At 59.8% G+C, this 113,197-nt stretch carries 110 protein-coding genes (2 of these 110 cut by a window edge); 63 read left to right on the top strand and 47 right to left on the bottom strand.

The window, feature by feature from the left end:
• Positions 1-478: the 3' portion of a ribosome biogenesis GTP-binding protein YihA/YsxC gene (gene yihA, locus HBO24_RS18495; RefSeq protein WP_032862650.1), read on the top strand. The gene continues 164 nt to the left of window position 1, outside the view; the window shows 478 of its 642 coding nt (coding positions 165-642); its start codon lies off the left edge, out of view; the stop codon is at positions 476-478.
• A 267-nt stretch (positions 479-745) separates the two neighbouring features.
• On the opposite strand, the gene polA is transcribed toward yihA, so the two are convergent.
• A complete protein-coding gene (polA, locus tag HBO24_RS18490; RefSeq protein WP_057957905.1) occupies positions 746-3,541 on the bottom strand; it encodes a DNA polymerase I in 2,796 nt (931 codons plus the stop codon).
• 74 nt (positions 3,542-3,615) lie between these two features.
• On the opposite strand from polA, the gene HBO24_RS18485 reads away from it, so the two are divergent.
• A complete protein-coding gene (locus HBO24_RS18485) occupies positions 3,616-3,906 on the top strand; it encodes a DUF2782 domain-containing protein (protein WP_169960467.1) in 291 nt (96 codons plus the stop codon).
• A 56-nt stretch (positions 3,907-3,962) separates the two neighbouring features.
• The gene (locus HBO24_RS18480) at positions 3,963-4,916 is read left to right on the top strand and encodes a homoserine kinase (RefSeq protein ID WP_057439250.1); all 954 of its coding nucleotides are present in this window, start codon (positions 3,963-3,965) and stop codon (positions 4,914-4,916) included.
• A gap of 125 nt (positions 4,917-5,041) precedes the next feature.
• Here the strand turns inward: HBO24_RS18480 and HBO24_RS18475 are convergent, their stop codons facing one another.
• On the bottom strand, positions 5,042-5,968 hold the full coding sequence (locus HBO24_RS18475) for a zinc ABC transporter substrate-binding protein (RefSeq protein WP_170060082.1): 927 nt from the start codon (positions 5,966-5,968) through the stop codon (positions 5,042-5,044).
• A 46-nt stretch (positions 5,969-6,014) separates the two neighbouring features.
• Here HBO24_RS18475 and HBO24_RS18470 point away from each other — a divergent pair, with 46 nt between their 5' ends.
• The 4 genes from HBO24_RS18470 to HBO24_RS18455 are packed head-to-tail and all read left to right on the top strand — an operon-like array spanning position 6,015 to position 8,832.
• Positions 6,015-6,509 carry a Fur family transcriptional regulator gene (locus tag HBO24_RS18470; RefSeq protein ID WP_169851371.1) on the top strand — a complete coding sequence of 165 codons (495 nt, stop codon included), beginning with the start codon at positions 6,015-6,017 and terminating at the stop codon, positions 6,507-6,509.
• Positions 6,509-7,294: a zinc ABC transporter ATP-binding protein ZnuC gene (znuC, locus tag HBO24_RS18465; protein ID WP_057444838.1), complete on the top strand. Its 786-nt coding sequence runs from the start codon at positions 6,509-6,511 to the stop codon at positions 7,292-7,294. Before HBO24_RS18470 ends, znuC begins: the two co-directional genes overlap by 1 nt.
• Positions 7,287-8,075, top strand: coding sequence for a zinc ABC transporter permease subunit ZnuB (znuB, locus tag HBO24_RS18460; RefSeq protein WP_029290341.1), 789 nt, complete (start codon positions 7,287-7,289; stop codon positions 8,073-8,075). The genes znuC and znuB overlap by 8 nt, the downstream gene beginning before the upstream one ends.
• Positions 8,076-8,112: 37 nt before the next feature.
• Entirely contained in the window at positions 8,113-8,832 is a 720-nt protein-coding gene (locus HBO24_RS18455; RefSeq protein WP_057439252.1) for a PA5502 family lipoprotein, read from the top strand.
• A 66-nt stretch (positions 8,833-8,898) separates the two neighbouring features.
• Here the strand turns inward: HBO24_RS18455 and katE are convergent, their stop codons facing one another.
• Positions 8,899-11,070 (bottom strand): catalase HPII, encoded by a 2,172-nt coding sequence (gene katE, locus HBO24_RS18450; protein ID WP_262152981.1) that lies wholly within the window; start codon positions 11,068-11,070, stop codon positions 8,899-8,901.
• A 235-nt stretch (positions 11,071-11,305) separates the two neighbouring features.
• On the opposite strand from katE, the gene HBO24_RS18445 reads away from it, so the two are divergent.
• The 3 genes from HBO24_RS18445 to HBO24_RS18435 are packed head-to-tail and all read left to right on the top strand — an operon-like array spanning position 11,306 to position 13,811.
• Positions 11,306-12,313, top strand: a complete 1,008-nt coding sequence (locus tag HBO24_RS18445) for a methionine ABC transporter ATP-binding protein (protein ID WP_170060081.1) — start codon at positions 11,306-11,308, stop codon at positions 12,311-12,313.
• The gene (locus tag HBO24_RS18440; RefSeq protein ID WP_170060080.1) at positions 12,313-12,987 is read left to right on the top strand and encodes a methionine ABC transporter permease; all 675 of its coding nucleotides are present in this window, start codon (positions 12,313-12,315) and stop codon (positions 12,985-12,987) included. Before HBO24_RS18445 ends, HBO24_RS18440 begins: the two co-directional genes overlap by 1 nt.
• A gap of 50 nt (positions 12,988-13,037) precedes the next feature.
• Positions 13,038-13,811: a MetQ/NlpA family ABC transporter substrate-binding protein gene (locus HBO24_RS18435; RefSeq protein ID WP_057444837.1), complete on the top strand. Its 774-nt coding sequence runs from the start codon at positions 13,038-13,040 to the stop codon at positions 13,809-13,811.
• Positions 13,812-13,977: 166 nt separating this feature from the next.
• Here the strand turns inward: HBO24_RS18435 and HBO24_RS18430 are convergent, their stop codons facing one another.
• From HBO24_RS18430 to HBO24_RS18410, 5 genes are read right to left on the bottom strand one after another with little or no spacing between them, the layout of a single operon-like run.
• On the bottom strand, positions 13,978-14,613 hold the full coding sequence (locus HBO24_RS18430; RefSeq protein ID WP_057439255.1) for an SCO family protein: 636 nt from the start codon (positions 14,611-14,613) through the stop codon (positions 13,978-13,980).
• Positions 14,610-15,509 carry a heme o synthase gene (gene cyoE / locus HBO24_RS18425; RefSeq protein ID WP_057444836.1) on the bottom strand — a complete coding sequence of 300 codons (900 nt, stop codon included), beginning with the start codon at positions 15,507-15,509 and terminating at the stop codon, positions 14,610-14,612. The genes HBO24_RS18430 and cyoE overlap by 4 nt, the downstream gene beginning before the upstream one ends.
• Positions 15,497-16,576, bottom strand: coding sequence for a COX15/CtaA family protein (locus HBO24_RS18420; RefSeq protein WP_170060079.1), 1,080 nt, complete (start codon positions 16,574-16,576; stop codon positions 15,497-15,499). The genes cyoE and HBO24_RS18420 overlap by 13 nt, the downstream gene beginning before the upstream one ends.
• A gap of 10 nt (positions 16,577-16,586) precedes the next feature.
• Positions 16,587-17,180: a hypothetical protein gene (locus tag HBO24_RS18415; protein WP_128593084.1), complete on the bottom strand. Its 594-nt coding sequence runs from the start codon at positions 17,178-17,180 to the stop codon at positions 16,587-16,589.
• Positions 17,146-17,886: an SURF1 family protein gene (locus HBO24_RS18410; RefSeq protein WP_057439256.1), complete on the bottom strand. Its 741-nt coding sequence runs from the start codon at positions 17,884-17,886 to the stop codon at positions 17,146-17,148. The genes HBO24_RS18415 and HBO24_RS18410 overlap by 35 nt, the downstream gene beginning before the upstream one ends.
• An 85-nt stretch (positions 17,887-17,971) precedes the next feature.
• Between HBO24_RS18410 and HBO24_RS18405 the strand changes: the two genes are divergently transcribed.
• Positions 17,972-18,175, top strand: coding sequence for a twin transmembrane helix small protein (locus HBO24_RS18405; protein WP_017528731.1), 204 nt, complete (start codon positions 17,972-17,974; stop codon positions 18,173-18,175).
• Positions 18,176-18,179: 4 nt separating this feature from the next.
• On the opposite strand, the gene HBO24_RS18400 is transcribed toward HBO24_RS18405, so the two are convergent.
• The 4 genes from HBO24_RS18400 to coxB all read right to left on the bottom strand — a co-directional run bounded on the left by HBO24_RS18400 (position 18,180) and on the right by coxB (position 22,549).
• A complete protein-coding gene (locus HBO24_RS18400) occupies positions 18,180-19,067 on the bottom strand; it encodes a cytochrome c oxidase subunit 3 (protein ID WP_128593085.1) in 888 nt (295 codons plus the stop codon).
• Positions 19,068-19,101: 34 nt separating this feature from the next.
• Positions 19,102-19,653, bottom strand: a complete 552-nt coding sequence (locus HBO24_RS18395; RefSeq protein WP_057439257.1) for a cytochrome c oxidase assembly protein — start codon at positions 19,651-19,653, stop codon at positions 19,102-19,104.
• 120 nt (positions 19,654-19,773) lie between these two features.
• Positions 19,774-21,363 (bottom strand): cytochrome c oxidase subunit I, encoded by a 1,590-nt coding sequence (gene ctaD / locus HBO24_RS18390; protein ID WP_057439258.1) that lies wholly within the window; start codon positions 21,361-21,363, stop codon positions 19,774-19,776.
• A 58-nt stretch (positions 21,364-21,421) separates the two neighbouring features.
• On the bottom strand, positions 21,422-22,549 hold the full coding sequence (gene coxB / locus HBO24_RS18385; protein WP_170045470.1) for a cytochrome c oxidase subunit II: 1,128 nt from the start codon (positions 22,547-22,549) through the stop codon (positions 21,422-21,424).
• 367 nt (positions 22,550-22,916) lie between these two features.
• On the opposite strand from coxB, the gene HBO24_RS18380 reads away from it, so the two are divergent.
• On the top strand, positions 22,917-23,564 hold the full coding sequence (locus tag HBO24_RS18380) for a hypothetical protein (RefSeq protein ID WP_057957897.1): 648 nt from the start codon (positions 22,917-22,919) through the stop codon (positions 23,562-23,564).
• 86 nt (positions 23,565-23,650) lie between these two features.
• Here HBO24_RS18380 and HBO24_RS18375 read toward each other — a convergent pair whose 3' ends face one another.
• The 8 genes from HBO24_RS18375 to prlC form a co-directional block, all read right to left on the bottom strand.
• Complete coding sequence (locus HBO24_RS18375; protein ID WP_115127089.1) at positions 23,651-25,198, bottom strand: SulP family inorganic anion transporter; 1,548 nt, start codon at positions 25,196-25,198, stop codon at positions 23,651-23,653.
• Between the two features lie 85 nt (positions 25,199-25,283).
• Positions 25,284-26,015 carry a carbonic anhydrase gene (locus HBO24_RS18370; protein ID WP_057957895.1) on the bottom strand — a complete coding sequence of 244 codons (732 nt, stop codon included), beginning with the start codon at positions 26,013-26,015 and terminating at the stop codon, positions 25,284-25,286.
• Between the two features lie 231 nt (positions 26,016-26,246).
• Positions 26,247-27,305 carry a PA0069 family radical SAM protein gene (locus tag HBO24_RS18365; RefSeq protein ID WP_057957894.1) on the bottom strand — a complete coding sequence of 353 codons (1,059 nt, stop codon included), beginning with the start codon at positions 27,303-27,305 and terminating at the stop codon, positions 26,247-26,249.
• An 81-nt stretch (positions 27,306-27,386) separates the two neighbouring features.
• Entirely contained in the window at positions 27,387-28,682 is a 1,296-nt protein-coding gene (locus HBO24_RS18360; protein ID WP_169960463.1) for a cytochrome c, read from the bottom strand.
• Positions 28,683-28,694: 12 nt separating this feature from the next.
• A complete protein-coding gene (locus tag HBO24_RS18355; protein WP_115127087.1) occupies positions 28,695-30,479 on the bottom strand; it encodes a GMC family oxidoreductase in 1,785 nt (594 codons plus the stop codon).
• Positions 30,480-30,481: 2 nt separating this feature from the next.
• Positions 30,482-31,234: a gluconate 2-dehydrogenase subunit 3 family protein gene (locus HBO24_RS18350; RefSeq protein ID WP_057439262.1), complete on the bottom strand. Its 753-nt coding sequence runs from the start codon at positions 31,232-31,234 to the stop codon at positions 30,482-30,484.
• A gap of 291 nt (positions 31,235-31,525) precedes the next feature.
• Entirely contained in the window at positions 31,526-31,801 is a 276-nt protein-coding gene (locus HBO24_RS18345; RefSeq protein WP_057439263.1) for a YheV family putative zinc ribbon protein, read from the bottom strand.
• A complete protein-coding gene (gene prlC, locus HBO24_RS18340) occupies positions 31,798-33,849 on the bottom strand; it encodes an oligopeptidase A (protein ID WP_057439264.1) in 2,052 nt (683 codons plus the stop codon). The genes HBO24_RS18345 and prlC overlap by 4 nt, the downstream gene beginning before the upstream one ends.
• A gap of 101 nt (positions 33,850-33,950) precedes the next feature.
• Here prlC and HBO24_RS18335 point away from each other — a divergent pair, with 101 nt between their 5' ends.
• Positions 33,951-34,493, top strand: a complete 543-nt coding sequence (locus HBO24_RS18335; protein WP_057439265.1) for a gamma carbonic anhydrase family protein — start codon at positions 33,951-33,953, stop codon at positions 34,491-34,493.
• Positions 34,490-35,149, top strand: coding sequence for an HAD family hydrolase (locus tag HBO24_RS18330; RefSeq protein WP_057957890.1), 660 nt, complete (start codon positions 34,490-34,492; stop codon positions 35,147-35,149). Before HBO24_RS18335 ends, HBO24_RS18330 begins: the two co-directional genes overlap by 4 nt.
• Before the next feature lie 84 nt (positions 35,150-35,233).
• Here the strand turns inward: HBO24_RS18330 and HBO24_RS18325 are convergent, their stop codons facing one another.
• Positions 35,234-36,277, bottom strand: coding sequence for an aminopeptidase (locus tag HBO24_RS18325; RefSeq protein ID WP_170060078.1), 1,044 nt, complete (start codon positions 36,275-36,277; stop codon positions 35,234-35,236).
• An 87-nt stretch (positions 36,278-36,364) separates the two neighbouring features.
• Between HBO24_RS18325 and HBO24_RS18320 the strand changes: the two genes are divergently transcribed.
• Positions 36,365-36,793: a hypothetical protein gene (locus tag HBO24_RS18320; protein WP_169960460.1), complete on the top strand. Its 429-nt coding sequence runs from the start codon at positions 36,365-36,367 to the stop codon at positions 36,791-36,793.
• On the opposite strand, the gene HBO24_RS18315 is transcribed toward HBO24_RS18320, so the two are convergent.
• The gene (locus HBO24_RS18315) at positions 36,794-37,033 is read right to left on the bottom strand and encodes a DUF1161 domain-containing protein (RefSeq protein ID WP_057439267.1); all 240 of its coding nucleotides are present in this window, start codon (positions 37,031-37,033) and stop codon (positions 36,794-36,796) included.
• A 148-nt stretch (positions 37,034-37,181) separates the two neighbouring features.
• Positions 37,182-37,613 carry an OsmC family protein gene (locus HBO24_RS18310; RefSeq protein ID WP_010168580.1) on the bottom strand — a complete coding sequence of 144 codons (432 nt, stop codon included), beginning with the start codon at positions 37,611-37,613 and terminating at the stop codon, positions 37,182-37,184.
• 212 nt (positions 37,614-37,825) lie between these two features.
• Between HBO24_RS18310 and HBO24_RS18305 the strand changes: the two genes are divergently transcribed.
• Positions 37,826-38,827: an LLM class flavin-dependent oxidoreductase gene (locus HBO24_RS18305; protein ID WP_170060077.1), complete on the top strand. Its 1,002-nt coding sequence runs from the start codon at positions 37,826-37,828 to the stop codon at positions 38,825-38,827.
• Positions 38,828-38,894: 67 nt separating this feature from the next.
• On the opposite strand, the gene HBO24_RS18300 is transcribed toward HBO24_RS18305, so the two are convergent.
• Complete coding sequence (locus HBO24_RS18300) at positions 38,895-39,119, bottom strand: DUF1161 domain-containing protein (RefSeq protein ID WP_057439269.1); 225 nt, start codon at positions 39,117-39,119, stop codon at positions 38,895-38,897.
• A gap of 115 nt (positions 39,120-39,234) precedes the next feature.
• Positions 39,235-39,450, bottom strand: a complete 216-nt coding sequence (locus HBO24_RS18295; protein WP_057439270.1) for a dodecin — start codon at positions 39,448-39,450, stop codon at positions 39,235-39,237.
• Positions 39,451-39,605: 155 nt separating this feature from the next.
• Here HBO24_RS18295 and HBO24_RS18290 point away from each other — a divergent pair, with 155 nt between their 5' ends.
• Positions 39,606-39,932: a DUF883 family protein gene (locus tag HBO24_RS18290; RefSeq protein WP_003170746.1), complete on the top strand. Its 327-nt coding sequence runs from the start codon at positions 39,606-39,608 to the stop codon at positions 39,930-39,932.
• On the opposite strand, the gene HBO24_RS18285 is transcribed toward HBO24_RS18290, so the two are convergent.
• The gene (locus tag HBO24_RS18285) at positions 39,929-40,825 is read right to left on the bottom strand and encodes a LysR family transcriptional regulator (protein WP_170060076.1); all 897 of its coding nucleotides are present in this window, start codon (positions 40,823-40,825) and stop codon (positions 39,929-39,931) included. The genes HBO24_RS18290 and HBO24_RS18285 overlap by 4 nt on opposite strands.
• Before the next feature lie 109 nt (positions 40,826-40,934).
• On the opposite strand from HBO24_RS18285, the gene trpB reads away from it, so the two are divergent.
• Both trpB and trpA read left to right on the top strand, forming a co-directional pair.
• Positions 40,935-42,161, top strand: coding sequence for a tryptophan synthase subunit beta (gene trpB / locus HBO24_RS18280; protein ID WP_057439272.1), 1,227 nt, complete (start codon positions 40,935-40,937; stop codon positions 42,159-42,161).
• Positions 42,161-42,970: a tryptophan synthase subunit alpha gene (gene trpA, locus HBO24_RS18275; RefSeq protein WP_057439273.1), complete on the top strand. Its 810-nt coding sequence runs from the start codon at positions 42,161-42,163 to the stop codon at positions 42,968-42,970. The genes trpB and trpA overlap by 1 nt, the downstream gene beginning before the upstream one ends.
• A gap of 138 nt (positions 42,971-43,108) precedes the next feature.
• On the opposite strand, the gene HBO24_RS18270 is transcribed toward trpA, so the two are convergent.
• The 6 genes from HBO24_RS18270 to HBO24_RS18245 form a co-directional block, all read right to left on the bottom strand.
• Positions 43,109-44,425, bottom strand: a complete 1,317-nt coding sequence (locus tag HBO24_RS18270) for an MFS transporter (protein ID WP_057957887.1) — start codon at positions 44,423-44,425, stop codon at positions 43,109-43,111.
• 150 nt (positions 44,426-44,575) lie between these two features.
• On the bottom strand, positions 44,576-45,724 hold the full coding sequence (dgoD, locus tag HBO24_RS18265; RefSeq protein WP_032857121.1) for a galactonate dehydratase: 1,149 nt from the start codon (positions 45,722-45,724) through the stop codon (positions 44,576-44,578).
• Positions 45,725-45,770: 46 nt separating this feature from the next.
• Positions 45,771-46,391: a 2-dehydro-3-deoxy-6-phosphogalactonate aldolase gene (locus tag HBO24_RS18260; protein WP_057957886.1), complete on the bottom strand. Its 621-nt coding sequence runs from the start codon at positions 46,389-46,391 to the stop codon at positions 45,771-45,773.
• A gap of 1 nt (position 46,392) precedes the next feature.
• The gene (locus HBO24_RS18255; protein WP_128593091.1) at positions 46,393-47,358 is read right to left on the bottom strand and encodes a 2-dehydro-3-deoxygalactonokinase; all 966 of its coding nucleotides are present in this window, start codon (positions 47,356-47,358) and stop codon (positions 46,393-46,395) included.
• 163 nt (positions 47,359-47,521) lie between these two features.
• Positions 47,522-47,848, bottom strand: coding sequence for a DOPA 4,5-dioxygenase family protein (locus HBO24_RS18250; protein WP_057444830.1), 327 nt, complete (start codon positions 47,846-47,848; stop codon positions 47,522-47,524).
• A gap of 31 nt (positions 47,849-47,879) precedes the next feature.
• Positions 47,880-48,830, bottom strand: coding sequence for a LysR family transcriptional regulator (locus tag HBO24_RS18245; RefSeq protein ID WP_170060075.1), 951 nt, complete (start codon positions 48,828-48,830; stop codon positions 47,880-47,882).
• 103 nt (positions 48,831-48,933) lie between these two features.
• Here HBO24_RS18245 and betC point away from each other — a divergent pair, with 103 nt between their 5' ends.
• The 3 genes from betC to HBO24_RS18230 all read left to right on the top strand — a co-directional run bounded on the left by betC (position 48,934) and on the right by HBO24_RS18230 (position 53,029).
• A complete protein-coding gene (betC, locus tag HBO24_RS18240) occupies positions 48,934-50,448 on the top strand; it encodes a choline-sulfatase (RefSeq protein WP_170060074.1) in 1,515 nt (504 codons plus the stop codon).
• A gap of 19 nt (positions 50,449-50,467) precedes the next feature.
• Positions 50,468-51,385, top strand: a complete 918-nt coding sequence (gene choX / locus HBO24_RS18235; protein ID WP_170060073.1) for a choline ABC transporter substrate-binding protein — start codon at positions 50,468-50,470, stop codon at positions 51,383-51,385.
• An 81-nt stretch (positions 51,386-51,466) separates the two neighbouring features.
• The gene (locus HBO24_RS18230; RefSeq protein WP_170060072.1) at positions 51,467-53,029 is read left to right on the top strand and encodes a SulP family inorganic anion transporter; all 1,563 of its coding nucleotides are present in this window, start codon (positions 51,467-51,469) and stop codon (positions 53,027-53,029) included.
• A 47-nt stretch (positions 53,030-53,076) separates the two neighbouring features.
• On the opposite strand, the gene aroE is transcribed toward HBO24_RS18230, so the two are convergent.
• Both aroE and hemF read right to left on the bottom strand, forming a co-directional pair.
• Complete coding sequence (aroE, locus tag HBO24_RS18225; protein ID WP_170060071.1) at positions 53,077-53,901, bottom strand: shikimate dehydrogenase; 825 nt, start codon at positions 53,899-53,901, stop codon at positions 53,077-53,079.
• On the bottom strand, positions 53,901-54,833 hold the full coding sequence (hemF, locus tag HBO24_RS18220) for an oxygen-dependent coproporphyrinogen oxidase (RefSeq protein ID WP_170060070.1): 933 nt from the start codon (positions 54,831-54,833) through the stop codon (positions 53,901-53,903). Before hemF ends, aroE begins: the two co-directional genes overlap by 1 nt.
• A 159-nt stretch (positions 54,834-54,992) precedes the next feature.
• Between hemF and HBO24_RS18215 the strand changes: the two genes are divergently transcribed.
• Positions 54,993-55,970, top strand: a complete 978-nt coding sequence (locus tag HBO24_RS18215; protein ID WP_057439281.1) for an NADPH:quinone reductase — start codon at positions 54,993-54,995, stop codon at positions 55,968-55,970.
• 122 nt (positions 55,971-56,092) lie between these two features.
• Here the strand turns inward: HBO24_RS18215 and HBO24_RS18210 are convergent, their stop codons facing one another.
• Positions 56,093-56,650 carry an L-threonylcarbamoyladenylate synthase gene (locus tag HBO24_RS18210; protein ID WP_057957880.1) on the bottom strand — a complete coding sequence of 186 codons (558 nt, stop codon included), beginning with the start codon at positions 56,648-56,650 and terminating at the stop codon, positions 56,093-56,095.
• A 54-nt stretch (positions 56,651-56,704) separates the two neighbouring features.
• Positions 56,705-57,799: a DNA-processing protein DprA gene (gene dprA / locus HBO24_RS18205; protein WP_170045461.1), complete on the bottom strand. Its 1,095-nt coding sequence runs from the start codon at positions 57,797-57,799 to the stop codon at positions 56,705-56,707.
• Here dprA and HBO24_RS18200 point away from each other — a divergent pair, their 5' ends adjacent.
• The 6 genes from HBO24_RS18200 to HBO24_RS18175 are packed head-to-tail and all read left to right on the top strand — an operon-like array spanning position 57,800 to position 62,614.
• Positions 57,800-58,075, top strand: a complete 276-nt coding sequence (locus tag HBO24_RS18200) for a hypothetical protein (RefSeq protein WP_128593095.1) — start codon at positions 57,800-57,802, stop codon at positions 58,073-58,075.
• On the top strand, positions 58,063-58,569 hold the full coding sequence (def, locus tag HBO24_RS18195; RefSeq protein WP_005783383.1) for a peptide deformylase: 507 nt from the start codon (positions 58,063-58,065) through the stop codon (positions 58,567-58,569). The genes HBO24_RS18200 and def overlap by 13 nt, the downstream gene beginning before the upstream one ends.
• Before the next feature lie 57 nt (positions 58,570-58,626).
• Positions 58,627-59,577 carry a methionyl-tRNA formyltransferase gene (gene fmt, locus HBO24_RS18190; protein WP_115127075.1) on the top strand — a complete coding sequence of 317 codons (951 nt, stop codon included), beginning with the start codon at positions 58,627-58,629 and terminating at the stop codon, positions 59,575-59,577.
• Positions 59,577-60,887, top strand: coding sequence for a 16S rRNA (cytosine(967)-C(5))-methyltransferase RsmB (rsmB, locus tag HBO24_RS18185; RefSeq protein WP_170060069.1), 1,311 nt, complete (start codon positions 59,577-59,579; stop codon positions 60,885-60,887). The genes fmt and rsmB overlap by 1 nt, the downstream gene beginning before the upstream one ends.
• 23 nt (positions 60,888-60,910) lie before the next feature.
• Complete coding sequence (trkA, locus tag HBO24_RS18180; protein WP_057957876.1) at positions 60,911-62,284, top strand: Trk system potassium transporter TrkA; 1,374 nt, start codon at positions 60,911-60,913, stop codon at positions 62,282-62,284.
• Positions 62,285-62,302: 18 nt separating this feature from the next.
• Entirely contained in the window at positions 62,303-62,614 is a 312-nt protein-coding gene (locus HBO24_RS18175; RefSeq protein ID WP_057439283.1) for a hypothetical protein, read from the top strand.
• A 136-nt stretch (positions 62,615-62,750) separates the two neighbouring features.
• On the opposite strand, the gene HBO24_RS18170 is transcribed toward HBO24_RS18175, so the two are convergent.
• Both HBO24_RS18170 and tag read right to left on the bottom strand, forming a co-directional pair.
• Positions 62,751-63,638, bottom strand: a complete 888-nt coding sequence (locus HBO24_RS18170; protein ID WP_057439284.1) for a lysophospholipid acyltransferase — start codon at positions 63,636-63,638, stop codon at positions 62,751-62,753.
• A gap of 40 nt (positions 63,639-63,678) precedes the next feature.
• A complete protein-coding gene (tag, locus tag HBO24_RS18165; RefSeq protein ID WP_057439285.1) occupies positions 63,679-64,236 on the bottom strand; it encodes a DNA-3-methyladenine glycosylase I in 558 nt (185 codons plus the stop codon).
• An 81-nt stretch (positions 64,237-64,317) separates the two neighbouring features.
• Between tag and glyQ the strand changes: the two genes are divergently transcribed.
• From glyQ to HBO24_RS18145, 4 genes are all read left to right on the top strand, one after another.
• Positions 64,318-65,271 (top strand): glycine--tRNA ligase subunit alpha, encoded by a 954-nt coding sequence (gene glyQ / locus HBO24_RS18160; RefSeq protein WP_003213601.1) that lies wholly within the window; start codon positions 64,318-64,320, stop codon positions 65,269-65,271.
• Complete coding sequence (gene glyS / locus HBO24_RS18155; protein ID WP_057439286.1) at positions 65,268-67,322, top strand: glycine--tRNA ligase subunit beta; 2,055 nt, start codon at positions 65,268-65,270, stop codon at positions 67,320-67,322. Before glyQ ends, glyS begins: the two co-directional genes overlap by 4 nt.
• Positions 67,322-67,861, top strand: coding sequence for a D-glycero-beta-D-manno-heptose 1,7-bisphosphate 7-phosphatase (gmhB, locus tag HBO24_RS18150; RefSeq protein WP_170060088.1), 540 nt, complete (start codon positions 67,322-67,324; stop codon positions 67,859-67,861). The genes glyS and gmhB overlap by 1 nt, the downstream gene beginning before the upstream one ends.
• An 82-nt stretch (positions 67,862-67,943) precedes the next feature.
• A complete protein-coding gene (locus tag HBO24_RS18145; protein WP_057957875.1) occupies positions 67,944-68,714 on the top strand; it encodes a lysophospholipid acyltransferase family protein in 771 nt (256 codons plus the stop codon).
• Positions 68,715-68,869: 155 nt separating this feature from the next.
• On the opposite strand, the gene HBO24_RS18140 is transcribed toward HBO24_RS18145, so the two are convergent.
• Positions 68,870-71,188, bottom strand: coding sequence for a CHASE2 domain-containing protein (locus HBO24_RS18140; RefSeq protein ID WP_170060068.1), 2,319 nt, complete (start codon positions 71,186-71,188; stop codon positions 68,870-68,872).
• Between the two features lie 6 nt (positions 71,189-71,194).
• Complete coding sequence (locus HBO24_RS18135; RefSeq protein WP_170060067.1) at positions 71,195-72,184, bottom strand: FecR domain-containing protein; 990 nt, start codon at positions 72,182-72,184, stop codon at positions 71,195-71,197.
• 856 nt (positions 72,185-73,040) lie between these two features.
• On the opposite strand from HBO24_RS18135, the gene HBO24_RS18130 reads away from it, so the two are divergent.
• On the top strand, positions 73,041-73,760 hold the full coding sequence (locus tag HBO24_RS18130; RefSeq protein ID WP_057439289.1) for a response regulator transcription factor: 720 nt from the start codon (positions 73,041-73,043) through the stop codon (positions 73,758-73,760).
• A gap of 99 nt (positions 73,761-73,859) precedes the next feature.
• Here the strand turns inward: HBO24_RS18130 and gyrB are convergent, their stop codons facing one another.
• The 4 genes from gyrB to dnaA are packed head-to-tail and all read right to left on the bottom strand — an operon-like array spanning position 73,860 to position 80,069.
• Positions 73,860-76,277, bottom strand: a complete 2,418-nt coding sequence (gene gyrB / locus HBO24_RS18125) for a DNA topoisomerase (ATP-hydrolyzing) subunit B (RefSeq protein WP_057957871.1) — start codon at positions 76,275-76,277, stop codon at positions 73,860-73,862.
• A gap of 4 nt (positions 76,278-76,281) precedes the next feature.
• Positions 76,282-77,385 (bottom strand): DNA replication/repair protein RecF, encoded by a 1,104-nt coding sequence (gene recF, locus HBO24_RS18120; RefSeq protein ID WP_029290195.1) that lies wholly within the window; start codon positions 77,383-77,385, stop codon positions 76,282-76,284.
• Positions 77,386-77,405: 20 nt separating this feature from the next.
• Positions 77,406-78,509 (bottom strand): DNA polymerase III subunit beta, encoded by a 1,104-nt coding sequence (gene dnaN / locus HBO24_RS18115; protein WP_057439291.1) that lies wholly within the window; start codon positions 78,507-78,509, stop codon positions 77,406-77,408.
• A 39-nt stretch (positions 78,510-78,548) separates the two neighbouring features.
• A complete protein-coding gene (gene dnaA / locus HBO24_RS18110; RefSeq protein WP_170060066.1) occupies positions 78,549-80,069 on the bottom strand; it encodes a chromosomal replication initiator protein DnaA in 1,521 nt (506 codons plus the stop codon).
• Between the two features lie 585 nt (positions 80,070-80,654).
• Between dnaA and rpmH the strand changes: the two genes are divergently transcribed.
• The 21 genes from rpmH (at position 80,655) to glmS (ending at position 100,948) form a co-directional block, all read left to right on the top strand.
• Positions 80,655-80,789, top strand: coding sequence for a 50S ribosomal protein L34 (gene rpmH, locus HBO24_RS18105; protein WP_003213577.1), 135 nt, complete (start codon positions 80,655-80,657; stop codon positions 80,787-80,789).
• A gap of 16 nt (positions 80,790-80,805) precedes the next feature.
• Positions 80,806-81,210 carry a ribonuclease P protein component gene (gene rnpA, locus HBO24_RS18100; protein WP_029290189.1) on the top strand — a complete coding sequence of 135 codons (405 nt, stop codon included), beginning with the start codon at positions 80,806-80,808 and terminating at the stop codon, positions 81,208-81,210.
• Positions 81,203-81,448, top strand: a complete 246-nt coding sequence (gene yidD, locus HBO24_RS18095; protein WP_010465488.1) for a membrane protein insertion efficiency factor YidD — start codon at positions 81,203-81,205, stop codon at positions 81,446-81,448. The genes rnpA and yidD overlap by 8 nt, the downstream gene beginning before the upstream one ends.
• 2 nt (positions 81,449-81,450) lie before the next feature.
• Positions 81,451-83,133: a membrane protein insertase YidC gene (gene yidC, locus HBO24_RS18090; protein WP_057439292.1), complete on the top strand. Its 1,683-nt coding sequence runs from the start codon at positions 81,451-81,453 to the stop codon at positions 83,131-83,133.
• A gap of 79 nt (positions 83,134-83,212) precedes the next feature.
• A complete protein-coding gene (gene mnmE / locus HBO24_RS18085) occupies positions 83,213-84,583 on the top strand; it encodes a tRNA uridine-5-carboxymethylaminomethyl(34) synthesis GTPase MnmE (protein ID WP_057439293.1) in 1,371 nt (456 codons plus the stop codon).
• Positions 84,584-85,135: 552 nt separating this feature from the next.
• The gene (gene mnmG, locus HBO24_RS18080) at positions 85,136-87,028 is read left to right on the top strand and encodes a tRNA uridine-5-carboxymethylaminomethyl(34) synthesis enzyme MnmG (RefSeq protein ID WP_115129449.1); all 1,893 of its coding nucleotides are present in this window, start codon (positions 85,136-85,138) and stop codon (positions 87,026-87,028) included.
• Positions 87,025-87,669: a 16S rRNA (guanine(527)-N(7))-methyltransferase RsmG gene (rsmG, locus tag HBO24_RS18075; RefSeq protein WP_057439294.1), complete on the top strand. Its 645-nt coding sequence runs from the start codon at positions 87,025-87,027 to the stop codon at positions 87,667-87,669. The genes mnmG and rsmG overlap by 4 nt, the downstream gene beginning before the upstream one ends.
• 18 nt (positions 87,670-87,687) lie before the next feature.
• A complete protein-coding gene (locus tag HBO24_RS18070; protein WP_005792605.1) occupies positions 87,688-88,485 on the top strand; it encodes a ParA family protein in 798 nt (265 codons plus the stop codon).
• Positions 88,486-88,494: 9 nt separating this feature from the next.
• On the top strand, positions 88,495-89,367 hold the full coding sequence (locus HBO24_RS18065) for a ParB/RepB/Spo0J family partition protein (protein WP_057439295.1): 873 nt from the start codon (positions 88,495-88,497) through the stop codon (positions 89,365-89,367).
• Between the two features lie 148 nt (positions 89,368-89,515).
• A complete protein-coding gene (locus tag HBO24_RS18060; RefSeq protein WP_010565865.1) occupies positions 89,516-89,923 on the top strand; it encodes a F0F1 ATP synthase subunit I in 408 nt (135 codons plus the stop codon).
• A 16-nt stretch (positions 89,924-89,939) separates the two neighbouring features.
• Complete coding sequence (gene atpB / locus HBO24_RS18055; protein WP_049710820.1) at positions 89,940-90,809, top strand: F0F1 ATP synthase subunit A; 870 nt, start codon at positions 89,940-89,942, stop codon at positions 90,807-90,809.
• A 133-nt stretch (positions 90,810-90,942) separates the two neighbouring features.
• Positions 90,943-91,200, top strand: coding sequence for a F0F1 ATP synthase subunit C (atpE, locus tag HBO24_RS18050; protein ID WP_002555987.1), 258 nt, complete (start codon positions 90,943-90,945; stop codon positions 91,198-91,200).
• A gap of 56 nt (positions 91,201-91,256) precedes the next feature.
• A complete protein-coding gene (locus HBO24_RS18045) occupies positions 91,257-91,727 on the top strand; it encodes a F0F1 ATP synthase subunit B (RefSeq protein WP_008439543.1) in 471 nt (156 codons plus the stop codon).
• Between the two features lie 12 nt (positions 91,728-91,739).
• The gene (locus HBO24_RS18040; protein WP_057439298.1) at positions 91,740-92,276 is read left to right on the top strand and encodes a F0F1 ATP synthase subunit delta; all 537 of its coding nucleotides are present in this window, start codon (positions 91,740-91,742) and stop codon (positions 92,274-92,276) included.
• A gap of 21 nt (positions 92,277-92,297) precedes the next feature.
• Complete coding sequence (atpA, locus tag HBO24_RS18035) at positions 92,298-93,842, top strand: F0F1 ATP synthase subunit alpha (RefSeq protein WP_029290137.1); 1,545 nt, start codon at positions 92,298-92,300, stop codon at positions 93,840-93,842.
• 50 nt (positions 93,843-93,892) lie between these two features.
• Entirely contained in the window at positions 93,893-94,753 is an 861-nt protein-coding gene (gene atpG, locus HBO24_RS18030; RefSeq protein ID WP_057439299.1) for a F0F1 ATP synthase subunit gamma, read from the top strand.
• A 27-nt stretch (positions 94,754-94,780) separates the two neighbouring features.
• Positions 94,781-96,157: a F0F1 ATP synthase subunit beta gene (gene atpD / locus HBO24_RS18025; RefSeq protein WP_015886645.1), complete on the top strand. Its 1,377-nt coding sequence runs from the start codon at positions 94,781-94,783 to the stop codon at positions 96,155-96,157.
• 44 nt (positions 96,158-96,201) lie between these two features.
• The gene (locus tag HBO24_RS18020; RefSeq protein WP_057439300.1) at positions 96,202-96,618 is read left to right on the top strand and encodes a F0F1 ATP synthase subunit epsilon; all 417 of its coding nucleotides are present in this window, start codon (positions 96,202-96,204) and stop codon (positions 96,616-96,618) included.
• Between the two features lie 123 nt (positions 96,619-96,741).
• Positions 96,742-98,109: a bifunctional UDP-N-acetylglucosamine diphosphorylase/glucosamine-1-phosphate N-acetyltransferase GlmU gene (gene glmU / locus HBO24_RS18015; RefSeq protein WP_057439301.1), complete on the top strand. Its 1,368-nt coding sequence runs from the start codon at positions 96,742-96,744 to the stop codon at positions 98,107-98,109.
• A gap of 228 nt (positions 98,110-98,337) precedes the next feature.
• Entirely contained in the window at positions 98,338-99,105 is a 768-nt protein-coding gene (locus HBO24_RS18010) for a DeoR family transcriptional regulator (protein WP_029290123.1), read from the top strand.
• A 10-nt stretch (positions 99,106-99,115) separates the two neighbouring features.
• On the top strand, positions 99,116-100,948 hold the full coding sequence (gene glmS / locus HBO24_RS18005) for a glutamine--fructose-6-phosphate transaminase (isomerizing) (protein WP_057439302.1): 1,833 nt from the start codon (positions 99,116-99,118) through the stop codon (positions 100,946-100,948).
• Between the two features lie 449 nt (positions 100,949-101,397).
• Here glmS and HBO24_RS18000 read toward each other — a convergent pair whose 3' ends face one another.
• Together HBO24_RS18000 and HBO24_RS17995 are read right to left on the bottom strand one after the other, a co-directional pair.
• Positions 101,398-102,363 carry an EamA family transporter gene (locus HBO24_RS18000; RefSeq protein ID WP_233092033.1) on the bottom strand — a complete coding sequence of 322 codons (966 nt, stop codon included), beginning with the start codon at positions 102,361-102,363 and terminating at the stop codon, positions 101,398-101,400.
• Positions 102,360-103,568, bottom strand: coding sequence for a tetratricopeptide repeat protein (locus tag HBO24_RS17995; RefSeq protein ID WP_170060065.1), 1,209 nt, complete (start codon positions 103,566-103,568; stop codon positions 102,360-102,362). Before HBO24_RS17995 ends, HBO24_RS18000 begins: the two co-directional genes overlap by 4 nt.
• A 119-nt stretch (positions 103,569-103,687) precedes the next feature.
• Between HBO24_RS17995 and HBO24_RS17990 the strand changes: the two genes are divergently transcribed.
• Positions 103,688-104,590, top strand: coding sequence for a LysR family transcriptional regulator (locus HBO24_RS17990; RefSeq protein WP_115129332.1), 903 nt, complete (start codon positions 103,688-103,690; stop codon positions 104,588-104,590).
• A 268-nt stretch (positions 104,591-104,858) separates the two neighbouring features.
• On the opposite strand, the gene HBO24_RS17985 is transcribed toward HBO24_RS17990, so the two are convergent.
• A complete protein-coding gene (locus HBO24_RS17985) occupies positions 104,859-105,821 on the bottom strand; it encodes a bifunctional GNAT family N-acetyltransferase/nucleoside diphosphate kinase regulator (RefSeq protein ID WP_170060064.1) in 963 nt (320 codons plus the stop codon).
• Between the two features lie 757 nt (positions 105,822-106,578).
• Between HBO24_RS17985 and HBO24_RS17980 the strand changes: the two genes are divergently transcribed.
• The 7 genes in view from HBO24_RS17980 to HBO24_RS17950 are tightly spaced (at most 28 nt apart) and all read left to right on the top strand, a layout consistent with a single transcriptional unit that may run on beyond the window.
• The gene (locus tag HBO24_RS17980) at positions 106,579-107,604 is read left to right on the top strand and encodes a glycosyltransferase (protein WP_057440597.1); all 1,026 of its coding nucleotides are present in this window, start codon (positions 106,579-106,581) and stop codon (positions 107,602-107,604) included.
• Positions 107,604-108,749, top strand: a complete 1,146-nt coding sequence (locus tag HBO24_RS17975; RefSeq protein ID WP_057440596.1) for an FAD-dependent oxidoreductase — start codon at positions 107,604-107,606, stop codon at positions 108,747-108,749. Before HBO24_RS17980 ends, HBO24_RS17975 begins: the two co-directional genes overlap by 1 nt.
• 28 nt (positions 108,750-108,777) lie before the next feature.
• Positions 108,778-109,563 (top strand): NAD(P)-dependent oxidoreductase, encoded by a 786-nt coding sequence (locus tag HBO24_RS17970; protein WP_057440595.1) that lies wholly within the window; start codon positions 108,778-108,780, stop codon positions 109,561-109,563.
• Complete coding sequence (locus tag HBO24_RS17965) at positions 109,560-110,393, top strand: sugar phosphate isomerase/epimerase family protein (protein ID WP_057440594.1); 834 nt, start codon at positions 109,560-109,562, stop codon at positions 110,391-110,393. Before HBO24_RS17970 ends, HBO24_RS17965 begins: the two co-directional genes overlap by 4 nt.
• Positions 110,394-110,395: 2 nt before the next feature.
• Positions 110,396-110,752 carry an SMR family transporter gene (locus HBO24_RS17960; RefSeq protein WP_057440644.1) on the top strand — a complete coding sequence of 119 codons (357 nt, stop codon included), beginning with the start codon at positions 110,396-110,398 and terminating at the stop codon, positions 110,750-110,752.
• Between the two features lie 11 nt (positions 110,753-110,763).
• On the top strand, positions 110,764-111,570 hold the full coding sequence (locus tag HBO24_RS17955; protein WP_057440593.1) for a glycosyltransferase family 2 protein: 807 nt from the start codon (positions 110,764-110,766) through the stop codon (positions 111,568-111,570).
• A 15-nt stretch (positions 111,571-111,585) separates the two neighbouring features.
• Positions 111,586-113,197: the 5' portion of a hypothetical protein gene (locus tag HBO24_RS17950; RefSeq protein WP_170060063.1), read on the top strand. Its footprint extends 1,562 nt past the window's final position; the window shows 1,612 of its 3,174 coding nt (coding positions 1-1,612); the start codon lies at positions 111,586-111,588; its stop codon lies beyond the right edge, outside the window.

The following is a 113,197-nucleotide window of genomic DNA, read 5'->3' as shown; positions in this document are numbered from 1 at the left end:
CCTGGCTCGCACCTCGAAAACCCCGGGCCGCACACAGCTGCTCAACTTCTTCAAGCTAGACGATGATCGGCGTCTGGTCGACCTGCCGGGCTACGGTTACGCAAAAGTACCTATCCCATTGAAGCTGCACTGGCAGCGTCACCTGGAAGCCTATCTGGGTGGCCGCGAAAGTCTGAAAGGGCTGATCCTGATGATGGATATCCGTCATCCAATGACCGATTTCGACCTGTTGATGCTCGATTGGGCGGTCGCCAGTGGCATGCCAATGCATATTTTGCTGACCAAGGCCGACAAATTGACCTACGGCGCAGCCAAGAACACCTTGCTCAAAGTGCAGGCCGAAATCCGTAAGGGTTGGGGTGATGCGATCACTATCCAGCTGTTCTCGGCGCCCAAGCGCATGGGCCTGGAAGACGCCTATACCGTGCTGGCAGGCTGGATGGAGCTGGCGGACAAGGGCGCGGAAATCGCCGAGTAACTTTTCTGCAGGCAAAAAAAACCCCGGACTTCGTATGGGGAGGGGAAGTTCGGGGTCCAAGTTCCGGACCGCTAGGGCGGGGTCCAGATATCTGCCAACACTTAACACAACATAGGAGCATTGAAGGGCTTCACCACCCATTCAGTAACTCTGAGTGACTTTTCATGGGTTAAGTTCCGGCGCCCGGAAAAACTATTGGAAATAACTCTCGGAGCTTTCCGATCTATAGGCAGTGCTGCGACGTCATGCCGCAGCACTGCCAGATGATCAGTGCGCCTGGTCCCAGTTATCGCCCACCCCGACTTCCACCAGCAGTGGCACATCCAGGCTCGCCGCACCGCTCATGTGCTCGCGAATCTTCTCGCTGACCTCAGCCACCAGGTCTTCGCGGACCTCCAGTACCAATTCATCGTGTACCTGCAGGATGACCTTGGCGTCCAACCCCGACTCCGTCAGCCAGTTGTCGACCTTGACCATGGCTTTCTTGATGATATCGGCGGCAGTGCCCTGCATCGGCGCGTTGATCGCGGTACGCTCTGCGCCCGCGCGCTCCTGGGGCTTGTTGGAGTGGATATCCGGCAGATACAGGCGGCGCCCGAACAGGGTTTCCACATAGCCCTGGTCGGATGCCTGGGCACGGGTGCGCTCCATGTACTCGCGCACCCCTGGGTAGCGGGCAAAGTACACATCGATGTAGGCCTTGGCCGTCTTGGTATCGACGCCAATATCCTTGCCCAGCTTCTGCGCGCCCATGCCGTAGATCAGGCCGAAGTTGATCGCCTTGGCGCTACGGCGCTGGTCGGACGTGACCTCACCCAGCTCGACCTTGAACACCTCGGCCGCCGTGGCCGTGTGTACATCCAGGTTGTCGCGGAAGGCGTTGAGCAAGCCCTCGTCCTTGGACAGGTGCGCCATGATCCGCAGCTCGATCTGCGAGTAGTCCGCCGCCAGCAGCTTGTAGCCCTTGGGCGCAACGAACGCCTGGCGGATCCGCCGGCCTTCGGCAGTGCGCACCGGGATGTTCTGCAGGTTCGGATCACTGGACGACAAACGCCCGGTAGCGGCCACGGCCTGATGATAAGAGGTGTGGATCCGCCCCGTACGCGGGTTGATCTGCTCGGGCAAACGGTCGGTGTAGGTGCTTTTGAGTTTGCTCATGCTGCGGTACTGCATCAGCACCTTAGGCAATGGATAGTCATCTTCGGCCAGCTTGGCCAGCACTTCCTCGGCGGTAGAGGCCTGGCCCTTGCCAGTCTTCTTCAACACCGGCAGCCCGAGTTTTTCGTAGAGGATTGCCCCCAATTGCTTGGGCGAACCCAGGTTGAACTCCTCGCCGGCGATTTCATACGCCTGACGCTCCAGTTCCACCATCTTGTTGCCCAGCTCGATGCTCTGCACGCCGAGCAGCGCGGCATCTACCAGGGCACCCTGGCGCTCGATCCGCGCCAGTACCGGCACCAATGGCATCTCGATATCCGTCAGCACACTGGCCAGGCTCGGCAGGGCGCAGAGTTGTTCGTACAGGGCCAGGTGCAGGCGCAGGGTCACATCGGCATCTTCAGCAGCGTAGGGACCGGCCTGCTCCAGGGCAATCTGGTCGAAGGTCAGCTGTTTGGCGCCTTTGCCGGCGATGTCCTGGAAGCTGACGGTGTCATGCTCCAAGTACTTCTTCGCCAGGCTGTCCATGTCGTGCCGGGTCGCGGTGGAGTTCAACACGTAGGATTCGAGCATGGTGTCGAAGGCGATGCCGCGCACGGTGATGCCGTGCGCCGGGTCGCCGCCAATGGCGCAATTGGCCAGGATATTCATGTCGAACTTGGCGTGCTGACCGACCTTGAGCTTGTTCGGGTCTTCCAGCAGCGGCTTGAGAGCCAACAACACCGTATCGCGGTCCAGTTGCTCGGGCACGCCGATGTAGGAATGGGTGAGCGGGATGTAGGCCGCTTCATTGGCCTGCACCGCAAATGAAACCCCCACCAGTTGCGCCTGCTGGGCGTCGACACCGGTAGTTTCAGTATCAAAGGCAAACAACTTCGCGTCATTGAGTTTTTTCAACCAGACGTCAAAGCGGGCCTGGTCGAGGATGGTCTCGTACTGCGCTTCGACCGGGGCCACAGGTGCTTGGGCCGCAACTGCAACCTGAGCCGGTGCAACGTCAGCGGCAGCCTTGAGCTCGACCCGCTTGGCATCACGCTGAATCTCATCGATCCAGCTCTTGAACTCCAGCAGAGTGTACAGCTCAAGCAGCTTCTCGCGATCCGGCTCGATCAGGTGCAAGTCTTCCAGGCCAACATCCAGGGGCACATCGACCTTGATGGTCGCCAACTGGTAGGACAGGAACGCCATCTCTTTGTGCTCTTCCAGCTTGGCCGGCAGGGTCTTGGCCCCACGGATCGGCAAGCTCGGGACAATATCGAGCTGCTCGTAAAGCTCTTTCAAACCGCCGTTCACACCGACCAGCAGTCCCGAAGCGGTCTTAGGACCGATACCGGGAACACCCGGGATGTTGTCGGAGGAATCGCCCATCAACGCCAGATAGTCGATGATCTGCTCGGGAGCGACACCAAATTTCTCCTTTACGCCGTCCACATCCATGGCGCTACCGGTCATGGTGTTGACCAAGGTAATGTGCCCATCGACCAACTGCGCCATGTCCTTGTCACCCGTGGAGATCACCACCGGGCGGTCGGCAGCCGCACTGCTGCGGGCCAGGGTGCCGATCACGTCGTCGGCCTCGACCCCTTCGACACACAGCAGCGGGAAGCCCAGGGCGATCACGCTCTGGTGCAGCGGCTCGATCTGCACGCGCATGTCATCGGGCATGCTCGGGCGGTTGGCCTTGTATTCGGCGTACATGTCATCGCGAAATGTCCCGCCCTTGGCGTCGAACACTACCGCGAACGGACTGTCCGGGTACTGCTTGCGCAGGCTTTTGAGCATGTTCAACACGCCCTTGACCGCACCGGTCGGCAGGCCTTTGGACGTAGTCAGCGGCGGCAGCGCGTGGAAGGCGCGGTACAGATATGAAGAACCGTCCACCAGGACGAGGGGGGCTTGGCTCATGAGCAGGATCAACCTTTTCGGCGGGTCTGGCGCTAGAATAGCCGGACCATTGACAACAAAGGGACAAGGTTATCATGCGCACATTCAATCGCCTGCTGTTGACCGGCCTGATTGCACTCGCTCCGATGGCTGCCATAGCGGCAGACGATGCTCCTTCGGGCGATCCGGAAGTCACCATTCGCACGGAAGGCGACAAGACCATCCAGGAATTCCGCCAAAACGGCTTCCTGTACGCAATCAAGGTAACGCCCAAGGGCGGCAAACCGTATTTTCTGGTGCGCGCGGACGGAACCGATGCGAACTTCATCCGCTCGGACCAGCCGGATATGCTGATCCCGTCATGGAAGATCTTCGAATGGAAATGATTTCTTAATTTTAATCGGCGCTGCGGCCCGCGGCGCCCGTACTGGCAGTTTTAACCATGTCTGTGTTCACCCCCCTGGCTCGGCCCGAGCTGGAAACCTTTCTCGCCCCTTACGGGCTCGGCCGCCTGCTCGATTTCCAGGGGATTGCCGCTGGTAGCGAAAACACCAACTTCTTTATCAGCCTGGAACAGGGCGAATTTGTCCTGACCCTGGTTGAACGCGGCCCCGTGGACGAAATGCCGTTCTTCATCGAACTGCTCGACGTACTCCACGACGCCGACCTGCCCGTGCCTTACGCCCTGCGCACCACCGACGGCGTGGCCCTGCGCGAATTGGCAGGCAAGCCGGCGCTGCTGCAACCGCGCCTGGCGGGCAAGCACATCCAGGACGCCAACGCCCAGCATTGCGTGCAAGTAGGCGAGTTGCTCGGCCACTTGCACCTGGCCACCCAGGGCGACAAGGTGCTGGAGCGCAAGACCGATCGTGGGTTGGATTGGATGCTCGAGGAGGGCGCGCAGCTGATTTCGCACCTCGACGCCCACCAGCAGCAGCTGTTGCAAACGGCACTGGATGAAATCCAGCAACACAAGGAGCAGATCCTCACGCTGCCCCGCGCCAACCTCCATGCCGACCTGTTTCGCGACAACGCGATGTTCGAAGGCACCCACCTGACCGGGTTGATCGACTTCTACAACGCGTGCTCCGGGCCGATGCTGTACGACGTGGCGATTGCCCTGAATGACTGGTGCTCGGACGCCGCCGGGGTGATCGACGGCCATCGCGCCCGCGCACTGCTGGGCGCCTACGCGGCACTGCGGCCGTTCAGCGCCAAGGAAGCCGAGCTGTGGCCGACCATGTTGCGCGTGGCGTGTGTGCGGTTTTGGCTGTCACGGCTGATTGCTGCCGAGTCGTTTGCCGGGCAGGACGTGCTGATTCACGATCCAGTGGAGTTCCAGCAACGACTGGAGCAGCGCCAGCAGGCCACTCTCCAACTGCCGTTCGCCCTCTGACGCTGTGGGAGCGGGCTTGCCCGCGATGAGGGCGTGTCAGTCGCCTATCAGCGCCTGATACACCGCTATCGCGGGCAAGCCCGCTCCCACACAAGCCTGCTCCCACAGGGGTTCTATGTCGTCGGTTACAACGACTCCAGACACCCTGCCAAATCAGTACCCAATTTTTCCAGCAACTGCTCATACCCCTGGCCCGTGGCCGGGGTGTAGCCGCCCAAGGCATCCAATTCCGCCAGTTTCACCGGCAGGCCAGCCACCAGGGTCTCGGCCAGGCGGGGGCGCAAGGGTGGCTCGCTGAACACGCAGGTCTTGCCCACTTCCTGCAGGCGCGTGCGCATCGCCGCCACATGCTGGGCACCGGGTTGTACCTCGGCGGCCACGCTGAACACGCCGGTGTGCTTGAGGCCGTAGGCATCTTCAAAGTAATCGAAGGCTTCGTGGAAGACGAAGTAAGGCTTGCCGGCGATCCCCGTCAGGCGCGCTTTCAAACGCAGGTCCAAGGCATCCAGGCGCCCGTTGAACGCTTGCAGGTTGCTCTGGTAGCGCTCTGCGTTGGCGGGGTCAGCCGCGCTCAAGTCCGCCGCCATCCTGGCCGCAATCACCCGCGCATTCACCGGCGACAACCACAAGTGGGCATCCAGGCTGCCGGGGCGATGATCGTGATCATGATCGTCGGCTTCTTCGCCATGGTGATGATCTTCGGCGAAATGCCGCAGCTTCAGGCCCGGCAGTTCCTGCACGGCCACTGTGGGCAAGTTGCGACCCTTGAGGACCCGTGGCAGGAAGCCTTCCATGTCCGGACCGATCCAATACAGCAGATCCACCGACTGCACACGCCGTACGTCGGATGGGCGCAATGCGTAGTTATGCGGCGAGGCTCCCGGAGGCAGCAACACCTCTGGAACCGCCACGCCGTCCTGCACAGCGGCGGCAATCAGCTGTAAGGGTTTGATGCTGGTGAGCACCCGAACCTCGGCCTGGGCAGCCCCGGCAATCAATAAACTGGTGACAAATACGACAAAAACGGCAAAAAGTCGGGACACGATAAGCACTCAAGTCAGCAGGAACGGGTAACATAATAACGTCTCTCACAAATATCTGTCGCCGCTCATGCCTAAAACACCGCTTGCCAGCCGTCCCCACGACCACTCTCACTGCGTGCACAACGCACTGTCGGAGGCCGATGCCCTGTGCGCACGCCAAGGCCTGCGCCTGACCGCCCTGCGTCGGCGGGTGCTGGAACTGGTGTGGCAGAGCCACAAGCCACTGGGTGCCTACGACATTCTCGGCGTGCTCAGCGAGCAGGACGGCCGCCGCGCCGCGCCGCCCACGGTGTACCGTGCGCTGGACTTCCTGCTGGAAAATGGCCTGGTGCACCGCATCGCCTCGTTGAACGCGTTTGTCGGCTGCAACCACCCGGAACATGCGCATCAGGGCCAGTTCCTGATCTGCCGCGAATGCCACGCCGCCATCGAGCTTGAACAAAAAAGCATCAGCGACGCGATTATCAAGAGTGCCGGCGATGTCGGCTTCCGAGTCGAAGGGCAGACCGTCGAAGTGGTTGGCATCTGCTCGGGCTGCCAGGGGGCTTGATGAGCACTGCGCTGATCCGCCTGGAACAGGTCGGCGTCACGTTCGCCGACCAGAACGTGCTGGACAACATTGACCTGAGCGTCGAGCCGGGGCAGATCGTCACCCTGATCGGCCCTAACGGCGCCGGCAAGACCACCCTCGTACGCGCGGTACTGGGGCTGCTCAAGCCCGACAGCGGCAGTGTCTGGCGCAAGCCCAAGCTGCGCATCGGCTACATGCCGCAAAAACTGCACGTCGATCCGACCTTGCCGCTCTCGGTACTGCGTTTCCTGCGCCTGGTACCGGGCGTGGACCGCACTCGCGCCCAGGCTGCGCTCAAGGAAGTGGGTGCCGAGCAGGTCATCGACAGCCCGGTCCAAAGCATCTCCGGCGGCGAAATGCAGCGCGTGCTGCTGGCCCGCGCCCTGCTGCGCGAACCCGAATTGCTGGTGCTCGATGAACCGGTGCAGGGCGTCGACGTCGCCGGCCAGGCCGAGCTCTACAGCCTGATCACCCGCCTGCGCGACCGGCATGGCTGCGGCGTGCTGATGGTGTCCCATGACCTGCACCTGGTGATGAGCACCACCGACCAAGTGGTCTGCCTCAATCGCCACGTCTGCTGCTCCGGCCACCCGGAGCAGGTCAGCGGCGACCCGGCGTTCGTCGAGCTGTTCGGCAAAAACGCCCAGAGCCTGGCGATCTACCACCACCGTCACGACCATGCCCACGACCTGCATGGCGCCGTGGTCGCCGATCCGACTGCCCCTCATACCCACGTCCACGGAGATGGCTGCAAGCATGGCTGATTTTCTGCTCTACGCCCTGCTTGCAGGCTTGGCTCTGGCGCTGGTGGCGGGCCCGTTGGGTTCGTTCGTGGTCTGGCGACGCATGGCCTACTTTGGCGACACCTTGTCCCACGCCGCCTTGCTCGGCGTGGCCCTGGGCTTTTTGCTGGACGTCAGCCCGACCATTGCCGTGACCGTCGGCTGCCTGCTGCTGGCGGTGCTGCTGGTGACCCTGCAACAGCGCCAGCCACTGGCCTCGGACACGCTGCTGGGGATCCTCGCGCCGAGCACCTTGTCCCTGGGCCTGGTGGTGCTGAGCTTTATGCATGAAGTGCGGATCGACCTGATGGCCTATCTGTTCGGCGACCTGCTGGCCATCAGCCCCACGGACCTCGCCTGGATTCTCGGCGGCAGCGCTGCGGTACTGATTCTGCTGGTAGCCCTGTGGCGGCCGCTGCTGGCAATTACCGTCCACGAACAGCTGGCCACTGTCGAAGGCCTGCCCGTACCAGCGCTGCGCATGACCCTGATGTTGCTGATCGCGGTGGTGATTGCTGTCGCAATGAAGATAGTCGGCGTATTGTTGATCACGTCGCTATTGATCATCCCCGCCGCCGCCGCCCAGCGTCATGCACGCTCGCCGGAACAGATGGCGGTTGGCGCCAGTTTGCTGGGGATGCTTGCCGTGTGTGGTGGCCTGGCACTGTCCTGGTTCAAGGACACCCCGGCCGGGCCGTCGATTGTGGTCACGGCCGCCGCACTGTTTCTGCTGAGTTTTGTCCTGCCCCGTCGAGGGGTGTAGACTTGCTCGCTTTTTGCGCAATTAGAGAGTCGCAGGAATGAAGCCGTTCACCTCCCGTTATCTGCTCCTTGCCGCATTTTCCCTGCTGCTGGGCGCCTGCCAAAGCACCCCGCCCGTCGCCCCCGAGGTGCCGGATGCGCGCGCTGTGGCCATTGCACAGCTGGAACAAAACCTGGCCAGCAGTGAGCTGGCCACCGCCGAGGACCAACTCGCCGCGTTGCAGGCCCAATCGCCCGACGACCCGGCACTCGAGCCGTATCAGCGCCAACTGGCCGAGGCCTATTTGCAGCGCAGCCAGATCGTCCTGCAAAAAGGCGATGTCAACGCCGCCGCTACGGCCTTGAGCCGCGCCCGGGCGTTGATGCCCAAGGCTCCCGCGCTGACCGGTGGGGTCAACAACGCCATCGCCCACGCGCGCAAGGCCGAGCTGGATAAAGCCGAAGCCGCCCTGAAAGCTGCCGAAGCCAAGCCGCCAGCCAAGGTCATCGACCCCACCGCCGAAAGCACCACGGTGGCGCTGAACCTCACGGATATCCAGGAATTGCGCCATCAACTGGATGCCATCGCCACCGATGTGGTGAATTACCAGTGTGATGTGAGCATCCAGGTGCCGCGCACCGAGGATTACCCGTGGCTGAACACGCTGCTGACTAAACGGGTGAAGCGGATTGATTCAGGGTACGACCTGAAGATTCATCGGCAGATCCTCAGGCATATTCCGGCGCAGGTTGTGTTGATTCCGCGTAAAGCCGACTGAAGCCAATCGCGGGCAGTGCGACGATTCGACTTGCCCGCGATGGCGCCCTATCAAACAACCAATGACTTAAGCCGGAACCGCCTTGGCCCTAGGCTCCCGTTCCCAGACCCGATGCTGGGCAATCGCCGCAATAAACGCCTTCAACGCCTTGGCATCCCCGCCGACAATCAACCCCGCATCCGCCTCCAGCTTGAGCACCTGCAGCAACTGCTTCGCCTCACCCGCCAAGGCAATCGCCTTCAAATGCTTGTACGCCTCCAGCAGGTAATGCAACGCCACACCGTCGCCGCTCAACGCCTGGATCGACTTCGCCCCACCCGGCACAAACACCGCATCGAACGCGACTGACGGCAGGCCTTCCATCGAGGCATCCACCGCCAGGCTCTTGCCATCGGCGGTGGTCACCGGCGCCGAGGTCGGCCCAAGCAACTTGGCATGGGCGCCTTCTGCGGCCAGCGCCTTTTTCAGCGCGGCAATCGCGGCACCATCCACACCATTGGCCGCCAGGATCGCCACCTTGCGCGTCTTGATATCCCCCGACAGCAGGTTGGCCTGGCTCAAGGCCGGCGAACGCTCCGGCGCGGTCTTGCGCACCGGCACGGTGCCTTTTTTCGGCGCCGGCAGGCCCAGGTTCTCGGCCACGCGCTTGGCCAGGCCCAGGTCGATATTGGCCAGGATCTCATTGACCTGACGCGCGCGGATAAACTCACGCTCGACCTTGCCCAGCTCAAAGCTGTAGGCCGCGATGATGTGCTCCTGCTCGTGCGTGCTCATGCTGTTGAAGAACAGGCGTGCCTGGGAAAAATGGTCGCTGAACGATTCACTGCGCTCACGGATCTTGTGCGCGTCGATGCGCTCCGGGTACGACTCGAAACCGCCGTCCTGTGCTGCCGGCGGGGTTTCTTTCGGCCAGCCGCCATCAATAGAGTTCGGCTCATAGGACGCGCGGCCTTTATCGACGGTGCTGCGGTGCATGGCATCGCGTTGGTTGTTATGCAGGGGCGTCAGCGGCTGGTTGATCGGCAACTGGTGAAAGTTCGGGCCACCTAGACGGCTGATCTGTGTGTCGGTGTAGGAAAACAACCGACCTTGCAGCAGCGGGTCATTGGAGAAGTCGATACCCGGCACGATATGGCCTGGGCAGAACGCGACCTGTTCGACTTCAGCGAAGAAGTTGTCCGGGTTGCGATTGAGCACCATCTTGCCCAGCGGGGTGATGGGCACCAACTCTTCCGGAATCAACTTGGTCGGGTCGAGGATATCGAAGTCGAACGCGTGCTCCTTATCTTCCGGAATCACCTGTACGCCCAGTTCCCACTCCGGGTAATCGCCCATCTCGATCGCATCCCACAGATCGCGACGGTGGTAGTCGGTATCTTTACCGGCCAATTTTTGCGCTTCGTCCCACACCAGGGAGCAGGTACCCGCTGTCGGGCGCCAGTGGAATTTGACGAAGTTGGATTGACCCTCGGCATTCACCATGCGGAACGTGTGCACCCCAAAACCCTGCATGCTGCGCAGGCTTTTTGGAATGGCGCGGTCGGACATCGCCCAGATCACCATGTGCGCCGATTCCGGCTGCAGCGAGACAAAATCCCAGAACGTATCGTGAGCCGAGCCGCCGGTAGGAATTTCGTTGTGCGGCTCAGGCTTTACCGCATGCACGAAGTCAGGAAACTTGATCGCGTCCTGAATGAAAAATACCGGCATGTTGTTGCCCACCAGGTCGAAGTTGCCTTCGTCGGTGAAGAACTTCACGGCAAAGCCGCGCACGTCACGCACCGTATCGCCTGAACCACGCGGGCCCTGCACTGTGGAAAAACGCGTGAACACCGGGGTTTTACGGCCTGGGTCACGCAGGAAACCCGCCTTGGTCAGCGCCGAATGGTTTTCATAGGTCTGGAAGTAGCCATGGGCGCCAGTGCCGCGGGCGTGCACGATGCGCTCCGGGATACGTTCATGGTCAAAGTGCGTGATTTTTTCACGCATGATGAAATCTTCCAGCAGCGAAGGCCCCCGGGCGCCAGCTTTCAGGGTGTTCTGGTTATCGGAGATTTTCACCCCCTGATTGGTGCGCAGCGCCTGGCCTGTGGCGTCGGAACGGAATTTTTCCAGGCTTTGCAGCTTGGCATTGGTGTTGCCACGGTCCAGGGTATCGGTGCCTGCAAGCTCGCTCTTGGGCGGCGTAGCGGGTTTTTTGGTACTCATCAGACAAAACTCCTCGTTTGCGTAGGCCAGAGCGGTCCCTGGCTCGTGTGAGCAAAACCCCGGGCACGGCACCCGGGAAATCGAGTTGCTTAAGTAGTGACTGACGGGATTTTTTACCGTTCCTTTTTTATGACCTTTGATCGCGTTATTGCCAAATCGCTGGTTGAATACGAAATAAATGCTAAGAAACGCTATACGGACAGGCTAAAATGCGCGCCCGGCTAACCGCTGATCCCTTTTCAATGCGCCCCACAAGGTTCGCTACGTGATCGAGTTTCATAACGTCCATAAAACCTACCGGGTCGCCGGCAAGGATATTCCCGCACTGCACCCCACCAGCCTGCGCGTCGAGAACGGCCAGGTGTTTGGCCTCATCGGCCATTCCGGCGCGGGAAAAAGTACCCTGCTGCGCCTGATCAATCGTCTGGAAGAGCCTTCGGGCGGCCAGATCAAGGTCGATGAAGAAGAAGTCACCGCCCTGGATGCCAACGGCCTGCGCCGTTTCCGGCAGCAGGTCGGGATGATCTTCCAGCACTTCAACCTGCTGGCCTCCAAGACCGTCGCCGACAACGTCGCGCTGCCACTGACCCTGGCGGGCGAACTGTCGCGCCGCGAGATTGATGCGCGCGTGGCCGAGCTGCTGGACCGGGTCGGTCTCGCAGACCATGCCAAGAAGTACCCGGCGCAGTTGTCCGGCGGCCAGAAGCAGCGCGTCGGCATCGCCCGCGCCCTGGCCACCAAACCGAAAATCCTGCTGTGCGACGAAGCCACCAGTGCCCTCGACCCGCAGACCACCGCCTCGGTCCTGCAACTGCTGGCCGAGATCAACCGCGAGTTGAAGCTGACCATCGTGTTGATCACCCATGAAATGGACGTGATCCGCCGTGTCTGCGACCAGGTCGCCGTGATGGACGCCGGGGTGATTGTCGAGCAAGGCCCGGTGGCCGACGTGTTCCTGCACCCCAAGCACCCGACCACCAAGCGCTTTGTGCAGGAAGCCGAGCAGGTCGATGAAGGCGAGCAGCGTGATGTGTTCGCCCATGTGCCAGGCCGCATCGTGCGCCTGACGTTCCAGGGCGAAGCGACCTACGCGCCACTGCTGGGTACCGTCGCCCGCGAAACGGGTGTGGACTACAGCATCCTCGCCGGTCGTATCGACCACATCAAAGATACCCCTTACGGGCAACTGACCCTGGCCATCACCGGCGGTGACATGGAAGCGGCGTTCGCGCGCTTTACCGCAGCCGATGTGCATATGGAGGTCCTGCGTTAATGGACGTGCTACTGCATTACTTCGACAACGTCGACTGGGCTGATATCTGGGTTGCCACCAGCGACACCATGCTGATGCTCAGCACCTCGCTGTTTTTCACCGTCCTGGTCGGCCTGCCACTGGGCATCCTGCTGTTTCTTTTCAGCCCACGGCAGTTGCTGGAGCAGAAAGCCACTTATGCCGCCCTGGCATTCGTGGTCAACGCCATCCGCTCTCTGCCGTTTATCATTCTGTTGATCGTGATGATCCCGACGACGGTGTTCCTCACTGGCACTTCGCTGGGCGTCGCCGGTGCGATTCCACCGCTGGTGGTAGGCGCTTCGACGTTCTTCGCACGGCTGGTGGAAACCGCCCTGCGCGAGGTCGATCGCGGCATCATCGAGGCGACCCAGGCCATGGGCGCCACCACACGGCAGATCATCACCAAGGCGCTGCTGCCCGAGGCAAAGCCGGGCATCATTGCTGCAATCACCGTGACCGCCATTGCCCTGGTGGGCTACACCGCCATGGCGGGTGTGGTGGGGGCCGGCGGCCTGGGCGACCTGGCGATCCGTTATGGCTACCAGCGCTTCCAGGATGACGTCATGGTCGTGACCGTGGTGATGTTGATTGTGCTGGTGCAGATTCTGCAAACCATCGGCGATAAGCTGGTGACACACTACTCTCGAAAATAAAGGCGATTGCCGGCCCCCGCCGGCAGATGCCCGAACAAGGAGCTTGTTGGATGAAAAAACTACTGGTTGCTTTCGCCGCGGTTGCCGCGTTTTCCGCCCACGCCGCCGAAACCCTGACGGTCGCCGCCACACCCGTGCCGCACGCGGAAATCCTTGAATTCGTGAAGCCGGCCCTGGCCGCGCAAGGCGTGGACCTGAAGGTCAAGGTGTTCACCGACTACGTGCAGCCGAACGTACAAGTGGCCGAGAAGCGCCTGGACGCCAACTTCTTCCAGCACCAGCCGTACCTGGATGAGTTCAACAAGGCCAAGGGCACCCACTTGGTCAGCGTCGCCGGCGTGCACCTGGAGCCACTGGGCGCGTACTCCAGCAAGTACAAGACCCTGGCCGAGCTGCCGAACGGTGCCAATGTAGTGATCCCTAACGACGCCACCAACGGCGGCCGCGCGCTGTTGCTGCTGGCCAACCAGGGCCTGATCACCTTGAAGAACCCGACCGATATCCTGTCGACCATCAAGGACATCACCGGCAACGAAAAAGGTCTGAAATTCCGCGAACTGGAAGCCGCCACCCTGCCGCGCGTGCTGACCCAGGTCGACCTGGCGCTGATCAACACCAACTACGCCCTGGAAGCCAAGCTGGACCCTTCCAAGGATGCCCTGGCGATCGAAGGCAACGACTCGCCTTACGTCAACATCCTGGTGACCCGCGAGGACAACAAGGATTCGGACGCGGTGCAGAAGCTGGTCAAAGCCCTGAAGACCCCGGAAGTGAAGAAATTCATCAACGAGAAGTACAAAGGCGCGATCCTGCCGGCGTTCTGATCGGTCTCCAACACACCGCAGATCAGAATGTGGGAGCAGCTTTATGTGGGAGCGGGCTTGCTCGCGATGCAGGCGCCGCGGTGTATCAGTTACACCGCGGTGATGCTATCGCGAGCAAGCCCGCTCCCACATTTGTTTTGTATGGTCAGCAAAATAGCCGTTCGGCTCAGTTGCGCTGCAACAACCCTGGCAACTGCGCCACCAGCTTCTGGTTGTTCAACGGCGCACGAATAAACCCGCGCTGGGTGCCGTCCGGGCCGATCAACGCCAGGTTGCCGCTATGGTCGACGGTGTAGTTCGGCTTGCTGGTATCCGCCGGAATAAACGGAATGCTCACGGCATTCGAGACCTTCTGCACCTCTTCCACATTCGCCCCGGTCAGGCCTGCAAATTGCGGATCGAAGTAGCTCAGGTATTGCTTGAGCTGCGTCGGGGTATCGCGATGCGGGTCAACGCTGACCAGAATCACCTGCAGCTTATCCACCACGTCCTTGGGCAGCTCGCTCTTGATTTGCCGCAGCTGGGCGAGGGTGGTCGGGCAAATGTCCGGGCAGAAGGTGTAGCCAAAGAACAGCACGCTCCACTTGCCCTTCAACTCATTGACCAGTACCGGCTGGCCGTCCTGGTTGGTCATGGTCACAGGCGGCAGCTGGCGGCTTTGCGGCAGCAGGATAATGCCCGCGTCGATCAATGCCGTGGGGTCGCCCTGGCCCTTGCCAGACAGCACTTTGTTGACGGTCAGGCCCATGATCAACGCCACCAGGGCCACCAGGATAAAGACAGTTTTTTGAGTTCGAGTCATAGGTTCAACAATAAGTAGTGGTCTACGAGCAGGGCGATAAATAGCAAAAACAGGTACCAGATAGAGTACTTGAAGGTATTGATCGCCGCGTGCGGCCGACTGCCACGGTACAGCACCCAGGCCCATTGCAGAAAGCGCGCGCCCAGAACCAGCGCACACCCCAGGTACAACAGCCCGCTCATATGGATCACATAAGGCATCAGGCTCACCGCCAGCAGCGCGAAGGTGTAGAGCAGGATATGCACCTTGGTGTAGTGCTCGCCGTGGGTCACCGGCAGCATCGGGATATCGGCCTTGGCGTATTCCTCCTTGCGATGGATAGCCAGGGCCCAGAAGTGCGGCGGGGTCCAGGCGAAGATAATCAGCACCAGCAACAACGGCTCGGCACTCACATGCCCGGTGACCGCCACCCAACCGAGCAACGGCGGCGCCGCGCCGGCCAGGCCGCCGATCACGATGTTCTGCGGCGTCGCCCGCTTGAGAAAACCGGTGTAGATCACCGCATAGCCCAGCAGCGAGGCCAAGGTCAGCCAGGCCGCCAGTGGGTTGGTAAACGCCAGTAACAAGCCCAGCCCGGCCACCGCCAGCGCCAGGGCAAATGTCAGCGCGGCGGCCGGCGACACCCGGCCTTCCGCCAGCGGCCGCTTATGGGTGCGCGCCATCAGCGCGTCGATGCGCCGGTCCACCACATGATTGACCGCCGCCGCGCCACCGGCACACAGGGCAATCCCCAGGTTGCCGAAGATCAGCACCGTCCACGGCACCCCGGCGCGGGTGGCGAGAAACATACCCACCAGCGAGGTGATCAACATCAGCACCACCACCTTGGGCTTGGTCAGCTCCAGGTAGTCGCGCCAGATCGCCTGGCTGTGACGCTCGCCAATCAAGGTCGCCATGGCATCTCTCCTTTAAGGGTAATCAGACCCGACACGTGCTTGCGCGGGCTGAAGCGCCAACCGAACGGCACTTGATGGCGGACCCGCACCAGGCTGGTACGGGCGTGGTAATTGACCAGCACCAGGGTCAGCAGCAACGCTGCACCGCCGGCGTTATGGGCGACCGCCACCGGCAGCGGCAAATGAAAGTACACATTGCTCAGGCCCAGGCCGATCTGCACGGCCAGGGCGACCAGCAGCAGGCCCGCCAGGCGGGTCATACCCACCGCCTTGAGCTGCCAGGCCAGGCCCAGCAGCGCCACAGTCACCACCAGCGCGCCCAGGCGATGGGTCAGGTGAATCGCCGTACGCGCATCACTGTCCAGTTGCCCGCCCAGGTAGTTGGGGCCGATATGCTGGGTCAGGTGAAAGCCATTGGCAAAATCCGCCGCCGGCCACCACTCACCATGACAGGTCGGCAAGTCGATACAGGCCACCGCCGCATAGTTGGAACTGACCCAGCCACCGAGGGCGATCTGCCCGATCACCAGCACCAGGCCGGCGGTGGCCCAATACTGCAAACGCCGGGGCACGATCAGCGCCGGCAACACCCCGGACAGACGCAGGGTCAACAGAAACAACAGGCTTAACGTCGCGAAGCCACCCAGCAAATGCCCAGTGACCACCTGCGGCCAGAGCTTGAGCGTCACCGTCCACATGCCAAAGGCTGCCTGGGCAAACACCACAACCAGCAGAAACAACGGCAGCTTCAACGGCTGCCCCGGATGCCGGCGATGGGTCCAGGCGCGGGTGGCCAACAGCGCGATCAACAACCCCAGGGTGCCCGCCGCATAGCGATGGATCATCTCGTTCCAGCCCTTGTCGGCCTCCACCGGCGTGTCCGGGAAGTGCAACTCGGCATGGGCCAACTGGGCCTCGCTTTTCGGCACGCTGATAAAGCCATAGCAACCCGGCCAGTCCGGGCAACCGAGGCCGGCATGGGTCAGGCGCGTGTAGGCGCCCAGCAGCACCACAATCAGCGCCAGCAGGGTGGCAAACAGCGCGAGGCGAAATCCAGGTTTGGCCATGACGATGCCCTTATCCGATATTCGACAGTTTCAGCAGATGGCGCAGGTCGTTCAGCAGATCCTTGCCCTTGACCCGCGCGTCATAGCGCAGCACCAGGTTGCCGTGGGGGTCAACGATCCACAGTTGCGCATCGCCCGGCGCGGCGGCGTTTTGCTTGAAGGTCGGCAGGTCCAGGGGCAAGCGCCGCAATTGCGGGTATTCGGCTTTGAGCTTGGCCTCGTACGCGGCGCTGACCGGCTGCGCACTGGCCAGGGCATGGCTGGCACGGGACGCATCACGCCCCAGGCCGATCTGCAGTTGGCGCGCGAGGTAGACCAACTGCTGGCAATCGGCGGCGCAGGCCGCGGGTGCGGTCACCAGCAATTGCCAGCGCTCCTCGTCAGCCTGTACGCCGATATCGGCGCGGGTCTGGCCGTTGCCGATCATCTCGCCATGATCACTGCGGTTATCCGGCACCCAGAACTGCCACTTGTACATCAGGGTCGCCAGCACCATCGGGCCGATCACCATCAGCAGGATCAGGATCAGTTGCCAGCGCCCCTTGCTGCGATTGGGCGCCGCTGGCGTGTCAGACATGTTGAGTGGATTCATGGCCGCTCCCATGGTGCTTCTCCCTTGCGTTGTGCCAGCCGAGGTAGAGGTAAAGGCCCAGCAGCGCCAGCGCCATGGCGAACCACTGCACGGCATACCCCACGTGTTTTTCCGGCCCCATGGCCACCACCGGCCATTGGGTTTCATAGGTCGCCGGGCCCGCTTCGGCCCGTAGTTCAAAGGCAAACCCGCTGCGCTCCAGCTCGGCCCACAGCGCCTGCGGGTGCAGCGCCGTCAGCAGGCGCGGCCATTGCGCGGCTGCCGGGTCGGCGTGTAGCTGGAACGTCTCGCCGGGGGCGACATACACCCAGGCGTTGATATTCAAAGGTTGGTCGGGGGTGGTGAAAGCTGGCGGCGTGCGCCGATCCGGCCACGGCAGCCAGCCGCGATTGAGCAACAGCCACTGGCCGCTGGCCTGGTCATGAAAGGGTTGCAGCAACTCGACGCCGGCCTTGCCGTCGCGCATGCGGTTATCCAGCAGCACGCTGTGCCCGGCATCGAACTCCCCGCGCAACTGCACCCGGCGAAAGGCCGGATCAGCCACCGCCGCCAGTTGCGCAACGCTGAGAGGCTGCGCCGCCCGGCGCTCGGCGTAACTCTGGAGCAGCGCCTGTTTTTCCTGGCCACGGGACAACTGCCAAAAGCCCAGGAACACCATCAACGGCAGCAACACCAGCACCACCAGGGTCGGTGCAATCCCGGGGCGAAAGCGTTTCATGGCGTTACCGCGAAGGTCGATGCTGCGCTGGCTATACTGAATCTCATTGCCCGCCCCTCAAAATAAAGAGCCCTGGAGCCTGACCATGCTCAAAGCCGCTATTGCCCTGATGCTGATCGCTACCGTTGTGAGCCTGTTCAGTGGCTTGTTCTTTCTGGTCAAGGACGAAGGCCACTCCAATCGCCTCGTCACCGCCTTGACCGTGCGTGTGGTGCTGGCCGTGATCACCCTGGCGCTGATCACCTGGGGGTTCTTCAGCGGCCAGCTGGTTTCCCACGCCCCCTGGTAAGCCGCTACAGCACGTAGACGAAGAAAAACAACCCGATCCACACCACGTCGACAAAGTGCCAATACCAACTGGCCGCTTCGAAACCGAACTGGTGCTCGGCATTGAAATGCCCCTTGAGGATGCGCATCAGCATCACGAACAAAATGATCGTGCCGATGGTCACGTGGGCGCCGTGAAAGCCGGTGAGCATGAAGAACGTCGCGCCATACACCCCGGACCCCAGCGTCAGGCCCAGCTCTTTATAGGCGTGGATATATTCCTCGGCCTGGAAGCCGAGGAACGCCACCCCCAACAACACGGTAATCGCCAGCCAGATCTTCAGCGCGCCGCGATGGCCCTTGCGCAGGGCGTGGTGGGCGATGGTGATGGTCACGCTGGAGCTCACCAACAAGATGGTGTTGACCAACGGCAGGCCCCACGGGCTGATGGTGCCTTCCGGCGCCGGGAACAGCTTGGGATCCGGGTTGTTGAGCAGCGGCCAGGCGAACTCGAAGTTGGGCCACAGCATATGGGCAATGCCCTTGGAGCCCTCACCGGCGAGCCACGGCGCCGACAGATGCCGCACATAGAACAGCGCGCCAAAGAACGCGATGAAAAACATCACCTCGGAAAAGATGAACCAGGTCATGCCCCAGCGGAACGAGCGGTCCATCTGCGCGCTGTACAAGCCGGCGCGGCTTTCTTTGATCACCGCGCCAAACCAGCCAAACATCATGTAGGCCAGCAGCAGGCTGCCAACGAAAAAGATCAGCGGGCCGTGGGATTCCGGGCGTGCCGCCTTAAGGTCGTTGAACCACACACCCAGGCCATACACGGTGATCAACAGCCCAAACGTGGCAATTATTGGCCATTTGCTTTGCGCTGGTACGTAGTACGTATCATGAGTCGACATGTATCCGTTCTCCTAATCGAGCCCGCAGGCACGCCTAGCCGCCGGTATGGACAGCCACGGGCGGTTGGCGCGCAGTGATATCGAACAGCGTGTACGCCAGGGTCAAATGCTTCACATCCTTGGGCATGTCGCGGTCGACAATGAAGCGCACCGGCATCTCGATGCGCTCTCCCGGCTGCAGCACTTGCTGGGTGAAGCAAAAACACTCGGTCTTGTGGAAGTACATCGCCGCTTCGGCCGGGGAGATACTCGGGATCGCCTGGGCTGTCATCGGCTTGTCGGTGGGGTTGAAGGCCACGAACACCATCTCGTTGACCGCACCGGGATGGACCACGATTTCGTCGGCCCTGGAGTGGAATTCCCAGACCATATCGATGGCATTGGTTGACAGGAACTGCACCCGTATCTGGCGCGAGGGGTCGACCACCTGCGAGCCTTCGTACTGCCCGGCGGTCTTGCCGTTGATGCCAAACGCTTTGCACATCACGTCGTAGATCGGCACCAGGGCAAAGCCGAAGGCGAACATCGCCAGCACCAGGATGAGCAGGCGCGTGACCAGGCGGTTGAGAGGTACGGAGTCAGCCATGACGCCCACCTGGGCGAGCTGGCTTCGCGATGAGGCCCTCAAGCTCTGCAGGGGTCTTGAGGCCGCCATCGCGGGCAAGCCCGCTCCCACAGGGGATCGGGAGTGTTTTCATGACCGGGTTCATTTGACCTCCGGCGGCGTGGTGAAGGTGTGGTAGGGCGCCGGTGAAGGAATGCTCCACTCCAGCCCTTCGGCGCCATCCCACGGCTTGGCCGGTGCCGGCTGGCCGCCACGGATGCACTTGATCACGATAAACAGGAAGAAAATCTGCGTGGCACCGAACATAAAGGCGCCAATCGACGACACCATGTTGAAGTCGGCGAACTGCAGGTTGTAGTCCGGCACCCGCCGCGGCATGCCGGCCAGCCCCACGAAGTGCATGGGGAAGAACGCCATGTTCATCCCCACGAACGACAGCCAGAAGTGCAGCTTGCCCAGGGTTTCGTCGTACATGTGGCCGGTCCATTTCGGCAGCCAGTAGTAGGCCGAGGCGAAGATCCCGAAGATTGCGCCGGGCACCAGTACGTAATGGAAATGCGCCACCACAAAGTAGGTGTCGTGGTACTGGAAGTCCGCCGGGGCAATGGCCAGCATCAGCCCGGAAAAGCCACCGATGGTGAACAGGATCACAAAGGCCACGGCAAACAGCATCGGTGTCTCAAAGGTCAGCGAGCCTTGCCACATGGTGCTGACCCAGTTGAACACCTTGACCCCGGTGGGCACCGCGATCAGCAGGGTGGCGTACATGAAGAACAACTCGCCCACCAACGGAATGCCCACCACGAACATATGGTGCGCCCACACGATAAACGACAGGAACGCGATACTCGCCGTGGCGTAGACCATCGAGGTGTAGCCAAACAGCGGCTTGCGCGAGAAGGTCGGGATGATCGAGCTGACGGCACCGAAGGCCGGCAGGATCATGATGTACACCTCGGGATGGCCGAAGAACCAGAACACATGCTGGAACAGCACCGGGTCACCGCCGCCAGCGGCGCTGAAGAAGCTGGTGCCGAAGTGGATATCCATCAGCATCATGGTCACGCAACCGGCCAGTACCGGCATCACTGCGATCAGCAGGAAGGCGGTGATCAGCCAGGTCCAGACAAACAGCGGCATCTTCATCAGCGTCATGCCGGGTGCGCGCAGGTTGAGGATGGTCGCGACCACGTTGATCGCGCCCATGATCGAGCTGATGCCCATCAGGTGGATGGCAAAGATAAAGAACGTCACGCTTTCCGGGGCGTAAGTGGTAGAGAGCGGGGCGTAGAAGGTCCAGCCAAAGTTCGGCCCACCGCCCGGGCTGAACAACGTCGAGACCAGCAGCAGGAACGCCGCCGGCAGCAGCCAGAAGCTGAAGTTGTTCATGCGCGGTAGGGCCATGTCCGGCGCGCCGATCATCAGCGGGATCATCCAGTTGGCCAGGCCGACAAACGCCGGCATCACCGCGCCAAACACCATGATCAGGCCATGCATGGTGGTCATCTGGTTGAAGAACGCCGGCTCGACGATCTGCAGGCCCGGCTGGAACAGCTCGGCGCGGATCACCATGGCGAACGAACCACCCAGCAGGAACATGGCGAAGCTGAACCACAGGTACATGGTCCCGATATCTTTGTGGTTGGTGGTCAGCACCCAGCGCATCAAGCCCTTGGCGGGACCGTGGGCGTGGTCAGCGGCATGACCGTGGTCATCAATCACAGTGCTCATGACCGTTCTCCTGCAAGCGGATGGGCGGGGCGGTTCAGGGCATACGCAATGAAGAGGTTCATTTGCTTTCCGCCTGTTTGATGGCCAGCACGTCTTTAGGCGTGACCATGTCGCCTTTGTTGTTGCCCCAGGCGTTACGCTCGTAAGTCACGACCGCTGCAATATCGACTTCCGACAGTTGCTTGCCGAAGGCCGCCATCGCCGTACCGGGCTTGCCGTGGTAGACGATGCTCAGGTGGTCTGCCGCCGGTCCAGTGGCGATCTTCGAGCCTTTGAGCGCCGGGAACATCGGCGGCAGGCCCTGGCCTTCGGCCTGGTGACAGGCCACGCAAGTGGTGTGGTAGACCTTGTCGCCACGGGCCACCAGCTCTTCGAGTGTCCACTCTTTGGAGGTCAGCTCCTTGAGCTTGGCAGCTTCCTCCTTGCGCTCGCCGAGCCAGGTGGCGTAGTCGGCCTTGGACTTGACCTCGACCACGATGGGCATGAAACCGTGGTCTTTGCCGCACAGCTCCGCGCACTGGCCACGGTAGATGCCGGGCTTCTCGACCCGGGTCCAGGCCTCGTTGACGAAACCGGGGATGGCATCGCGCTTGACCGCAAACGCCGGCACCCACCAGGAGTGGATCACGTCGGCGGCAGTCACCAAGAAGCGCACCTTGGCGCCCACTGGCAGCACCAGCGGCTGGTCGACTTCCAGCAGGTAGTGTTCGCCCTTGGTGGCCTGGTTATGGATCTGCTCGGCGGGGGTGGCCAGGTTGCTGAAGAACTCGACGTCCTGGCCCAGGTATTTGTAGTGCCACTTCCACTGATAGCCGGTGACCTGGATATCGATATCCGACTCACTGCTGTCGTAGATGTTGATCAGGGTCTTGGTCGCCGGAATGGCCATGGCGACGAGGATCAGCAAGGGCACCACGGTCCAGAGAATTTCCACCGTCGTACTTTCGTGGAACTTGGCCGCCACTTGGCCCGTGGAACGTCGATGCATAATCATCGACCAGAACATGGCGCCAAACACGATGATGCCGATCACCACACAGATCCAGAAGATGGTCATGTGCAGGTCGAATACGGCGTGACTGACTTCCGTGGCCCCTGGTGCCATATTCACCGTCCAGGCGGCCTGCGCCTGGCTGAATACTGACCACAAGAGTAAGCCCATCCAAACATGTGGATGTCGCGTCATTGCGGGTTCCCCTTATCGTTCTTGTTATCCCGCCGGTTTGCACCTGCGGCCAAGGGGGCGGCTTCCAAACTGCTTACATCCGCCAAGCCTTGCCTGCCTAATGCAGTCGGGCGTCATCAGCTAATTGCGTACATCCCCGAGTATAGACAGCGACTGCGACCCCGCAATGTGAGGGGGCAAATCAGTGAAAAGAGACGAACGGCGCTGGCCAGCCCGCAGATTGAAGGCCTATCCGACGAACGATGGCGATTCGATATAACAGCGATGCATAACCATGAAATAATTATGACAAATGCATCTTAGGGGCTCGTATAAACGAGCTACCTTATGCAATCCCCTTTCCTACGCCCGTATTACTGGAGCTTTCATGAACACCGCCGCATTGCGCGAGCAGATTTCCCGTGCCCATCAACACGAAGCATCCACCGGCCTGTTGGCTAAACAACTGGACGCACAGTTACCGCACCTGCACTCGGCCATTTCCCTGGCCGAGGGTGATCGTAACGCGGTGATGACACGTTTCGTCAGCGCCTACATCGCCCAGGTCCCAGACCTGCTGGATGCCGCCAACGACGTGGCCCGGGAAGCCGGAATTGAAAGCCAGATCAAGCCGGTGCTGAAAATTGCCGAGCACTTCTTTCTGCAGCCACCCGCGATCCTGGCCGCCCATGAAGGCCTGAACGGCCTACTGGACGAGGCCTACCTGGCCCATCGGCTGGTGGAAGAAGTCAACGATCTGTATATCAAGCATTTCGGCCAGCCCTTGATTCCGGCGGACACCACCGTTGCCAATGTGATTGCCCACCAGTTGATCGGCGAAGATTTCGCCAATCAGCTGGACGAAGCCGTGCACCTGGCGGTGGATGAAATGCTCAATGAAGAGAGCTTCGCCCTGGAGTCCGTCGAGGCCTATCGCGAGCAGCTCAAGAGCCCGGCAACGGAAGCCGCGTGGAAACGCTGGCCGTGCCTGTCGCGCCAGTTGGGTGTGGAGTTGGAGCTGGATCAGCCGGCCTGAGTTTTCCTGCCAGGTATAGAACAAATGTGGGAGCGGGCAAGTCGAATCGTCGCACCGCCGCGCCCACATTTTTTTATCCGGTTTCGTCAGCCCACTGACGGGGCCGAACCAATCCGCGTCGTGGTACGTATCCGCCCTTCCAATCGACGCTTCAACCCCCGCGCCTCGATCACCAACTTCGAACCCTTCGCCGCATTGGCCCGCCCCCATTCCTCCAGCAACTCCAGACACGAATGGTCCACGTAGCTCAGGTTATTGAGCGGCACATGCACGGTGGTCCCCGCCGGCACGGTCGCCAGCACCTGGGTCAATGCAGGCACCTTGAGAAAGGTCGCCGCCCCCACCAGTCGCAACTCCATTTCACCGTCCTCGGGCAGGTCGACCAGGCTGACTTTCAAGCGTGATGCCTTCCACGCCAGTTTCACCAGGGTCAGGCCGAAGCCCACCAGCACGCCCGTCAGCAAGTCGGTAAAGATGATCGCCAGGGCCGTGGCCGCGTAGGTGAACATCGGCATCCGGCCATAGCGCCCCAGGCCACGGAACGCCTTGAGGTCCACCAGCTTGATCCCGGTGTACACCAGCACACCCGCCAGGCTCGCCACCGGAATGCTCTGCAGCACGCTCGACAGCAGCAACACAAAGGCCAGCAGCCAGAGACCGTGGAACATCGCCGACAAACGCGTGGTCGCCCCCGCCTGGACGTTGGCCGAGCTGCGCACAATCACACCAGTCATGGGCAATGCGCCCACCAGACCGCACAGCATGTTGCCTACACCCTGGGCGGATAACTCCTTATCGAAGTCCGAGCGTTGGCCGTTATGCATGCGGTCCACTGCTGCCGCCGAGAGCAGAGTTTCGGCACTGGCAATAAAGGCCACCGCGAAGGCCGCGATCAACAGGTTGGGGTCGGCCAGGTTCAACAGGTCGCTGGGGCGCAGCCAATCAATTGCGTCGGCAAGGTTTTCTGGCACCTCAACGCGCTTGACCTGCAAGGCCAGCGCCAGGCTGGTCGCGGTCGCCAGGCCCACGCCGAGCAATGCCCCCGGCACAAAACGCAGTTTTTGCGGGCGAAACCGGTCCCACAACCACATCACCAGCATGGTCGCCAGGCCCAGCAGACCGGCTTGCCAACCGAGCCCGCCACCCAGGCTGGGAATGGCCTGGGCCACTGCGGCGGGAAAGCCGGCGAGGTTATCCAGCCCGGAGGGTTTGGGCGCCCCATCGAGCATCACATGGACCTGCGACAGGACAATCAACACTCCGATCCCCGCCAGCATGCCGTAGACCACCGCCGGCGCCGTCACCCGGAACCAGCAGCCCAGGCGCAGGCGCCCGGCCACCAGTTGCAGGAAGCCGGCCAACAACAGGATCGGCCCGAGCATCAGCATGCCGTGCTGGCGCACCAGTTCGAACACCAACACCGCCAAGCCGGCCGCCGGCCCGCTGACTTGCAGGGGCGAACCGGCCAGCCAGCCCACCACCAGGCCACCAATGATCCCGGTAAGCAGGCCCTTGGCCGGGGGCATGCCCGAGGCAATGGCGATCCCCATACACAAGGGCAAGGCCACCAGAAACACCACCACCGAAGCCAACAGCTCCCGTGGCAGCACTGTTTTTAATTGAGCTGCACGCATGATGACTCTCCCGAGGCATTCGCCGGGCGTGGCAAGGCCTGGCTGCATCCATGGCAGCCATCGCATTACCCGGCAGGGGATTGTTTTAGAAGCGCGCTTTGGGCGTCGCCGAAGGGATCGGTCCGGAACCGCTCAACGGCCGGAATGTGGCCTGATCCGCGTCGTAGGCTTTGATTTCACTGGTCTCGATGTTGTAGATCCAGCCATGGATAAACAAATGACCGTTGGCCATGCGCGATGCCACGGAGGGGTGGGTGCGCAAGTGTTGCAACTGGGCGATGACGTTTTCTTCGGTCAGCACCTGCATGCTTTCGCCTTCGTTGGCGCAATCACAGTTGTCCTGGACCATGGTCTTGGCGACTTCGGCGTGGCGCAGCCAGGCTTTGACCGTGGGCATTTTTTCCAGGCTCTGGGGGTTGAGCACTGCCCGCATGGCGCCACAATCGGAGTGGCCGCAGACAATAATGTGCTGCACGCCCAGCGCCAGCACCGCGTACTCGATGGCCGTGGACACACCGCCGTTCATCTGCCCATAAGGCGGCACGACGTTACCTACGTTACGGGTCACGAACAGATCGCCCGGGGAGCTCTGGGTGATCAGTTCCGGAACAATGCGCGAGTCGGCACAGGTGATAAACATCGCCCGTGGGCTCTGGGCCGTGGCGAGCTTCTTGAAGAGCTCTTCCTGCTGGGGGAAGACCTCATTATGGAAATGCAAAAAACCATCAACAATGTGCTGCAGCGCTGCATCGGCGGACTCCGCCTCGTGAGGGGCTGAAGCCGACGCAGCCAACGGCTGTTTATCCTTGTCACTCATGATTCATCCTCGTGGTTGGGGCAGGAGAGTCTTGTAGTTGAGGTCGACGCGCGATCACCGGGAAACAACACATGGAAACCACCCAGCCAGTGCCGCCGACCCACCAGTCACTTGATGAACAAGGTACCTGCCGAAACTTAACTCAAACTGAATCAACCGCTCTATCTCGCGGGTTTCAGTGATGTCAAAACGCGACCACCCTGGCCGGGCAACACGCGCTTTTGTATCAGTCTACAACAAAGCCAGCTGCCTGCCGGGCGGACAGAATGCACTGCAATCAAGATTAAACCCTTCCCGACGATTGAGCCCCAAGCGCTTGATCGCCTTGGCAAATCGTTGCGCCAGCAAATCGGCAAACGGCCCCTCACCGCGCATGCGCACGCCGAAGCGGCTGTCATAGACTTCCCCGCCACGTACCTGGCGGACCAGGCTCATCACATGGGCCGCTCGCTGCGGATAATGGGCCGCCAGCCATTCCTCGAACAGCGGCGCTACTTCAAGGGGCAGGCGCAGCATCATATAGGCCGCGCTCTGCGCCCCGGCGGCATGGGCTTCGGCCAGCAGGCTTTCCAGTTCACTGTCGTTGATCATCGGAATCATTGGCGAACACAGCACACCCACCGGGATACCCGCCTCGCGCATTACCCGGATCGCCCGCAGCCGCGCCTTGGGCGCCGCCGCACGGGGCTCGAGGATGCGCTTGAGTTCATCGTCCAGGCTGGTGAGGCTGATCATCACCGCCACCAGCCGCTGGCGGGCCAGCTCCGTGAGCAGGTCAAGGTCACGCAGGATCAACGACCCCTTGGTCACGATAGTCACCGGGTGGCGATAGCGCAGCAGCACCTCCAGGGTTTGCCGGGTGATCTGGTATTCACGTTCGATCGGTTGATACGGGTCCGTATTGGAGCCCAAATTGATCGGCGCACACACATAGCCGGGCTTGGACAATTGTTGCTCCAGCACCTGGGCGGCGTTGCTCTTGGCGATCAGCTTCGTTTCAAAGTCCAGGCCCGGGGACATGTCCCAATAGGCATGGCTGGGCCGCGCATAACAATAGATACAACCGTGCTCACACCCCCTGTAAGGGTTGATGGAGCGGTCGAACGGCAGGTCCGGCGAGGTGTTGCGGGTGATGATGGTCTTCGCCGTCTCGATGCGCACTTCGGTGCCCTGGGTCGGCGGTACTTCCTGATACCAACCGTCGTCCTCGGCCACACTGACCGTGGGCGCAAAGCGATTGTGCAGGTTGGTGGCGGTGCCTCGCCCGCGCGGCGGCAGAGGAGTGGACATACAAGCGCCTCGATACTGTTTTTATATACAGTATCGAGGCGCAGCGTCTCTGACCAGTGCCGTTGGGCGGCAAAGGCTGAATCAGTGACTCGTCACTTGCCCCAGATCGTCGCCCGAGGTGGTGTGTTTATCGCTTTTGCGCAGGTCGGCCACGTCGCCAGCCTTCACCGGCGCGCCCTGGTTACCCCAGCTGCCACGGATAAAACTCACCACATCCGCCACTTCCTGATCCGACAGGCGCCAGGCAAAGGCCGGCATGGTGAAGGTGGAAGGCGCGGCGTGAGTGGCCGGCAGGGTTCCGCCATTCAACACAATGTTGATCAACGATGTGGCATCCGCCGTCTGCAACACCGGATTGCCCGCCAGCGCCGGGAACACCCGGGTATAGCCATGACCATCGGTACGATGGCAGGCCGCGCAGTTGTCGATGTACACCGCCGCGCCCGGCCGACTGTCATCGCCCTTCCACAGCGCCTCGGCCACCTGCTTGTCGTATTGGTGCGGCTGATCCTTGGGGTCGACTGCCGGCAGGCTCTTGAGGTAACGGGCGATAGCGGTCAGGTCGTCTTCAGACATGTACTGCATGCTGTGGACTACAACGTCGCTCATGCCGCCAAACACCGCACTGCGATCACTGCGGCCGGTCTTGAGAAACTGCACCAGTTGCTCTTCGCTCCAACTGCCCAGGCCATCCTTGTGGTCACCGCGCAGGCTTTTGGCGATCCAGCCTTCCAGCGGCGCACTGCCCGACAGGAACGCAGAACCTTCAGACGCGCTCAGGGCCTTTTCCTGCATGGTCAGAGCGCGCGGGGTGTGGCAGGCGCCACAGTGGCCGAGACCTTCCACCAGGTAGGCGCCACGGCTGATTATCGGGTCGGCATCGGCCGGGGCCTGGTAGTCCGCCACCTCGGGTGCGAACATCCAGCGCCATGCGGCCAGGGGCCAGCGCATGCTCAAGGGCCAGGGAATGTCGCTGTCCTGGTTCGGCTGGGCGACCGGCTCCACCCCTTTCATGAAGTACGCATACAGCGCCTGCATATCGGTTTCGCTGACGCGAGCGTAAGACGGGTAGGGCATCGCCGGGTAAAGGGTACTACCACTTATGGCGACGCCATGGCGCACGGCCTTGTCGAAGTCTTCAAAGCTGTAGTCCCCCAGGCCGGTTTTGTCCGGGGTGATGTTGGTGGAGTAGATCACGCCGATCGGGGTTTCCATCGGCAGGCCACCGGCAAACGGCTTGCCGCCCTTGGCGGTGTGGCAGGCCACGCAGTCACCGGCGCGGGCCAGGTATTCGCCTTGTTTGATCAGATCAGTTTCAGCCGCGCTCACCGAGCAACTGCTGAACAGGGCCAGGGTCGCGATAACAAATGCTTTCATGGTCGTCGCTCCTTATGCCTGAACCAGCGGGCCGGGGTTTTTCAGGTACTGCTCGCGAATCGCCCGGGCCGACCAATAGGTCAGCGCCGCCACCAGGCCCGTAGGGTTGTAGCCCAGGCCTTGTGGGAAAGCAGATGCACCTGGGACAAACACGTTGTGCACATCCCAGCACTGCAGGTAGCGGTTCAACGCGCTGGTCTTCGGGTCGGTCCCCATGATCGCGCCACCGTTGAGGTGGGTGGTCTGGTAGGACGCGGTGTTGAAGTGATCGCCGACCTTCTTGCCGAGCACGGCAATCGCCTTGGGGTTCATCGCTTCGGCGATCTTGCCCATTTTTTCGACCATGAAGCGGTTCATCTTGATGTCGTTTTCCTGCCAGTCGAAGGTCATGCGCAGCAGCGGCAGGCCGTAGGCATCACGGTAAACCGGATCCAGATCGAGGTAGTTGCCCCGGTAGGATTGATGGGCGCCGTGGGCGTCCATCGACACCTGGTGGGTGTAGTAATCGGCGGTGGCGCGCTTCCACGCACTGCCCCAGGCCGGCGTGCCCGGCGGGTTGGAGGTGCCGGCAATCGGCCGGCTGCCCGCCTGGTTGACCCACATCGGCGAGCCGCCGACGAAGCCATGGGGACCATGGTCGAAGTTATCGGCGTTGAAATCGTCCACCGCCACGCCATTGCCGCCAGCGCCGATGAAGTTGTTGGTATGCACGTCTTTGTCGAAGTAGGCCTTGATGGTGGCCATGTTCTGGTAGGCGAAGTTCTTGCCCACCACCCCTTCGCCCGTGATCGGGTCGTAGGGCTTGCCGATGCCCGAGAGCAGCATCAGGCGCACGTTATGGAACTGGAAGGCGCCAAGAATCACCAGGTCCGCCGGTTGCTCGATCTCCCGGCCCTGGGCGTCGATATAGGTCACGCCAGTGGCTTTACGCTTGGTGCTGTCGAGATTGACCTTGAGCACGTGGGAATTTGGCCGCAGCTCAAAGTTCGGCACCTGGCGCAGGGCCGGCAGGATGTTCACGTTGGGCGATGCCTTGGAGTACATGTAGCAGACATACCCGCTGCAAAAACCACAGAAGTTGCACGGCCCCATCTGCGCGCCATAGGGGTTGGTGTAGGGCCCCGAGGTATTGGCCGAAGGTAGGTTATAGGGCTTATAGCCCACATCGGCGGCAGCTTTCTGGAACAGCTGCGCCGAGTAGGTGTTTTTCTGCGACTCTAGTGGGAAATGGCTGGAGCGATCCGGCGCATAAGGGTTGCCGCCCTTGCCTTCACCCACCAGTTGGCCTTTGACGGTCCAGGCCTGGCCGGAGGTGCCGAAGACTTTTTCGGCGTAGTCAAAGAACGGCTCCAGCTCTTCGTAGCTGACGCCGAAGTCCTGGATGGTCATGTCCTTGGGAATGAAATTTTTGCCGTAGCGCTCTTCGTAGTGGCTGCGCATGCGCAATTCGATGGGGTCCACCCGGAAATGCACACCCGACCAGTGCAGGCCCGCGCCGCCTACGCCGTTACCCGGCAGGAAGGCGCCCAACTGACGGTTGGGCAGGGCAATGTCATTCACGCTATGGCGAATGGTCACGGTTTCCTTGGAGATGTCCTGGAACAGCTTTTTGCGCACGCTGTAGGTCAGTTCGTCGATCACCTGTGGGTAATTACCGTCCGGGTAGGTGTCCTGCATCGGGCCGCGCTCCAGCGCTACCACGTGCAAGCCGGCTTCGGTCAGTTCCTTGGCCATGATCGCGCCTGTCCAGCCGAAGCCGACGATAACCGCATCCACTTTCTTCATGATGGTCGCCACGTTTATGCCCTCTCGCCGCGGATGGAAACAGCCGGGAAGGGGTATTGCTCGTTGCGTTCAACCCAATCCATGAAATCGGCGCGGGCGCCGGGGAAGCCGATCATGGTCCAGCCGACCATGCCTTTGTTGCCGCCGTGGATCGGGTCGCAGAAGAACCCTTCCTTGGTGTTTTGCAGCAACAAATTGAAGAAAATCTTCGGCGGGACCGCCGCGAAATGCTCGCCGGTTTCGGCACCGCCCGCCTCCAGGCGACGCAGCAAATCATCCTGGGTAGCGCTGTCTTGCCCAGCAAATGTTTTACCGTTGAACGCTTTCGACCAGGAATCCGTGGCGGCAATACCCAGGCGATAGATCTCCTTGGGCACCAGTTTGCTCTGCCAGCCCATCTCGGGCGGGGCGTCGGCATTGAACGGGCCTTGCATAAACCACAGGGCGCCACTGGCGTAGGGGGTGTTCATCTGCCGGTCGATATATTCCGGCGCGCCGGCTTCCAAAGCGCCTGGGCCTTGGGCATCAGCAGGGATCAAACGCGCGACGGCGGCGTTGATAAAGGCCCACTCCTCAGCGGTGAAGTAGCTCGGCTCGTAGGCCTTTTCGCTGGCGGGCGCGCTGGCCGGGCTGGCCTGGGCAGGTTCGGGCGTGGCCATCAGCATCGAGCCGCCAAGGCCAGTGCTGGCAACCGTGACCACCGGGATCAAGGTCAAGGATTTGCGCAAAAAGTCACGCCGGGGGTTGTCTCGATCTTGATCAGACATGGTGGCACCTCATCATGTGGTCACGGGTTTGAGCAGTCGCTTCATGGAGCGGCTTGTCGTTTTGGATGTAATCAATGGTTACAAATGATAGCAGGCTAAGGAATGAGAGAACCGTTTCAGCCAGGAAAATCGAGAAATGCGCGCAAAAAAATGTGGGAACAGGCTCATGTAGGAGCTGGCTTGCCTGCGATGCAGACGCCTCGGTGTATCAGTGACACCGAGGTGATGCTATCGCAGGCAAGCCAGCGCCTACACAAGCCTGTTCCCACAGGTTGGACGGAGTAAGGCCCGTCAGTCTTTTTTCAGCTTCGGATTAGGGAAGAACTGCACCGCCTGCACCTTGGGGTCCGCCGGCGCTTTCAACGCCGAGGTATTGACCCGCGTGCCCAATTCCTTGGGCACCGACAAACCCTGGTCGTTGAGCGTGTCGGTATAGCCGCAGGCCACGCATTCGCGATGGGGCACATTGTCTTCGGTCCACATCTTCAACTTGTCCGGCTCGCTGCACGCCGGGCACACGGCCCCGGCGATAAATTGCTTTTTGGTGATCACAGGCCCGTCACTCATGCTGCTGCGTCCTCACTCAGGCCGCTGTGGCGCAAGAGTGCGTCAATCGACGGTGCGCGTCCGCGGAAGTCGACGAACAGCACCATCGGCGCCTGGGAACCGCCACGGGCCAGGATCGCCTCGCGGAACGCCCGGCCAGTCTCGGCATTGAGCACGCCGTCTTCTTCGAACTTGGAGAAGGCATCCGCCGACAACACCTCGGCCCACTTGTAGCTGTAGTACCCCGCCGCGTAACCGCCGGCGAAGATATGCGCGAAGCTGTTGGGGAAGCGGTTGTAGGCCGGAGGACGCATCACCGACACCTCGTCGCGCACGCCTTCGAGCACCTGCGCCACGCTGCGGCCATCGCCGTGGGTAGCGTGCAGCTCAAAGTCGAACAGCGAGAATTCCAGTTGGCGCACCATCATCAGGCCGGACTGGAAGTTCTTCGCCGCGAGCATTTTTTGCAGCAGGTCCTGGGGCAATGCTTCGCCACTTTCATAGTGACCGGAAATCAGCGCCAGGCCTTCCGGCTCCCAGCACCAGTTCTCCATGAACTGGCTCGGCAACTCCACCGCATCCCAGGCCACGCCATTGATGCCGGACACGCCCGCGTGTTCAACGCGGGTCAACAGGTGGTGCAGGCCGTGACCGAATTCGTGGAACAGGGTGGTGACTTCATCGTGGGTCAGCAGGGCAGGCTTGCCGCTGTCGGCCGGGGTGAAGTTGCACACCAGGTTGGCCACCGGGCTTTGCAGCACACCCTCGGCGGTACGCCGACGATCACGGGCGCCGTCCATCCAGGCACCGCCACGCTTGTTGGCGCGGGCATACAGGTCGAAGAAGAAGCGGCCGACGTGCTGGCCGTTTTCCTTGATTTCGAACAGGCGGACATCCGGGTGCCAGGTATCGAAGCCTTTCTGCTCGGCGATCTCGATGCCGTACAGGCGCTGGACGATGGCAAACAGCCCGCCCAGCACTTTGTCGATCGGGAAGTAGGCACGCAGGGCTTCCTGGGACACGCTGTAGCGCTGTTCACGCAGTTTTTCACCGTAGAAACCGCTGTCCCAGCTTTGCAGGTCGGCGCAGCCTTGTTCGGCAGCGTAGGCCTTGAGCTGCTGCAGGTCCTGGGTGGCAAATGGCTTGCTGCGCTTGGCCAGGTCACGTAGGAAACTCAGTACCTGGTCGCTGGATTCGGCCATTTTGGTGGCCAGGCTCAGTTCGGAGAAAGAGGCGAAGCCAAGCAGTTGGGCCAATTCCTGACGCAGGTCGAGGATCTGTTCCATCACCGGGCCGTTATCGTTCTGACCGGCATTCGGGCCCTGGTCCGACGCGCGGGTGCAGTAGGCCGCGTAGATTTCTTCACGCAGGGCGCGGTCGTGGGCGTAGGTCATCACCGCGTAGTAGCTGGGGAACTCCAGGCTGATCAGCCAGCCGTCGAGGCCTTTGGCCTGGGCCGCAGCAGCCATTTGCGCTTTGGCTGAGTCGGTCAGGCCGGCCAGGGTGGCTTCGTCGGTGACGTGCTTGGTCCAGGCCTGGGTGGCGTCGAGCAATTGATTGGAGAACTTGCTGCCCAGTTCGGAGAGTTTGCTCTGCACCTCGGCATAGCGCTTCTGCTGCTCAGGCGGCAGGTCGATACCCGACAGGCGGAAGTCGCGCAGCGCGTGCTCCAGAATGGTTTTTTGCGCCACGTCGAAACCGGCCGCTTCCGGGCTGTTGGCCAGGGCTTCGAAGGCCTGGAACAGCTCGCGGTTCTGGCCCATCTCGGTGGAATAGGCGCTCAATGCCGGCAGGCAGGCCTCATAGGCTTCGCGCAGTTCGGCGCTGTTGCACACGGCATTGAGGTGGCTGACCGGGCTCCAGGCCGCGCCCAGGCGGTCGTTGAGTTCATCCATGGCCAGGACCAGGCCAGCCCAGGTCGGATTTTTTCCCTGGCTTTGCAGGATGCCTTCGATGGCGACGCGGTTGTCGGCCAGGATCTGTTCGATGGCCGGTTGGACGTGCTCGGCACGGATCGCCGAGAACGGCGGCAGGTCGTAGGACTGCAAAAGAGGGTTGTTCGCGCTCACGGTTGGCACCTTGGCTGAAGAAACAGGTAAGACAAAGATGGGGCCATCTTAATTACAATCAACGTCCACCGCAGCTATCAACCAAACAGAGAGAGGCTATCGTGACCCTTCGCACCTATCAGAATCACACGCCAACCCTCGGCGCCGGGGCTTTCGTCGATGCTTCGGCGGTGGTGATCGGCGATGTCGAAATCGGCGCCGACAGCTCGGTCTGGCCGCTGACGGTGATTCGCGGCGACATGCACCGTATCCGCATCGGCGCGCGCACCAGCGTGCAGGATGGCTGCGTGCTGCACATTACCCACGCCGGCCCGTTCAATCCTGACGGTTTCCCGTTGCTGATCGGTGACGACGTGACCATCGCCCACAAGGTCATGCTGCATGGCTGTACCGTCGGCAGTCGCATCCTGATCGGCATGGGCAGCATTGTGATGGACGGCGCGGTGGTTGAAGACGATGTGATCATCGGTGCCGGCAGCCTGGTGCCGCCGGGCAAGAAACTTGAAAGCGGTTTTTTGTATGTGGGCAGCCCGGTTAAACAAGTTCGCGCGCTTTCTGACAAGGAACGCGCCTTTTTCACCTATAGCGCCGCGAACTACGTGAAGCTCAAGGACCTGCACCTGGCAGAGGGATTCGACCAATGACCCTGGATTACCAGACGGTTCTATTTGACCTGGACGGCACCCTGACCGACCCACGGGAAGGCATCACCCGCTCGATCCAATACGCCTTGGCCAAGCTGGGCATTGATGAGCCGGACCTGACCAAGCTCGAACACTTTATCGGCCCGCCGTTGCTGCAGGCCTTTATGCAGTTCTACGATTTCGACGAGGCCCGGGCGTGGCAGGCGGTGAATTTCTATCGCGAACGCTTCAAGGTCACCGGGCTCTATGAAAACCGGGTGTTCGACGGGGTCATGCCATTGCTGGAAGCGTTGAATGGCCAGGGGCGCCAGCTGTATGTGGCCACCTCCAAGCCGTGGGAATTTGCCCGGGAGATCGCCCGGCATTTCGATTTCGCCAAGCACTTCAAGGTGATCTACGGCAGTGAGCTGGACGGCACGCGCACCAACAAGGTCGAACTGATCGCCCACTTGATGCACGAGGAAGGGCTGGACCCGGCCAGTACCTTGATGATCGGCGACCGTAAGCACGACCTGATCGGCGCACGTAGCAATGGCCTGGATGCAGCGGCGGTAGGGTATGGGTTTGGCAGTTTTGCAGAGTTGAGTGCTGAAGCGCCGCGCTGGCATTTTGAGACGCTGGACGAGATGCATCAGGCGTTTTTGCGGCGGGCTTGAGACCGCTATCGCGGGCAAGCCCGCTCCCACATTGGCGGTGTTCACACATCAACATGTGGCAGCTGGCTTGCCTGCGATGGGGCCCTAAAGGTCACGCCCCTCCAACTGCCGCAACGCCAATTTGCGCTGCTCCACCGGCAAGCGCCCCAACTGCTCCACGGCACCGTAGAACCTCAGCCAATCCCCACCCTCGCGGCGGAACAACGCCGCAAACGCCGGCACCCACTGGTCATACAGCCCAAACGGCAACAACCGCGCATTGTTCATCGGCTGATTGATCCAGGCGTCATAACGCTTGTCGCCGCCCCACTGGCTATCGCGCATCTGCCGATAATCACTGCGCAAGCGCTCGAACTCGGCGGCCTTGGCCTGGCGCATGGCATCGGCGGCCAACGGCTGCGCATACAGGCGCTCCAGGCGGCTGCGGGTGTCGAGGATCAACTGGATAAACTGGTCGCGCTGCTTCAAGGTCGATTCGCTCGCAGGCGCCAGGCCACGGGCCGCGCGCCATTGCCGGGTGCCTTCCTGCTCGACGAAGGTGGCAAACGACTCATTGAACTCGGTGTCGTCCTTCACATAAAAGCGCTGGTGCGCCAGCTCGTGAAAAATCACCGTGGCCAGGCGCTCTTCACCCCAACGCATCATCGAACTCATGATCGGGTCATCGAACCAGCCGAGGGTGGAATAGGCCTCGACCCCGCCAATCGACACATCCATGCCACGCAGTTGCAACAACGCCGCCTCGCCCCGCGCCGCACCCTGAGTGTAATAACCACGGTAGGCCACACATCCGGCAATCGGGAAGCAATGGTTCTGGGGTAACAAGGAAAATTCTGATGTAGCGAAGACATTCCAGACGACATACGGCCGGCCGATATCGGCATACAGGCGATAGCTCTGATTGTCAGGCAGGTGCAACTGTTGGCTGGCGAAGGTGCGCGCCTTCTGGGAGTGCGCCAAATGCTCACGCAACACTTGCGGGCGCGTCGGATCGGCAATCACTTCGGCCACCGGCTGCCGCGCCTGCAGTAACTGCCATTGGCCGCTGGCCAGCTGGCTGTAGTAGCTGACACTGGAGCAACCGCCGAGCCACAGGCACATCAGCCCCGCCAAGAAACGCCACACCATGTCAAACCGCTCCAGAGTCATTGGCCCGCCAGACTAACTGGCCGGCAGGGGTTATGCTCATACCATTCCTACGGTTGAGTGCCCACTATGCGTCAGCTCCTGCTTCCCTTGGCGGCGATTTTTCTCAGCGCCTGTACCTCCGCGCCAATCCCGTCCGCCGACCCGCAACAGGCCTGGGTCGATTTCGCCACGCCGACGCCGGGCGCCAAGCTGGTCATGGCGCAACGCCTGGACGGCAAGGCCCTGGACGATGGGCGCTACTTCCAGGTGCCAGCGGGCAGCCATGAGTTGATGGTGCGTTTTGATTTTGAAGTGTATGCCGGGGCGGGCCTGGGTGGCGGGCTGAACCAGCCCCAGGAGCGCACCTGTTTTATCACCCTGCAATATGACCAGTTCCAGGCCGGCCAACGCTACCGCCTGGAAGGGCGCTCGCTGGGCTTTACCCCGAACATCCGGCTGTATGACGCCCAGCGTCAGTTGCTGGCCGAGGAACGCAGCATCAACTGCATTCCCTGATCAGTCATCGTTGCGCTGGTAGATGATGCGCTTGGTGCCGTTTTCGCAGGAGCCGACGATCATGGCTTCGTCATGATTCTTGGCTTCTTCGGCGGTGATGATTTCCAGGGTGTAGGACGGGATTGCCTTGGCCTGTAGGCCGACTTCAATCTCTTTCCTGAGCTCTTCACAGTCTTTCGGCGCGGCCATTGCCGATGTGGCCAAAACACCGCAGATAATCGCCAAGGCAAAACGTTTCATGTGTGAAGCTCCCTAAATGCGCTGCGCACGGGTGTGCGCCAAAGGCTGCATGGGTATGAGACCACATTTGCGAAACGCGAGTTCTGATTTAACGCAGAACAAAATGTGGGGGCGAGCAAGCCCGCTCCCACATTGGACCTGCGCAGGGTCAGCTGACGAGGGTGCCATCCAGGGTGATGGTGGCATTCAGCACCTTGGACACTGGGCATCCTTCCTTGGCCTTCTTGCTCAGTTCATCGAACTGCGCCTGGCTCGCGCCGGGAATCTTGGCCTTGAGGATCAGGTGAACCGCTGTGATCGCAAAACCACCGTCCACCTGGTCCAGGGTCACTTCGGCCTGGGTGTCGATACTGTCGGCCTTGAGCCCGGCATCACCGAGAATCATGGAAAAGGCCATGGAGAAACAACCGGCATGGGCCGCGCCGATCAGTTCTTCAGGGTTAGTGCCCTTGCCGCCTTCGAAACGTGCCTTGAAGCCGTAGGGGGCTTCGCGCAGTACGCCGGTTTCGGTCGAGATAGAGCCCAGACCGGTTTTCAGGTCGCCTTCCCAGTGTGCGGAGGCTTTTTTCACGATACTCATAGCGATCTCCCAAGCAGTGGTTGTGCATCAGTAAGGTTCTGAGGATAGAACCTCTGGCAAAGTTCACCCCGTCGGAAAAACCAAGTGGATTAGTAGGAAATTTCATGCCCACTATTGAATCTCGGGTATATGCCCACATTGCATAGAACATGCACATGAAGCGGCAGGTTTTGGTTCGTCACAAGCCTGCGCCCCTATGGAGAAGCAGGCTTATGAAACCACTGTCCGATGTAAAGTTCTCGACCCTCGACCTGGTACCGGTGCGCGCCAATGGCAGCCCGGCGCAGTCGCTGCGCAATTCCCTGGACCTGGCCCAGCACGTGGAAAAGCTCGGCTACACCCGTTTCTGGGTAGCCGAGCACCACAATATGGATGGCATCGCCAGCTCCGCGACCTCGGTGCTGCTGGGCTACCTGGCCGGCGGCACCTCGACCATCCGGGTCGGCGCAGGCGGCGTGATGCTGCCCAACCATGCGCCACTGGTGATCGCTGAACAGTTCGGCACCCTGGAGAGCCTATACCCCGGCCGGATCGACCTGGGCCTGGGCCGCGCACCCGGCTCCGACCAGATGACCGCCCGCGCCTTGCGCCGCGAGCGCTCCGGCAGCGCCGATGACTTCCCGGAAGATGTGGCCGAGTTGATGGCCTACCTGGGCCCGCGTACCCCCGACCAACGGGTGATCGCCATGCCGGGCACCGGCACCAACGTCCCGATCTGGCTGCTCGGCTCCAGCCTGTTCAGCGCCCAACTGGCCGGCGAGCGCGGTTTGCCCTACGCCTTCGCCTCCCATTTCGCACCGCGCATGATGCATGAGGCGATTCGCGTCTATCGCAATCACTTCAAGCCTTCGGCGGTGCTCGACAAGCCTTATGTAATGCTCGGTGTGCCGCTGGTGGCCGCCGATACCGATGAACAGGCCGATTACCTGGCCACGTCGGTCTACCAACGGATCCTCGCGCTGATGCGTGGGCAAAGCCTGGTCCAGCGCCCGCCGGTCGACAGCATGGACGGCCTGTGGCTGCCCCATGAGAAAGACGCGGTAGGTAGTTTTCTAGGCCTGGCAATGGTGGGGAGCCCGGCGAAGATTCGCGCCAAGCTGGAGGTGTTGATCGAGCAGACCGGTGCCGATGAGCTGATCTTTACCTGCGACCTGTACGAGCATGCTGATCGGATTCATTCCTACGAGCTGCTGTCACAAGTGATGAAGGGCTAAACCCCTGTGGGCGTTGTCGAGCCTTGGCGAGGCTCGACAACGCCCACAGTTGGTTGCTACCACGGGATCACCCGCGGTTGTAGACGATTTCCTTGGTACCACCTTCGCAACTGCCGACCACTTCGCCGTTGGTTGCGCTGCCTTTATCGACAATTTCCAGGGTGTACCCGGAAGCGCCATTGGCCTGGATCTTGGCGTCGATTTCGCTTTTCAGCTCGCCACAAGGTTTGCCAGCCGCCAGGGCTGTACCTGCCAGGCTCAACAAACCTACCGCTAACAGAAACTTTTTCATCCGTTACTTTCCTTGCGCTGATCAAAAAATGTACGCCGACACGCAGGGTATCGGCGCCCAAAGGGTGTAGCGCAGGTTATGGCAATCGGCCAGCGTGCAAGTTCAACCGTGCCGATCAACTATTGGCAATACGGAAGCCCACCTTGAGGGTCACCTGGAAGTGCGCGGCCTTGCCGTCCTTGATGTGGCCACGGGTTTCGGTGACCTCAAACCACTCCAAGTGCTTGATGCTCTTGTTGGCCTCGGCCAGGGCATTGTTGATGGCGTCCTCGATGCTGGTTGGGGACGAGCCCACCAGTTCGACTTTTTTGTAGGTGTGATGATCAGTCATGAGTGCTCTCCTGGGTCGATGAATACAGCCTAGCAGTGATTCTTCGTACTGCTTCTGGCGACTCTTCTCACCTGAAAGTTCAGATTTACTGCACTTTCTGAAACCCCCGCAGTCGGAATCAACACACGTTACTCATTCACTCCAGGAGAGCCCACATGGCCAACACCTCTTTACGCAAAGCGTCATTGGAAAGCATGGAAGCCGAGATTTCGAGCCTGCTCAAATCCCTTGAGAGCCTCAAGGACGATGCATCCGACGAGTCGCGCAAAACCCTTAAGGCCCTGAAAAGCAATGCCGAGAATGCCCTCAAGCACTCCCGCCATCTGATCAGCGATGCCTACGAAGAAAGCAAAGTGAAAATCCGCGAAACCGGGGTTGCCACCCGTGACTATGCCCAGGAGCACCCTTGGACCACCGCCGGCGTTGCCGTTGGCGCACTGGGCCTGCTGGCGGCCTACCTGCTGTGCAAACGCGGTGACTAAACCGGTTGGCGCGCAAGCTCAGCCTTGAGCCATTGCGCCAACTGCCGGGCGCGCCCATCCGCGGCGCGCTTGGGTAGCCACAACGCCAGTTGCGCCGGGGTTTGACTAAAACCCCACGGCGCAACCAGGCGACCGGCACGCACGTCCTCCGCCACCAGCGGTTGCGGTGCGATCGCCACCCCCAGGCCCGCTACGGCCGCCTCCAGCAAATAATACAAATGCTCAAAACCCTGGCCGTACTTAAGCGCGCTGGCGTCGATGCCATGGTGCTGCGCCCAATTGGGCCAGGCTTGCGGGCGCGAGGTGGTGTGCAACAGGGCTTCACCCAGCAAGGCCTGGGCGGGCGCCTGGCGCAGGGCCTGGTAATGGGCAAAGTGCGGGCTCATCACCGGGCCGATCCGCTCGCTGACCAACTCGTACACCTGCATATCGGCCGGCCACGGCGGCTCGGCAAACACCAGCAAGGCATCCAAGCCCGGCCGCCTGGGGTCAAGATCACCTTCGCCCGCTGATAGATGCAGGCGCAAATCCGGCAAATCCGCATTCAAGCGCCCCAGCCGTGGAATAAACCAGCGCGCCAGCAAACTGCCAGAACAGCCGAGGACAAACGGCGCATCCGCGCTGCTCTGGGTCAGTTCCCCGCACACATCCCGCAGGCGCTCGAACGCCTCGAAGCTGGCATCGCGCAGCCGCACCCCGGAATCTGTGAGTTTAATGCCACGCCCATCCTTGACGAAAAGACTCACCCCAAGGTGTTCTTCCAACACTTTCAGTTGTCGGCTGACGGCACCGTGGGTCACATGCAATTGCTCGGCAGCCTGGCTGACGCTGTTAAGGCGGGCAGTGGCTTCGAACGCACGCAGGGCGTTAAGGGGTGGAAGGTCTCGGCTCATCTGTGAGTTTTCCTGACAGGTTGTGGCGATCTTATCGGTTTTCACGGTACAGCGTCAGGGGTAGAGTGGCCGTCATTGCCTCTCCCACCTCTTCATCCTGGAGCGCACCATGACTCAGTCCCAGACCGATTTACGCAACGGCCCTGATGCCAACGGCCTGTTTGGCGCGTTCGGCGGCCGCTACGTGGCAGAAACCCTGATGCCGTTGATCCTCGACCTGGCCCGCGAATACGAAGCGGCCAAAGTCGATCCGTCCTTCAACGAAGAACTGGCCTACTTCCAGCGCGACTACGTCGGACGCCCAAGCCCGCTGTATTTCGCCGAGCGCCTGACCGAGTTCTGCGGCGGCGCCAAGATCTACCTCAAGCGTGAAGAGCTGAACCACACCGGCGCGCACAAGATCAATAACTGCATCGGCCAGATCCTGCTGGCGCGGCGCATGGGCAAAAAACGCATCATCGCCGAGACCGGCGCCGGCATGCACGGCGTGGCCACCGCCACCGTCGCCGCGCGGTTTGGTCTGCAATGCGTGATTTACATGGGCACCACCGATATCGAGCGCCAACAGGCCAACGTGTTTCGCATGAAGCTGCTGGGTGCCGAAGTGATCCCAGTGGTCGCCGGCACCGGCACCCTCAAGGACGCGATGAACGAAGCCCTGCGCGACTGGGTAACCAACGTCGACAGCACCTTCTACCTGATCGGCACCGTGGCCGGCCCGCACCCGTACCCTGCAATGGTGCGCGACTTCCAGGCGGTGATCGGCAAGGAAACCCGCACCCAGTTGCAAGCCCAGGAAGGCCGCCTGCCGGACAGCCTGGTGGCGTGCATCGGCGGTGGCTCGAATGCCATGGGCCTGTTCCACCCGTTCCTCGATGACACCAGCGTGGAGATCATTGGTGTTGAAGCCGCCGGCTACGGCATCGAAACCGGCAAGCACGCGGCCAGCCTCAATGGCGGCGTACCGGGCGTGCTGCACGGCAACCGTACCTTCCTGTTGCAGGACGACGACGGCCAGATCATCGACGCCCACTCGATCTCTGCGGGCCTCGATTACCCCGGCATCGGCCCTGAGCACGCATGGTTGCACGACATTGGCCGCGTCCAGTACACCTCGGTAACCGACGACGAAGCCCTCGACGCCTTCCACAAATGCTGCCGCCTGGAAGGGATTATTCCGGCACTGGAAAGCGCCCACGCCCTGGCCGAAGTGTTCAAGCGCGCCCCGACCCTGCCCAAGGATCACCTGATGGTGGTCAACCTGTCAGGCCGTGGCGACAAGGACATGCAGACCGTTATGCACCATATGGAAACCGCCAAGCAGGAGAAACACTGATGAGCCGCCTGCAAACCCGCTTTGCGCAACTCAAGGAACAAAACCGCGCCGCCCTGGTGACCTTCGTTACCGCTGGCGACCCGGGGTATGACACTTCCCTGGCGATCCTCAAGGGCTTGCCGGCAGCCGGCGCCGATGTGATCGAACTGGGCATGCCTTTCACCGACCCCATGGCCGATGGCCCGGCGATCCAGCTGGCCAATATCCGTGCGTTGGGCGCCAAGCAGAACCTGGCGAAAACCCTGCAGATGGTGCGCGAGTTCCGCAAGGGCAACACTGATACACCGCTGGTGCTGATGGGCTACTTCAACCCGATCCACATGTACGGCGTGCCACGGTTTATCAGTGACGCAAAAGAGGCCGGCGTCGATGGCCTGATCGTGGTCGATATGCCACCGGAACATAACAGCGAACTGTGCGACCCGGCCCAGGCCGCCGGCATCGACTTTATCCGCCTGACCACGCCAACCACTGACGATGTGCGCCTGCCCACCGTGCTCAACGGCAGCTCCGGGTTTGTGTACTACGTGTCGGTGGCCGGTGTGACCGGTGCCGGTGCCGCTACCCTGGAGCACGTGGAAGAAGCCGTCGGCCGCCTGCGCCGGCATACCGACCTGCCGATCAGCATCGGCTTCGGCATCCGCACCCCGGAACAAGCCGCCGCCATCGCCCGCCTGGCGGACGGTGTGGTGGTGGGGTCGGCGCTGATCGACCACATCGCCAATGCCAGCAACGACCAGCAAGCGATTGACGGGGTGTTGAGCCTGTGTGCAGCGCTGTCGGAAGGTGTGCGTAACGCTCGCAAGTAAGATTCTTGCTCTGGGCAAGCGGGCTGTTGTGGCGAGGGAGCTTGCTCCCGTTGGACTGCGTAGCAGTCCCATTTTAGGGCCGCTTCGCGCCCCAACGGGAGCAAGCTCCCTCGCCACAGGCCCCTAGCGGATAGGTATCTATTCCTTGAGCTCGATGCGCTCGACCTTGCCCACCAGCAGTATGTAGGACAGCGCCCCCAGCAGCGCCAGCACCGCAATGTAGGTAATCGCCGGCGCAAACGAATCGCCCGTGGCCAGAAAGCCAATGACGATCGGCGTGGTGATCGCCGCCAGGTTGCCGATGAAATTGAACACTCCCCCAGTCAGCCCCAACAGCCGCGCCGGCGCCAGGGTCGAGACCAGCGACCAGGTGATCGACGCCAGGCCGTTGCCGAAAAACGCCACCGCCAGGAACGCAATCACCAGTGGCGTCGAATCGACGAAGTTGGCGCCAATGATTGCCGTGGAAATCAGCAGGCCGCTGATGATCGGCAACTTGCGCGCAAACCCCACCGAGGTGCCACGGCGGATCAGCCAGTCGGAAAACAGCCCGGAACACAACACCCCGACAAAGGCCGCGAGGAAGGGTAGCGAGGCGAGCAGGCCGGACTTGATGAAGTCCATGCCGCGATATTTCACCAGGTAGGTCGGGAACCATGTCAGGAAAAACCACAGGGTCGAGTTCAGGCAGAACTGGCCCAGGTAGATGCCCCACAGCTTGCGCTTGCTCAGCACGATCCCCAGGTCGACCCAACTGAAGGGCGCCTTGCGCTTGGCAGTTTGTGCGTCCAGGTCCACCAGGCCGCCGCCTGCGCGGATCAGCTCGATTTCTGCGCTATTGACCCCTTTGAAGTCCCGCGGCTCGCGGTACACCGCGTACCACACCAGCGCCCAGAGGATGCCCACCGCGCCGGTGCTGATAAACACCATGTGCCAGCCATAGTGGTGCTGCAACCAGGCCAGCACCGGGGTGAGGAACGCCAGCCCGACGAACTGCCCGGACGTATAGAAACCAATGGCCGTGGCACGCTCGCGCTCGGGAAACCAACTGGTGACGACCCGGCTGTTGATCGGATAAGCCGGCGCTTCCAGGGCACCCACCGCCATGCGCAACACGAACAACGCGATAAAGCTCGCAGCAAAGCCCAGCATCACCGTGGCAATCGACCATAACAGCAGGGCGGCGGTGTACAGAATGCGCGGCGGCACCCGGTCCACCAGCCAGCCGCCGGGGATTTGCATGGCGGCATAGGTCCAGCCGAACGCCGAAAAAATCAGCCCGACATGCACCGGGTCGATGCCCAGCTCACTGGTCAGGGCTGGCGCGGCAATCGACAGGTTGCTGCGGTCCAGGTAGTTGATCACCACCGTGATAAACAGCAGGACCATGATGAAGTAACGCTTGCGGCTGGGCGTGACTAAAGACGCCTGCCCGGTGAGGGTTTCAGGGTGCATGGGGGAGCCTCTTATTATGTTTATTGAGGTCGATTAACGGCTACCGGGTTGAAGGTGGGAGCTGGCTTGCCTGCGATGGCGGCGGAACATTCAAGATTGCTATCGCAGGCAAGCCAGCTCCCACACTGACCACGTGCCATCAGATGAAAATCACCACTCGGCAAAGCTGCCATCGGCATGCCGCCAGATCGGGTTGCGCCAGCGGTGACCAATGGCCGCGCGCTCGATCACGTATTCCTCGTTGATCTCAATCCCCAGGCCCGGCCCGTTGGGGATCTTCACGAAGCCTTGGTCGTAATCGAAAACTCCCGGATCGCGCACGTAGTCGAGCAGGTCATTGCTCTCGTTGTAGTGAATGCCCAGGCTTTGCTCCTGGATAAACGCGTTGTAACAAACCGCGTCCAGTTGCAGGCACGCCGCCAGGGCAATCGGCCCCAGCGGGCAGTGCAGGGCCAGGGCCACGTCGTAGGCTTCGGCCATGTTGGCGATCTTGCGGGTTTCGGTGATGCCGCCGGCATGGGACGCATCCGGCTGGATGATGTCGACGTAGCCTTCGCTGAGCACGCGCTTGAAATCCCAGCGTGAGAACAGCCGCTCACCCAAGGCAATCGGGGTGCTGGTCAGGGGCGCCAGCTCCTTGAGCGCTTCGTAGTTTTCGCTGAGCACCGGTTCTTCGATAAACATCAACTTGTACGGGTCCAGCTCTTTCATCAGCACCTTGGCCATGGGCTTGTGCACGCGGCCATGGAAGTCCACGCCGATGCCGACATTCGGGCCGACCGCATCGCGCACGGCGGCGACGTTGGCCAGGGCCTGGTCGACCTTGTCGAAGGTGTCGAGAAATTGCAGCTCCTCGGTGCCATTCATCTTCACCGCCGTAAACCCACGGGCCACGGCTTCCTTGGCCGCACGGGCGGTGTCAGCCGGGCGGTCGCCGCCGATCCACGAATAGACACGAATCTTGTCCCGCACCTGGCCGCCCAGCAGGTCGCTGACCGACACCCCGAGGGCCTTGCCCTTGATGTCCCACAAGGCCTGGTCGATGCCGGCCAGGGCGCTCATATGAATCGCACCGCCCCGGTAGAAGCCGCCGCGATACAGCACGGTCCAGATATCTTCGATATTGCGTGGGTCTTTGCCGATCAAATAGTCGGACAGCTCCTCGACCGCGGCCGCCACGGTGTGGGCGCGGCCTTCAACCACGGGCTCGCCCCAACCGGTCACGCCCTGGTCGGTTTCCACTTTGAGGAAGCACCAGCGCGGCGGCACGATAAAGGTGGTCAGTTTGGTGATTTTCATCTGCTTATCTCTCTTGTCGGATGCAGCGCCTGGGCGCCAGGCACACTCAGTTCAAGGCGTTCCAGGCAGCGACATACGCCTGGGCACGGCTCGCCACCTGCTCGACACTCATGCCGGGCTTGAACAGCCCGGAGCCCAGGCCAAAGCCCTTGACCCCGGCGTCGACGAACACTTGCATGTTGTCCGGGGTAATCCCGCCCACCGGCAGCAGGACCGTGCCGGCCGGCAGCACCGCCAGCCAGGCCTTGACCACCGCCGGGCCCATTTGCTCGGCCGGAAAAAGCTTCAGCACATCGGCACCTTCGGCCAGGGCGGCGAAAGCTTCGGTGGGCGTCGCGACCCCGGGCGACAGGTACAGGCCCGCGGCTTTTGCGGCGCGCAGCACCTTGGCATCACTGTGGGGCATGACGATCACCTGGCCACCCGCCGCCTTCACCCGCTCCACCTGCTCGGGCGTCAGCACGGTGCCGGCACCGATCAGGCAATCGGCGGGCAACGTCTCACGCAGGGTGCGGATGCTGGTGTAGGGATCGGGCGAGTTGAGCGGCACTTCGATCACCCGGAACCCGGCCTGGTACAGCACCTGGCCGACAGCTGCGGCCTCATCCGGGCGCAGGCCCCGCAGGATCGCGATCAAACCGTTTTGAGTGAGTGCTTGCTTGAGCATGTCAGGCCTCGATTGCAGGTTGAATGAGCCCGGCGGCCAGTGCCAATTGCCACAGGCCGCGCTGAGTTGCTTCTTGCGCGAGGCTGACGTGGCTGAAACCACACAGGGCGAGGGCGCGCTGGTAACGGGCGCAGAGGGCGTTGGCGCCGACCAGGATGATCGGCGGGATGCGTGCACGGTCGGGCAAGCCGGCCAGTTCATGGCCGATCAGCAGGCCGGACAGGTAGTCGGGTTGCTGCTCAGGGGTCAGTTCAGCGGTCAACCCGAGGGTGCGCGCGCTGAACAGGGTCGACAGCACCCCACGCTGGCCATCCGCTGAAAGCGCCACGTGCACGCCTCGATCAAACGCTTGGGCCTGGAACTGCCCGGCGCACTTTTGCGTACGCCCCAGAATGCTGTGCGTGCTCAGCACCGCGAACAGTTCACCGGTCATGAAGGTGTCAAAGTGGGTGATGCGGCCTTCGACCACCTCGACCCATTTGGAATGACTGCCGGGCAGGCCGATCAATAACTCAGCGCAGGCTGGCAGGCTTTGCAGCACGCCGAGCACCTGGGTTTCTTCGCCGCGCATCACGTTGGGCAAGCCAACCTGCTCGATCACGCCGGGCACGATATGCACATCGACACCGCGCAGGCTGCGTACCTTGTGCAGGGCCTGGCCGAGGCTGGCGACGTCGACCGGCGTCTTGCGATAGGCCGCTTCACCCCAGCCCTGGGCGCTGCCGACCATGCCGCAGGCAATCACCGGCAGATCGGGTTGGGCAGCCAGCCAGTCGCCACAGGCGTCATCAAACGCCAGTTCAAACCCATCGCTGCAGTGAATGCCGGCAATCACCCGTGGTTCGCTGGGCAAATGCATGATCCCCGACGCCAGCGAGCGCTGTTCGAGGACCTGGCCACCGGGGCCGAGCTTATAAGCACGAAGGGAACTGGTTCCCCAATCGAGCGCGATCAATTGCGCCGGCATCGCTTCACCTGGAATGTGACAGATGGCCGACTATAAACCTAAGGTTTGAAATATCTCAATATATAAATATCAATCCCATATAGTGGAACAAGATAAAGAAAATCCCCACGCCCCCGTACTTTTCATCGCACAGGAACGTGAGGATTCAGCTGACAGTAACTGGTTAAAAAATCGACAGATCCAACGGGCGCATAGCCCCCATCCAGATCGCGTAGTCGGTGTGGTCCTTCAGGTCATCGCCGGTATCCGGGTGCAGAAACACCACCAACCCATTGCGATTGAGCGCCAGCCACGGCAGCGCCACGCCGATGTACTGCGGGTCGAATGCCAGCTGGCAGCTCCAATCCGGGTGCGGGCCCACCGGGCGCTCATGCATGCGCCCCATGCGCAGCGGGAAGATGGCCGCCGCGTCTTCACACAGCGTGCGCGCCTGGTCGATCGTACTGGCGTCGAAGTAGATATGGGCGTGGTAGCCCTTGATACGTTGCATGACAGGCTCCGGACTCGTTGATCGGCCGATCCTAGACCGCAATCGACGGCAGGGCCAGCCCGGCCAGGGGCTGCGCGCTGCTGGCCTGCTCCGCCGCCAGCCACTCGACAAACCGTTCGATCAGCTGCCCGCGGCGCTTGCGCTGGGGCAACACCACGTAATATCCAAAGCGCGAGATCACCGTGTCGCCAATCGGCCGGCACAACCACTTCTGCTCCAGCAGGTTATCCACCAGATGGCGCCAGCCGATGGCCACACCCTGGCCGGCAATCGCCGCCTGGATCAGCAGGGTGTAATTGTCGAAACGCAGCGGCCCCGGGGTTGGTGCGGCGGTGATCCCCAGTTCGCGAAACACCCCGTTCCAGTCGAACCACTGGCTGTTGTTTTCCTGGCGCAGGTGCAACAGCGGCAGTTCCTGCAGGCTTTGTAGCGACAGTGGTGCAGTGCGGCCCCTGAGCAGTTGCGGGCTGCACACCGGGAACACTTCCTCGTTGAACAACCATTGGCTGTGGCCCTGGCGAAAACGCCCATCGCCAAACAACACCGCCACATCGATATCACTGCGCAAGGTCGCGTGGTTGCGCTCGCTGGTGACCAGGCTCACATCCACCTGTGGGTTGGCTTCGTGAAAGCGATGCAGACGTGGCATCAGCCAGTAGGCAGCAAAGGCGAAGTCAGTCGCCACTTGCAACACTTCGTGCTGGTCCTGCTCTGTGATCGCGCCCAGGCCCGTATCAATGCTCTGCAACCCGGCCTGAACATGTTCGAACAGCAGCATGCCCGCCTCCGTCAGTTCGATGCCACGGTAGATGCGATCAAACAGGCGCACCGCCAGTTGTTCTTCCAGGCGCTTGATCTGCTGGCTGACAGCCGGCTGGGTGGTGCCCAGCTCCATGGCCGCCGCGGTGAAGCTGCGATGACGGGCGGCGGCTTCAAAGGCCCGCAACAGATCCAGCGACAGGTTACCCAGGGCTTTATACATAAGCGGTACTTATCCTAGACATTGCTTTTCATGGGCTTTACCACGGTTTCCATGGCCTGCATGCTCAATCGCATAAACACTGACTATGGAATGCCGAGAGACCATGAAGCGCAAGAACATTCTTTTCATCATGGCCGATCAAATGGCCGCGCCGTTGCTTCCGTTCTACGGTCCTTCGCCGATCAAACTGCCCAACCTGAGCCGCCTCGCCGCCCAGGGCGTGGTGTTCGACGCTGCATACTGCAACAGCCCGCTGTGCGCGCCGTCGCGCTTTACCCTGGTCAGCGGCCAGTTGCCGAGCAAGATCGGTGCCTACGACAACGCGGCGGATTTCCCCGCCGACGTCCCGACTTACGCCCACTACCTGCGCCGCCTCGGCTATCGCACGGCGCTGTCGGGCAAGATGCATTTCTGCGGGCCCGACCAGTTGCACGGCTATGAAGAGCGCCTCACCAGCGATATCTACCCCGCCGACTACGGCTGGGCGGTGAACTGGGATGAGCCCGACGTGCGCCCCACCTGGTATCACAATATGTCGTCGGTGCTGCAAGCCGGCCCGTGTGTGCGTACCAACCAGCTGGATTTCGACGAAGAGGTGGTGTTCAAGGCCCAACAGTACCTGTTCGACCATATTCGCGAGGACGGCGACCAGCCGTTCTGCCTCACGGTGTCCATGACCCACCCCCACGACCCATACACCATTCCTAAACCGTTCTGGGATCTGTACGACGACAGTGACATCCCAATGCCTACAACCCCGGCCCAGACCGAGCTGGACCCCCATTCCCAGCGCCTGCTCAAGGTCTACGACCTGTGGGACAAGCCGCTGCCTGTGGATAAGATCCGCGATGCACGGCGCGCCTACTTCGGTGCCTGCAGCTACATCGACAGCAATGTCGGCAAACTCCTGCAAACCCTGCAGGACACTGGCCTGGCCGAGGACACCATCATTGTGTTCTCCGGCGACCACGGCGACATGCTCGGCGAGCGTGGGCTCTGGTACAAAATGCACTGGTTTGAAATGGCCGCGCGGGTGCCGCTGTTGGTCTGTGCGCCGGGGCAATTCCAGGCCGGGCGGGTGAGTGCGGCGGTGTCCACTGCCGACCTGTTGCCGACCCTGGTGGAGCTGGCCGGCGGTGAACTCGACGCCAGCCTGCCCCTGGATGGCCGCTCGCTGGTCCCGCACTTGCAAGGGCAGGGCGGGCATGACGAGGTGTTCGGCGAATACATGGCCGAAGGCACCATCGGCCCACTGATGATGATTCGCCGGGGCGCCTACAAATTCATCTACAGCGAGGACGATCCTTGCCTGCTGTTCGATGTACACAACGACCCCCGTGAGCAGGAAGAACTCAGCCAGTCGCCGGCCCACCGTGCGCTGTTCGACGCCTTCCTGGTCGAGGCACGAGCCAAATGGGACATGCCCGCGATCCACCAGCAAGTGCTCGCCAGCCAGCGCCGCCGGCGCCTGGTATACGAGGCGCTGACGCTGGGCAAACTCAAGAGCTGGGATCACCAGCCGCTGGTAGACGCCAGCCAGCAGTACATGCGCAACCATATCGACCTCGACGATCTGGAGCGCAAGGCACGTTATCCACAACCCTGCCAAAACCAATAAATCCAGTGAGGGGAAGGCCATGCAAAAGTTATCCACAGCCGTGAGTGCCGTACTGTTATTGAGTGCTAGCCAGGTGTACGCCGACGCCCGTTGCGAGACGGTAAAAATGGCCGACCCCGGCTGGAGCGACATTGCCGCCACCAACGCCATCACTGGTTTTTTACTGAGCGGCATGGGTTACAAGGCCAAGGTCGATACCCTGGCGGTGCCGATCACCTTTGGCGGGCTCAAGGACGGCCAGGTGGATGTGTTTATGGGGAACTGGATGCCGGCGCAGCAGGGTTTCTATGACAAGTTCGTGGCCAATGGCGACGTGGTGCAACTGGCGAAAAACCTCGAGGGCACCGAGTTCACCCTCGCGGTGCCGGACTATGTGTGGGAGGCCGGCGTGCGTGACTTTGCCGACCTGAATAAATTCGCCGACAAGTTCGACAAGAAGATCTACGGCATCGGCTCCGGCGCGCCGGCCAACCTGTCGCTGCAAGAGATCATCAAGAAAAACGACTTCGACCTCGGCCAGTGGAAGCTGATCGAATCCAGCGAGCAGGCGATGCTCGCCGAGGTGTCCAGGGCGGTGAAGCGCGAGCGTTTCGTCACCTTCCTCGGCTGGACACCGCACCCGATGAACGTGCAGTTGAAGATGCGCTACCTCAAGGGCGGCGAAAAATACTTCGGCGACACCGGCAGCGTGTACACCCTGACCCGCAAGGGTTATGCACAAGCCTGCCCGAATGTGGCGAAACTGCTGACCAACCTGACGTTTACCCAGGACATGGAGAACAGCATCATGGCCGAGGTGGCGAACAACAAGGTCAGCAATGCCGACGCGGCGAAGGCATGGATCAAGGCCAATCCGGCGGTGCTGGAGCAGTGGCTGGAGGGAGTCAAAACACTGGATGGCCAGGAGGCATTGGCGGCGGTCAAGGCCAGGCTTTAGCAGCGCCCACACAAGCCAGCGCCCACAGGGCAGTGTTTGTGCTGATACCCTGACTCAAACTTTTTTGACCTGAGCTGCCCAATGCCCCGGCCCCATACACTCTTCCCCTTCCTGCGCTGGCTGCCGCGCCAGACCCGCGCCAGCGTCGGCCGGGATGCGTTGGTCGGCCTCAGCGGCGCGGTGCTGGCCTTGCCGCAATCCATCGCCTACGCCCTGATCGCCGGCCTGCCCCCCGAATACGGCTTGTATGCGGCAATCATCCCGGTGCTGATTGCCTGCCTGTGGGGTTCGTCCTGGCATTTGATCTGCGGTCCGACGGCGGCGATTTCCATCGTGCTCTACGCCAGCATCAGCCCGCTGGCGGTGCCGGGCTCGCAGGACTACATCACCCTGATTCTGTTACTGACCTTGCTTGCCGGCGTATTCCAATGGCTATTGGGCATACTGCGCTTTGGCGCGCTGGTCAATTTCGTCTCCCATTCCGTCGTCCTCGGCTTCACCCTCGGCGCGGCAGTGGTCATCGCCCTGGGCCAGTTGCCAAACCTGCTGGGGCTCGACCTGCCCAGCCAGGCCACGGCGATCAACAGCCTGCTGGCGCTGATCGACCACGGCGGCGAGTGGGATCGCCCGTCACTGGCCCTTGGCCTGGGCACCTTGCTGGTGGGCGTGCTGCTTAAATACTGCGTACCGCGCTGGCCGAACTTGTTGATTGCCCTGGCCCTGGGCAGCCTGGCGACGTGGGTGTGGCCGGCGATGTTCGGGCATGTGGCGCGGGTCAGCTCATTTGTTGGCCAACTGCCGCCGTTCAGCCCGTTGCCGCTGGACCTGGACATGATCCTGCGCCTGCTACCCAGTGCCGTGGCGGTGGGCATGCTGGGGTTGGTGACCAGCCTGTCGATTGCCCGCTCGCTGTCGGCGCGCTCGCAACAACTGCTCGATGCCAATCAGGAAGTACGTGCCCAAGGGTTATCCAATATCGTCGGCGGATTTTTCTCCGGCTACCTGTCGGCCGGTTCCTTCACCCGCTCGGGCCTGAGTTACGAGGCGGGCGCCTGTTCGCCGCTGGCGGGGGTGTTTTCGGCGTTATGGGTGGCACTGTTTGCGCTGTTTGGCGCGGCGTTGATTGCGCATATCCCGATCCCGAGTATGGCCGCCAGCATTCTGCTGATCTGCTGGGGCCTGGTGGACCATCGTGGCATCCACGCACTGTGGCGGGTCAGCCGTGCCGAGTGTGTGGTGATGGGCCTGACCTGCCTGGCTACCTTGCTGCTGGAGCTGCAAACGGCAATCTATGCCGGCGTGCTGGCATCGTTGTTCTTCTACCTCAAGCGCACCTCACAGCCACGGGTCCAGCAATGGCGCGATGGGGAAGACGATGTGCTGCGGGTCGGTGGCTCGATCTTCTTTGGCGCCAGCCATTACCTGCAAGTGCGCTTGCAGCGCCTGCAAGGCCTGCGGGTGGTGATCGAGGCGCAGCAGATCAACTTTATCGACTATTCCGGAGTGGAGATGCTGCACCAGGAGGCGCGGCGATTGCGGGGCCTGGGGCGCAGCCTGACGTTGCGCCGGGCCCGGCCGCAAGTGGTGGAGGAGTTGAGGAAGCTGGAGGGGGCCGACAAGTGCCCGATCCTTTTCGAAGACTGACACGGTCAAAAACTGTAGGAGCTGGCTGGCCAGCTCCTACATTAGAATCAGTTAGCCGCCAGTTGTTTGCGCAGTTCAGCCAGCACCGGCGCCGAATCCGGCCGCACCCCGCGCCACAGGTAGAAGGCTTCCGCCGCCTGCTCCACCAGCATGCCCAAGCCATCCATTGCCATCGCCGCACCGTGTTCAGTGGCCCAGCGGCAGAATGCGGTCGGCTGCTTGGCGTACATCATGTCGTAGCAAAAGGTCTTGCCCGGTTCGACCAGGCTGCCGGCAATCGGCGGTACATCGCCTGACAGGCTGGCCGAAGTGGCGTTGATGATCAGGTCCACCGGTTCACTCAGCCAATCGAAACCGCTGGCAGACACCGGCCCCAGGTCATCGAACAGTTCGGCCAGCCGCTCGGCTTTTTCCACAGTGCGGTTGGCGATAACCAGCGAGGCCGGCTGTTGCGCCAGCAGTGGTTCCAGGGCGCCGCGTACCGCGCCGCCCGCACCGAGCAGCAGGATGCGCTTGCCCGCCAGGCTCAGGCCGGCGTTGACGGTCAAGTCGCGCACCAGGCCGGCGCCATCGGTGTTGTCGCCCAACAGACTGCCATCGGCCAGCTTGCTCAGGGTGTTTACCGCGCCTGCGCGCTGCGCACGCTCGGTCAGGACGTTGGCCAGGCGGTAGGCTTCTTCCTTGAATGGCACGGTGACATTGGCACCGCGCCCTTGCAGGAAAAATTCACGGGCACAGCCGGTGAAATCCTCGAGCGGCGCCAGCAGCGTGTTGTAGTCCAGCGCCTCGCCGGTCTGCTCGGCAAACAGGCGATGAATCAGCGGCGACTTGCTGTGGCCGATGGGGTTGCCGAACACCACATAACGATCCATCAACTGGCCGCCTTGGGCGCAGCAAGGCCGAGCCAGTCACGGTCTTGCAGGAAGTAGTCGGTCAGGCGCGCTTCTTCGCTGCCGCCAATGGCCTTCCAGTCATAGCTCCAGCGCACTTGCGGTGGCAGCGACATCAGGATCGACTCGGTACGCCCGCCCGATTGCAGGCCGAACAGCGTGCCACGATCGTAGACCAGGTTGAATTCCACGTAGCGCCCACGGCGGAATTCCTGGAACTGGCGCTGCTCCTCGGTGTAGGCCATCGCCTGGCGACGCTGGACGATCGGCAGGTAGGCGTCGATGTAGGCGTCGCCAATGGCGCGGATAAAGGCGAAACAAGTGTCGAAGTCCCACTCGTTCAAGTCATCGAAGAACAGGCCGCCAATGCCCCGGGGCTCGTTGCGGTGCTTGATGTGGAAGTAGCTGTCGCACCAGGCCTTGTAGCGCGGGTAAACGTCCGCGCCAAATGGCGCACAGGCCTGCTCGGCCACGCGGTGCCAGTGGATGCAGTCTTCTTCGTTGGCGTAGTAGGGCGTCAGGTCGAAGCCGCCACCGAACCACCACACCGGCTCTTCGCCTTCTTTCTCGGCGATGAAAAATCGCACGTTAGCGTGGGACGTCGGCACATGGGGGTTATGCGGGTGGATCACCAGGGACACGCCGAGGGCCTCAAAACCGCGACCGGCGAGCTCCGGGCGGTGGGCACTGGCGGACGGTGGCAGGCCGCTGCCGAACACGTGGGAAAAGTTGACGCCGCCTTTTTCGATCACGCTCCCGTTCTCGATTACCCGCGTGCGGCCACCGCCGCCGGCTGGGCGCGTCCAGGCGTCTTCGATAAAGCGCGTATCGGCCTCGAAGGTTTCCAGGGCGCTGCAAATGCGGTCTTGCAGGTCGAGCAGGTAGGCTTTTACAGCCTCGGTGCGGGTAGTCATGGCATCACCTTGAATCGGGCAAAGCTACGCGAGGCCATTGGGCGTCGGCGGCAAAGGGCGCACAGGATACCACCGCGCCGGGCGCTGCCACAGTTGACGAAGATCAAGCATAAGAGTCCGATAGGAGCCTTTGGCGAAACAGACTTGAGGAGAGAGCAGATGGCCAAACGTATCCAGTTCAGCGCCCATGGCGGCCCCGAAGTACTTGAGTATGTGGACTACACGCCAGCGGAACCAGGCCCACAGCAGGTCCGGGTGCGGAACAAGGCCATTGGCCTGAACTTCATCGACACCTATTACCGCAGCGGCTTGTACGCACCGCCGGCCCTGCCCTCGGGCCTGGGCGCAGAAGGCGCGGGCGTGGTGGATGCGGTGGGCAGCGAAGTCAGCCAGTTCAAGGTCGGCGACCGCGTGGCCTACGGCAGCGGCCCGCTGGGTGCGTACAGCGAGCTGCATGTGTTGCCGGCGGCCAACCTGGTGCACCTGCCGGACGCCATCAGCTTCGAGCAAGCCGCCGGCGCCATGCTCAAGGGCCTGACCGTGCAGTACCTGCTGCGCCAGACCTATGAGTTGAAAGGCGGCGAAACTATCCTGTTCCACGCCGCTGCCGGTGGCGTCGGCTCCCTGGCTTGCCAATGGGCCAAGGCCCTGGGCGTGAAGCTGATCGGGACGGTCAGTTCGCCGGAAAAAGCCGCCCTGGCCAAATCCCTCGGCGCCTGGGAAACCATCGACTACAGCCAGGAAAATGTCCCACAGCGGGTGCTGGAACTGACCGACGGCAAGAAGTGCCCGGTGGTGTACGACGGCGTCGGCAAGGACACCTGGCTCGCCTCGCTGGACAGCGTCGCGCCCCGTGGCCTGCTGGTGAGTTTCGGCAATGCGTCGGGCGCGGTGGAGGGGGTGAACCTGGGGATTCTGGCCGCCAAAGGCTCACTGTATGTCACCCGGCCAACACTGGCGACCTACGCCAATACGCCACAGAACCTGCAGGCCATGGCTGACGATCTGTTTGGCATGATCGAAAGCGGCAAGGTGCGCATTGATATCAACCAGCGGTATTCCCTGGCGGACGCGGCGAAGGCGCAGGTGGAGTTGTCGGGGCGGCGGACGACGGGGTCGACCATTTTGTTGCCATAGGATCTCGGTGGTTTGGCAGACCGCTATCGCGGGCAAGTCCGCTCCCACATTCGAGCGCATTCCCATGCTGGAAATCGGTCGAATGTGGGAGCGAGCTTGCTCGCGATAGCCACGCCTGGGTCTCAGGACGGGCGCCGAACCTCGCCCGTCGCCAGATCCCGAATCAAACTAGGGTTCTTGCGCCCACCCAGGCGCCCCCCCAGCACCAGGTCTACCTGCCCCCGGAAATACTGCTCTACCCGGATCCGCGTGCGCGCCGCCGGCCGGCCCTGGGGGTTGGCCGAGGTGGAGATCAGTGGCCCCACCAGCGAACACAAATCCCGCACCAGCGGGTGATCAGTGACCCGCAACGCTACCGTGTCGTGCTTACCGGTAATCCATTCCGGCAGCAGATCCTGGTGGGGGACCAACCAGGTGTTGGGCCCCGGCCAGGTACTGGCCATGCGGTCGATCCAGGTGTCCGGGAAGTCTTCGAATAGAAAATCGAATTGCCGGATATTGTCGGCGACCAGGATCAAGCCCTTATCCACCGAGCGGCCCTTGATCGCCAGCAGGCGATCTACCGCTTCTTCGTTCCACGGGTCGCAGCCCAGGCCCCACACGGCCTCGGTCGGATAGGCAATCACCGCGCCAGCGCGAACTTCTCGTGCGGCTTGTTGCACACGCCACCTGTTGACCATTACTCACTCTCCGGACTAAAGCTCTGCGCAGTTTACCGATCTTCGTAACAAAACCTAACTGCGCGCGAGCCAGCGGCCGCTTTCACAGATCACCCGGCCCTCCAGCTCCAGTTCGGTAAGGCTCACCAACACCTGGGACAGGCTTTGCCCGCTGGCAATGGCCAAACTTTCACTGGTCTGGGGCGCCGCGTGCAGCAGCGCCACCAGCGGGTGGGTCACCGCCACCGGCGCGGGCCGCGACAACGCCTGCCAGCCGCGCAACCCTTCAAGAATGTGTTCGATGGTTTCCACCAACACCGCACCGTCACGGATCAACTGATGGCAGCCCCGGGCCCCCGGATGATGAATCGAACCCGGTATCGCATACACCTCGCGCCCCTGCTCGGCGGCCAGCCTCGCAGTAATCAGCGAGCCACTGGCAACGCTGGCTTCCACCACCAGCACGCCCAGGGACAGACCACTGATAATGCGGTTGCGTCGTGGGAAGTTTCCAGCCTGAGGCCCGGCGTCCAGCGGAAACTCGGAAACCACCGCGCTGCCCTGGGCAATCATTGCCTCGGCGAGCCGGCGGTGGCGCTGTGGATAAAAATTTTCCAGGCCGGTGCCCAGCACCCCGATAGTCTGCCCCCCGACATCTAATGCCGCCTGGTGGGCCGCCCCATCAATTCCCAGGGCCAACCCACTGGTGATGACAAAACCGGCGCTCGCCAGGCTGCGGGAAAAGGCTGCCGCCGTGTCCATTCCGGGGCGCGAAGCGCGTCGGCTGCCGACCATGGCCAACTGCGGTTTTTCCAGGATCGTGGGCGTGCCGGCCACGAATAATAACGGCGGCGCATCGTCCAGTTCGGCCAGCAAGGCTGGGTAGTCGGGCTGGTCCCACATCAACAAATGCTGGGCCGGGCGCTCTAGCCAGGCCAATGCGGCGCTGGCGCCATCGCGCACTTGCGCACTGCGCCGGGCTTCGGCGCAGGCCGCCGGCAACCCCAGGGAGCGCCAGGCACTGGCTGGCGCGCCGATGGCTTTTGAGGCGCAGCCAAAGGCCTCGATCAATGTTTTAAAACGCCTTGGCCCCAGCTCCGGCATACGGTGCAAACGCAGGCGGGCTTCGAGCTCGGCAGGGGAAATATTCGGAGTATGAATGACTGACATATGATCATCCTTGATCAGGAACAAGCTGTGGATAACTCTGTTGGTAACTTCTTTAGCAGGCTAATTATTGCAACTGGTTATTGCCGCCCAACCGGGCCGCCTGTTTTGAAGACGAGTAGCGATTTCCTCATGGGGGCAATCTCCTTTATTATGTGGGTTCGCGTGAAATGCCTGGCCTTCGCGGCCTGCGAGCGTTTCACACCGGCCGTGCGGGTGTCCCGACGCCGATTTGCCTTTACCTCACATGTGCAGCAATTACGCTTATGGCTATTTTGAACATCCTCGAATTCCCGGACTCGCGCCTGCGCACTATCGCCAAACCGGTGGCCGTAGTGGACGACAAGGTTCGTCAGTTGGTCGATGACATGTTTGAAACAATGTATGAAGCACCGGGCATCGGCCTCGCCGCCACCCAGGTCAACGTGCACTTGCGCGTGGTGGTCATGGACCTGTCCGAAGACCGCAGCGAACCGAGGGTGTACATCAACCCGGAGTTCGAGCCGCTGACCGACGAGATGGGCGAATACCAGGAAGGCTGCCTGTCGGTGCCGGAGTTCTACGAGAACGTCGAGCGCCCGCTGCGCGTCAAGATCAAGGCCCTGGACCGCGATGGCAAACCCTTCGAGCTGATTGCCGAAGGCCTGTTGGCGGTGTGCATCCAGCATGAGTGCGACCACCTCAACGGCAAGCTGTTTGTCGATTACCTGTCCACGCTCAAACGCGACCGGATCAAGAAGAAACTGGAAAAGAAGCATCGCCAGCAAGCTTGATTCCCTTCTTTCAAAGGCTTGCTCCGGCAAGCCTTTTTCTTTTGTGAGACGTTTCCCATGACCGAGCCACTGCGCATCGTTTTTGCCGGCACCCCTGAATTTGCCGCCGAACACCTCAAGGCCCTGCTTGCCAGCCCTTATGAAATCGTCGCGGTGTACACCCAGCCGGATCGCCCGGCCGGCCGTGGGCAAAAACTGATGCCCAGCCCGGTCAAGCAGCTTGCCCTGGAACACGGCATTGTCGTGCTGCAACCGCCAACCCTGCGCAATGCCGAGGCCCAGGCTGAACTGGCCGCGCTGCAGCCGGACCTGCTGGTGGTGGTGGCCTACGGCCTGATCCTCCCCCAGGCGGTGCTGGATATCCCGCGCCTGGGCTGCATCAACAGCCATGCCTCGCTGCTGCCGCGCTGGCGCGGTGCGGCGCCGATCCAGCGCGCGGTGCAAGCCGGTGACGCCGAAAGCGGCGTGACCGTGATGCGCATGGAAGCCGGCCTGGACACCGGCCCGATGCTGCTCAAGGTCACCACGCCCATCACCGCACAGGACACCGGCGGCAGCCTGCACGACCGCCTGGCGGAGATGGGCCCGCCTGCGGTGGTAGAGGCGATTGCCGGTCTCGCTGCTGGCACCTTGCAGGGTGAAGCGCAGGACGACAGCCTCGCCACCTACGCCCACAAGCTGAACAAGGACGAAGCACGCATCGACTGGAGCCGCCCGGCCGTGGAGCTGGAGCGCCTGGTACGCGCCTTCAACCCGTGGCCGATCTGCCACAGCACCCTCAATGGCGAAGCCTTGAAAGTCCTCGCCGCCACCCTGGCCGAAGGCAGCGGCGCCCCCGGTGAAATCATCGGCGCCAGCAAGGAAGGCCTGCTGGTGGCCTGCGGCGAACAGGCACTGTGTCTGACCCGTCTGCAATTGCCCGGTGGCAAGGCGCTGAACTTCAGTGATTTGTTCAACAGCCGTCGTGAGAAATTTGCCCCCGGCATCATCCTCGGAGTGGACGCTTGATGAACCCGCGTTTGGCCGCCGCCAAGGCCCTGGCCGCCGTGCTCAACGGCAAGGCTTCCCTGAACAGCTCGTTGCCGGTGCAACTGGATAAAGTCGAAGACCGTGATCGCGGCTTCACCCAGGACCTGGCCTTTGGCACCGCCCGCTGGCAGCCGCGTCTGTCGGCGCTGGCGGCCAAGCTGCTGCAAAAGCCGTTCAAGGCCGCCGATGCCGACGTCGAGGCGTTGCTGCTGGTGGGGCTGTACCAATTGCTCTATAGCCGGGTGCCGGCCCACGCCGCCATCGGCGAAACCGTAGGCTGCGCCGACAAGCTGAAAAAGCCCTGGGCCAAGGCCTTGCTCAATGCCGTGCTGCGCCGCGCCCAGCGCGAAAGCGAGGGGTTGCTGGCCGAGCTCGAACACGACCCGGTAGTGCGCACTGCGCACCCGCGCTGGCTGCAAAAATCCCTCAAGGCGTTCTGGCCAGAGCAGTGGGAAGCCATCTGCGCTGCCAACAATGCCCACCCGCCAATGATTCTGCGGGTCAATCGCCGCCATCACAGCCGCGATGCCTATCTCCAATTACTGGCAGAGGCCGGCATCAATGCCAGCGCCTGTGTGTTCAGCCAGGACGGTATCGTGCTGGAGACCGCAGGCGATGTGCGCAGCCTGCCAGGCTTTGCCGAAGGCTGGATCAGTGTGCAGGACGAAGCCGCGCAACTGGCAGCCGACCTGCTTGACCTGGCGCCGGGCCAACGGGTGCTGGACGCCTGCTGCGCGCCGGGCGGAAAGACCTGTCACATCATGGAAGTCGAGCCCGGCCTGGCCGGCGTCGTCGCCGTCGACCTGGAAGCCAAGCGCCTGGTACGCGTGCGCGAAAACCTTGCGCGCCTGGGCCTGGACGCCGAGCTGATTGCCGCCGATGGGCGCGACACCGCCACCTGGTGGGATGGCAAGCCGTTCCAGCGCATCCTGCTGGACGCGCCATGTTCCGCCACCGGCGTGATCCGCCGCCATCCGGATATCAAGCTGACCCGCCAACCCGACGATATCGCCGCCCTGGCTGTGCTGCAAGGCGAGTTGCTGGACGCGTTGTGGCCGACGCTGGAGGTCGGTGGCATCCTGCTCTACGCCACCTGCTCGACGTTGCCGACCGAAAACACCGAAGTGATCGAAGCCTTCCTCGCCCGCACCAGCGGCGCGCGGGAGTTGGACATTGCCACCACCGCCGGCATCAAGCAGCCCCACGGTCGCCAGTTGCTCGCGCAGGAAGGCGGGCACGATGGCTTCTATTACGCCAAGCTGATCAAGATTGCCGCTGCTCGCGGTTGAATGATTTTTAAGGGAGTGACCGGATGAAGATCATCATCCTCGGCGCAGGGCAGGTCGGCGGTACGCTGGCCGAGCACCTGGCCAGTGAAGCCAACGACATTACTGTGGTCGACACCGACGCCGAACGCCTGCGTGGCCTGGGTGACCGCCTGGATATCCGCACGGTCCAGGGCCGCGCCTCGTTCCCCACCGTGTTGCGTCAGGCCGGTGCCGACGATGCCGACATGCTGGTGGCGGTGACCAACAGTGACGAGACCAACATGGTCGCCTGCCAGGTCGCTCACACCCTGTTCCACACCCCGACCAAGATCGCCCGGGTGCGTGAAGCGGCCTACCTGACCCGCGCCGGGCTGTTCGACAACGACGCGATTCCGGTGGACGTGCTGATCAGCCCGGAGCAGGTGGTCACCCACTACATCAAGCGCCTGATCGAAATCCCCGGTGCACTGCAGGTGATCGACTTTGCCGAAGGCAAGGCGCAACTGGTGGCGGTCAAGGCCTACTACGGCGGGCCGCTGGTGGGCCAGCAACTGCGCCAGCTGCGCGAACATATGCCGAATGTGGAAACTCGCGTAGCCGCGATTTTCCGCCGCGACCGGCCGATCCTGCCCCAGGGCGACACGGTGATCGAAGCCGACGACGAAGTCTTCTTCATCGCCGCCAAGGCCAATATCCGTGCCGTGATGAGCGAAATGCGCCGGCTCGACGAGAGCTACAAGCGCATTGTCATCGCCGGCGGCGGGCAGATTGGCGAACGCCTGGCCGAGGCCATCGAAAGCCGCTACCAGGTGAAGATCATCGAGATGAACGCGGCGCGCTGCCGCTACTTGTCCGATACCCTCGACAGCACCGTGGTGCTGCAAGGCAGTGCGTCGGATCGTGACCTGCTGATGGAAGAAAATATCGCCGACGCGGATATCTTCCTGGCCCTGACCAACGATGACGAGGCCAACATCATGTCATCGCTGCTGGCCAAGCGGCTGGGGGCGAAGAAGGTGATGACCATCATCAACAACCCGGCCTATGTGGACCTGATCCAGGGCGGCGACATCGACATTGCCATCAGCCCGCAACTAGCCACCATCGGCACTTTGCTGGCCCACGTGCGGCGCGGCGATATCGTCAGCGTGCACTCATTGCGCCGCGGCGCGGCGGAAGCCATCGAGGCGATTGCCCATGGTGACTCCAAGTCGAGCAAGGTGATCGGCCGGGCGATTCGCGATATCGGCTTGCCACCGGGCACCACCATTGGCGCGATCATCCGCGATGAAGAAGTGATCATCGCCCATGACGACACGGTGATCGCCACGGGTGACCATGTGATTCTGTTCCTGGTGGATAAAAAACATATCCGCGATGTGGAGAAGCTGTTCCACGTGGGGTTGAGCTTTTTCTGATCTGACGGAGAGACCGACATGCTCGAATCCCTGGAAAAAATGCTCGCCAAGGGTGTGGATAACTCGCTGCTGCGCTTTGGCTTGGGCAAGGGTTACCTGGACCTGAAAGACAACGCCAAGGCGGCCGAGCATTTGCAGAGGTGCGTCGGGTTTGACCCGAAGTATTCGGCGGCGTGGAAGCTGCTGGGCAAGGCACACGCTGCGCTGGGCGATAAAAGCGCAGCACGCCAGGCATGGGAGCAGGGGATTACAGCGGCCCAGGCCCACGGCGACAAGCAGGCCGAGAAAGAGATGACGGTGTTCCTGAAAAAACTCGATCGCCAAGCCTGAATGGAGATCACAAATGTGGGAGCGGGCTTGCTCGCGAATGCAGAGTCTCAGTCACTGAATGTGTAGCTGACACATCGCATTCGCAAGCAAGCCCGCTCCCACATTGGTTTTGCATCGACCTTGAGTCAGTCGCGAATCAGTACCAACGCGCCTCGCCTGGCGGGCGTTTCTTGAAGCGCTTCATGCTCCACATGTACTGGCTCGGGTAGGCGCCGACATAACGCTCCACCACCTTGCTCATCGCCGCACAGGAGGTGGCCGTGTCGGTGCTGTACATGTCTTCCGGCGCCGCTTCCAGGATCACTTTGTAGCCCGAGCCGTCCGGCAGCCGCAGGGCATGCAGGAACACACCCACTGCCTTATGGCCGGCGAGCATGTTCGGCACGAACTTGCTGGTCAGCGCCTGGGTGGCGAAGAACGGTACGAAAATCCCGGCCGATTCCGCCGGCTCCGGATCCGCGGGAATCCCCACCTGGCCGCCCTTGCGCACTTCCTTGATCACGCTGAGGATGCCTTCCTTGGTCGACGCCGCCACTCGGTTGCCCAGTTGCACGCGTTGCTTGCGCAGCAGGTCATCCACTGCCTTGAGCTTGGGCGGGCGGTAGAAAATGATCGGTTTGCACTGGCTGCAATAGAAGTGGTTCAACACTTCCCAGTTGCCCAGGTGGCTGGTGATGCCGACCACGCCTTTGCCCGAGGCCAAGGCTTGCTGCAGCACTTCCAGGCCTTCGACTTCGCGCACCAGGTCGATGGAGCGCTGGGCCGGCCAGATCCAGGCGCAGGCGCTTTCGGTCAGGGACTTGCCGATATCCATCAGGCTCTGGCCCACCAGGCGCTCACGCTCGGCCGGGTCCATGTCCGGGAAACACTTGGAGAGGTTGATCCGCACCGTGTCGCGGGAGCGGTTGGGGGTTTTCCACATGATCCAGCCAATCGCCGAGCCCACGGCTTGCACAGCGCGCCAGGGCAGCAGGGCAAACAATCGCAGAGCGCCTACCAGCAAGGCGCCTTTTAACTTTTCCACAGGTCACTCCTGATCGTGTGTGGTGCGCAAAGCGGCCATTCTAACCGGCGTTGACCAAGTCCGCGTAACGGTCGCAGTCCTGGGTGTGGTCCATGACCATGCCTGAGGCCTGCATGAACGCGTAGCAGATGGTCGGGCCGACGAACGTAAAACCGGCTTTCTTGAGGGCTTTGCTCATGGCTTCGGCCTCTGGCGTAATCGCCGGGACCTGGCTGCGATCCTTGAAATGATTGACCTTGGGCACGCCGCCGACAAACGACCAGAGCAACCCCACCGGATCCTCCAGCGCCAGCCAGGCCGCGGCATTGCGCCGGGTGGCATTGAGTTTCAAGCGGTTGCGCACAATGCCTGGGTCGAGCATCAACTGCTCGATCTCGGCATCGCTCAACTGCGCCAGGCGCTTTGGATCAAAACCGAACAAGACCTTTCGATAATGCTCGCGTTTGCGTAAAACGGTGATCCAGGACAGGCCCGCCTGGAACCCTTCGAGCAAAAGCAACTCGAACAAACCCTGCGCATCGCGCAGCGGCGTTCCCCACTCTTGATCGTGATAAGCCATGTACAGCGGATCTTCAGAACACCAAAAGCAGCGTGGCATAAGGCTCCAGGGAGTGGTGGCGGGGCCGAATCGGGTATACTCCCGCCCTTTAAATCGCAGCCCAAGTAACAGGTGAATTTTGTGAGCCAGCCTACGCCAGCCGTGCGTACCTTCCAAGACTTGATCCTCGCCCTCCAGCAATACTGGGCCGAGCAAGGTTGTGTGGTACTTCAGCCCTACGATATGGAAGTAGGCGCCGGCACTTTCCACACCGCAACATTCCTGCGGGCCATCGGCCCGGAAACCTGGAACGCCGCTTATGTGCAGCCCAGTCGTCGCCCGACTGACGGCCGCTACGGCGAAAACCCCAACCGCCTGCAGCACTACTATCAGTTCCAGGTCGTCCTCAAGCCAAACCCGGACAACTTCCAGGAGCTGTACCTGGGCTCGCTGAAACATGTCGGCCTGGACCCGCTGGTCCACGACATTCGTTTCGTCGAAGACAACTGGGAGTCGCCAACGCTCGGCGCCTGGGGCCTGGGCTGGGAAGTCTGGCTCAACGGCATGGAAGTCACGCAGTTCACTTACTTCCAGCAAGCGGGCGGCATCGAGTGCTACCCGGTGACCGGCGAGATCACTTATGGTCTCGAGCGCCTGGCCATGTACCTGCAAGGCGTGGACTCGGTCTACGACCTGGTGTGGGCTGACGGCCCGTTCGGCAAAGTGACCTACGGCGATGTGTTCCACCAGAACGAAGTGGAGCAGTCGACCTACAACTTCGAACACGCCAACGTCGAGAAGCTGTTCGAACTGTTCGACTTCTACGAAAGCGAAGCCAAGCGCCTGATCGAACTGGATCAGCCGCTGCCGTTGCCGAGCTACGAAATGGTCCTGAAGGCATCCCACACCTTCAACCTGCTGGACGCCCGCCGTGCCATCTCGGTAACTGCGCGCCAGCAATACATCCTGCGTGTACGCACCCTGGCGCGTTCCGTCGCCCAAGCCTACCTGCTGGCTCGCGCCAAGCTGGGCTTCCCGATGGCAACCCCGGACCTGCGTGATGAAGTGTTGGCTAAGCTGGAGGCTGCACAATGAGTGCTCAAGATTTCCTGGTTGAACTGGGCACCGAAGAGCTGCCACCCAAGGCCCTGAACACCCTGGCCGATGCATTTTTGGCCGGTATCGAAAAAGGCCTGCAGACTGCCGGCCTGAAGTTTGAAGCCAAGAAGGTCTACGCCGCGCCACGTCGCCTGGCGGTATTGCTGACCGCGCTGGAAACCCAGCAGCCGGACCGCAACATCAACCTCGACGGTCCGCCACGCCAGGCCGCTTTCGATGCCGAAGGCAACCCGACCCAGGCAGCCCTTGGTTTTGCCAAGAAGTGTGGCGTCGAGCTGAGCGAGATCGACCAGAGCGGCCCGAAACTGCGGTTCAGCCAGGTCATCAAGGGCAAGCCAACCGCCAGCCTGTTGCCGACCATCGTTGAAGATTCCCTCAATGACCTGCCGATCCCCAAGCGCATGCGCTGGGGTGCACGCAAGGAAGAATTCGTACGTCCGACCCAATGGTTGGTGATGCTGCTCGGTGATCAAGTCATCGACTGCACTATCCTCGCCCAGAAGGCCGGCCGCGATTCCCGTGGCCACCGCTTCCACCACCCGGAAAACGTGCGCATCACTTCGCCGGCCAACTACCTCAACGACCTGCGTGCAGCCTATGTGCTGGCGGATGCCAACGAGCGTCGCGAGCTGATCAGCAAGCGCACCGAAGAGCTGGCCCGCCTGCAGGAAGGCACGGCCATCGTGCCGCCAAGCCTGCTCGACGAAGTGACCGCGCTGGTTGAATGGCCGGTACCGCTGGTGTGCTCGTTCGAAGAGCGCTTCCTCGATGTGCCGCAAGAAGCCCTGATCACCACCATGCAGGACAACCAGAAGTATTTCTGCCTGCTGGATGTGGACGGCAAGTTGCTGCCGCGCTTTATCACCGTGGCCAACATCGAGAGCAAGGACCCGCAGCAGATCATCGCCGGTAACGAGAAAGTCGTGCGCCCGCGCCTGACTGACGCCGAGTTCTTCTTCAAGCAAGACAAAAAGCAGAAGCTCGAAGACTTCAACCTGCGCCTGCAAAACGTGGTGTTCCAAGAGAAGCTGGGCAGCGTCTACGACAAGGCTGTGCGGGTTTCCAAGCTGGCGGCCTACATCGCGCCACGCATTGGCGGCGACGCCACCCTGGCGGCACGTGCGGGCCTGCTGTGCAAATGCGACCTGGCTACCGAGATGGTCGGCGAGTTCCCGGAAATGCAAGGCGTTGCCGGTTACTACTACGCGCTCAATGACGGCGAGCCTGAAGACGTCGCCCTGGCCCTGAACGAGCAGTACATGCCGCGCGGTGCTGGCGCCGAGCTGCCGACCACCCTGACCGGTGCCGCGGTGGCCATCGCTGACAAGCTGGACACCCTGGTCGGTATCTTCGGCATCGGCATGTTGCCGACCGGCAGCAAAGACCCGTATGCCCTGCGCCGTGCGGCCCTGGGCGTGCTGCGCATCCTGATCGACAAGCAGTTGGACCTCGACCTGACCCAGGCCGTGGTATTTGCCGTCGGCCAGTTTGGTAGCAAGGTCAAGCAAGCCGGCCTGGCCGAGCAAGTGCTGGAGTTCGTATTCGATCGCCTGCGTGCGCGCTATGAAGACGAAGGCGTGGACGTTTCCGTCTACCTGTCGGTACGTGCCCTGCAACCAGGCTCGGCACTGGACTTCGACCAGCGTGTGCAAGCCGTACAAGCGTTCCGCAAGCTGCCGGAAGCCGACGCCCTGGCCGCCGTGAACAAGCGCGTGTCGAACCTGCTGAGCAAGGCCGAAGGCCTGGGCAATGCGGATGTCGACCCTGGCCTGTTTGCCGATGCCAAGGAGTTCTCGCTGAACTCGGCTATCGCCAAGGCAGAAAACGCCGTGAAGCCGCTGATCGCCGAGCGCAACTACGCCGAAGCACTGGCGCGCCTGGCTACCTTGCGTGAGCCGGTGGATGCGTTCTTCGAAGCGGTGATGATCAATGCCGAAGATGCCAGCGTGCGGAAAAACCGCTACGCCATGCTGGCGCGCCTGCGCGGCTTGTTCGTCAATATCGCTGACATTTCGACGCTGAGCTGATCATGTTGAAACTGCTGATTCTCGATCGGGACGGGGTGATCAACTGCGACTCCGACGCTTACATCAAGTCGGTGGAGGAGTGGATCCCACTGCCCGGCTCGATCGAGGCCATCGCGCAGTTGAGCAAGGCCGGCTGGACGGTAGCCATTGCTACCAACCAGTCCGGCATTGCCCGCGGCTACTACGACATCGCCACCCTGGACGCCATGCATGCGCGCCTGCGCGCGTTGGTGGCGGAGCAGGGCGGTGAGGTGGGGCTGGTGGTGTACTGCCCCCACGGGCCGGATGAGGGCTGCGATTGCCGCAAACCCAAGCCTGGCATGTTGAAAATCATTTCAGAACATTACAAGGTGCCCCTGGCTGGGATATGGTTCGTCGGGGACAGTCTCGGTGACCTGGAGGCGGCCAAAGCCGTCGACTCTCAGCCAGTTTTGGTAAAGACCGGGAAAGGCGACAAGACCCAGGCGAAAAACCTGCCGGTAGGCACCTTGATTTTTGACGATCTGGCGGCGGTTGCCGCAGAACTTATCAACAACTAGTCGCCCTCGACTTCCTGACCAAGGATTGTTCGGGAGTGCACTTTTAACAGGCGGGCGTTGTCCCGCAACGGTAAATGCTGCCATGTCGATTTTGCAGGCCATCAGAACCTTCTTCTTTTACCTGCTGCTGGGCACCAGTTCGTTTCTCTGGTGCACCCTGAGCTTTTTTATTGCGCCCTTTTTGCCGTTCAAGGCGCGCTATCGCTTTATCAACGTCTATTGGTGCCGCTGTGCGTTGTGGCTGAGCAAGGTGTTTCTGGGCATCCGTTTCGAGGTCAAGGGTGCCGAGAATGTCCCGGACCAGCCCTGCGTGATCCTGTCGAACCACCAGAGCACTTGGGAGACGTTCTTCCTTTCTGCGTATTTCTCGCCCCTGAGCCAGGTGCTCAAGCGTGAGTTGCTGTTCGTGCCGTTCTTTGGCTGGGCCATGGCCATGCTGCGACCGATTGCCATCGACCGCGACAACCCCAAGGCCGCGCTCAAGCATGTGGCGAAGAAGGGTGACGAGCTGCTCAAGGATGGGGTGTGGGTACTGATCTTCCCGGAAGGCACCCGCGTGCCCTTTGGCACTGTAGGCAAGTTCTCCCGGGGCGGTACGGCATTGGCGGTCAACGCCAACCTGCCAGTGCTGCCGATTGCTCACAATGCCGGCAAGTTCTGGCCCAAGGAAGGCTGGGCCAAGCGTAAAGGCACCATCACCGTGGTGATCGGCGAACCGATGTATGCCGAAGGGGAAGGACCGCGTGCAATCGCGGCACTCAATGACCGCGCTGCCGCCTGGAATGAAGCGCAGCAACGGGCCATGGGTTCGCTGCCGCCAGTGCCGGTTGCAGAAGACCAGCCGGTGACCTGACGTTCTGTGGATAACCTGTGTACGGTTTGTTGGCAAAGTGCGTTTTTTAGCTTGTAGGCTTATGATTTTATTACATATTTCTTAAGCTAATAAAACACCGAAAAACGTGCATAAGTTTTTTCGACCGTTGAAGACCGGCCCTCGTGGCCGGTTTTTTATGCACAGCCGTTTGACTCTTCCCACAACGGCAGTCGCAGACTGAAAACCGTGCCTTGACCGACCACACTCTCACAGTCGATCCGGCCGCCATGGCGGTCCACTACCGCCTTGACCATGCTCAGTCCCAACCCCAACCCTTCGCTGCCCTGGGCCGAAACAAACCGCCGGTATTGGCTGAACAGTTCAGGAAGCTCCTCGGCCGCGATACCGGAGCCCTGATCCTGGATGTGACAGGTCAGCCATTGCTCGTTGCGTTCGAGGCGCACCGTCACCGTGGTGCCGGCTGGGCTGTACTTGATCGCATTCTCCATCAGGTTGAACAAGGCACGGGTGAGTAACGATTGATCCGCCAGGACCATTTCCTCACCGGCCGCGTCCAGGTCATGGACCAATTGGATATTTTTCAATTGGGCCAGCAGCACCACCTGGTCAAATGCGTCGAGCACCAGCATGGCAAACAGGCTGGGCTCCAACTGATAACCATCGGACTCGGCCTTGGCCAATTGAACGAACGATTCGGTCAAATTCAATGCCCGTCGCACTTGCTGTTCGATCTGGGTAAATACCAGCGCAACGTCTGAGGCTTCATGACGCTGCACATCCAGCAACGCGAGGATTGCCGAATGGGGTGCACGCAAGTCGTGGGAGAGAAACCGCAGCAGGGTTTCGCGCTGCTGCTGGGCGTCGCGTTCGATACTCAGGTCGGTCAGGCTCAACAGCCAACCCAGCGCCACATCACCGTCAGCGGGTAACAGCGGAGCCAGTTCCAGGCGCAGGCTGCGTTGCTGAATATCGCGGAACTCGACAATTTCCAGGGCCGACAGCGGCGGGCGTACCTGCCCCTGCAGCGGTGGATAGCCCAATACCGTCAATTGCTCCAGCAGGTTCTCGGCAATCAGCTCGTTGCCAAACACATCACGGGCGATCCGATTGGCCAGCAGGATCTCCCCCGCGGGATCGGTAATCAGCGTAGCCACGGGCAGGCATTCCAGGCCATCGGCCATAAAACGCCGGGTATCGCGGGTACGGCTGACGGCTTGCTCCAGGGCCACGATACGACCCTGCAACACGTCCCCCTTGCTGACGGCGACACGACGACGTTCCGGCAGCACCTTGGGCTCGCTGTCGAGGCGCGCCAGTTCCCAGCCGAAGTAGGCGAGGATTACGCTCAGGCGGCGCCAGTTCCAGACCAGATAGCCCAGCAGCATGCCGATCAGCGTGGCCGCTGGCGACCACCAGAGCCCCAGGCGCAACATGCCCCAGGAAGCGAGGAGGGCACCTCCCATGCAGCCCAGGGTCAGCCACAGGGCATAACGCGGGCGCAACAACAGCAGGCCCAACAGTAAGGCCACCCACGAGGTGGACAGCAGGGTGGCCAACCAGCCAGGCAAGACGGTAATGCTGCGATCCTGCAGCAGCCCGTTGAGGATATTGGCCTGGATCTCGACGCCCGGTGTGGTGCCGACACTGGCCGAAAGCGGCGTCACATAGCGATCGCCCATGCCCGGCGCGGTCGCTCCCACCAGGATGATCCGATCACGCAGCAATTGAGCCGGGACCTCGCCACGCAGAACGCTGACGTACGGCACGCTGGGAAAACCGTGGTCGGCGGCGATAAACGGAATGCGGATGGCGTTGTCCCGCTGCCAATCGCTTGCATCAGAAGACACTGACAGCCCCGGCATATCCACAGGCTGGCCAGTCAGCTCGAAGGCCAGCCACGCCAACTGCGGGACCAATTGCCCCGGCGGCCCCTCACGCAAGTAAAGGCTGCGCACAATGCCGTCGCTATCAGCTTCCACGTTGATATGACCGACCCCCCTGGCACAATCACGCAGGGGCTGCACGGGGAGGATTTGCGTGAGGGGTTGCCCCAGGCGCGGCGTGCCTTCGCGAATCAACGGCAGCAGGACATTGCCGGCATTGCAGATGGCCTGGGCCAGGCGTTGATCATTGGCAGGCTCGCGCGCAGGTTCGCTGAAGATTACATCGAGCAGGATCCCGGCGGGTTTGGCGGCACTCAGTCGGTCAATCAGGTCAGCATGCAGGTGGCGCGACCACGGCCATTGGCCAAGCGCCTTGAGACTCATGTCATCAATGGTCACCAGCAGAATGCGTGAGTCCACCGGCAACGGCGTCAGACGCCGCAGGCTGTCATACAGCGGGTTATTGAAGGAAAGCCCAGGGCTCAGGGACAGCAGGGCCGTCATTGGTAGCAGCAGCAGGCTGATCCACAGCCATTCCCGGACCAACCCATTAAACAGGCGTTGGGCCTGGGTCGGCTGACGTTGTTCAGCCCGGCGCCACCACTTCACCGCGTACTACTGCACACGGGTGGCAGGGGGGTAATAGAAGATGTCATAAACGCCTGCCTCTCCTTCCAGTCCTTGTTCATCAAAGGCCGACACGCGCACGTGATAAAACGAGGCCTTGAGTCCAGTGAAGCTCAAGCGCGGTTCACTGGAGAAGTTTTCCTGCTTGATATTCATGAACGTTTTATCGGTGGCCACTTGCGCACGGTAGCGCTGGGCACCCGGTTGCGGGTGCAGGAACAATGTCCAGACCGGCGCATCGCCTTTCTGGCCGTCCTGGCCCATCAGTCGCGGGGCGGGCAATAGGTCGATGGTCTTCAACTCGCCCTGCTGCTTGAGCAACACCCCTTGTCGGGCACCGACCTTCAGTTCACCTTCAATCGGGCCCGTCTGCGGTTTTTTCTTGGCGTGTCGGCCCACGGGCAGCGGCTCGGTGCGGCTGGCGGCCACTTGGCCGTTAAGCACCTCTACAACCGATTGCTGATCGTCGTTACGCACACGAAAATGCGTGCCGCGCACGCCGAGCACGCCGACGGGTGTCACGATCTGAAAACGGTCATAGTCGCTGGTACGCTTGAGCACGTAGGCCTCGACCTGGCCTTGTTGCAGGATCACCTGGGGAATCGCCTGTTCTTCCACCAGGTGCAAACGCACCTCCGAGCTGGAAGGCAGGACAATCCGCGAACCATCGCCCAGCAACAGGCTGACAAACGCCGACGGCGAGGTTTTTACGCTTTCCTGTTCATCAATCAGCATGCCTTCTTCCAGCACACTGGGGCGGCCCTTGGCATCCAGCTTCCAGGCTTCACCGTTGAGGTGCTGGACCACTGCCGGCAGCGGTTGTGCCCGGCACATCAGGTTGTCATCAATGTAGGGCGCACGCACAGGTGCAGGCTTGGCCAAAATTTGCGGGCTGTTGATAACCAGCGCCAGGGCCAGGCTTGAGCCCAGCAGGGAAGAAAGGGAATAGTGGCGAGGAAAGAGGGTCATGGCACTCATCAAGGTTCTAGTTCTAAAAGTCCGTCAGACTGTACGTTCAGAAAGCGTCTTGCGGCGGCAGGACCTTGAAGCTTGCCTACGATACCCGATGACGCATCGAACTCGAAAGCCGTAGTAGAAAAGCCGTAGTAGAAGGGATGAGGCAATAGGAAGGGTGACACATCCCTGTGTCTGCCGGATCGACGATGCCGAACCGGATGTACATCGAAGAAATACTGTCCCTCACATCCCTCCGACAGCAGCCCGTAGCGAACCACGGTCTACAGATAATACGTCCCTGTATCGAGCGCGCTTCCCGCGCACGCCCTCCCTGTGTGTCACTCAGCGAAAGAGAATTTACCTACAAGAGTGGTGCATAGGGCGGTAGCGCAATATTTGTTCAGATTCAGAAGATCCAACGTTGGTCCTGGTCGAGCACACTTCCGTGTTGAAAAGCCTGAGGGGCGTCCACCTCTCTGAGCCCGCGTAACCAAGACCGTCTACGGGCTCGGCGTACACTGAAATTTCGTCAAGTGGCGCAGACTGTGCCGGACTGCACGCATCTACCATTTCCGTCCCAAAACCCGTTGCCGCAACCAGTATCAACATCTTTCCCCACACTCTGACCTTCTGCACGAGACTCACGTGTCCCGACAGTGCATAAAACCTGATTGCCATTGATCCTTTTCCTGAGGGGCTTGAGCCGGTATCTTTCCAGCTGGGTACACGATGTTTAACGGCCTTAGGGCTATCTGATATCAGCGTACCGAGAGATGCGAGGGGCATGAGAAACTGGCCATAATTGTTCAGATTCAATGGTGAACCAGTACGCTCTCCTCAACCGTTGCAATACTCTTCAAGAAGAAAGGACCCTGCCATGCGTGTCGCGATACTGGATGACGAACCTGCCGAATTGCGGCGGGTGGAACAGACACTGCGACAAATCCCAAGTGCCTCGGAGCAGCCATGGACGCTGCATTGCTTCGAGCGCGGCGAAGACCTGCTGCGCCAGTTGCGTCGGGAAACCTTCGACCTCTTGGTGCTCGATTGGCAACTGCCGGACCTGAGTGGTATCGCCATCCTGCGCTGGACCCGTGAACACATGGAAGCGCCGCCTCCCGTGATCATGCTCACCAGCCGCGATGCCGAGAGCGATATCGTCCAGGCGTTGAACAGTGGCGCAGATGACTATGTCAGTAAGCCATTTCGGCCGAACGAACTGAAAGCACGGGTGAGTGCAGTGTTGCGTCGTCACGGCCTGCAGAAATCTGCGGCCACTGAAGTGTTGATCTTCAATGACCTGACCTTCGACGATGCCGAACTGACCGTCACCCGCGCCGGCAGTCCCATCAACCTGACCGAACGGGAGTACCGCCTGGCACGCTGTCTGTTTGCCAACCTGGCTCGCCCGCTGTCCCGGGAATACCTCTACGAACGCTTCTGGACCCATGAAGAGATGGTGTCTTCACGACCGTTGGATACCCATATCTATCGGCTGCGGAACAAGCTGGGGCTTACGCCAGAGCGGGGTTGGCAGTTGCTGACCATCTATGGATATGGCTACCGGTTGGAGAGCGTAACCGCAGCTACGGCATAGCCGATGTTCCACGTGGAGCATTTTGGAAGCGCCCGAAATCTGGGCAATAAAAAAGGCCAACGTTAAACGTTGGCCTTTTTTGGTTTCGCAATGGCGTTATCAGAAGTCCAGGTTGGACACTGCCAAGGCATTGCTCTCGATGAAGTCACGACGTGGCTCGACCGCATCACCCATCAGGGTGTTGAAGATCTGGTCCGCGCCAATGGCGTCTTCGATGGTCACACGCAGCATGCGACGCTGGGCTGGGTCCATGGTGGTTTCCCACAGCTGATCCGGGTTCATTTCGCCCAGACCTTTGTATCGCTGGATGGTGTGACGCTTAGTGCTTTCTGCCATCAACCAGTCCAGGGCTTCCTTGAACTCTTTGACCTGTTTCTTGCGTTCGCCACGCTGAATATAAGCGCCGTCGTCCAACAGCGTGCTCAACTGCGCGCCGAGGGTAACCACAGTCTTGTAGTCATTGCTGCCGAAGAAATCGCGGTTGAAGGTGACGTAGTTCGACAGGCCGTGGGAGATCAGTTCGACCTCTGGCAGCCAGACATTACGTTCACGGTCTTCACGCAGGCTGGCTTTGTACACCAGGCCCGACTTCTCGACGGTGCGCAGGCGCACTTCGTACTGGGCCAGCCAATCCTGCATGGCTGCGTGATCGCCCAGCTGTTCCAGGCTCACGGCCGGCAGGTAGATGAAGTGCTCGGTCAGCTCCTGAGGGTACAGGCGCGACAAACGCTTGAGGGTCTTCATCACCATGCGGAAGTCGTTTACCAGGCGCTCCAGCGCCCCACCGGAGATGCCCGGGGCTTCGTCGTTCAAGTGCAGGCTGGCGTCTTCCAGGGCCGACTGCGTCATGTACTCTTCCATGGCGTCGTCGTCTTTGATGTATTGCTCTTGCTTGCCCTTTTTCACTTTGTACAACGGCGGCTGAGCGATGTAGATATAGCCACGCTCGATCAGCTCCGGCAACTGACGGAAGAAGAAGGTCAGCAGCAGGGTGCGGATGTGCGAGCCGTCGACGTCAGCATCGGTCATGATGATGATGTTGTGGTAGCGCAGCTTGTCGATGTTGTACTCGTCGCGACCAATGCCACAGCCCAGGGCAGTGATCAAGGTGCCGACTTCCTGAGAGGAAATCATCTTGTCGAAACGGGCTTTCTCAACGTTGAGGATCTTACCCTTCAACGGCAGGATGGCCTGGGTGCGACGGTTGCGACCCTGCTTGGCGGAACCGCCAGCAGAGTCACCTTCCACCAGGTACAGTTCGGAAAGGGCAGGGTCCTTCTCCTGGCAGTCCGCCAGTTTGCCCGGCAGGCCAGCGATATCCAGTGCACCTTTACGGCGGGTCATTTCACGGGCTTTACGCGCCGCTTCACGAGCCCGTGCCGCGTCGATCATCTTGCCGACGACCAGCTTGGCTTCGTTGGGGTTTTCCAGCAGGAAGTCGGAGAAGTATTTGCCCATTTCCTGTTCGACGGCGGTCTTCACTTCAGAAGAAACCAGCTTGTCTTTGGTCTGGGAGCTGAACTTCGGATCCGGAACCTTGACCGAAATAATCGCGGTCAGGCCTTCACGGGCATCGTCACCGGTGGTGGCGACTTTGTGCTTCTTCGCCAAGCCTTCAGCTTCGATGTAGGTGTTCAGGTTACGCGTCAGTGCGGAACGGAAACCCACCAGGTGAGTACCGCCATCGCGCTGAGGAATGTTGTTGGTGAAGCACAACAGGTTCTCGTTGAAGCTGTCGTTCCACTGCAGGGCGATTTCCACGCCGATGCCGTCTTCACGCTGGATGTTGAAGTGGAACACCTGGTTGACCGCAGTCTTGTTGGTGTTCAGGTATTCAACGAACGCACGCAGGCCACCTTCGTACTTGAACAGCTCTTCCTTGCCGCTGCGCTCATCCTTGAGGACGATACCCACACCGGAGTTGAGGAAGGACAGTTCACGAATCCGCTTGGCCAGGATGTCCCAACTGAAGTGGATATTTTTGAACGTGTCAGCCGAGGGCTTGAAGTGAATCTGGGTACCGGTGGTTTCGCTATCACCGACGATTGCCATCGGTGCCTGAGGCACGCCATGCACGTAGGTCTGTTCCCAGATCTTGCCGCTGCGGCGAACGGTGAGGATCAGTTCTTCCGACAGGGCGTTTACCACCGACACACCTACACCGTGCAAACCGCCGGAGACTTTATAGGAGTTGTCGTCAAACTTACCGCCGGCGTGCAGCACGGTCATGATGACCTCTGCTGCCGATACGCCTTCTTCTTTATGCACATCTACCGGAATGCCGCGACCGTTGTCGCGTACGGTGATGGATTCATCCGGATGGATGATGATACTGATGTCGTCGCAATGACCGGCGAGCGCTTCGTCGATGGAGTTGTCGACCACTTCGAACACCATGTGGTGCAGACCGCTACCATCATCGGTGTCGCCAATGTACATACCGGGACGTTTGCGTACGGCATCCAAACCTTTCAGCACTTTAATGCTGGTCGAGTCGTACGTGTTTTCTTCGCTCATGCCTTCACTCCCGATGGTCGTGGGTCTGGGTGATACGGCCTTGTTCCACGTGGAACAAAGCGACTGGCGTTTCCGTCTGCCAGCCTTCCCTCAATAATTCGTGGTCTACACAGGTAATAAATACCTGGCAGCGTAAGTCTTCCAACAAGCGGCATAGCGCGCGGCGGTGTTGCTCATCCAATTCGGACGGCAAGTCATCCACCAGATAAATACACTGACCGCGCCGGGCCTGGCTAACCAAGTGCCCCTGAGCGATACGCAGCGCGCACACCACCAACTTCTGCTGGCCACGGGACAAGATATCCGCGGCATTATGTGCGCCTAACCTAAGGCGCAAATCAGCCCGTTGTGGTCCTGCCTGGGTGTGGCCAATTTGCTGATCCCGTTGCAAAGAGGTGGCGAGTACTGCACTCAAGTCACGCTCTTTGTCCCAACCACGGTAGTAACTCAGCGTCAGGCCCTCGAGTTCCAACAACTCACTCAAGGTCTGTTCAAAGACTGGTTTCAAGGCTTTGATATAAGTGCGGCGGTATTCATCTATTTCGTCGCTGGCCAGGCACAGTTCACGGTCCCAGGCCGCTTGCGAAGCGGCGTCAAGTGTACCATGCCGCAGCCATGAGTTCCGCTGCCGCAGGGCCTTCTGCAGGCGCTGCCACGTGGCCATGAACCGCGGTTCCACGTGGAACACTCCCCAATCGAGGAACTGCCGGCGGATTTTTGGTGCACCTTCCAACAAGCGGAAGCTGTCAGGGTTGATCAATTGCAGGGGCAAAATTTCCGCCAGTTGTGCGGCACTGCGCGCATTCTGCCCATCTATACGGATCTGGAACTCCCCTTGACGATCACGGGATATCCCCAGGCTACTATGCCCGCCTTGCGCCAGTTCAACCTGGCCAAACACGGTGCACGCCAATTGTTCGTACTGAATCACGGGTAACAGGCGGGCACTGCGAAAGGAACGAGCCAGACCCAGTAAGTGAATGGCTTCCAGCACGCTGGTTTTGCCACTGCCGTTGGCGCCATGGAGGATATTGATGCGGGGGGAGGGGGAGAAGGTCACCGGGTGCAGATTGCGCACCGCGGTGACCGAGACGCGACTGAGGGACATCTAGCTTCTGCTGAGCATGATTACAGGCGCATCGGCATAACAACGTAAGCCGAGTCGTCGTTATCGGATTCTTGCACCAGGGCGCTGCTGTTAGAGTCCGACAGGATCAGACGCACCTGCTCGGTGGTCATCACACCCAGCACGTCCAGCAGGTAGCTCACGTTGAAGCCAATTTCCAGGGAACCGCCGTTGTAGTCGACGCCCACTTCTTCTTCCGCTTCTTCCTGCTCCGGGTTGTTGGCCTGGATTTTCAGCTGGCCGTTGGCCAATTGCAGGCGAATACCCCGGTACTTCTCGTTGGAAAGAATCGCTGTACGGCTGAACGCTTCACGCAGCGCCTGGCGATCACCGATCACCAGCTTGTCGCCACCCTTGGGCAACACGCGCTCGTAGTCCGGGAACTTGCCGTCTACCAGTTTGGAGGTGAAGGTGAACTCTCCCGTGGTGGCACGGATATGGTGCTGGCCCAGGACGATGCTGACGTTACCGTCCGGCTCGGTGAGCAGGCGCGCCAGTTCGAGGATACCTTTGCGCGGCACAATCACCTGGTGGCGGTCCGGCTGGCCGATATCGGCCTTCATCGAACACATTGCCAGGCGGTGACCGTCGGTGGCCACAGCACGGATGATGCCTTCGGAGACTTCCAGCAGCATGCCGTTGAGGTAGTAACGCACGTCCTGCTGGGCCATGGCGAAGCTGGTGCGCTCGATCAAACGGCGCAGGCGGCTTTGCTCCAGGCTGCAGGTCAGCGAACCTGGACCTTCTTCCACCGTCGGGAAGTCATTGGCCGGCAAGGTCGACAGGGTGAAACGACTGCGGCCGGCCTTGACCACCAACTTCTGCTCATCGACCTTGATGTCGATCAGCGCGTCGTTGGGCAGGCTTTTGCAGATATCCATCAGCTTGCGCGCAGGCACGGTGATCTCACCGGGCTCGGCGGGTTCTTCCAGCTGTACACGACCAACCAGTTCGACTTCCAGGTCGGTACCGGTCAACGACAGCTGCTGGCCTTCGACAACCAACAATACGTTGGAAAGTACCGGCAAGGTCTGTCGGCGCTCGACGACGCCTGCGACCAGTTGCAGGGGTTTCAACAGGGCTTCGCGTTGAATGGTGAAATGCATGGTCTAGTCCCTTGCCTTAATAAGCTGCGCTGGTGTTCATCACGTTGTCAGTGTACGCAGCAGGTTCTTGTAGTCCTCGCGAATATCCGCGTCGGATTCCTTAAGTTCGTTGATCTTGCGGCACGCGTGCAAGACCGTGGTGTGGTCGCGACCACCAAACACATCGCCAATTTCCGGCAGGCTGTGGTTGGTCAGCTCCTTGGAGAGCGCCATGGCCACCTGACGGGGACGCGCTACCGAGCGCGAGCGGCGCTTGGACAGCAGGTCGGAAATCTTGATCTTGTAGTACTCGGCCACCGTGCGTTGAATGTTATCCACACTGACCAGCTTGTCTTGTAGCGCCAACAAGTCTTTCAGGGATTCGCGAATCAACTCAATGGTGATGTCGCGACCCATGAAGTGCGAGTGAGCGATGACCCGCTTGAGCGCGCCTTCGAGCTCACGCACGTTGGAGCGAATGCGCTGGGCAATGAAGAACGCCGCGTCGTGAGGCAGATCGACTTTCGCCTGATCGGCCTTCTTCATCAGGATCGCGACCCGGGTTTCCAGTTCCGGCGGCTCTACCGCAACAGTCAGGCCCCAGCCGAAGCGCGATTTGAGGCGCTCTTCCAGACCTTCGATTTCCTTCGGGTACCGGTCACTGGTGAGGATGACCTGCTGGCCACCTTCAAGCAGGGCGTTGAACGTGTGGAAAAACTCTTCCTGGGAACGTTCCTTGCGCGCGAAGAATTGAATGTCATCAATCAGCAGTGCGTCGACGGAGCGGTAGAAGCGTTTGAATTCGTTGATTGCATTGAGTTGCAACGCCTTGACCATGTCGGCCACGAAGCGCTCCGAGTGCAGGTACACGACCTTGGCATTCGGGTTCTTCTTTAATAGGTGGTTACCCACAGCGTGCATCAAGTGCGTCTTACCCAAGCCAACGCCGCCATAAAGGAAGAGCGGGTTGTAACCGTGCTTGGGATTGTCGGCCACCTGCCAGGCCGCAGCGCGGGCCAGCTGGTTGGATTTACCTTCGACGAAGTTTTCAAAGGTAAAGGTGCGGTTCAGGTAGCTGGTGTGCTTGAGCGCGCCTTCGACCTGGACCGTACGCTGTTCGGCGCGTACCGGCGCCTGCTGCGAGCTGGCTCCCGCCATCGGGTCAAAGCTGTCGCGGGACGGCTCTTCACTCACTGGCGCATTTTTTTGCGCCACCGATTTGCTCGGGGCGGGCGCAGCGGGGGCGGGGGCGTGGTTAACCGGCACCGCAGCGGCCTGGGCGTGCGATGCAGCGGCGGCCAGCGGCGCATTAGGCGCGGCGCGAGGGGCGGAGCTGCGTTTGCTGCCTATTAATAAGGAGAGTGCTGGAGCCATCCCGTTGCCATGTTCGTCGAACAATTCGAGAACGCGGCTCAGGTACTTCTCGTTGACCCAGTCGAGAACAAAACGATTGGGTGCGTAGACACGCAACTCGTCGCCTTCGGCTTCGACCTGTAGTGGACGGATCCAGGTGTTGAATTGCTGGGCAGGCAGCTCATCGCGCAAAAGCTCCACGCACTGCTGCCAAAGTTCCACTGACACGGATATCCCCTAAGTTGAAAGCCGGTGAGGCAAAAACAGCCGCCATTGTAGCGGCGAGCGGTCCACTTATCCACATGTAGCTTGCTCAGAGGCCGCCAAGAATCAATGCCTTAAGCGTAAAAAAGGCGACAAATGGTCTGTGCATAAGCTCTGTGGATAAGCGCCCCTAAGCTCGTTGTACAAGTGGGGGCGAAAGTCTGTGGGTAACTGGCCTGTGGATAACTGTCCATTCCACACACAGCTTATCCGATAGTGCAGCACAGGCAGAGCACCGTTTCTCCCCCGTGTTGTCATTCTCTGTACAGCACGTGGAATATGGCCTCAAGGCAGTTATCCACAGAAGATCGCGTCCCTAGCTTTTATAAGCTTTACAGAAAAGCTTTAAATAACTTCCTTCTTTATTTTTATATCTATGGCATTGCTCGTCAAAGTCGAACCGCCCGGAATCGGTCTCGATGCCCTCAGATATCTAATTGAAGGAATAGCTGGTTGGAAATTGACCTAGAGGCTTGCTTTCTCTAGAATCCCCGGTCTCTTAAAACGGGGGCCATTCCGGCCCGTTGTGGACGAACCAGGTAACACGCCATGAAACGTACTTTCCAACCAAGCACCATCAAACGCGCCCGTACCCACGGTTTCCGTGCTCGCATGGCTACCAAGAACGGCCGTGCTGTCCTGTCGCGTCGCCGCGCCAAAGGTCGTGCGCGTCTGGCAGTTTGATAATCCGGTACTGGTGGTGAGTCAGGACTTCAGTCGGGAAAAGCGTCTGCTAACCCCCCGGCACTTCAAGGCAGTCTTTGACTCCCCCACCGGCAAGGTTCCGGGGAAAAATCTCCTGCTCCTTGCGCGTAACAACGATCTGGATCACCCCCGTCTCGGGTTGGTGATCGGCAAGAAGAGCGTAAAGCTCTCCGTTGAGCGCAATCGCCTCAAGCGTCTGATGCGCGAATCGTTTCGCCTCCACCAGGACACTCTGGTTGGTTGGGATATTGTTATCGTCGCGCGCAAAGGCTTGGGGGACGTAGAAAACCCCGAATTGATTCAGCATTTCGGCAAGCTCTGGAAACGTTTGGCTCGCACCAGCAAGCCGACTCCAGCAGTCAGCCCCGAAACTGTAGGGGTAGACAGCACTGATGCGTAAACTGGCCCTCGTTCCGATCCAGTTTTACCGCTATGCCATTAGTCCGCTGATGGCCAGCCACTGTCGTTTCTACCCCAGTTGTTCCTGCTACGCGTATGAAGCCATAGAAAATCATGGCCTTCTGCGCGGTGGCTGGCTGACCTTTCGTCGTTTAGGTCGCTGTCATCCGTGGAATCCCGGTGGTTATGACCCGGTTCCGCCTATCCCTACCTCCCGTTCTTCTTCGATGGCCGAGTAATCATGGATATTAAACGCACGATCCTGATCGTCGCCCTGGCAATCGTGTCCTACGTTATGGTTCTGAAATGGAACCAGGACTATGGCCAGGCTGCCCTGCCGACTCAGAATGTTGCTACCAATCAGTCTGCTCCTGCTATTGCAGATGCACCGTTGGGTAACAATGCTTCCGCCAGTGCCGATGTACCCAGCGCGAATGCCGATACCAGCACCCCTGTAGATAACGCGGTCATCACCAATAAAGACCTCATCCACGTCAAAACGGATGTACTGGACCTGGCGATCGATCCACAGGGCGGCGATATCGCCCAGCTGAAATTGCCACTGTACCCACGTCGCCAAGACCATCCGGATGTTCCTTTCCAGTTGTTCGACAATGGTGGCGAGCGTGTTTATCTGGCACAAAGCGGCCTGACTGGCACTGATGGTCCTGATGCTCGTGCTACCGGTCGTCCGGTTTATTCGACCGAACAGAAGACTTATCAACTGGCTGATGGCCAAAACCAGTTGAACGTCGACCTGAAATTCAGTCACGACGGCGTCAATTACATCAAGCGCTTCAGCTTCACGCGCGGTTTGTACGATCTGAAAGTCACTTACCTGATCGACAACACCAGCGAAAAGGCCTGGACAGGCAACCTGTTTGCCCAGCTCAAGCGTGATGGCAGCTCCGATCCGTCTTCCAGCACTGCCACCGGCACCGCGACTTACCTGGGCGCCGCCCTGTGGACAAGTAACGAGCCGTACAAAAAAGTGTCGATGAAAGACATCGACAAGGGCGCGCTGAAAGAAACAGTACAAGGTGGTTGGGTAGCCTGGCTGCAACACTACTTTGTAACCGCGTGGATCCCGAACAGGGGCGAAGCCAACCTGGTCCAGACCCGCAAGGACAACCAGGGTAACTACATCATTGGTTTCACTGGCCCGGCGTTGACCGTTGCACCAGGTGCCAAAGCTGAAACCAGCGCCACCTTGTATGCCGGCCCGAAAAGCCAGGCTGTCCTCAAGGAGTTATCCCCAGGTCTGGAACTGACTGTGGATTACGGCATCCTGTGGTTCATTGCCCAGCCAATCTTCTGGTTGCTGCAACATATCCACAGCATCGTCGGTAACTGGGGCTGGTCGATCATCTTCCTGACCATGCTGATCAAGGGGATTTTCTTCCCGCTGTCGGCCGCCAGCTACAAATCGATGGCCCGTATGCGCGCCGTTGCACCGAAACTGGCTGCGTTGAAAGAGCAACATGGCGATGACCGGCAGAAAATGTCGCAAGCCATGATGGAGCTGTACAAGAAAGAGAAGATCAACCCGCTGGGTGGATGCTTGCCGATTCTGGTGCAGATGCCGGTGTTCCTGTCGCTGTACTGGGTACTCCTGGAAAGCGTGGAAATGCGCCAGGCGCCGTTCATGCTGTGGATAACTGACTTGTCGATCAAAGACCCGTTCTTTATCCTGCCGATCATCATGGGCGCCACCATGTTCATCCAGCAGCGTCTGAACCCAACACCTCCGGATCCGATGCAGGCCAAGGTGATGAAAATGATGCCAATCATCTTCACCTTCTTCTTCCTGTGGTTCCCGGCTGGTCTGGTTCTGTACTGGGTGGTCAACAACGTGTTGTCGATCTCTCAACAGTGGTACATCACACGTAAGATCGAAGCGGCTGCCAAAAAAGCCGAGGCGTAACTTACTCTGTGGATAACCACTCAAGACGCCCCCTCGTGGGGCGTTTTGCATTCTGTCACTTTTGTCTGGGAAACCGCTGATGAGCGCTCCTCGTGAAACCATCGCTGCCGTCGCCACCGCTCAGGGCCGGGGCGGTGTCGGTATCGTTCGAATTTCCGGACCGCTTGCCGGCATTGCCGCTAAAGCGATCAGTGGCCGTGAGCTCAAACCCCGGTATGCGCATTACGGGCCTTTCTTCGGCGAGGATCTTGAGGTACTGGATGAGGGCCTGGCCCTGTATTTCCCGGGCCCAAACTCGTTCACCGGTGAAGATGTGCTGGAACTGCAGGGACATGGCGGGCCTATCGTCCTCGACATGCTGCTACAGCGTTGCCTGCAGTTGGGCTGCCGTCTTGCACGGCCTGGTGAATTCAGCGAGCGCGCGTTTCTCAATGACAAGCTCGACCTGGCCCAGGCTGAGGCGATTGCCGATTTGATCGAGGCCAGTTCTGCACAGGCTGCGCGCAATGCCCTGCGCTCATTGCAGGGGGCGTTTTCCCTGCGTGTGCATAACCTCACCGAGCAATTGATCAGTTTGCGCATCTATGTCGAGGCGGCGATTGATTTTCCGGAAGAAGAAATCGATTTTCTTGCCGATGGCCATGTCCTGGCCATGCTGGACAAAGTGCGGGACGAGTTATCCACAGTTTTGAAGGAGGCCGGGCAGGGCGCACTGCTGCGCGACGGCATGACCGTGGTGATTGCCGGCCGGCCCAACGCTGGCAAGTCCAGCCTGCTCAATGCCCTGGCAGGGCGTGAGGCGGCGATTGTTACCGAGATTGCAGGTACTACCCGGGATATCCTGCGCGAACATATCCACATTGATGGTATGCCACTGCACGTGGTCGATACCGCCGGTTTGCGTGATACCGATGACCAGGTGGAAAAAATCGGTGTGGAACGGGCGCTAAAGGCTATCGGTGAAGCTGATCGGGTGCTGCTGGTGGTGGATGCCACCGCGCCGGAGGCCGTCGATCCTTTTGCCCTGTGGCCAGAATTCCTTGAACAGCGGCCTGATCCGGCCAAAGTCACGCTGATTCGCAACAAGGCGGACCTCACGGGTGAGGCGATTGCCCTGGAGGTCAGCGAAGATGGCCATGTCACCATCAGCCTCAGCGCCAAGTCTGCCGGTGATGGCCTGGAGCTGCTGCGCGACCACCTCAAGGCCTGCATGGGCTACGAACAGACCTCGGAAAGCAGCTTCAGTGCTCGCCGCAGGCATCTGGAAGCCCTGCGCCATGCCAGTGCCGCCCTTGAGCACGGCCGTGCGCAGTTGACCCTGGCAGGGGCAGGAGAGCTTCTGGCCGAGGATTTGCGTCAGGCACAGCAGCTTCTGGGGGAGATTACCGGGGCATTCAGTTCCGATGACCTGCTCGGCAGGATCTTTTCCAGTTTCTGCATCGGTAAATAGCCCTTCGTTGTTCACAGACAGGCCATTCGTGCCTGTCTGTTTTGTCCGTTTCAGGACACTCCCGCGTATTTTCTGACAATAACCTCGCCCCGAGGTGGCCTTGCCGTGGGCGAAATTTACCGCGGCTGAGGCTTTTCTGTGGATTAAGCCCTGTGAATAACCGCCCCTGTGCCCAGTTGATAACAGGGCTCGAAACCTGAGTAAAAACCCCTCTGTGGATAACCACCTGTTTAATCCACAGGCTTAAAGCACTTATCCAAGGGCCTCCTTGCCACCTAACCACAGACTTTTGAATCTCTGTACACATCGTAAATAAAGGGCTGTAGCAATCTATCCACAGAAAGTAGGCTCAGTAGAAATAAACATAAAAACAAAGATTTAATAAATTTCTCTCTTTTAATTTCTATTGTCTGTGATTCATCCACAGCTGGTTAAATTTTGTGCAAAGGGTTCTTTAGGAAGGGCTAAGTCCCTATACTTGCCGCCAAAGCTCTAAAACCAGCTCAACTAATCAATTCCTAATTACCTACATAAGCAGGCACGAGGTGCGTGGTGGATTTCCCTTCCCGTTTTGAAGTGATCGTCATCGGCGGCGGTCATGCCGGTACCGAGGCAGCACTGGCGTCAGCCCGCATGGGGGTCAAAACCCTATTGCTGACGCACAACGTGGAAACCCTCGGTGCCATGAGTTGCAACCCCGCCATTGGTGGGATCGGCAAGAGCCACCTGGTCAAGGAAATCGACGCCCTTGGCGGTGTGATGGCCATGGCTACCGACAAAGGTGGTATTCAATTTCGCGTGCTCAACAGCCGCAAAGGCCCGGCCGTGCGTGCTACTCGGGCACAAGCCGACCGCATTTTGTACAAGGCTGCGGTACGCGAAACCCTGGAAAACCAACCCAACCTGTGGATATTTCAACAGGCAGCGGATGATCTGATCGTCGAGCAGGACCAGGTGCGCGGTGTTGTCACCCAGATGGGTCTGCGTTTCTTCGCAGAATCCGTGGTGCTGACCACGGGGACCTTCCTCGGTGGACTTATCCACATCGGAATGCAGAACTATTCCGGTGGTCGCGCCGGTGATCCGCCGTCGATTGCCCTCGCTCATCGCCTTCGCGAACTGCCACTGCGTGTCGGTCGCCTGAAAACCGGGACCCCGCCGCGTATCGACGGGCGTTCTGTGGATTTCTCGGTGATGACCGAACAGGCCGGGGATACGCCTATCCCGGTAATGTCATTCATGGGTTCCAAGGAGCAGCACCCCAAACAGGTGAGCTGCTGGATTACCCACACCAATGCGCGTACCCACGAAATCATCGCCGCCAACCTCGATCGTTCGCCGATGTATTCCGGGGTGATCGAAGGTATTGGCCCGCGTTACTGCCCGTCGATCGAAGACAAGATCCACCGCTTTGCCGACAAGGAAAGCCACCAGGTCTTCATCGAGCCGGAAGGTTTGACGACCCACGAGCTGTACCCGAACGGGATTTCCACTTCCCTGCCGTTCGACGTGCAAATTCAGATCGTGCAGTCGATTCGCGGCATGGAAAACGCTCATATCGTGCGTCCGGGCTACGCCATCGAGTACGACTACTTTGATCCACGGGACTTGAAATACAGCCTGGAAACCAAGGTGATCGGCGGCCTGTTCTTCGCCGGGCAAATCAACGGCACCACCGGTTACGAAGAAGCCGGCGCCCAGGGTTTGCTGGCCGGGACCAACGCCGCATTGCGCGCCCAGGGCAAAGACAGCTGGTGCCCGCGTCGCGATGAAGCGTACATCGGGGTGTTGGTCGACGACCTGATTACCCTGGGTACCCAGGAACCGTACCGGATGTTCACCTCCCGGGCCGAATATCGCCTGATCCTGCGCGAAGACAACGCCGACCTGCGCCTGACCGAAAAAGGTCGTGAGCTGGGCCTGGTCGATGACGCGCGCTGGGAAGCGTTCTGCAAAAAACGCGAAAGCATCGAACTGGAAGAGCAGCGCCTGAAAAGTACCTGGGTCCGCCCGGGCACGGAGCAGGGCGATGCCATTGCCGAAAAATTCGGCACGCCACTGACCCACGAGTACAACCTGCTGAACCTGCTGTCCCGTCCGGAAATCGACTACGCTGGTCTGGTCGAAGTGACGGGCGGCGGGGCAGAAGATCCACAGGTGGCCGAGCAGGTCGAAATCAAGACCAAATATGCCGGTTACATTGACCGCCAGCAGGACGAGATCGCTCGGCTGCGCGCCAGTGAAGACACCAAGCTGCCTGTGGATATCGACTACACCGGTATTTCCGGGCTGTCGAAAGAGATTCAAAGCAAGCTGGGGATAACTCGCCCCGAGACCCTGGGCCAGGCCTCCCGTATCCCGGGAGTCACCCCGGCAGCCATTTCGCTGTTGATGATTCATTTGAAAAAACGCGGCGCGGGCCGTCAGTTGGAGCAAAGCGCTTGAGTTCGTTGGTCACCTCGCAACACGCCGAAGAGTTATCCACAGGTGCACGCCAGTTGGGTGTGCACTTGACCGAAACCCAGCACGAATTGCTGTTGGGCTACCTGGCCCTGTTGATCAAGTGGAACAAGGCCTACAACCTCACTGCGGTGCGCGATCCCGATGAAATGGTTTCGCGGCATCTGCTCGACAGCTTGAGCGTGATGCCATTTATCGAAAACGGCCGCTGGCTGGACGTCGGCAGTGGTGGTGGCATGCCAGGCATCCCGTTGGCGATCCTGTTTCCCGAGTCGCAAGTGACCTGCCTGGACAGCAACGGCAAGAAAACCCGTTTCCTGACCCAGGTCAAACTCGAACTCAAGCTGGACAACCTGCAAGTTATCCACAGCCGGGTCGAAGCCTTCACGCCTGAACTGCCCTTCAACGGAATTGTTTCCAGGGCCTTCAGCAGCATGGAGAACTTCAGCAACTGGACCCGCCACTTGGGCGACCTGAACACCCGTTGGCTGGCAATGAAGGGCGTTCATCCAAGCGACGAGCTGTTAGCATTGCCGGCAGACTTCCACCTCGATAGCGAACACGCCTTGGCCGTACCCGGTTGCCAAGGCCAACGCCATCTGCTGATACTGCGCCGCACGGCATGATTGGGAACACAAGCAAGAATGGCTAAGGTATTCGCGATAGCGAACCAGAAAGGTGGCGTGGGTAAAACCACCACCTGCATCAACCTCGCAGCATCCCTGGTCGCTACCAAGCGTCGGGTGCTGTTGATCGACCTCGATCCACAGGGCAACGCCACCATGGGTAGCGGTGTGGATAAACACGGCCTGGAAAACTCGGTCTACGACTTGCTGATAGGCGAGTGCGACCTGGCCCAGGCCATGCACTATTCCGAGCACGGCGGTTATCAACTGCTGCCAGCCAACCGCGATTTGACCGCGGCGGAAGTGGTGCTGCTGGAAATGCAGATGAAAGAAAGCCGTCTGCGCAGCGCCCTGGCGCCGATCCGCGAGAATTACGATTACATTTTGATCGACTGCCCGCCGTCGCTGTCGATGCTGACGCTCAACGCACTGGTTGCCGCCGATGGGGTGATCATCCCCATGCAGTGCGAGTACTTCGCCCTCGAAGGCTTGAGCGACCTTGTGGATAACATCAAGCGTATCGCTGAGTTGCTCAACCCGAACCTGAAGGTCGAAGGCCTGCTGCGGACCATGTATGACCCGCGCCTGAGCCTGATGAACGACGTGTCGGCGCAGCTCAAGGAACACTTTGGCGACCAGCTTTACGACACAGTGATCCCGCGTAACATCCGCCTGGCCGAAGCGCCAAGCTATGGCATGCCCGCGCTGGCGTACGACAAGTCATCGCGTGGTGCCATTGCCTACCTGGCGCTGGCCGGCGAGATGGTTCGTCGCCAACGTCGCAACTCACGCACCGCTGCAGCCCAGCCAACTTAAGGAATCCCCATGGCCGTCAAGAAACGAGGTCTCGGACGTGGACTGGATGCACTACTGAGTGGTCCGACTGTCACTTCGCTGGAAGAACAGGCGGTGCAGGCCGACTCCCGTGAGCTGCAGCACCTGCCCCTGGACCTGATCCAGCGTGGCAAGTACCAGCCGCGCCGAGACATGGACCCGCAGGCGCTGGAGGAGTTGGCGAACTCGATCAAGGCCCAGGGCGTGATGCAGCCGATTGTCGTACGCCCCATTGGCGGCGGTCGGTTTGAAATCATCGCCGGTGAACGCCGCTGGCGCGCCAGCCAGCAGGCCGGCCAGGAAACCATCCCGGCGATGGTGCGCGATGTGCCGGATGAAACGGCCATCGCCATGGCACTGATCGAGAATATCCAGCGTGAGGACCTCAATCCGATCGAGGAAGCCATTGCCCTGCAGCGTTTGCAGCAGGAATTCAAGCTGACCCAGCAGGAAGTGGCCGACGCGGTGGGTAAATCCCGTGTCACGGTTTCCAACCTGCTGCGCCTGATCGCGCTTCCGGAAGTGATCAAGACCATGCTGTCCCATGGCGACCTGGAAATGGGTCATGCCCGCGCTTTGCTCGGGTTGCCGGAAAATCAACAGGTTGAAGGGGCGCGACACGTTGTCGCACGAGGTCTCACCGTTCGTCAGACCGAGGCTCTGGTTCGGCAGTGGCTCAGTGGTAAACCTGCACCGGTCGAACCCACCAAAACTGATCCGGATATCGCGCGCCTGGAGCAGCGCCTGGCCGAGCGGCTGGGCTCTGCGGTGCAAATTCGCCACGGCAAGAAGGGTAAAGGGCAATTGGTTATCGGATATAACTCCCTTGATGAGCTTCAGGGCGTTCTTTCCCACATCCGCTGAAACATTTGCTTATGTAGCGCGCAGTCGGAAATCACTACCTGGCAGTTGAATAGGGGCAGAACCGCCCCTATACTCTGCGCGCATTTTGTCGGCACAAATTATGCCAAGTTATTGATTTCCGGCAGCCGACCATTGAGGAGCAAGAGTGATGGAAACCCGCACGCCAAACACGTTGCCGTTCCATCGCTTGGCCGTTTTTCCGGTTTTATTGGCCCAATTTGTCATTTTGCTGATCGCCGCATTGGCGCTTTGGTACTGGCATGGGGTCGTAGCCGGATATTCAGGACTCTGCGGAGGCCTGATAGCCTTGCTGCCCAATATGTATTTTGCTCACAGGGCCTTTCGGTTTTCCGGCGCCCGGGCAGCCCAGGCTATCGTCCGGTCCTTTTATGCCGGCGAGGCAGGGAAACTGATTTTGACGGCAGTGCTGTTTGCACTGACCTTTGCAGGTGTGAAGCCATTGGCGCCGCTAGCTGTATTCGGCGTCTTCGTGTTGACCCAACTGGTCAGCTGGTTCGCTCCCCTGCTGATGAAAACAAGACTTTCGAAACCTTAGGGCGTTTGAGGCAACCATGGCAGAAACAACCGCTTCGGGCTATATCCAGCACCACTTGCAGAACCTGACCTTCGGTCAGCTTCCCAACGGCGGCTGGGGCTTTGCCCACTCCGCAGCAGAGGCCAAAGAAATGGGCTTCTGGGCTTTCCACCTGGATACTCTGGGCTGGTCGGTCGCATTGGGTCTGATCTTCGTCCTGATTTTCCGCATGGCGGCAAAGAAGGCGACTTCCGGTCAGCCAGGTGCTTTGCAGAACTTCGTTGAAGTATTGGTCGAATTCGTCGATGGCAGCGTGAAAGACAGCTTCCATGGTCGTAGCCCGGTGATTGCACCGCTGGCACTGACCATCTTCGTCTGGGTGTTCCTGATGAACGCCGTCGACCTGATCCCGGTTGACTGGATTCCTCAGTTGGCCATCCTGATCTCCGGCGACCCGCACATCCCATTCCGCGCGGTATCGACCACTGACCCTAACGCTACCCTGGGCATGGCCCTGTCGGTATTCGCGTTGATCATTTTCTACAGCATCAAGATCAAGGGCATCGGCGGCTTCATCGGCGAACTGACCCTGCACCCGTTCGGCAGCAAGAACATCTTCGTTCAAGCCCTGCTGATCCCGGTGAACTTCCTGCTGGAATTTGTCACCCTGATCGCCAAGCCGATTTCCCTGGCTCTGCGACTGTTCGGCAACATGTATGCCGGCGAGCTGGTGTTCATCCTGATCGCTGTGATGTTCGGCAGCGGCCTGCTCTGGCTTAGCGGCCTGGGCATTGTTCTGCAGTGGGCGTGGGCTGTGTTCCACATCCTGATCATCACCCTGCAGGCGTTTATCTTCATGATGCTGACCATCGTCTACCTGTCGATGGCGCACGAAGAGAACCATTAAGACCAGTCTCGACTAGTCTGATGTCCTTCCCGGTGAAACGGGAAGGTGGCCCACCAGGGCTATGAAACGATTTGTTTTACCGCTTTAAAATCTAAAAAACCTAAACCATACGACGTAAAAGTCGGGAGGAAAGATGGAAACTGTAGTTGGTCTAACCGCTATCGCTGTTGCACTGTTGATCGGCCTGGGCGCCCTGGGTACTGCCATTGGTTTCGGCCTGTTGGGCGGCAAGTTCCTGGAAGGCGCCGCGCGTCAGCCAGAAATGGTTCCAATGCTGCAGGTTAAAATGTTCATCGTTGCCGGCCTGCTCGACGCCGTGACCATGATCGGTGTTGGTATCGCTCTGTTCTTCACCTTCGCGAACCCCTTCGTTGGTCAACTCGCCGGTTAATCACTCGTTTTTTCGAGTGATTGGTGTGTTGTGCAACGAACGAGCGAGGTATTGGCGTGAACATTAATGCAACCATTATTGGTCAGTCCTTAGCGTTCTTGATTTTTGTTGTTTTCTGCATGAAGTTCGTATGGCCTCCGGTCATCGCGGCTTTGCACGAACGTCAGAAGAAGATCGCGGATGGACTGGACGCTGCCGCACGAGCAGCTCGCGACCTGGAGTTGGCCCAAGATAAAGCGGGTCAGCAACTGCGCGAAGCGAAGGCTCAGGCAGCTGAAATCATTGAGCAAGCCAAGAAACGCGGTAACCAGATTGTTGAAGAGGCTGTTGAAAAAGCCCGTATCGACGCTGACCGTGTGAAGGTTCAGGCTCAGGCCGAGATCGAACAGGAATTGAACGGTGTCAAAGATGCGCTGCGTGCCCAACTGGGTGCTCTGGCCGTCGGCGGTGCTGAGAAGATCCTGGGTGCCACAATCGATCAAAACGCGCACGCGGAGCTGGTAAACAAACTGGCTGCTGAAATTTAAGCGAGGGCGATCATGGCAGAATTGACCACGTTGGCCCGACCTTACGCTAAGGCAGCCTTCGAGCACGCCCAGGCCCACCAGCAGCTGGCCTCTTGGTCAGCCATGCTCGGCCTGGCTGCAGCAGTGTCGCAAGACGACACCATGCAGCGCGTGCTCAAGGCCCCGCGACTGACGAGCGCAGACAAGGCCGCCACGTTTATTGACGTGTGCGGCGACAAGTTTGATGTGAAAGTGCAGAACTTCATCCACGTCGTTGCCGAAAACGACCGTCTCCCGCTTTTGCCGGAGATTGCCGCTCTGTTCGACCTGTACAAGGCCGAGCAAGAGAAGTCGGTAGACGTTGAAGTGACCAGTGCTTTTGCATTGAACCAAGAACAGCAAGACAAACTCGCCAAGGTTCTCAGTGCACGACTCGACCGGGAAGTGCGCCTGCAAGTTGCGGAAGACCCATCCCTTATTGGGGGTGTTGTCATCCGCGCCGGCGACCTGGTTATCGATGGCTCGATTCGCGGCAAACTCGCGAATCTTGCCGAAGCATTGAAATCTTGAGTTTGAAGGGGCAGCAGAGCAATGCAGCAACTCAATCCTTCCGAAATAAGTGAAATTATCAAGGGCCGCATCGACAAGCTCGATGTGACCTCCCAAGCCCGTAACGAAGGCACTGTCGTCAGCGTATCTGACGGCATCGTGCGGATTCACGGTCTGGCCGACGTAATGTACGGCGAGATGATCGAGTTTCCGGGCGGCGTCTACGGTATGGCCCTCAACCTGGAGCAAGACTCCGTAGGTGCCGTTGTATTGGGCGCGTACACCAGTCTGGCCGAAGGCATGAGCGCCAAGTGCACAGGCCGCATCCTGGAAGTTCCGGTTGGTAAGGAACTGCTGGGTCGCGTTGTCGACGCACTGGGTAACCCTGTTGACGGTAAAGGTCCACTGGGCAACACCGAGACCGACGCGGTCGAGAAAGTTGCTCCAGGCGTGATCTGGCGTAAGTCGGTAGACCAGCCTGTACAGACTGGCTACAAGGCTGTCGATGCCATGATCCCAGTCGGCCGTGGCCAGCGTGAGCTGATCATCGGTGACCGTCAGATCGGTAAGACCGCTCTGGCGATCGACGCGATCATCAACCAGAAAGACAGCGGCATTTTCTGCGTCTACGTAGCGATCGGTCAGAAACAATCGACCATCGCCAACGTGGTTCGCAAGCTGGAAGAAAACGGCGCCCTGGCCAACACGATCATCGTGGCTGCCAGTGCTTCGGAATCTCCTGCGCTGCAATTCCTGGCACCGTACTCCGGTTGCACCATGGGTGAATTCTTCCGCGACCGCGGTGAAGACGCGCTGATCGTTTATGACGATCTGTCCAAGCAAGCAGTGGCTTACCGCCAGATTTCCCTGCTGCTGCGCCGTCCACCAGGCCGTGAAGCCTACCCAGGCGACGTGTTCTATCTCCACTCCCGTCTGCTGGAGCGCGCATCCCGCGTTTCCGAAGAGTACGTAGAGAAGTTCACCAACGGCGCAGTGACCGGCAAAACCGGTTCCCTGACCGCACTGCCGATCATCGAAACCCAGGCTGGCGACGTTTCCGCGTTCGTTCCGACCAACGTGATTTCCATCACCGACGGTCAGATCTTCCTGGAATCGGCCATGTTCAACTCCGGGATCCGTCCTGCTGTGAACGCCGGTGTTTCGGTATCCCGTGTGGGTGGTGCCGCTCAGACCAAGATCATCAAGAAGCTCTCCGGTGGTATCCGTACCGCTCTGGCTCAGTACCGTGAACTGGCGGCATTCGCCCAGTTCGCTTCTGACCTGGACGAAGCGACCCGTAAGCAACTTGAGCATGGTCAGCGCGTTACCGAGCTGATGAAGCAGAAGCAATACGCGCCAATGTCGATCGCTGACATGTCGCTGTCGCTGTATGCCGCTGAGCGTGGGTTCCTGACTGACGTCGAAATCGCCAAGGTCGGCAGCTTTGAACAAGCGCTGATTGCTTACTTCAACCGAGATCACGCCGATTTGATGGCCAAGATCAACGTGAAGGGTGACTTCAATGACGAAATCGACGCTGGCCTGAAAGCCGGTATCGAGAAGTTCAAGGCCACCCAAACCTGGTAAGCCGCAGCGGGAGCCGCAAGGCTCCCGCTTGCTAACCTGATAGGTGTTACATGGCAGGCGCAAAAGAGATTCGCAGTAAGATTGCGAGCATCAAAAGCACGCAAAAAATTACCAGCGCCATGGAGAAAGTGGCGGTCAGCAAAATGCGCAAGGCACAAATGCGCATGTCGGCTAGCCGTCCTTATGCGGAGCGTATCCGCCAGGTAATTGGGCATCTGGCCAACGCCAACCCGGAATACCGCCACCCGTTCATGATCGAGCGCGCCGTCAAGCGTGCAGGTTATGTGGTAGTGAGCAGTGACCGTGGTTTGTGCGGTGGTTTGAATACCAACCTGTTCAAGGCCCTGGTCAAGGACATGGCGGTAAACCGCGAAAACGGCGTCGAGATTGATCTGTGTGTTGTTGGTAGCAAGGGTGCGGCCTTTTTCCGCAACTTCGGCGGTAACGTCGTTGCAGCTATCAGCCACCTGGGTGAAGAGCCGTCGATCAATGACTTGATCGGCAGTGTGAAGGTGATGCTGGATGCGTACCTGGAAGGCCGGATCGACCGCCTGTCCGTGGTATCCAACAAGTTCATCAACACCATGACCCAGCAGCCAACCGTGGAGCAATTGATTCCACTGGTGGCGACCCCGGATCAGGAACTCAAGCACCACTGGGACTACCTCTACGAACCAGACGCCAAAGAGCTGCTTGACGGCTTGATGGTGCGCTACGTGGAGTCGCAGGTGTACCAGGCGGTGGTCGAGAACAACGCAGCTGAACAAGCGGCGCGGATGATCGCGATGAAAAACGCTACCGACAACGCCGGTGATCTGATCAGCGATTTGCAGCTGATCTACAACAAGGCGCGTCAGGCTGCGATCACCCAAGAGATCTCGGAAATCGTCGGCGGCGCTGCCGCGGTTTAACGGTTCAAATATTCAGAGGATCCAGCTATGAGTAGCGGACGTATCGTTCAAATCATCGGCGCCGTTATCGACGTGGAATTCCCACGCGACAGCGTACCGAGCATCTACAACGCGCTGAAAGTACAAGGCGCGGAAACTACTCTGGAAGTTCAGCAGCAGCTGGGCGACGGCGTAGTTCGTACCATTGCGATGGGTTCCACCGAAGGCTTGAAGCGCGGTCTGGACGTTGTCGACACTGGCGCTGCCATTTCCGTACCGGTCGGTAAAGCGACCCTGGGCCGGATCATGGACGTACTGGGCAACCCGATTGACGAAGCTGGCCCGATCGATACCGAAGAGCGTTGGGGCATTCACCGTCCAGCACCTTCGTTCGCCGAGCAAGCTGGCGGCAACGACCTGCTGGAAACCGGCATCAAGGTTATCGACCTGGTTTGCCCGTTCGCCAAAGGCGGTAAAGTCGGTCTGTTCGGTGGTGCCGGTGTAGGCAAAACCGTAAACATGATGGAACTGATCCGTAACATCGCCATCGAGCACAGCGGTTATTCCGTGTTCGCCGGTGTGGGTGAGCGTACTCGTGAGGGTAACGACTTCTACCACGAGATGAAGGACTCCAACGTTCTGGACAAAGTGGCACTGGTCTACGGTCAGATGAACGAGCCGCCGGGTAACCGTCTGCGCGTAGCACTGACTGGCCTGACCATGGCCGAGAAGTTCCGTGACGAAGGTAACGACGTTCTGTTGTTCGTCGACAACATCTACCGTTACACCCTGGCCGGTACTGAAGTATCCGCACTGCTGGGCCGTATGCCTTCGGCAGTAGGTTACCAGCCGACCCTGGCTGAAGAGATGGGCGTTCTGCAAGAACGTATCACTTCGACCAAGGAAGGTTCGATCACGTCGATCCAAGCGGTATACGTACCTGCGGATGACTTGACTGACCCGTCGCCAGCGACCACCTTCGCCCACTTGGACGCCACCGTCGTACTGTCCCGTGACATCGCTTCCCTGGGTATCTACCCAGCGGTCGATCCACTCGACTCGACTTCGCGCCAGCTGGACCCGAACGTGATCGGCCAGGAGCACTACGACACCGCTCGCGGCGTTCAGTACGTGCTGCAGCGTTACAAAGAGCTGAAGGACATCATTGCGATCCTGGGTATGGACGAACTGTCGGAAACCGACAAGCAGTTGGTATCCCGCGCTCGTAAGATCCAGCGCTTCTTGTCGCAGCCGTTCTTCGTGGCTGAAGTCTTCACCGGTGCCTCGGGTAAATACGTTTCCCTGAAAGACACCATTGCTGGCTTCAAAGGCATCCTCAACGGTGACTACGACCACCTGCCAGAACAAGCGTTCTACATGGTCGGTGGCATCGAAGAAGCGATCGAGAAAGCCAAGAAACTGTAATCCAGGCGCCCGGAAACGGGCGCTCATCAGGTTGAGGCAATCAGATGGCTATGACAGTCCATTGCGATATCGTCAGCGCGGAAGGGGAAATCTTCTCCGGTCTGGTAGAGATGGTAATTGCACACGGCGAGTTGGGTGACCTGGGTATTGCCTTGGGCCACGCACCGCTGATCACCAGCTTGAAGCCCGGTCCGATTACTCTGACCAAGCAGGGCGGGGAAAAGGAGGTGTTCTACATCTCTGGTGGTTTCCTCGAAGTTCAGCCGAACATGGTCAAGGTTCTTGCCGACACCGTGCAACGTGCTGGCGACCTGGATGAAGCCTCCGCTCAGGAAGCCGTCAAGGCTGCCGAGAAGGCTCTGCACGAAAAAGGTGCGGACTTCGACTACAGCGCTGCTGCTGTACGTCTGGCCGAGGCTGCAGCCCAGCTGCGCACGCTCCAGCAGATCCGCAAGAAGTAAGCGGCCAAGCCGTCATGCTTCATGCGCGATTGATTAAAAAGGGTAGCCTCGGCTACCCTTTTTCTTTTTTTGCAAAACACTTCTTTGGTCTGAAGCCGGACCGCCCAGGATTGGTAGCCATTCATGTCTCTTGAAATCGTCATTCTCGCCGCAGGCCAGGGCACCCGCATGCGTTCTGCCCTGCCCAAAGTGCTGCACCCGGTTGCGGGTAACTCCATGCTTGGCCATGTTATCCACAGCGCCCGGCAACTGGAGCCACAGCGTATCCACGTCGTGATTGGCCACGGGGCCGACGCGGTGCGTGAACGTCTGGCAGCCGACGACTTGAATTTCGTATTGCAGGACAAGCAACTGGGTACTGGTCATGCCACCGCGCAAGCTGTGCCGTTCATCAAGGCCGACACCGTGCTGATCCTCTACGGGGATGTGCCGCTGATCGAAGTGGAAACCCTGCAGCGCCTGCTCAAGCGCGTGGTACCGGGCCAGATGGGTCTGCTCACCGTCGAGCTGGACGACCCGACCGGCTATGGCCGTATCGTGCGCAATGCCGACGGCAAGGTCGCAGCCATCGTCGAACATAAAGATGCCAGCGAAGCACAACGGGCGATTACTGAAGGCAACACCGGCATCCTTGCGGTACCGGCCGATCGTCTGGCGGACTGGATGGGCCGCCTGTCGAACAACAATGTTCAGGGCGAGTACTACCTGACAGACGTGATTGAAATGGCCGTCAGCGATGGCTTGGTGGTTGCCACCGAGCAGCCCCACGACCCGATGGAAGTGCAGGGCGCCAACGACCGCAAGCAACTGGCAGAACTGGAGCGGCACTATCAACTGCGCGAAGGCCGCCGCCTGATGGCGCAGGGGGTGACGCTGCGTGACCCGGCGCGTTTCGACGTTCGGGGCGAAGTCACCGTGGGCCGTGACGTGCTGATTGATATCAACGTGATCCTCGAGGGCCGCGTGATCATCGAAGACGACGTGGTGATTGGCCCGAACTGCGTGATCAAGGACAGCACCCTGCGCAAAGGCGTGGTGGTCAAGGCCAACAGCCATATCGACGGTGCGGTGATGGGTGAGGCCAGCGATGCGGGGCCATTTGCGCGGTTGCGCCCGGGCAGCGTGCTGGGCGCCAGGGCCCATGTGGGTAACTTTGTTGAGCTGAAAAACGCACGGATGGGCGACGATGCGAAGGCAGGGCACCTGGCCTACCTCGGCGATGCAGTGATTGGGGCCCGCAGCAACATTGGCGCCGGCGCCATTACCTGCAATTACGATGGTGCCAACAAGTATCAGACGACGATTGGTGAGGACGTCTTTATCGGCTCCAACAATTCACTGATTGCGCCCGTCACCATTGGCGATGGTTCAAACACCGCGGCAGGCTCAACCATCAACCAGGATGTGGATAAGTCGCAATTGGCAGTAGCCCGCGCCCGCCAACGCAACATCGACGGCTGGAAACGCCCGGTCAAAATCAAAAAGACCTGAGTTATCCACAACCTCATTAGCAACGCCATTCCATTGTGGGAGCGGGCTTGCTCGCGAAGACGGAGTTTCAGTCACTGAACGTGTATCTGATGCACCGCCTTCGCGAGCAAGCCCGCTTCCACATTGGATCTATGTTGTTTTCAAAAAAGTGCACCCGCCGCTTGACGATTTCCCGTCAATAGGTTTTGATTGCCTTCGTTATCTTTCGAAACGAAACTTATCATCACCATGTCGAAACGAAATACACCACAACGACGTCACAACATCCTCACCTTGCTCAACGAGCAGGGCGAAGTGAGCGTGGACGAATTGGCCAAACGTTTCGAAACCTCCGAAGTGACCATCCGCAAGGACCTGGCCGCGCTGGAAAGCAACGGCTTGCTGCTGCGTCGCTACGGTGGCGCCATCACCATGCCCCAGGAACTGGTCGGCGATCCTGCCCAACCGATTTCTGTGCATAAGCGCGCCATCGCCCGTGCGGCGGTCAAGCGCTTGCGTGAACACGCACGGATCATTATCGACAGCGGCAGCACCACCGCCGCGATGATCCCGGAGCTGGGCCATCAGCCCGGCCTGGTGGTGATGACCAACTCCCTGCATGTGGCCAGTGCCCTGAGTGAGTTGGAGCATGAGCCGGTGCTGTTGATGACCGGCGGCACCTGGGACCCGCACTCGGACTCGTTCCAGGGGCAGGTCGCCGAACAAGTGCTGCGTTCCTATGACTTCGACCAACTCTTTATAGGCGCTGACGGTATCGACCTGCAGCGCGGTACCACCACCTTCAATGAATTGCTGGGCTTGAGCCGAGTGATGGCCGAAGTCGCCCGTGAAGTGGTGGTGATGGTCGAATCCGACAAGATCGGCCGCAAGATCCCCAACCTGGAACTGCCCTGGAGCAGCGTCCATACCCTTATTACCGATGATCGCCTGCCGCTTGAGGCCCGCGACCAGATTCAAGCCCGCGGCATTACGCTGATTTGCGCGGCAGTCATCTAGGAGAGAAACCATGTGTGGAATTGTAGGCGCAGTCGCTGAACGAAACGTTACCGCCATTTTGCTCGAAGGCCTCAAGCGCCTGGAATACCGTGGCTACGACAGTGCCGGCGTGGCGGTCTTCAGCAACGCGGGCAAGCTGGAGCGCATGCGTCGCCCGGGCAAAGTCAGCGAACTGGAACAGGCCCTGGCCGGTGAGCCCCTGGCGGGCCGTCTGGGCATCGCCCACACCCGCTGGGCGACCCACGGTGCACCGTGCGAGCGCAATGCACACCCACATTTCTCCGGTGATATTGCGGTGGTGCACAACGGCATCATCGAAAACCACGAAGTGCTGCGTGAACAACTCAAGGGCCTGGGCTACGTCTTTACCTCGGACACCGACACCGAAGTCATCGCCCACCTGCTCAACCACAAACTCAAGGACCACAGTGACCTGACCACCGCCCTCAAGGCCACGGTCAAGGAACTGCATGGCGCCTACGGCCTGGCTGTGATCAGCGCCAGCCAACCGGACCGTGTGGTTGCCGCTCGCAGTGGCAGCCCATTGGTGATTGGCCTGGGCCTGGGGGAGAACTTCCTCGCCTCCGATCAACTGGCCTTGCGTCAGGTCACCGACCGCTTCATGTACCTGGAAGAAGGTGATATCGCCGACATCCGCCGTGAAAGCGTGGCGATCTGGGACGTCGATGGCAACTCCGTCGAGCGCGAAGCCGTGCAGTACCGCGACGGCGCCGAAGCTGCCGACAAGGGTGAGTTCCGCCACTTCATGCTCAAGGAAATCCACGAGCAACCGGCCGTGGTGCAACGCACCCTGGAAGGCCGCCTTGGCGACAAGCAAGTCCTGGTTAACGCCTTCGGCCCGCAAGCCGCCGAGCTGTTCGCCAAAGTGCGCAATGTGCAGATCGTCGCCTGTGGCACCAGCTACCACGCCGGCATGGTCGCCCGTTACTGGCTGGAAGAACTAGCCGGCATCCCGTGCCAGGTCGAAGTAGCCAGTGAGTTCCGCTACCGCAAGGTGGTGGTGCAGCCCGACACCCTGTTCGTCACCATTTCCCAATCCGGCGAGACCGCCGACACCCTGGCAGCCCTGCGCAATGCCAAGGAGCTGGGATACCTGGCAAGCCTGGCGATCTGCAACGTCAGCATCAGCTCCCTGGTGCGCGAGTCCGACCTGACCCTGCTGACCCAGGCCGGCCGCGAAATCGGTGTAGCCTCCACCAAGGCCTTCACCACCCAATTGGTGGGCCTGCTGCTGCTGACCCTGTCCCTTGGCCAGGTGCGCGGCACATTGGCCGCAGGTGTAGAAGCCACCCTGGTAGAAGAACTGCGCCGCCTGCCCACCCGCCTGGGCGAAGCACTGGCCATGGACAGCACCGTAGAGAAAGTCGCCGAACTGTTTGCCGACAAGAACCACACCCTGTTCCTCGGCCGTGGCGCGCAATACCCAGTGGCAATGGAAGGCTCCCTGAAACTCAAGGAAATCTCCTATATCCACGCCGAAGCCTACCCTGCCGGCGAGCTGAAGCACGGCCCATTGGCCCTGGTGGACGACGACATGCCTGTGGTCACCGTGGCGCCGAACAATGAACTGCTGGAAAAGCTCAAGTCCAACCTGCAGGAAGTACGCGCTCGTGGTGGTCAACTGATCGTGTTTGCCGACGAAAAGGCCGGCATGACCAACGGCGAAGGCACCCACGTGATCAACATGCCGCACATCCACGACACCCTGTCGCCGATCCTCTACACCATCCCGCTGCAGTTGCTGTCGTACTATGTGGCGGTGCTCAAGGGCACGGACGTTGACCAGCCGCGTAACTTGGCCAAGTCGGTGACGGTTGAGTAATGTTTAGCGGTAACGAGAAAGGGCGATCGTAAACATTAAAGTCTGTCTCGCTTGGAGCCTCCGTGGGCTCCAAGCGACGATCTTCTCTCCCGCTCCTTTTGTGCCGAGTGCTGCACTTTGCGGCTCACCTTCCAGATTCAGATTTACAAAAAAATCGCGGAGATTGGCAAGTCGTAAGCAGATTTCTGAAAAAAAACTAAACGCGATCTATTGAGTACTTGATTAGTCTAGAAAATTTCAGATACAAACACGGATTATCGTCATTTCGTTATGTACAGCCTGGATATTATAGGCGGCATAGCAACTGTGCATGGGAGCTTCGCAGGTTTGCTGGATAGTCTGCGTAGAAAAGGTAGATCGGTCCGAAAAGTAGATGATCTAAATGTCGTTTAGTTGATGAGCCTCTGGCTGTTTCGATAATTAAAACGGTAAATAACTTACTCAGTTTGTTATGGCGTACGTACGTTCTTCATCTCGCAGTTATATTGAGGGCGGGCTGGCCTATTGCAGATCATGATGCCCACTATAATCAGTGCGCCCCCCATAAATGTGGGAGCGCTGAGCTGCTCATCCAACAAAAGAGCACCCAGTAACACCGCCGTCAGCGGATTGAGCGCGATGAACACTCCGGCACGTGTTGCGCCGATCTGTTCGATACCCTTGTAATACCAGATGTATGCCAGCGCCGAGCCTATGGCACCCAGATACAGCAAGCTGGAAAAGTCGGTAAGTGTTAGAGCTCGCAGTGATTCCTGATTGAACTGACCCGTGACGATAGCGGTCGCCGTCAGCATCGCGGCCCCCGCGAAGATGGAGTAGGTCACCGTATGTAGGGCGCCGATTTCTTTGACTACCGACTTACCGAACACGCTGAAGGCGACCCAACTGAGTACGCAACCAAAGATCAAAAGGTCTCCGCGCCAGTCGTTTTTATCCACGATTAATGTGCCTGACGACTTATTGAGAATCACGACAGCCGCCCCTATCAGGCAAAGAAAAATGCCTGCGGTTTTCATTGCAGACATTTTTTCTCGGAAAAACACATAAGAGAAAAGAGCCATAACGGCGGGATTCAGGGCTACGATCAATGACGCGCGGGAGGCTGCTGTGTAATGTAGACCATAAAAAAAACAGAGGTTATAAGTATAAATTCCGCAAAATCCCAATCCTACGATCTTGACTAGTTGCGACCGATCAAGCCGGACAAAGCTCTTTTTTAAAAAGAAACCTAGGAACAGTCCAAGTGTGATTCCGGCGAATATAAACCTGACACTGGCGGCTAATAGCGCGGGTGTGTCTGCGGATAGATACCGACCAGCGACAAAGGTACCTCCCCAGATCATTGCTACCAGAGAAAGCTTAAGATAGGTAAGGCTGTCTGGAGTAAGGACCAGTGGATGAGAATGGCTGGTCATGCAGGTGCCCTCTCTTCAACGATCGGTCGGGTCTTGAGCTCTATGTATTCGAGAGTCAGATCAAGGACTTCGCGTTGGGCGCGGCTCCCTTCTAACAACGGCCACTGGTCTCGGCTGGTACGCAAGAGCGCCAGGCTTTCGTGATAACGCTTCAAGGTGAACAGTAGAATGCCTTTGAGCACGTCTAAGCCTGCTCGGTGCGCTTCGGGCTCGATGCCGAAGCCGTCGCTTTCGGCGATTTGCTTCTCGATGAGGAGAGTCTGATTGGTCGCAGAAAAGGCAAGCGCAGCATGGATTTTGTGAAAGTAAGAGGTTGATCCAGAGACGCTGCCGGTCCACAAAAGAGCGAGACGTTCCCAGATTGCGTTGAACTTGCTGTCTGTGGCTTTCAAACGCAGGCGCCAGAGAAAACCCACCGCATCCAGATCCTGCTTCGCGAAGGGGCTGTCCTTTAATTCATACAGTTCCTCGAACGCTTGGAGCGCCTGCTCGACCTCGTTGCATCGCTCGTGGGCTATAGCCATGTGCCAATAGACGTGCATGCGTATGCCGCTATTTTCGATCCAGTCAGGCTTGCAGTCGATCAGGAAACTCGAAAGTTCCTGCCAGCGGCCCATCTCATGCAGTGCGTGCGCAGTAGCATGGATGCCGTAGATGTTATGGGGAATCAGCCTAACCGCCTCAAGGCCCAGTTCAAGGGCTTCTTGGAAGCACTGGTCTTCACACAAAACAAAAGATTTTATTGCCAGGTAGTAGGAGTACAAGGCATGAGTGTGCGGTATGTGTGGTTCGCAAAACGAAAATTCTGCCGTTAATCTAGGTGTCTTACCAGTACAGAAGTCGAGCATGTGCACAAAAAAAATTGTGATGATGTCGGAGGGGTACGCTTTCAGGTGTTGCGTAAAGAGTGTACGTGCTCGCTCATATTCAAAGTTTACCCAAGCTATAAATGCCTTATGGATCAGTAACAACTCCGGGGGTAAGTTCGATCGTTGATGCATCCGATTGAGAAACAGTTTGAACTTGTAAAGTTCTTTCATCTCGCAACTCGTGATTGCATCGAATCCTAATAGAAGGTCTTTGTACAGTTCCTGAGTCTCGGTGACCGGCATCAGATGCTCGGGTATACCTCGCAGGGACAGGAATGGGCCGTTGATTTCAGGCCACAGTGCCGAAATCCCATCAGTCTTCCATTGGGCGACCATAAAACAATCCTTGGATATAAGTTGGCGAAAAGGGCTGGCCTATCTCGTTATGCCTGTTTCATCTATGCTTACGCAAAATCATGGTCATATGAAAATGAGCGATTACTCATGGATGAAAAATGACGCTGACCCAATTGGAAATTTTTGTCGCTGTCGCAGAGCGGCGTGGCTTCACCCTCGCAGCCGCTCAACTGAAAATATCCCAATCTGCGGTTTCTCATGCAATAAGGGCTCTGGAGCAAGAGTTGGGTGTCGAACTGCTACTTCGGCATCAAGGCCAGATTGAACTGACAGACATAGGGGCGCGAATCCTTCTGCGTGTGCAACCTATGCTTGGTCTGGCGGATGCAATTAGGCAGGATGCCAGCGATGCCCGCAGCATGAAACTTGGCACCCTGCGAATTGGTTCATTTGGCCCAACCTCATCCCAGCTTTTGTTGCCGCGGATTCTTACAGACTACCGCCGCCTTTACCCCAATATTGAAGTTCATGTGAGCGAGGGGCCTGATCGCCAAGTGATGGAATGGTTGTTAGACAGGGAGGTGGACGTAGGATTTGTCACCTTACCTGAAGCCCAGTTTGACACCTGGCCTTTACTCGAGGACCAAATGGTTGCCGTGCTACCGATTGCGCACCCTCTCGCTTCAAACGAAAGAGTGACATTGGGGGACTTATGTTCTGATCCGTTTGTACTAACCGAGGCTGGTTCATCCGAACTGGTCTCGCAGCTCTTTGCTGCTGTCAAATTGAAGCCGCGTATTCGCTACAAGACCTCTCAGTTAATGAGTACCTTGGCCGCGGTGGCTCGCGGAGATGGGGTAACGATTGTGGCTGAGTCTTCGTTGCCCGACGATAGCGAGAAGCTTTATGTGGTTAGGACACTCGATCCGGCAGTCAGGCGCCAAGTCGGAATTGCGGTGCTGGATTGCAGCGAGACTACTGCTGCAGCTCAAGCATTCATTGAGTTGGCAGAGAAGATTTACCGGAGTCGTAAGAGTGATTTGAAGGGAAATGGCTTATAAAGAGGGAGCCCCTCCGGTCATTTCAATGCTGTCGAGCGGGTTGATTTGCTGCGCGATGCCGTGCTGTAGCCCAGCCTGCCTAGCTGCGCATTACCTTATTCCTATCAATTTCGTATCCAGCATCCTGGAGCGCCCGGCTGAAGGCTTGCTTCCAACCATCGTCGTTGATCGACGTCCAGACCGAGGGTACGGTCTTCAGGATTAAAAACGGTCCCGTTTGGGGCCCCTCGGGGCTCCAAACGACGTCCTTCTCTAGCAAAAGGCGCAATTACAGGTGGAAGTGGCCCGCCGCCTCCGGCTGGTAAAGCACTTTCCTGATTTCAATCCGGCGGGTCCGATCAGAAATTCGCCATTCGATGGCGTCCCCCTCCTGATAGCCCAGGATGGCGGCGCCGATGTCGGAATACACGGAATGCTTGCCTGCGGTGCTGTCCGCGTCTTCAGGGTAGACCAAGGCCACTTCGATCTCTTCTTCGTCCAGTTGCAGCAAGGCCCTAGAGTTCATCGTGACGACATTGCACGCCACCTGCTGCGGCTTGACGACAATGGCTCGTTCAAGCTCATGTTCAAGTTCAACAACGGCCGGGCCTTGCTCGAGCGCGATTAGGCTTTCGAGCCTGGCCTTGTCGATTTCAGTAATGTAGATCCTGGTGGCGTCGCCAGCGGCACCTTCGCGCAAGAGCTGGAGATAGCGCCCCGCCGTCATGGAAAATGACTTCAATGTCGGCGTTTCGCCTTCAAGCAGAAAGCCGCTGCGCAGAAAGGCGTTCAGCGAGCGCGCGTTGTCCGGGTGGATCTTGGCGATGAGCTTCTTGGCCCGCATGTCGAGGAAGGCCAGTTTCATGCCTTCGCGGATCGTGCGGGCGCCAAGGTTCTGGCCCCATTTATCGCTGTCTCCGATGACCAGGACTATCTCGCAATCTGAGCCGGTCTTGATCAGACGGACAAAGCCCACCGGGGAGTCATGTCGGTCATAGGCCATGAAGAATCGGCCGCCCTGGTTGAATAGATGGGTCAGGATCGGCGATTGAGTCCGATCGATGGCTTGCTCGATGGAGCGGGAGACATGACGCGAATCGCTCAGATAGCAGGTGACGCGTTCATCCTCCAACCAATCCATCAGCGTCAGCGCGTGCGCCCGAGTAATTTCAGGGCACAGCGAAATGAAAGGCTTGTTCATCTTCATCACACTTACTTGTAAAGGATGGAAGCCCGTCATGGCTTTGGCCATGACGGCTCTTTGGGCAACCGACCATATTAAGGCATAACGCGGGTAATGCCGAACCCTGCCCCAGCCAAGCACTCTATGAAGCCGACAGCGCTGCTCCTTCTGGCCCTGGGTCCGACCCAGAGGAAATGTACGTGGATGTCGTATCATTACTGGGTGCAACAGTTTTAACTCTCTAAATTCATAGGATAAACTTCAAGTCCTCCAAAAGTCTCGATGAGTTGATCTATGCCTTAGCCGGATATTTTATTTGCGCTGGTCATCCCGATAAGTCCTAGTACTTGATCTGAGATTAACTACTTGCAGCCTAGCCTGACAGAATACTATTGACCGACTTGAACAATAGAAATGAATAAGATTTTTAATTAATTAACTCTTTTGAAACGATGATTTAGTAGACGGATCAAGGTGTTTGTTATCCCGGTCTCAAGGCTGGCATAACGCCATTTCGGCGTCGTTGGGGCGCCTTTTTTTGTGTTATGATCCTGCGCAACTTTGGGCTGGCACCAGGTTCGATAGCGTTTGTCTATTTTGCCGCGCCCCCGGTTTTTCTGGCTTGGCCGCTGTTTCGGGCGTGCTTTGAGCCAACTGCTTCAAGGAAGAGCGATTTGAACGTTTGGCAATGGCTACCCCTTCTCGGCAGTGATGACCCTGCGGTTCTGAAACTCTCGGTCAGTGGTGTGAGGCATTCCGGCTATCTATGGCGATCTCGGATAAACGACTCATCCAGTCTTTTAATTAATTTTTGCGAGAGTTGGTGATGGCTTATTTTCCCTGTTTTTTATCTGTCGTTTTTGTCGTTCGTAATCAGGGCGATAAAATAGAAAAAATACTGTCCGAAGCTGCCGAAGTCATTGCGAAAACAGTCAGTGACTATGAGCTGATCGTTGTTGATAACGCGTCCGATGATGACAGTGTCATGGTCTTGAAGGGCCTGACGAGCGAGAAAGGCCTAGCCAACTTGCAGGTCTATGCATTGACCAAGGAAGTGGACACCGACACCGCATCCTGGGTCGGTCTGGAAAATGCCTTGGGTGACTATGTTGCGGTCATCGACCCGCTGGTGGACGACATCAACTTCGTTCCACAGATGCTTGATCAAGCGGTGAGCGGCGCCGATGTCGTCTTTGCCCACAACGAACAAAAGAGCACCCAGAGCCTGGCTTATCGTTGGGCGAATGCGGTGTTCCACAGCATGTACAACCGCTTCAACGGGGTCCATCTCGCCAAGGAAGCACCTCAGTACCGCATCCTGAGCAAGCGCGTAATCAACTTCATCCTGCAACACCCCCAGCCTTCGATGACGTACCGCCACCTGCCGGCCACCGGTGGTTTTGCCCGGGCCTATCTCAAGTACAGCGCCGTGCCCCAGGCTTCCAGCCCCAAGCGCCTGGGCGACAGTATTGATCGCGGCGTGCGTTTGCTGGTTTCCACCACGCGAGCGCCCATGCGTCTGGTGACCTACCTTTCGCTGTTTGGTGCGGTTGCCAACCTGGTGTACTGCGTCTATGTGATCTCGGTGGGTATCTTCAAGGCTGATGTAGCACCTGGCTGGATCAGTTTCTCGTTGCAACAGTCGGGCATGTTTTTCCTGATCTCACTGGTGTTGCTGGTACTGGGTGAGTACATCCTCAATATGGCCAGCCTGTCGAATGAAGGGCCGCTCTACCATGTAGGCCAGGAGTTCACCAGTGCACGCATGACCCGGCGCGAGAAGCTGAACATTGAAGAGGTAGCGTCGGGTTCGGTCGTGCCCAAGGCTCAGCCCTCCGAACGAGTTTCCTGATGTCGAGCGCCCAAGCCAGCCAGCCTGAGCAGGATGCCGTCATCATCGGTGGGGGCTTTTACGGTGCAGCCATTGCGGTTTACCTGGCCAAGCAACGGGGCTTCAAGCGGATCCTGTTGATAGAGCGCGAGCCGGCACTGATGATGCGCGCCAGTTACAACAACCAGGCGCGTGTGCATAACGGCTACCACTACCCGCGCAGCTTCACCACGGCCTATCGCAGCCGGGTCAACTTGCCCAAGTTTGTCCAGGACTGGCCACAGGTGGTCAAGCAGGACTTTACCAAGCTGTATGCCATTGCCCGGCGCAACTCCAAGGTCACGGCCAAGCAGTTCGAGCGTTTTTGCCGGGACATCGGTGCGGACCTGAAACCTGCCGATCCAGCGCTGCGCGACTTGTTCGAACCACGCTTGATCGAAGAAGTATTCCTGGTCGAAGAATATGCGTTCGACACTACTCGCCTGGCAGCCTGGGCAGCTCGCGAGCTGGCAGAAAGCGGTGTGCAGATCCGCTACCGGACACGAGTCACTTCGATTTCCAGGGGCACCGAGGCGCCTTTGCAAGTGGTCACCCAAACCTCCCTGGGCGAGGAAGCGCTGACGACTTGTCGGTACGTCTTCAACTGTACGTACAGTGGCCTCAATCAGTTTGCAGGTGATTTCGCGGGGGTCAGTACCGGCCTCAAGCAAGAGATCACGGAAATGGCCTTGATGCAGATGCCCGAATCCCTCGAAGGGTTGGGGGTCACGGTGATGGATGGGCCGTTCTTTTCACTGATGCCGTTCCCGGCCCGTGGGCTGCATACCTTGTCCCATGTACGCTATACGCCGCATTTGCACTGGAACGATGAAAAAGGCCTCGATCCCTATGAGAAGCTGCGGCTATATGAGCGCGATACACGGGTCGATCGGATGGTCAGGGACGTCGGCCGGTATATCCCTGAAGTGCTCAAGGCCCAACACAAGGATTCGCTGTTCGAGGTCAAGACCATCCTGGTGAAGAACGAAGGGGATGATGGACGCCCGATTCTTTTCGAGAAGCATGCCGAGTTGCCAGGTTGCTTCTCCGTGCTGGGTGGCAAGATAGACAACATTTACGATGTGCTTGAAAAACTCGATACCGAGAGTTTTTCCCATCAAGGTTAATAAAACTTCAGGTTTGGAGCGGAAAAAGATGAATTCGCTTATTGGTTTCTCCGGGTTTGTCGGGGGCACGCTTCTTAAACAGGCTTCATTCGAGGACTTGTACCGGTCCACCAACATCGGTGAGATAGAAGGAAAATCCTTTGAACTTGTGGTCTGTGCCGGCGCCCCGGCGCAAAAATGGATTGCCAACCGCGAGCCTGAGGCCGACCGCGAGAAGATCGAAGCACTGATCGCCCACCTGAAAACCATCCAATGCAAGACCTTCGTGCTGATCAGTACGGTGGACGTGTTCAAGAGCCCCATCGGCGTCGATGAAGACACTCCCGTCGATGAGTCCGGCCTACATGCTTACGGCCTGCACCGTCGGCTGCTGGAAACCTTCGTTGAAAGTCATTTTCCGAATCACTTGATCGTTCGCCTGCCGGGGCTCGTCGGGCCTGGACTGCGTAAGAACGTGATTTTTGACTTCCTCAATGACAACAACCTGCAGGCGATCGATAGCCGGGGCGTGTTCCAGTTCTACCCGATGATCAACCTGTGGTATGACATTCAGACCGCACTCGATGCGGGGCTCAAGCTGGTCCACCTGACTGCTCAGGCAGTGAGTGTCGCCGACATTTCGCAGAAGGGCTTTGGCAAGCCTTTCACCAATACCCTGGCCAATGCTGCTGCTACCTATGACATGCAGACCAAGCATGCGCAGCTATTTGGTGGCACTGGGCGCTATCAGTACAGTGCTCGTGAAACCGTGCAGGCCGTACGGGCCTATGCGCAATCGGAGCCGCTTAAGGCCGCATCGGGAGCACAGGCATGAGGCTGGCGATTTCCAATATCGCGTGGGAGACCACCGAGGACGAAGTCATCGCTGAACTGCTTGCGCGTTTTGCCGTGGATGCGATTGATATTGCACCGGGCAAATACTTCCCGGAGCCTGCCAAGGCCACGGACGCAGAGATTGCGCAGGTCAAGGATTGGTGGGCGCAGCGTGGGATTGCGTTGACCGGCATGCAGGCACTGCTGTTCGGCACCACGGGCCTGAATGTATTCGGCTCCGAGCAAAGTCAGGCGGCCTTGCTGCAACACCTGGCGGGCGTGTGCCGCATTGGCGCAGGCCTGGGTGCAGCACGGATTGTGTTTGGCTCGCCAAAGAACCGTGATCGCAGTGGTTTGACTGATCAACAGGCGCTGGACGCTGCTGTATTGTTCTTCCGGAAACTGGGCGATATCGCCCAGGCGTGTGGTGTCACGATCTGCCTGGAGCCCAACCCCACCTGTTACGGGGCGAACTTCATGACCACCAGTGCTGAAACCGCAGTGGTGGTACGGGCCATTGATCACCCGGCTATCCGCATGCAACTGGATACCGGCGCGTTGGCGATCAACGGTGAAGACCCATTTACTGTGCTTGAGGACTGTGCCGAGTTGATCGGGCATATCCACGCCAGTGAACCGGACCTGCTCCCGCTGGGTGACGGCGGTACTGACCATGAAAAAATGGCACGTGCCGTGGCCCACTACTTGCCCGAGCATGTGGTCACCATTGAGATGGTGGCGACCAAGACCGAACCCCATGCGCAATCGATCGAGCGTGCGCTGCAGGTTGCTCGCCAGCATTACCGCACCTGCGACGAGGTGACGGCATGAGCATCAAATGGATCATCTTGATCCTGGGTATCCTGTCGAACGCCTCCGCCAGCGTCCTGGTGAAGATGGCGATGATGCCCCCGCGCAAATTCCCTTCCTTGAGCGACCCGATGGCGGCACTCAGCAACTGGCCGTTCTGGGTCGGGCTGGTCCTGTATGGTGCTGCGTTCCTGCTCTATGCCGCAGCATTGGCCCGTTTGCCGCTGAACGTGGCACACCCGGTCCTGACGGCTGGGGCTATTGCGACGGTCGCCCTGTTTTCCCTGCTGTTTTTCCGTGAGTCCTTCCACTGGACCACGGGAGTCGGCATCGCCCTGGTTATTGCTGGCGTAGGGCTGATCACAGCTCGCGTCGTTTGATGGAAATTAAAATGAATTCTTCTGATATTACTCCCGATGTACGTGCCGGTTGGCAGGTACCGTCCTTTGACACACCACTCTGGTTGGGCCGCCAGCACCCCTGGTGCGTGGTCATTCCGGTCATCAACGAAGGCGAGCGGATCAAGAACCTGCTCGCCCGTATGGCGGCATTCAACATTGCGGACATGGCCGACATCATCATCGTCGATGGTGGCAGTTCTGATGGCTCGCTTGAGTTGCAATCACTGCAACAGGTGGGTGTGCGCGGCCTGCTGGTCAAGACTGCCCCTGGCAAGTTGAGCGCGCAGTTACGTTGCGCCTATGCTTTTGCCCTGGACCAGGGTTACGAAGGTATCGTGACCATTGATGGCAATGACAAGGATGATCCAGAGGCCATCCCGCGCTTTATCGAAGCGCTGCAGCAGGGTGTGGATTTTGTTCAGGCTTCGCGTTTTGTCGAGGGCGGTGTCGCGGAGAACACCCCCAAGTCCCGCGATTTTGCGATCCGTTTTATCCATGCGCCGATGCTGAGCCTGTTTTCCGGCTTCAAGTGGACAGATACCACCCAGGGCTTTCGTGCCTATAGCCGCAAGATGCTGATTGATCCGAAGATGGCAATCTTCCGTGATGTGTTCAATACCTATGAGCTGCTTGCCTACCTGTCGTACCGCGCGCCGAAACTGGGCTATCGCTGCGTAGAACTGGCGACGGTGCGCCGCTACCCCCAAGGCGAAGTACCTACCAAGATCAGCAGCGTGAAAGGCAACCTTTCGGTGCTGGCTGTATTGTTTCGAGCCTGTTTTGGCAAGTACAACTAAAGATCTGGTAGTTAAATGTTCAAGCATCTGGAAATGAATGAAAGGGTTTCTTCAGTACTGGCGACCGTGGTTATTACGGCGTTTGCACTGTTGCTATGTCTGGGTATCTCGACCGCACCCAAGTATGCCGACTTCATCGTGGGCTACATCAGTTGGACCGCAGATACCAAGTTTCAGGACCAGGTGGTTGCTCCGGTATTCATCGCTGTTCTTTTCTGCGCGTTGCTGTTTTTTACGTCCTTGATGGGGCGTCAGAAGAAACAATTCGGTAGCGACAGCGCGCTGGTTTTTTCCAACCAGCTGTTGTGGTGGTCGCTTCCGGCGATTACCGCTATAGCATGCATGGTGCTTGGGACGGACTTCGAGCCGAAAGTCCTCTACTGCTCGGTGTTTGGCGTCTCGTTTATTGCTTTGGCGGTTACAGTTGGCGCGGTCAAAAAAGTTAATGTCGACCCTCGGGTATTCGGCCTGGGGGCACTCGGCATCCTGTTGCTGGCGCTGGTACAGCTGGAGGTAGTGTTGGCTCTGGGCCGTGCGCCAGCTGCCTGGACCAATGGGGTTGAGCTGTCCAGATACGCCAAGCCTACCTATGGGATAGCCATCGTCGGATGGATCCTGGGTATGGCGTACATCGTGTGGAGCCCCAAGGGTTTTGCACGAATTGCCTCGTGGCTGGTGATGGCCGGTCAATTGGGATTGTCGACCTTTTACCTGGCGCTGTACCCCGCTCGAATACAGGAGCCAGATGGCAGTATTTCCAAGTACGAGACCACGGTCTGGTTGAAGGTACTGGTTATCGCAATGCTGGTCTGGGGCGTGGTGGATGTACTGCGGCGTTTCCGTCGGTATACATCAACTAGCGACATTGCCACGTTGCTGTCGCCTATCGCATTCTTCGGCTTGTTGGTGGGCTTGAAAATGGGCACGACCATTTTCCCCAACATCAGCGCTGACGACTATCACTTCGGTGAAAGCCTGTTGGGCTGGTGGTCCTACCTGCAAGGTGCCATTCCCTACATTGACTATATTCCTGCCCACGGCGTCATCGGTGATGACCTGACCCAGTTCTTGTCATTTGTGTTTTATGACGGTTCTGCCGGCAGCATTATTCATGTCGGTAACCTCAGCATCGCGCTGTTATCGTTTGCTGCATTCCTGTCGCTCTATTATTTTTCGCGAAGTATTGGGCTGGCGTTCGCCGCCATCTTCTTCCTGACGGCCAACATTATCTGGCTGTTTCTGATCCCGTTTCTCTGCCTGTGGCTGAGCCCGTCGTTGCGCCAGCGTCCCGAGCGCTGGCTGTTGGTCTGGATGGTCACGGCACCGCTGGTAGTCCTCGGAATTCCGCCACAAGGGCTGCTGCTTGCGGCGGCATCTGGGGTGATGGCTGCTTATTACGCCTGGCACCTCTGGAAAGCGCCACGCCCTCGGAAACTGAAGGGCATTTTGATCGCAAGCGTGGTGCTTCTGGTGTTGGCGGTGGTTACGCCAGCGGGGATCATGCTGTTGGGGGCCATCCGTTATGTCTTGGAAAACGGGCCTATCAATCAGGTGGCTTACGGCGTGCCATGGGCGTTGAGCTGGGAGGGCGCGCGCAAAGGCTTTGTGTTTGAAGCGTTGCGTATGT

The sequence above is a fragment of the Pseudomonas sp. WS 5410 genome (assembly GCF_012985645.1).
Classification (GTDB): domain Bacteria; phylum Pseudomonadota; class Gammaproteobacteria; order Pseudomonadales; family Pseudomonadaceae; genus Aquipseudomonas; species Aquipseudomonas shahriarae.
The sequence above is the reverse complement of the archived record's forward strand: the minus strand, read 5'-3'. Positions and strand labels throughout refer to the sequence as shown.

What these genes read in the sequence shown, in the direction of transcription:
- polA (WP_057957905.1), bottom strand. Translation starts at nt 3,541, where the DNA reads ATGAGCCAAGCCCCCCTCGTCCTGGTGGACGGTTCTTCATATCTGTAC.
- HBO24_RS18485 (WP_169960467.1), top strand. Translation starts at nt 3,616, where the DNA reads ATGCGCACATTCAATCGCCTGCTGTTGACCGGCCTGATTGCACTCGCT.
- HBO24_RS18480 (WP_057439250.1), top strand. Translation starts at nt 3,963, where the DNA reads ATGTCTGTGTTCACCCCCCTGGCTCGGCCCGAGCTGGAAACCTTTCTC.
- znuC (WP_057444838.1), top strand. Translation starts at nt 6,509, where the DNA reads ATGAGCACTGCGCTGATCCGCCTGGAACAGGTCGGCGTCACGTTCGCC.
- znuB (WP_029290341.1), top strand. Translation starts at nt 7,287, where the DNA reads ATGGCTGATTTTCTGCTCTACGCCCTGCTTGCAGGCTTGGCTCTGGCG.
- HBO24_RS18455 (WP_057439252.1), top strand. Translation starts at nt 8,113, where the DNA reads ATGAAGCCGTTCACCTCCCGTTATCTGCTCCTTGCCGCATTTTCCCTG.
- HBO24_RS18440 (WP_170060080.1), top strand. Translation starts at nt 12,313, where the DNA reads ATGGACGTGCTACTGCATTACTTCGACAACGTCGACTGGGCTGATATC.
- HBO24_RS18435 (WP_057444837.1), top strand. Translation starts at nt 13,038, where the DNA reads ATGAAAAAACTACTGGTTGCTTTCGCCGCGGTTGCCGCGTTTTCCGCC.
- HBO24_RS18430 (WP_057439255.1), bottom strand. Translation starts at nt 14,613, where the DNA reads ATGACTCGAACTCAAAAAACTGTCTTTATCCTGGTGGCCCTGGTGGCG.
- cyoE (WP_057444836.1), bottom strand. Translation starts at nt 15,509, where the DNA reads ATGGCGACCTTGATTGGCGAGCGTCACAGCCAGGCGATCTGGCGCGAC.
- HBO24_RS18420 (WP_170060079.1), bottom strand. Translation starts at nt 16,576, where the DNA reads ATGGCCAAACCTGGATTTCGCCTCGCGCTGTTTGCCACCCTGCTGGCG.
- HBO24_RS18415 (WP_128593084.1), bottom strand. Translation starts at nt 17,180, where the DNA reads ATGGGAGCGGCCATGAATCCACTCAACATGTCTGACACGCCAGCGGCG.
- HBO24_RS18410 (WP_057439256.1), bottom strand. Translation starts at nt 17,886, where the DNA reads ATGAAACGCTTTCGCCCCGGGATTGCACCGACCCTGGTGGTGCTGGTG.
- HBO24_RS18405 (WP_017528731.1), top strand. Translation starts at nt 17,972, where the DNA reads ATGCTCAAAGCCGCTATTGCCCTGATGCTGATCGCTACCGTTGTGAGC.
- HBO24_RS18400 (WP_128593085.1), bottom strand. Translation starts at nt 19,067, where the DNA reads ATGTCGACTCATGATACGTACTACGTACCAGCGCAAAGCAAATGGCCA.
- HBO24_RS18395 (WP_057439257.1), bottom strand. Translation starts at nt 19,653, where the DNA reads ATGGCTGACTCCGTACCTCTCAACCGCCTGGTCACGCGCCTGCTCATC.
- ctaD (WP_057439258.1), bottom strand. Translation starts at nt 21,363, where the DNA reads ATGAGCACTGTGATTGATGACCACGGTCATGCCGCTGACCACGCCCAC.
- coxB (WP_170045470.1), bottom strand. Translation starts at nt 22,549, where the DNA reads ATGACGCGACATCCACATGTTTGGATGGGCTTACTCTTGTGGTCAGTA.
- HBO24_RS18380 (WP_057957897.1), top strand. Translation starts at nt 22,917, where the DNA reads ATGAACACCGCCGCATTGCGCGAGCAGATTTCCCGTGCCCATCAACAC.
- HBO24_RS18375 (WP_115127089.1), bottom strand. Translation starts at nt 25,198, where the DNA reads ATGCGTGCAGCTCAATTAAAAACAGTGCTGCCACGGGAGCTGTTGGCT.
- HBO24_RS18370 (WP_057957895.1), bottom strand. Translation starts at nt 26,015, where the DNA reads ATGAGTGACAAGGATAAACAGCCGTTGGCTGCGTCGGCTTCAGCCCCT.
- HBO24_RS18365 (WP_057957894.1), bottom strand. Translation starts at nt 27,305, where the DNA reads ATGTCCACTCCTCTGCCGCCGCGCGGGCGAGGCACCGCCACCAACCTG.
- HBO24_RS18360 (WP_169960463.1), bottom strand. Translation starts at nt 28,682, where the DNA reads ATGAAAGCATTTGTTATCGCGACCCTGGCCCTGTTCAGCAGTTGCTCG.
- HBO24_RS18350 (WP_057439262.1), bottom strand. Translation starts at nt 31,234, where the DNA reads ATGTCTGATCAAGATCGAGACAACCCCCGGCGTGACTTTTTGCGCAAA.
- HBO24_RS18345 (WP_057439263.1), bottom strand. Translation starts at nt 31,801, where the DNA reads ATGAGTGACGGGCCTGTGATCACCAAAAAGCAATTTATCGCCGGGGCC.
- HBO24_RS18330 (WP_057957890.1), top strand. Translation starts at nt 34,490, where the DNA reads ATGACCCTGGATTACCAGACGGTTCTATTTGACCTGGACGGCACCCTG.
- HBO24_RS18325 (WP_170060078.1), bottom strand. Translation starts at nt 36,277, where the DNA reads ATGGTGTGGCGTTTCTTGGCGGGGCTGATGTGCCTGTGGCTCGGCGGT.
- HBO24_RS18320 (WP_169960460.1), top strand. Translation starts at nt 36,365, where the DNA reads ATGCGTCAGCTCCTGCTTCCCTTGGCGGCGATTTTTCTCAGCGCCTGT.
- HBO24_RS18315 (WP_057439267.1), bottom strand. Translation starts at nt 37,033, where the DNA reads ATGAAACGTTTTGCCTTGGCGATTATCTGCGGTGTTTTGGCCACATCG.
- HBO24_RS18310 (WP_010168580.1), bottom strand. Translation starts at nt 37,613, where the DNA reads ATGAGTATCGTGAAAAAAGCCTCCGCACACTGGGAAGGCGACCTGAAA.
- HBO24_RS18305 (WP_170060077.1), top strand. Translation starts at nt 37,826, where the DNA reads ATGAAACCACTGTCCGATGTAAAGTTCTCGACCCTCGACCTGGTACCG.
- HBO24_RS18300 (WP_057439269.1), bottom strand. Translation starts at nt 39,119, where the DNA reads ATGAAAAAGTTTCTGTTAGCGGTAGGTTTGTTGAGCCTGGCAGGTACA.
- HBO24_RS18295 (WP_057439270.1), bottom strand. Translation starts at nt 39,450, where the DNA reads ATGACTGATCATCACACCTACAAAAAAGTCGAACTGGTGGGCTCGTCC.
- HBO24_RS18290 (WP_003170746.1), top strand. Translation starts at nt 39,606, where the DNA reads ATGGCCAACACCTCTTTACGCAAAGCGTCATTGGAAAGCATGGAAGCC.
- HBO24_RS18285 (WP_170060076.1), bottom strand. Translation starts at nt 40,825, where the DNA reads ATGAGCCGAGACCTTCCACCCCTTAACGCCCTGCGTGCGTTCGAAGCC.
- trpB (WP_057439272.1), top strand. Translation starts at nt 40,935, where the DNA reads ATGACTCAGTCCCAGACCGATTTACGCAACGGCCCTGATGCCAACGGC.
- trpA (WP_057439273.1), top strand. Translation starts at nt 42,161, where the DNA reads ATGAGCCGCCTGCAAACCCGCTTTGCGCAACTCAAGGAACAAAACCGC.
- HBO24_RS18270 (WP_057957887.1), bottom strand. Translation starts at nt 44,425, where the DNA reads ATGCACCCTGAAACCCTCACCGGGCAGGCGTCTTTAGTCACGCCCAGC.
- dgoD (WP_032857121.1), bottom strand. Translation starts at nt 45,724, where the DNA reads ATGAAAATCACCAAACTGACCACCTTTATCGTGCCGCCGCGCTGGTGC.
- HBO24_RS18260 (WP_057957886.1), bottom strand. Translation starts at nt 46,391, where the DNA reads ATGCTCAAGCAAGCACTCACTCAAAACGGTTTGATCGCGATCCTGCGG.
- HBO24_RS18255 (WP_128593091.1), bottom strand. Translation starts at nt 47,358, where the DNA reads ATGCCGGCGCAATTGATCGCGCTCGATTGGGGAACCAGTTCCCTTCGT.
- HBO24_RS18250 (WP_057444830.1), bottom strand. Translation starts at nt 47,848, where the DNA reads ATGCAACGTATCAAGGGCTACCACGCCCATATCTACTTCGACGCCAGT.
- HBO24_RS18245 (WP_170060075.1), bottom strand. Translation starts at nt 48,830, where the DNA reads ATGTATAAAGCCCTGGGTAACCTGTCGCTGGATCTGTTGCGGGCCTTT.
- betC (WP_170060074.1), top strand. Translation starts at nt 48,934, where the DNA reads ATGAAGCGCAAGAACATTCTTTTCATCATGGCCGATCAAATGGCCGCG.
- choX (WP_170060073.1), top strand. Translation starts at nt 50,468, where the DNA reads ATGCAAAAGTTATCCACAGCCGTGAGTGCCGTACTGTTATTGAGTGCT.
- HBO24_RS18230 (WP_170060072.1), top strand. Translation starts at nt 51,467, where the DNA reads ATGCCCCGGCCCCATACACTCTTCCCCTTCCTGCGCTGGCTGCCGCGC.
- aroE (WP_170060071.1), bottom strand. Translation starts at nt 53,901, where the DNA reads ATGGATCGTTATGTGGTGTTCGGCAACCCCATCGGCCACAGCAAGTCG.
- hemF (WP_170060070.1), bottom strand. Translation starts at nt 54,833, where the DNA reads ATGACTACCCGCACCGAGGCTGTAAAAGCCTACCTGCTCGACCTGCAA.
- HBO24_RS18215 (WP_057439281.1), top strand. Translation starts at nt 54,993, where the DNA reads ATGGCCAAACGTATCCAGTTCAGCGCCCATGGCGGCCCCGAAGTACTT.
- HBO24_RS18210 (WP_057957880.1), bottom strand. Translation starts at nt 56,650, where the DNA reads ATGGTCAACAGGTGGCGTGTGCAACAAGCCGCACGAGAAGTTCGCGCT.
- dprA (WP_170045461.1), bottom strand. Translation starts at nt 57,799, where the DNA reads ATGTCAGTCATTCATACTCCGAATATTTCCCCTGCCGAGCTCGAAGCC.
- HBO24_RS18200 (WP_128593095.1), top strand. Translation starts at nt 57,800, where the DNA reads ATGATCATCCTTGATCAGGAACAAGCTGTGGATAACTCTGTTGGTAAC.
- def (WP_005783383.1), top strand. Translation starts at nt 58,063, where the DNA reads ATGGCTATTTTGAACATCCTCGAATTCCCGGACTCGCGCCTGCGCACT.
- fmt (WP_115127075.1), top strand. Translation starts at nt 58,627, where the DNA reads ATGACCGAGCCACTGCGCATCGTTTTTGCCGGCACCCCTGAATTTGCC.
- rsmB (WP_170060069.1), top strand. Translation starts at nt 59,577, where the DNA reads ATGAACCCGCGTTTGGCCGCCGCCAAGGCCCTGGCCGCCGTGCTCAAC.
- trkA (WP_057957876.1), top strand. Translation starts at nt 60,911, where the DNA reads ATGAAGATCATCATCCTCGGCGCAGGGCAGGTCGGCGGTACGCTGGCC.
- HBO24_RS18175 (WP_057439283.1), top strand. Translation starts at nt 62,303, where the DNA reads ATGCTCGAATCCCTGGAAAAAATGCTCGCCAAGGGTGTGGATAACTCG.
- tag (WP_057439285.1), bottom strand. Translation starts at nt 64,236, where the DNA reads ATGCCACGCTGCTTTTGGTGTTCTGAAGATCCGCTGTACATGGCTTAT.
- glyS (WP_057439286.1), top strand. Translation starts at nt 65,268, where the DNA reads ATGAGTGCTCAAGATTTCCTGGTTGAACTGGGCACCGAAGAGCTGCCA.
- HBO24_RS18145 (WP_057957875.1), top strand. Translation starts at nt 67,944, where the DNA reads ATGTCGATTTTGCAGGCCATCAGAACCTTCTTCTTTTACCTGCTGCTG.
- HBO24_RS18135 (WP_170060067.1), bottom strand. Translation starts at nt 72,184, where the DNA reads ATGAGTGCCATGACCCTCTTTCCTCGCCACTATTCCCTTTCTTCCCTG.
- HBO24_RS18130 (WP_057439289.1), top strand. Translation starts at nt 73,041, where the DNA reads ATGCGTGTCGCGATACTGGATGACGAACCTGCCGAATTGCGGCGGGTG.
- gyrB (WP_057957871.1), bottom strand. Translation starts at nt 76,277, where the DNA reads ATGAGCGAAGAAAACACGTACGACTCGACCAGCATTAAAGTGCTGAAA.
- recF (WP_029290195.1), bottom strand. Translation starts at nt 77,385, where the DNA reads ATGTCCCTCAGTCGCGTCTCGGTCACCGCGGTGCGCAATCTGCACCCG.
- dnaN (WP_057439291.1), bottom strand. Translation starts at nt 78,509, where the DNA reads ATGCATTTCACCATTCAACGCGAAGCCCTGTTGAAACCCCTGCAACTG.
- rpmH (WP_003213577.1), top strand. Translation starts at nt 80,655, where the DNA reads ATGAAACGTACTTTCCAACCAAGCACCATCAAACGCGCCCGTACCCAC.
- yidD (WP_010465488.1), top strand. Translation starts at nt 81,203, where the DNA reads ATGCGTAAACTGGCCCTCGTTCCGATCCAGTTTTACCGCTATGCCATT.
- yidC (WP_057439292.1), top strand. Translation starts at nt 81,451, where the DNA reads ATGGATATTAAACGCACGATCCTGATCGTCGCCCTGGCAATCGTGTCC.
- mnmE (WP_057439293.1), top strand. Translation starts at nt 83,213, where the DNA reads ATGAGCGCTCCTCGTGAAACCATCGCTGCCGTCGCCACCGCTCAGGGC.
- HBO24_RS18070 (WP_005792605.1), top strand. Translation starts at nt 87,688, where the DNA reads ATGGCTAAGGTATTCGCGATAGCGAACCAGAAAGGTGGCGTGGGTAAA.
- HBO24_RS18065 (WP_057439295.1), top strand. Translation starts at nt 88,495, where the DNA reads ATGGCCGTCAAGAAACGAGGTCTCGGACGTGGACTGGATGCACTACTG.
- HBO24_RS18060 (WP_010565865.1), top strand. Translation starts at nt 89,516, where the DNA reads ATGGAAACCCGCACGCCAAACACGTTGCCGTTCCATCGCTTGGCCGTT.
- atpB (WP_049710820.1), top strand. Translation starts at nt 89,940, where the DNA reads ATGGCAGAAACAACCGCTTCGGGCTATATCCAGCACCACTTGCAGAAC.
- atpE (WP_002555987.1), top strand. Translation starts at nt 90,943, where the DNA reads ATGGAAACTGTAGTTGGTCTAACCGCTATCGCTGTTGCACTGTTGATC.
- HBO24_RS18040 (WP_057439298.1), top strand. Translation starts at nt 91,740, where the DNA reads ATGGCAGAATTGACCACGTTGGCCCGACCTTACGCTAAGGCAGCCTTC.
- atpA (WP_029290137.1), top strand. Translation starts at nt 92,298, where the DNA reads ATGCAGCAACTCAATCCTTCCGAAATAAGTGAAATTATCAAGGGCCGC.
- atpG (WP_057439299.1), top strand. Translation starts at nt 93,893, where the DNA reads ATGGCAGGCGCAAAAGAGATTCGCAGTAAGATTGCGAGCATCAAAAGC.
- atpD (WP_015886645.1), top strand. Translation starts at nt 94,781, where the DNA reads ATGAGTAGCGGACGTATCGTTCAAATCATCGGCGCCGTTATCGACGTG.
- HBO24_RS18020 (WP_057439300.1), top strand. Translation starts at nt 96,202, where the DNA reads ATGGCTATGACAGTCCATTGCGATATCGTCAGCGCGGAAGGGGAAATC.
- glmU (WP_057439301.1), top strand. Translation starts at nt 96,742, where the DNA reads ATGTCTCTTGAAATCGTCATTCTCGCCGCAGGCCAGGGCACCCGCATG.
- HBO24_RS18010 (WP_029290123.1), top strand. Translation starts at nt 98,338, where the DNA reads ATGTCGAAACGAAATACACCACAACGACGTCACAACATCCTCACCTTG.
- glmS (WP_057439302.1), top strand. Translation starts at nt 99,116, where the DNA reads ATGTGTGGAATTGTAGGCGCAGTCGCTGAACGAAACGTTACCGCCATT.
- HBO24_RS18000 (WP_233092033.1), bottom strand. Translation starts at nt 102,363, where the DNA reads ATGACCAGCCATTCTCATCCACTGGTCCTTACTCCAGACAGCCTTACC.
- HBO24_RS17995 (WP_170060065.1), bottom strand. Translation starts at nt 103,568, where the DNA reads ATGGTCGCCCAATGGAAGACTGATGGGATTTCGGCACTGTGGCCTGAA.
- HBO24_RS17990 (WP_115129332.1), top strand. Translation starts at nt 103,688, where the DNA reads ATGACGCTGACCCAATTGGAAATTTTTGTCGCTGTCGCAGAGCGGCGT.
- HBO24_RS17985 (WP_170060064.1), bottom strand. Translation starts at nt 105,821, where the DNA reads ATGGCCAAAGCCATGACGGGCTTCCATCCTTTACAAGTAAGTGTGATG.
- HBO24_RS17980 (WP_057440597.1), top strand. Translation starts at nt 106,579, where the DNA reads ATGGCTTATTTTCCCTGTTTTTTATCTGTCGTTTTTGTCGTTCGTAAT.
- HBO24_RS17975 (WP_057440596.1), top strand. Translation starts at nt 107,604, where the DNA reads ATGTCGAGCGCCCAAGCCAGCCAGCCTGAGCAGGATGCCGTCATCATC.
- HBO24_RS17970 (WP_057440595.1), top strand. Translation starts at nt 108,778, where the DNA reads ATGAATTCGCTTATTGGTTTCTCCGGGTTTGTCGGGGGCACGCTTCTT.
- HBO24_RS17965 (WP_057440594.1), top strand. Translation starts at nt 109,560, where the DNA reads ATGAGGCTGGCGATTTCCAATATCGCGTGGGAGACCACCGAGGACGAA.
- HBO24_RS17955 (WP_057440593.1), top strand. Translation starts at nt 110,764, where the DNA reads ATGAATTCTTCTGATATTACTCCCGATGTACGTGCCGGTTGGCAGGTA.